96 protein-coding genes, 2 pseudogenes and 1 riboswitch (1 of these 99 cut by a window edge) are annotated in these 94,695 nt (G+C 68.3%); of the genes and pseudogenes, 45 read left to right on the plus strand and 53 right to left on the minus strand.

Annotation, left to right across the window (positions count from 1 at the left end; translation table 11 throughout):
* Positions 1-623, minus strand: partial view of a PAQR family membrane homeostasis protein TrhA gene (gene trhA / locus ACFPZ3_RS10835; protein WP_379513868.1) — the 5' portion only. The gene continues 25 nt to the left of window position 1, outside the view; the window shows 623 of its 648 coding nt (coding positions 1-623); it begins with the start codon at positions 621-623; its stop codon lies off the left edge, out of view.
* A 115-nt stretch (positions 624-738) separates the two neighbouring features.
* Positions 739-2,199, minus strand: a complete 1,461-nt coding sequence (locus ACFPZ3_RS10840; protein WP_379513869.1) for a penicillin-binding transpeptidase domain-containing protein — start codon at positions 2,197-2,199, stop codon at positions 739-741.
* 123 nt (positions 2,200-2,322) lie between these two features.
* Between ACFPZ3_RS10840 and ACFPZ3_RS10845 the strand changes: the two genes are divergently transcribed.
* Positions 2,323-3,144 carry a spermidine synthase gene (locus ACFPZ3_RS10845; RefSeq protein WP_379513870.1) on the plus strand — a complete coding sequence of 274 codons (822 nt, stop codon included), beginning with the start codon at positions 2,323-2,325 and terminating at the stop codon, positions 3,142-3,144.
* Positions 3,145-3,383: 239 nt separating this feature from the next.
* Here ACFPZ3_RS10845 and ACFPZ3_RS10850 read toward each other — a convergent pair whose 3' ends face one another.
* Positions 3,384-3,551, minus strand: coding sequence for a hypothetical protein (locus tag ACFPZ3_RS10850; RefSeq protein ID WP_379513871.1), 168 nt, complete (start codon positions 3,549-3,551; stop codon positions 3,384-3,386).
* Positions 3,552-3,882: 331 nt separating this feature from the next.
* On the opposite strand from ACFPZ3_RS10850, the gene ACFPZ3_RS10855 reads away from it, so the two are divergent.
* The 5 genes from ACFPZ3_RS10855 to ACFPZ3_RS10875 all read left to right on the plus strand — a co-directional run bounded on the left by ACFPZ3_RS10855 (position 3,883) and on the right by ACFPZ3_RS10875 (position 7,406).
* Entirely contained in the window at positions 3,883-4,392 is a 510-nt protein-coding gene (locus ACFPZ3_RS10855; RefSeq protein ID WP_379513872.1) for a DUF3841 domain-containing protein, read from the plus strand.
* 210 nt (positions 4,393-4,602) lie between these two features.
* A complete protein-coding gene (locus tag ACFPZ3_RS10860; protein ID WP_379513873.1) occupies positions 4,603-5,034 on the plus strand; it encodes a transposase in 432 nt (143 codons plus the stop codon).
* Positions 5,035-5,588: 554 nt separating this feature from the next.
* Complete coding sequence (locus tag ACFPZ3_RS10865; RefSeq protein WP_379513874.1) at positions 5,589-6,539, plus strand: SPFH domain-containing protein; 951 nt, start codon at positions 5,589-5,591, stop codon at positions 6,537-6,539.
* A gap of 5 nt (positions 6,540-6,544) precedes the next feature.
* Positions 6,545-6,784, plus strand: a complete 240-nt coding sequence (locus ACFPZ3_RS10870; RefSeq protein WP_379513875.1) for a type II toxin-antitoxin system antitoxin — start codon at positions 6,545-6,547, stop codon at positions 6,782-6,784.
* Positions 6,771-7,406: a GPP34 family phosphoprotein gene (locus ACFPZ3_RS10875; protein WP_379513876.1), complete on the plus strand. Its 636-nt coding sequence runs from the start codon at positions 6,771-6,773 to the stop codon at positions 7,404-7,406. The genes ACFPZ3_RS10870 and ACFPZ3_RS10875 overlap by 14 nt, the downstream gene beginning before the upstream one ends.
* A 90-nt stretch (positions 7,407-7,496) precedes the next feature.
* Here the strand turns inward: ACFPZ3_RS10875 and ACFPZ3_RS10880 are convergent, their stop codons facing one another.
* Together ACFPZ3_RS10880 and ACFPZ3_RS10885 are read right to left on the minus strand one after the other, a co-directional pair.
* Positions 7,497-8,171, minus strand: a complete 675-nt coding sequence (locus tag ACFPZ3_RS10880) for a response regulator transcription factor (protein WP_379513877.1) — start codon at positions 8,169-8,171, stop codon at positions 7,497-7,499.
* Positions 8,164-9,894 carry a sensor histidine kinase gene (locus ACFPZ3_RS10885; RefSeq protein ID WP_379513878.1) on the minus strand — a complete coding sequence of 577 codons (1,731 nt, stop codon included), beginning with the start codon at positions 9,892-9,894 and terminating at the stop codon, positions 8,164-8,166. Before ACFPZ3_RS10885 ends, ACFPZ3_RS10880 begins: the two co-directional genes overlap by 8 nt.
* 132 nt (positions 9,895-10,026) lie before the next feature.
* Between ACFPZ3_RS10885 and ACFPZ3_RS10890 the strand changes: the two genes are divergently transcribed.
* Genes ACFPZ3_RS10890 through ACFPZ3_RS10900 form a run of 3 tightly spaced genes read left to right on the plus strand, consistent with a single transcriptional unit; the run spans position 10,027 to position 12,322 of the window.
* Complete coding sequence (locus ACFPZ3_RS10890; protein ID WP_379513879.1) at positions 10,027-11,382, plus strand: serine hydrolase; 1,356 nt, start codon at positions 10,027-10,029, stop codon at positions 11,380-11,382.
* 53 nt (positions 11,383-11,435) lie between these two features.
* The gene (locus tag ACFPZ3_RS10895; RefSeq protein ID WP_379513880.1) at positions 11,436-11,963 is read left to right on the plus strand and encodes a MarR family winged helix-turn-helix transcriptional regulator; all 528 of its coding nucleotides are present in this window, start codon (positions 11,436-11,438) and stop codon (positions 11,961-11,963) included.
* Positions 11,960-12,322 (plus strand): nuclear transport factor 2-like protein, encoded by a 363-nt coding sequence (locus tag ACFPZ3_RS10900; RefSeq protein ID WP_379513881.1) that lies wholly within the window; start codon positions 11,960-11,962, stop codon positions 12,320-12,322. Before ACFPZ3_RS10895 ends, ACFPZ3_RS10900 begins: the two co-directional genes overlap by 4 nt.
* Before the next feature lie 46 nt (positions 12,323-12,368).
* On the opposite strand, the gene ACFPZ3_RS10905 is transcribed toward ACFPZ3_RS10900, so the two are convergent.
* The 7 genes from ACFPZ3_RS10905 to ACFPZ3_RS10935 form a co-directional block, all read right to left on the minus strand.
* Entirely contained in the window at positions 12,369-12,911 is a 543-nt protein-coding gene (locus ACFPZ3_RS10905) for a superoxide dismutase family protein (RefSeq protein WP_379513882.1), read from the minus strand.
* Positions 12,912-12,985: 74 nt separating this feature from the next.
* On the minus strand, positions 12,986-13,273 hold the full coding sequence (locus tag ACFPZ3_RS10910; RefSeq protein ID WP_379513883.1) for a 4a-hydroxytetrahydrobiopterin dehydratase: 288 nt from the start codon (positions 13,271-13,273) through the stop codon (positions 12,986-12,988).
* Positions 13,274-13,282: 9 nt separating this feature from the next.
* The gene (locus ACFPZ3_RS10915) at positions 13,283-14,137 is read right to left on the minus strand and encodes a carbohydrate ABC transporter permease (protein ID WP_379513884.1); all 855 of its coding nucleotides are present in this window, start codon (positions 14,135-14,137) and stop codon (positions 13,283-13,285) included.
* Between the two features lie 2 nt (positions 14,138-14,139).
* Positions 14,140-15,054: a carbohydrate ABC transporter permease gene (locus ACFPZ3_RS10920; RefSeq protein ID WP_379513885.1), complete on the minus strand. Its 915-nt coding sequence runs from the start codon at positions 15,052-15,054 to the stop codon at positions 14,140-14,142.
* A 3-nt stretch (positions 15,055-15,057) separates the two neighbouring features.
* The gene (gene ngcE / locus ACFPZ3_RS10925; protein ID WP_379513886.1) at positions 15,058-16,503 is read right to left on the minus strand and encodes an N-acetylglucosamine/diacetylchitobiose ABC transporter substrate-binding protein; all 1,446 of its coding nucleotides are present in this window, start codon (positions 16,501-16,503) and stop codon (positions 15,058-15,060) included.
* Positions 16,504-16,651: 148 nt separating this feature from the next.
* On the minus strand, positions 16,652-17,866 hold the full coding sequence (locus ACFPZ3_RS10930; RefSeq protein WP_379513887.1) for an aminotransferase class III-fold pyridoxal phosphate-dependent enzyme: 1,215 nt from the start codon (positions 17,864-17,866) through the stop codon (positions 16,652-16,654).
* A 10-nt stretch (positions 17,867-17,876) separates the two neighbouring features.
* A complete protein-coding gene (locus ACFPZ3_RS10935; RefSeq protein ID WP_379513888.1) occupies positions 17,877-18,791 on the minus strand; it encodes a carbohydrate kinase family protein in 915 nt (304 codons plus the stop codon).
* 45 nt (positions 18,792-18,836) lie between these two features.
* Here ACFPZ3_RS10935 and ACFPZ3_RS10940 point away from each other — a divergent pair, with 45 nt between their 5' ends.
* Both ACFPZ3_RS10940 and ACFPZ3_RS10945 read left to right on the plus strand, forming a co-directional pair.
* A complete protein-coding gene (locus tag ACFPZ3_RS10940) occupies positions 18,837-19,430 on the plus strand; it encodes a TetR/AcrR family transcriptional regulator (RefSeq protein WP_379513889.1) in 594 nt (197 codons plus the stop codon).
* On the plus strand, positions 19,427-20,059 hold the full coding sequence (locus ACFPZ3_RS10945; RefSeq protein WP_379513890.1) for a class II aldolase/adducin family protein: 633 nt from the start codon (positions 19,427-19,429) through the stop codon (positions 20,057-20,059). The genes ACFPZ3_RS10940 and ACFPZ3_RS10945 overlap by 4 nt, the downstream gene beginning before the upstream one ends.
* On the opposite strand, the gene ACFPZ3_RS10950 is transcribed toward ACFPZ3_RS10945, so the two are convergent.
* The gene (locus ACFPZ3_RS10950; RefSeq protein WP_379513891.1) at positions 20,031-21,614 is read right to left on the minus strand and encodes a DUF885 domain-containing protein; all 1,584 of its coding nucleotides are present in this window, start codon (positions 21,612-21,614) and stop codon (positions 20,031-20,033) included. The two genes, ACFPZ3_RS10945 and ACFPZ3_RS10950, sit on opposite strands and share 29 nt — an antisense overlap.
* Positions 21,615-21,636: 22 nt before the next feature.
* Here ACFPZ3_RS10950 and ACFPZ3_RS10955 point away from each other — a divergent pair, with 22 nt between their 5' ends.
* The 5 genes from ACFPZ3_RS10955 to ACFPZ3_RS10975 all read left to right on the plus strand — a co-directional run bounded on the left by ACFPZ3_RS10955 (position 21,637) and on the right by ACFPZ3_RS10975 (position 24,995).
* On the plus strand, positions 21,637-22,845 hold the full coding sequence (locus ACFPZ3_RS10955; protein WP_379513892.1) for a DUF4032 domain-containing protein: 1,209 nt from the start codon (positions 21,637-21,639) through the stop codon (positions 22,843-22,845).
* A gap of 164 nt (positions 22,846-23,009) precedes the next feature.
* Positions 23,010-23,384, plus strand: coding sequence for a roadblock/LC7 domain-containing protein (locus tag ACFPZ3_RS10960; protein ID WP_379513893.1), 375 nt, complete (start codon positions 23,010-23,012; stop codon positions 23,382-23,384).
* 3 nt (positions 23,385-23,387) lie between these two features.
* Positions 23,388-24,188, plus strand: coding sequence for a hypothetical protein (locus tag ACFPZ3_RS10965; RefSeq protein WP_379513894.1), 801 nt, complete (start codon positions 23,388-23,390; stop codon positions 24,186-24,188).
* A gap of 29 nt (positions 24,189-24,217) precedes the next feature.
* The gene (locus ACFPZ3_RS10970) at positions 24,218-24,592 is read left to right on the plus strand and encodes a roadblock/LC7 domain-containing protein (protein WP_379513895.1); all 375 of its coding nucleotides are present in this window, start codon (positions 24,218-24,220) and stop codon (positions 24,590-24,592) included.
* Positions 24,593-24,623: 31 nt separating this feature from the next.
* Positions 24,624-24,995, plus strand: coding sequence for a hypothetical protein (locus ACFPZ3_RS10975; RefSeq protein ID WP_379513896.1), 372 nt, complete (start codon positions 24,624-24,626; stop codon positions 24,993-24,995).
* A gap of 61 nt (positions 24,996-25,056) precedes the next feature.
* Here the strand turns inward: ACFPZ3_RS10975 and ACFPZ3_RS10980 are convergent, their stop codons facing one another.
* The 4 genes from ACFPZ3_RS10980 to ACFPZ3_RS10995 all read right to left on the minus strand — a co-directional run bounded on the left by ACFPZ3_RS10980 (position 25,057) and on the right by ACFPZ3_RS10995 (position 28,816).
* Positions 25,057-25,902 carry an alpha/beta fold hydrolase gene (locus tag ACFPZ3_RS10980; RefSeq protein WP_379513897.1) on the minus strand — a complete coding sequence of 282 codons (846 nt, stop codon included), beginning with the start codon at positions 25,900-25,902 and terminating at the stop codon, positions 25,057-25,059.
* A gap of 38 nt (positions 25,903-25,940) precedes the next feature.
* Positions 25,941-26,648, minus strand: coding sequence for a hypothetical protein (locus tag ACFPZ3_RS10985; RefSeq protein ID WP_379513898.1), 708 nt, complete (start codon positions 26,646-26,648; stop codon positions 25,941-25,943).
* A 186-nt stretch (positions 26,649-26,834) separates the two neighbouring features.
* Positions 26,835-26,971: riboswitch (cyclic di-AMP (ydaO/yuaA leader) on the minus strand.
* A gap of 162 nt (positions 26,972-27,133) precedes the next feature.
* A complete protein-coding gene (locus ACFPZ3_RS10990) occupies positions 27,134-27,334 on the minus strand; it encodes a DUF5302 domain-containing protein (RefSeq protein ID WP_379513899.1) in 201 nt (66 codons plus the stop codon).
* 48 nt (positions 27,335-27,382) lie between these two features.
* The gene (locus ACFPZ3_RS10995; RefSeq protein WP_379513900.1) at positions 27,383-28,816 is read right to left on the minus strand and encodes an MDR family MFS transporter; all 1,434 of its coding nucleotides are present in this window, start codon (positions 28,814-28,816) and stop codon (positions 27,383-27,385) included.
* 56 nt (positions 28,817-28,872) lie between these two features.
* Here ACFPZ3_RS10995 and ACFPZ3_RS11000 point away from each other — a divergent pair, with 56 nt between their 5' ends.
* The 4 genes from ACFPZ3_RS11000 to ACFPZ3_RS11015 all read left to right on the plus strand — a co-directional run bounded on the left by ACFPZ3_RS11000 (position 28,873) and on the right by ACFPZ3_RS11015 (position 31,674).
* Positions 28,873-29,379 carry a PadR family transcriptional regulator gene (locus ACFPZ3_RS11000; RefSeq protein ID WP_379513901.1) on the plus strand — a complete coding sequence of 169 codons (507 nt, stop codon included), beginning with the start codon at positions 28,873-28,875 and terminating at the stop codon, positions 29,377-29,379.
* 145 nt (positions 29,380-29,524) lie between these two features.
* Complete coding sequence (locus tag ACFPZ3_RS11005) at positions 29,525-30,508, plus strand: rod shape-determining protein (RefSeq protein ID WP_379513902.1); 984 nt, start codon at positions 29,525-29,527, stop codon at positions 30,506-30,508.
* Between the two features lie 78 nt (positions 30,509-30,586).
* A complete protein-coding gene (locus tag ACFPZ3_RS11010) occupies positions 30,587-31,165 on the plus strand; it encodes a DUF421 domain-containing protein (RefSeq protein ID WP_379513903.1) in 579 nt (192 codons plus the stop codon).
* A complete protein-coding gene (locus tag ACFPZ3_RS11015) occupies positions 31,162-31,674 on the plus strand; it encodes a VOC family protein (protein WP_379513904.1) in 513 nt (170 codons plus the stop codon). Before ACFPZ3_RS11010 ends, ACFPZ3_RS11015 begins: the two co-directional genes overlap by 4 nt.
* A gap of 38 nt (positions 31,675-31,712) precedes the next feature.
* Here ACFPZ3_RS11015 and ACFPZ3_RS11020 read toward each other — a convergent pair whose 3' ends face one another.
* Positions 31,713-32,003 (minus strand): antibiotic biosynthesis monooxygenase, encoded by a 291-nt coding sequence (locus ACFPZ3_RS11020; protein WP_379513905.1) that lies wholly within the window; start codon positions 32,001-32,003, stop codon positions 31,713-31,715.
* 60 nt (positions 32,004-32,063) lie between these two features.
* Here ACFPZ3_RS11020 and ACFPZ3_RS11025 point away from each other — a divergent pair, with 60 nt between their 5' ends.
* On the plus strand, positions 32,064-32,696 hold the full coding sequence (locus ACFPZ3_RS11025; RefSeq protein ID WP_379513906.1) for a TetR/AcrR family transcriptional regulator: 633 nt from the start codon (positions 32,064-32,066) through the stop codon (positions 32,694-32,696).
* Here the strand turns inward: ACFPZ3_RS11025 and ACFPZ3_RS11030 are convergent.
* Positions 32,690-33,016 (minus strand): STAS domain-containing protein, encoded by a 327-nt coding sequence (locus ACFPZ3_RS11030; protein ID WP_379513907.1) that lies wholly within the window; start codon positions 33,014-33,016, stop codon positions 32,690-32,692. The two genes, ACFPZ3_RS11025 and ACFPZ3_RS11030, sit on opposite strands and share 7 nt — an antisense overlap.
* Before the next feature lie 138 nt (positions 33,017-33,154).
* On the opposite strand from ACFPZ3_RS11030, the gene ACFPZ3_RS11035 reads away from it, so the two are divergent.
* Positions 33,155-33,595 carry a hypothetical protein gene (locus ACFPZ3_RS11035; RefSeq protein WP_379513908.1) on the plus strand — a complete coding sequence of 147 codons (441 nt, stop codon included), beginning with the start codon at positions 33,155-33,157 and terminating at the stop codon, positions 33,593-33,595.
* 64 nt (positions 33,596-33,659) lie between these two features.
* Here ACFPZ3_RS11035 and ACFPZ3_RS11040 read toward each other — a convergent pair whose 3' ends face one another.
* From ACFPZ3_RS11040 to ACFPZ3_RS11055, 4 genes are read right to left on the minus strand one after another with little or no spacing between them, the layout of a single operon-like run.
* Positions 33,660-34,874, minus strand: coding sequence for an ABC transporter permease (locus ACFPZ3_RS11040; protein WP_379513909.1), 1,215 nt, complete (start codon positions 34,872-34,874; stop codon positions 33,660-33,662).
* Positions 34,875-35,582 (minus strand): ABC transporter ATP-binding protein, encoded by a 708-nt coding sequence (locus ACFPZ3_RS11045; protein WP_379513910.1) that lies wholly within the window; start codon positions 35,580-35,582, stop codon positions 34,875-34,877.
* Between the two features lie 8 nt (positions 35,583-35,590).
* A complete protein-coding gene (locus ACFPZ3_RS11050; RefSeq protein ID WP_379513911.1) occupies positions 35,591-36,715 on the minus strand; it encodes a peptidoglycan-binding protein in 1,125 nt (374 codons plus the stop codon).
* A 5-nt stretch (positions 36,716-36,720) separates the two neighbouring features.
* Entirely contained in the window at positions 36,721-37,248 is a 528-nt protein-coding gene (locus ACFPZ3_RS11055; protein ID WP_379513912.1) for a hypothetical protein, read from the minus strand.
* Positions 37,249-37,411: 163 nt separating this feature from the next.
* Between ACFPZ3_RS11055 and ACFPZ3_RS11060 the strand changes: the two genes are divergently transcribed.
* On the plus strand, positions 37,412-38,068 hold the full coding sequence (locus ACFPZ3_RS11060; RefSeq protein WP_379513913.1) for a response regulator transcription factor: 657 nt from the start codon (positions 37,412-37,414) through the stop codon (positions 38,066-38,068).
* 56 nt (positions 38,069-38,124) lie between these two features.
* Positions 38,125-39,339 (plus strand): sensor histidine kinase, encoded by a 1,215-nt coding sequence (locus ACFPZ3_RS11065; protein WP_379513914.1) that lies wholly within the window; start codon positions 38,125-38,127, stop codon positions 39,337-39,339.
* Here the strand turns inward: ACFPZ3_RS11065 and ACFPZ3_RS11070 are convergent.
* The gene (locus tag ACFPZ3_RS11070; protein WP_379513915.1) at positions 39,302-39,622 is read right to left on the minus strand and encodes a YciI family protein; all 321 of its coding nucleotides are present in this window, start codon (positions 39,620-39,622) and stop codon (positions 39,302-39,304) included. The two genes, ACFPZ3_RS11065 and ACFPZ3_RS11070, sit on opposite strands and share 38 nt — an antisense overlap.
* 484 nt (positions 39,623-40,106) lie before the next feature.
* Here ACFPZ3_RS11070 and ACFPZ3_RS11075 point away from each other — a divergent pair, with 484 nt between their 5' ends.
* Entirely contained in the window at positions 40,107-40,520 is a 414-nt protein-coding gene (locus tag ACFPZ3_RS11075) for a hypothetical protein (protein WP_379513916.1), read from the plus strand.
* Positions 40,521-40,751: 231 nt separating this feature from the next.
* On the opposite strand, the gene ACFPZ3_RS11080 is transcribed toward ACFPZ3_RS11075, so the two are convergent.
* From ACFPZ3_RS11080 to ACFPZ3_RS11090, 3 genes are all read right to left on the minus strand, one after another.
* On the minus strand, positions 40,752-42,044 hold the full coding sequence (locus ACFPZ3_RS11080; protein ID WP_379513964.1) for an MFS transporter: 1,293 nt from the start codon (positions 42,042-42,044) through the stop codon (positions 40,752-40,754).
* Between the two features lie 323 nt (positions 42,045-42,367).
* A complete protein-coding gene (locus tag ACFPZ3_RS11085; protein WP_379513965.1) occupies positions 42,368-42,508 on the minus strand; it encodes an SEC-C metal-binding domain-containing protein in 141 nt (46 codons plus the stop codon).
* A gap of 144 nt (positions 42,509-42,652) precedes the next feature.
* Positions 42,653-43,414 carry a methyltransferase domain-containing protein gene (locus tag ACFPZ3_RS11090; RefSeq protein ID WP_379513917.1) on the minus strand — a complete coding sequence of 254 codons (762 nt, stop codon included), beginning with the start codon at positions 43,412-43,414 and terminating at the stop codon, positions 42,653-42,655.
* A 126-nt stretch (positions 43,415-43,540) separates the two neighbouring features.
* Between ACFPZ3_RS11090 and ACFPZ3_RS11095 the strand changes: the two genes are divergently transcribed.
* The 3 genes from ACFPZ3_RS11095 to ACFPZ3_RS11105 all read left to right on the plus strand — a co-directional run bounded on the left by ACFPZ3_RS11095 (position 43,541) and on the right by ACFPZ3_RS11105 (position 47,476).
* Positions 43,541-45,385 carry a serine/threonine protein kinase gene (locus ACFPZ3_RS11095; RefSeq protein ID WP_379513918.1) on the plus strand — a complete coding sequence of 615 codons (1,845 nt, stop codon included), beginning with the start codon at positions 43,541-43,543 and terminating at the stop codon, positions 45,383-45,385.
* Positions 45,385-46,986 carry a serine/threonine protein kinase gene (locus ACFPZ3_RS11100; RefSeq protein ID WP_379513919.1) on the plus strand — a complete coding sequence of 534 codons (1,602 nt, stop codon included), beginning with the start codon at positions 45,385-45,387 and terminating at the stop codon, positions 46,984-46,986. Before ACFPZ3_RS11095 ends, ACFPZ3_RS11100 begins: the two co-directional genes overlap by 1 nt.
* A 70-nt stretch (positions 46,987-47,056) precedes the next feature.
* Positions 47,057-47,476 (plus strand): VOC family protein, encoded by a 420-nt coding sequence (locus ACFPZ3_RS11105; protein WP_379513920.1) that lies wholly within the window; start codon positions 47,057-47,059, stop codon positions 47,474-47,476.
* Here the strand turns inward: ACFPZ3_RS11105 and ACFPZ3_RS11110 are convergent.
* The 4 genes from ACFPZ3_RS11110 to ACFPZ3_RS11125 form a co-directional block, all read right to left on the minus strand.
* Positions 47,473-48,330: an SDR family oxidoreductase gene (locus tag ACFPZ3_RS11110; protein ID WP_379513921.1), complete on the minus strand. Its 858-nt coding sequence runs from the start codon at positions 48,328-48,330 to the stop codon at positions 47,473-47,475. The two genes, ACFPZ3_RS11105 and ACFPZ3_RS11110, sit on opposite strands and share 4 nt — an antisense overlap.
* A gap of 18 nt (positions 48,331-48,348) precedes the next feature.
* Positions 48,349-48,915 carry a hypothetical protein gene (locus ACFPZ3_RS11115; RefSeq protein ID WP_379513922.1) on the minus strand — a complete coding sequence of 189 codons (567 nt, stop codon included), beginning with the start codon at positions 48,913-48,915 and terminating at the stop codon, positions 48,349-48,351.
* Between the two features lie 284 nt (positions 48,916-49,199).
* A complete protein-coding gene (locus tag ACFPZ3_RS11120) occupies positions 49,200-49,613 on the minus strand; it encodes a RidA family protein (protein ID WP_379513923.1) in 414 nt (137 codons plus the stop codon).
* Positions 49,614-49,672: 59 nt separating this feature from the next.
* Complete coding sequence (locus ACFPZ3_RS11125; protein ID WP_379513924.1) at positions 49,673-49,969, minus strand: helix-turn-helix domain-containing protein; 297 nt, start codon at positions 49,967-49,969, stop codon at positions 49,673-49,675.
* Between the two features lie 53 nt (positions 49,970-50,022).
* Between ACFPZ3_RS11125 and ACFPZ3_RS11130 the strand changes: the two genes are divergently transcribed.
* On the plus strand, positions 50,023-50,829 hold the full coding sequence (locus ACFPZ3_RS11130; protein ID WP_379513925.1) for a hypothetical protein: 807 nt from the start codon (positions 50,023-50,025) through the stop codon (positions 50,827-50,829).
* Between the two features lie 6 nt (positions 50,830-50,835).
* Here ACFPZ3_RS11130 and ACFPZ3_RS11135 read toward each other — a convergent pair whose 3' ends face one another.
* Complete coding sequence (locus tag ACFPZ3_RS11135) at positions 50,836-51,228, minus strand: hypothetical protein (protein WP_379513926.1); 393 nt, start codon at positions 51,226-51,228, stop codon at positions 50,836-50,838.
* Positions 51,229-51,394: 166 nt separating this feature from the next.
* Between ACFPZ3_RS11135 and ACFPZ3_RS11140 the strand changes: the two genes are divergently transcribed.
* A complete protein-coding gene (locus tag ACFPZ3_RS11140) occupies positions 51,395-53,743 on the plus strand; it encodes a right-handed parallel beta-helix repeat-containing protein (RefSeq protein ID WP_379513927.1) in 2,349 nt (782 codons plus the stop codon).
* Between the two features lie 228 nt (positions 53,744-53,971).
* Positions 53,972-54,451 carry a hypothetical protein gene (locus tag ACFPZ3_RS11145; protein WP_379513928.1) on the plus strand — a complete coding sequence of 160 codons (480 nt, stop codon included), beginning with the start codon at positions 53,972-53,974 and terminating at the stop codon, positions 54,449-54,451.
* Positions 54,452-54,998: 547 nt separating this feature from the next.
* Here ACFPZ3_RS11145 and ACFPZ3_RS11150 read toward each other — a convergent pair.
* The 3 genes and pseudogenes from ACFPZ3_RS11150 to ACFPZ3_RS11160 form a co-directional block, all read right to left on the minus strand.
* Positions 54,999-55,250 (minus strand): MmyB family transcriptional regulator, encoded by a 252-nt coding sequence (locus tag ACFPZ3_RS11150; RefSeq protein ID WP_379513966.1) that lies wholly within the window; start codon positions 55,248-55,250, stop codon positions 54,999-55,001.
* A pseudogene (locus tag ACFPZ3_RS70290) lies at positions 55,195-55,323 on the minus strand (MmyB family transcriptional regulator); the annotation flags it as partial. The pseudogene ACFPZ3_RS70290 and the gene ACFPZ3_RS11150, both read right to left, overlap by 56 nt.
* Positions 55,324-55,645: 322 nt before the next feature.
* The gene (locus tag ACFPZ3_RS11160; RefSeq protein WP_379513929.1) at positions 55,646-57,958 is read right to left on the minus strand and encodes a glycoside hydrolase family 95 protein; all 2,313 of its coding nucleotides are present in this window, start codon (positions 57,956-57,958) and stop codon (positions 55,646-55,648) included.
* Between the two features lie 611 nt (positions 57,959-58,569).
* On the opposite strand from ACFPZ3_RS11160, the gene ACFPZ3_RS11165 reads away from it, so the two are divergent.
* The 4 genes from ACFPZ3_RS11165 to ACFPZ3_RS11180 are packed head-to-tail and all read left to right on the plus strand — an operon-like array spanning position 58,570 to position 62,619.
* Positions 58,570-59,874 (plus strand): ABC transporter substrate-binding protein, encoded by a 1,305-nt coding sequence (locus ACFPZ3_RS11165; protein ID WP_379513930.1) that lies wholly within the window; start codon positions 58,570-58,572, stop codon positions 59,872-59,874.
* Positions 59,871-60,806: a carbohydrate ABC transporter permease gene (locus tag ACFPZ3_RS11170; RefSeq protein ID WP_379513931.1), complete on the plus strand. Its 936-nt coding sequence runs from the start codon at positions 59,871-59,873 to the stop codon at positions 60,804-60,806. Before ACFPZ3_RS11165 ends, ACFPZ3_RS11170 begins: the two co-directional genes overlap by 4 nt.
* Positions 60,807-60,816: 10 nt before the next feature.
* Positions 60,817-61,692, plus strand: coding sequence for a carbohydrate ABC transporter permease (locus ACFPZ3_RS11175; RefSeq protein WP_379513932.1), 876 nt, complete (start codon positions 60,817-60,819; stop codon positions 61,690-61,692).
* A 9-nt stretch (positions 61,693-61,701) separates the two neighbouring features.
* The gene (locus ACFPZ3_RS11180; protein ID WP_379513967.1) at positions 61,702-62,619 is read left to right on the plus strand and encodes a pectinesterase family protein; all 918 of its coding nucleotides are present in this window, start codon (positions 61,702-61,704) and stop codon (positions 62,617-62,619) included.
* 227 nt (positions 62,620-62,846) lie between these two features.
* Here the strand turns inward: ACFPZ3_RS11180 and ACFPZ3_RS11185 are convergent, their stop codons facing one another.
* The 5 genes from ACFPZ3_RS11185 to ACFPZ3_RS70295 form a co-directional block, all read right to left on the minus strand.
* Positions 62,847-63,122 carry a hypothetical protein gene (locus tag ACFPZ3_RS11185; protein ID WP_379513933.1) on the minus strand — a complete coding sequence of 92 codons (276 nt, stop codon included), beginning with the start codon at positions 63,120-63,122 and terminating at the stop codon, positions 62,847-62,849.
* A 37-nt stretch (positions 63,123-63,159) separates the two neighbouring features.
* Positions 63,160-63,603, minus strand: coding sequence for a hypothetical protein (locus ACFPZ3_RS11190; protein WP_379513934.1), 444 nt, complete (start codon positions 63,601-63,603; stop codon positions 63,160-63,162).
* 65 nt (positions 63,604-63,668) lie between these two features.
* Complete coding sequence (locus ACFPZ3_RS11195; protein ID WP_379513935.1) at positions 63,669-64,721, minus strand: sporulation-delaying protein SdpB family protein; 1,053 nt, start codon at positions 64,719-64,721, stop codon at positions 63,669-63,671.
* Positions 64,655-65,284 (minus strand): SdpA family antimicrobial peptide system protein, encoded by a 630-nt coding sequence (locus ACFPZ3_RS11200; RefSeq protein WP_379513936.1) that lies wholly within the window; start codon positions 65,282-65,284, stop codon positions 64,655-64,657. The genes ACFPZ3_RS11195 and ACFPZ3_RS11200 overlap by 67 nt, the downstream gene beginning before the upstream one ends.
* Before the next feature lie 31 nt (positions 65,285-65,315).
* Positions 65,316-66,245: a hypothetical protein gene (locus ACFPZ3_RS70295; RefSeq protein ID WP_465263551.1), complete on the minus strand. Its 930-nt coding sequence runs from the start codon at positions 66,243-66,245 to the stop codon at positions 65,316-65,318.
* Positions 66,246-66,260: 15 nt separating this feature from the next.
* On the opposite strand from ACFPZ3_RS70295, the gene ACFPZ3_RS11210 reads away from it, so the two are divergent.
* A complete protein-coding gene (locus ACFPZ3_RS11210) occupies positions 66,261-67,175 on the plus strand; it encodes a CPBP family intramembrane glutamic endopeptidase (protein ID WP_379513938.1) in 915 nt (304 codons plus the stop codon).
* Here the strand turns inward: ACFPZ3_RS11210 and ACFPZ3_RS11215 are convergent.
* The 3 genes from ACFPZ3_RS11215 to ACFPZ3_RS11225 form a co-directional block, all read right to left on the minus strand.
* On the minus strand, positions 67,172-70,375 hold the full coding sequence (locus ACFPZ3_RS11215) for a lantibiotic dehydratase (RefSeq protein ID WP_379513939.1): 3,204 nt from the start codon (positions 70,373-70,375) through the stop codon (positions 67,172-67,174). The two genes, ACFPZ3_RS11210 and ACFPZ3_RS11215, sit on opposite strands and share 4 nt — an antisense overlap.
* Before the next feature lie 48 nt (positions 70,376-70,423).
* Positions 70,424-71,755: a lanthionine synthetase C family protein gene (locus tag ACFPZ3_RS11220; protein ID WP_379513940.1), complete on the minus strand. Its 1,332-nt coding sequence runs from the start codon at positions 71,753-71,755 to the stop codon at positions 70,424-70,426.
* A gap of 878 nt (positions 71,756-72,633) precedes the next feature.
* On the minus strand, positions 72,634-72,804 hold the full coding sequence (locus ACFPZ3_RS11225) for a hypothetical protein (RefSeq protein ID WP_379513941.1): 171 nt from the start codon (positions 72,802-72,804) through the stop codon (positions 72,634-72,636).
* A gap of 793 nt (positions 72,805-73,597) precedes the next feature.
* Between ACFPZ3_RS11225 and ACFPZ3_RS11235 the strand changes: the two genes are divergently transcribed.
* The 4 genes from ACFPZ3_RS11235 to ACFPZ3_RS11250 all read left to right on the plus strand — a co-directional run bounded on the left by ACFPZ3_RS11235 (position 73,598) and on the right by ACFPZ3_RS11250 (position 78,134).
* Positions 73,598-74,236 carry an isochorismatase family protein gene (locus tag ACFPZ3_RS11235; RefSeq protein WP_379513942.1) on the plus strand — a complete coding sequence of 213 codons (639 nt, stop codon included), beginning with the start codon at positions 73,598-73,600 and terminating at the stop codon, positions 74,234-74,236.
* Between the two features lie 70 nt (positions 74,237-74,306).
* Positions 74,307-74,663 carry a peptidase inhibitor family I36 protein gene (locus ACFPZ3_RS11240; RefSeq protein ID WP_379513943.1) on the plus strand — a complete coding sequence of 119 codons (357 nt, stop codon included), beginning with the start codon at positions 74,307-74,309 and terminating at the stop codon, positions 74,661-74,663.
* 82 nt (positions 74,664-74,745) lie between these two features.
* Positions 74,746-77,442 (plus strand): AAA family ATPase, encoded by a 2,697-nt coding sequence (locus ACFPZ3_RS11245; RefSeq protein WP_379513944.1) that lies wholly within the window; start codon positions 74,746-74,748, stop codon positions 77,440-77,442.
* Positions 77,439-78,134: a cytosine permease gene (locus ACFPZ3_RS11250; protein ID WP_379513945.1), complete on the plus strand. Its 696-nt coding sequence runs from the start codon at positions 77,439-77,441 to the stop codon at positions 78,132-78,134. Before ACFPZ3_RS11245 ends, ACFPZ3_RS11250 begins: the two co-directional genes overlap by 4 nt.
* A gap of 213 nt (positions 78,135-78,347) precedes the next feature.
* Here the strand turns inward: ACFPZ3_RS11250 and ACFPZ3_RS11255 are convergent, their stop codons facing one another.
* From ACFPZ3_RS11255 to ACFPZ3_RS11275, 5 genes are read right to left on the minus strand one after another with little or no spacing between them, the layout of a single operon-like run.
* Positions 78,348-79,880, minus strand: a complete 1,533-nt coding sequence (locus ACFPZ3_RS11255) for a sugar ABC transporter ATP-binding protein (protein ID WP_379513946.1) — start codon at positions 79,878-79,880, stop codon at positions 78,348-78,350.
* Positions 79,877-80,875, minus strand: coding sequence for an ABC transporter permease (locus ACFPZ3_RS11260; protein ID WP_379513947.1), 999 nt, complete (start codon positions 80,873-80,875; stop codon positions 79,877-79,879). The genes ACFPZ3_RS11255 and ACFPZ3_RS11260 overlap by 4 nt, the downstream gene beginning before the upstream one ends.
* Positions 80,872-81,942 (minus strand): ABC transporter permease, encoded by a 1,071-nt coding sequence (locus tag ACFPZ3_RS11265; protein ID WP_379513948.1) that lies wholly within the window; start codon positions 81,940-81,942, stop codon positions 80,872-80,874. Before ACFPZ3_RS11265 ends, ACFPZ3_RS11260 begins: the two co-directional genes overlap by 4 nt.
* A complete protein-coding gene (locus ACFPZ3_RS11270) occupies positions 81,939-83,024 on the minus strand; it encodes a mandelate racemase/muconate lactonizing enzyme family protein (protein WP_379513949.1) in 1,086 nt (361 codons plus the stop codon). The genes ACFPZ3_RS11265 and ACFPZ3_RS11270 overlap by 4 nt, the downstream gene beginning before the upstream one ends.
* 26 nt (positions 83,025-83,050) lie before the next feature.
* Entirely contained in the window at positions 83,051-84,109 is a 1,059-nt protein-coding gene (locus ACFPZ3_RS11275; protein ID WP_379513950.1) for a sugar ABC transporter substrate-binding protein, read from the minus strand.
* Positions 84,110-84,233: 124 nt separating this feature from the next.
* On the opposite strand from ACFPZ3_RS11275, the gene ACFPZ3_RS11280 reads away from it, so the two are divergent.
* Both ACFPZ3_RS11280 and ACFPZ3_RS11285 read left to right on the plus strand, forming a co-directional pair.
* Positions 84,234-84,908 (plus strand): GntR family transcriptional regulator, encoded by a 675-nt coding sequence (locus ACFPZ3_RS11280; RefSeq protein WP_379513951.1) that lies wholly within the window; start codon positions 84,234-84,236, stop codon positions 84,906-84,908.
* Positions 84,909-85,601: 693 nt separating this feature from the next.
* Positions 85,602-86,186, plus strand: coding sequence for a hypothetical protein (locus ACFPZ3_RS11285; protein WP_379513952.1), 585 nt, complete (start codon positions 85,602-85,604; stop codon positions 86,184-86,186).
* Between the two features lie 285 nt (positions 86,187-86,471).
* On the opposite strand, the gene ACFPZ3_RS11290 is transcribed toward ACFPZ3_RS11285, so the two are convergent.
* The gene (locus ACFPZ3_RS11290; protein ID WP_379513953.1) at positions 86,472-88,046 is read right to left on the minus strand and encodes a plasmid pRiA4b ORF-3 family protein; all 1,575 of its coding nucleotides are present in this window, start codon (positions 88,044-88,046) and stop codon (positions 86,472-86,474) included.
* 139 nt (positions 88,047-88,185) lie between these two features.
* On the opposite strand from ACFPZ3_RS11290, the pseudogene ACFPZ3_RS70300 reads away from it, so the two are divergent.
* Both ACFPZ3_RS70300 and ACFPZ3_RS70305 read left to right on the plus strand, forming a co-directional pair.
* Positions 88,186-88,410 (plus strand): annotated as a pseudogene (locus ACFPZ3_RS70300) (DUF7686 domain-containing protein); the annotation flags it as partial.
* Between the two features lie 41 nt (positions 88,411-88,451).
* Entirely contained in the window at positions 88,452-88,706 is a 255-nt protein-coding gene (locus ACFPZ3_RS70305) for a DUF7713 domain-containing protein (protein WP_465263552.1), read from the plus strand.
* Between the two features lie 319 nt (positions 88,707-89,025).
* Here the strand turns inward: ACFPZ3_RS70305 and ACFPZ3_RS11300 are convergent, their stop codons facing one another.
* From ACFPZ3_RS11300 to ACFPZ3_RS11310, 3 genes are all read right to left on the minus strand, one after another.
* A complete protein-coding gene (locus ACFPZ3_RS11300; RefSeq protein ID WP_379513955.1) occupies positions 89,026-90,504 on the minus strand; it encodes a hypothetical protein in 1,479 nt (492 codons plus the stop codon).
* Between the two features lie 388 nt (positions 90,505-90,892).
* Positions 90,893-91,342 carry a DUF5615 family PIN-like protein gene (locus ACFPZ3_RS11305; protein ID WP_379513956.1) on the minus strand — a complete coding sequence of 150 codons (450 nt, stop codon included), beginning with the start codon at positions 91,340-91,342 and terminating at the stop codon, positions 90,893-90,895.
* Entirely contained in the window at positions 91,323-91,976 is a 654-nt protein-coding gene (locus ACFPZ3_RS11310; RefSeq protein ID WP_379513957.1) for a DUF433 domain-containing protein, read from the minus strand. Before ACFPZ3_RS11310 ends, ACFPZ3_RS11305 begins: the two co-directional genes overlap by 20 nt.
* A 499-nt stretch (positions 91,977-92,475) precedes the next feature.
* On the opposite strand from ACFPZ3_RS11310, the gene ACFPZ3_RS11320 reads away from it, so the two are divergent.
* The gene (locus ACFPZ3_RS11320; RefSeq protein WP_379513958.1) at positions 92,476-93,234 is read left to right on the plus strand and encodes a hypothetical protein; all 759 of its coding nucleotides are present in this window, start codon (positions 92,476-92,478) and stop codon (positions 93,232-93,234) included.
* Between the two features lie 23 nt (positions 93,235-93,257).
* Here the strand turns inward: ACFPZ3_RS11320 and ltrA are convergent.
* On the minus strand, positions 93,258-94,695 hold a 1,438-nt coding region (ltrA, locus tag ACFPZ3_RS11325; protein ID WP_379513959.1), incomplete at its 5' end, for a group II intron reverse transcriptase/maturase.

The following is a 94,695-nucleotide window of genomic DNA, read 5'->3' on the forward strand; positions in this document are numbered from 1 at the left end:
GATACCGCTACGTACTGGACCAGGTACGCGGCCACCGTGAAGGCGTGGAAGACCTCGTGGAAGCCGAACCAGCGGGGCGAGGGATCGGGGCGGCGCAGGCCGTACACGATGGCTCCGGCCGAGTAGAACACGCCGCCGACGGCCACCAGCACGACGGCCACGACACCGGCGCCCTGCAGGAGCTGCGGCATGACGAAGATCGCGGTCCAGCCCAGGGCCAGGTAGAGGACCGTGTAGAGCCAGCGGGGCGCGCTCATCCACAACACCCGGAACAACACCCCGGCCAGGGTCCCGCCCCAGATCACCGACAACACCGCCACCCGGGCCACGCCGTCCAGCGCCAGCAGGGCGAACGGGGTGTAGGTGCCGGCGATGATCAGGTAGATGTTCGCGTGATCGACCCGGCGCAGGAACTCCGCCAGCTTCGGGCCGAGGGTGCTTCGGTGGTAGGTGGCCGAGATGCCGAACAACAGGGCCGAGGTGATGGCGTAAACGGTGGAGGCCAGTCGCGCCTGCAGGGTCGGGCCGAGTGCCACGAGCACGAACCCGGCCACCAGGGTCACGGGCAATGCTCCAGTGTGCAACCAGCCTCGCAGTCTGGGCTTGACGGTGAGGGTCGTCATGAAACCTACGGTACCGTAGGTTCGGAATCGCCGCCTTTGGCGGGTCGCCTCAGAGCCGGTTTCGGCGGCCGCCTCAGAGGTTTTGGCGGGTCGTCTCAGAGTTTGGCGGGCCGCCTCAGAGGCCGTTGAGGAAGCTGGCCGCGATGGGGACGGCCGCCGCCCGGCCCGAGCCGCCGTGCCGTACGAAGACGCAGAAGGCCAGGTCATCGCGGTATCCGATGAACCAGGCGTGCGAGGTCTCGTCGCGCACCTCGGCCGTGCCGGTCTTGCCGGAGACCCCCTCGGGCAGGCCCGCGTCACTGGCCGTCCCGTAATCGACGACGGCCGCCATCATGTCCCTGAGCGCCGCCACCACCCCCTCGTCCAGCCGCGTGTCCCCCTGCGGGACGCCGTCGATGCGACGTACCTGCTCCTTCGACAGCAGCCGTGGCGAGCGCCAGGTGCCGCTCTGGACGGCGGCGGCGAGCACGGCCATGCACAGCGGAGTCGTGACGACCTCGCCCTGGCCGATGGCGTCGGCGGCGAACATGTCGAGGTCCGTGGTGTCGGGAACGACGCCGCAGGACCCGCCGATACCGGTCGCGATGGACCGGCCGAAGCCCCATTCGTCCGCGGTTCTGCGCAGTTCGCCCATCGTGAGCCTGGTGGTGGCCTGCTCCACGAAAGTCGTGTTGCAGGAGTAGGCGAAGGCGTCGGCGAAGGTGACGGTGCCGCGATCCACCTCGCCGTCGTTGACGAAGGACGAGTGGAACGGGATCTGGTACGTACCGGGGCACTCGACCTCGGCCGCCGGGTCGAGCCCGCCCTTGAGCAGGGCCGCCGCGGTGATCGTCTTGAAGATGGAGCCGGGCGGGAAGACGTCGACCACGGCGCTGAAGTTGTCCTTGAGGCGATCGGCCAGCGCGAGGATCTCACCGGTGCTCGGCCGGATCACGATGATCGTGGAGTCCTCGGTCCCGTCCAGTGACCGCGCGGCCGCCGCCTGGACGGAACGCGACAGGGTGGTGCGCTCGACCTTCGCCTCGGGTAAGCGGGTCATCAGCTGCTTGTCCGGCTGCCCGGGTACCTTCGACAGCAGCGCCCAGCCGTGGTTGGCCTGCTCGAACTCGGGCCTGAGCGGGTCGAGGTAGGCGTCGGCGTAGCTGTCGTTCGGGATCTTGTCGCCCTCGCTGGTGACGAGTTCGGCCACCGCCGCGTCGATCTCCCCCAGCTCCAGCTTGCCGCCGCCCTTGAGCAGCGGGTGCAGCGTCTCGGGCGTCCACAACACCTTCCAGGCCCGATCCCGTACGGCCAGCCGCAACGTGCTGCCGAACGGCCACGACCCGAACTCCGTCAACTGCCGCACCCCCGCGAACGGCACCTCGGCGGCCTCGTCCCCCGAGCTCTTCAACTGTCCCGCGGTGAGCTGGATGGACTCGACGTGGAGCCCGTCGCTCAGCGAGCGATGCCGTTCGATGAAGTCCGCCGGAGGCTCGTACACCAGCCGCTCCATCGCCGACACGTCCCCCTTGCTCCAGGCCGCGAAGTACGCGGCCGCCGTCCGGGAAGCGCTCCCCTTGACCCGGTTCGATGCCACAACGGCGAAAGCACCCGCCCCAACTACCGCGACAACCGCGATAACGAGCACAATCCACCTTCGTCGTCGCATACGGTTTCTCCCAGGAGGGGATCAGACGTGGGACGTGGACAGCGAGAGCCGATGCCTGGCCTTTACCCGGTGACGTTCGGCGAGATCGAGCTTCTCCGGGACCTGGACAGGCAGGACGGCTGGGTGCTGTCCAAGGATGGCGTACCTCAGTCGTATGTAGATCTACAGGACCCGACATTTCTGGAATTTGAGTATGTACGACTCATGGCGGATGTGATCGACCTTTTGCCAGATGGGCCGCTGAGCTGCGTACACGTGGGCGGAGGCGCCTGCACGATCCCCCGCTACGTCGCCGCCACCCGCACCGGCTCCCGCCACATCGTCATCGAGCCCGACGGGCTGCTGGTCAATCTGGTACGCGAGCAGCTCGGCCTGCGCTCGGTCCCCCGCCTCAAGGTCATCCTCGCCGGAGGCCGCGAGGGCACGACCAAAGTGTGGGACGAAACAGCCGACCTGGTGGTCCTGGACGCGTTCACCGGAGCCACGATGCCGGTGGAACTGGCGACGGCCGAGTACATGGGGGACATAGCGCGCATCCTCCGCCCCGACGGCACCCTGCTGATCAACATGGCCGACGGCAAGGGCCTCGCCTTCGCCAAACGCCTGCTGGCCACCGTCACCGGCACCTTCCGCCACGTGGCCCTGCTGGCCGAGCCCGGTATCATGCGAGGCCGCCGCTTCGGCAACCTGATCGTGGCCGCCTCACGAACAGAACTGCCGGTGGACCTGCTGACCAGACGCGCGGCCGGCGGACTGACCCAGGCACGGTGCGTGTACGGGGAGGCGCTGACGAACTTCATCGCCGGAGCGGCCCCCATCAAAGACGGCGACCCAGTCCTGGCCCCCGTCCCACCCCCTGCCGTCTTCGGCTAACAGCAAGGTCCTCGCATTGGGGGCGCTTTCGCGCCATGCGACAACTCGGGCCCTGCCTCCCAGGGGCTGCGCCCCTTCGACCCCCCAAAAGCAAGGACCTCGCTCATCGCTCGGACGTCCTTCCCAAAACCAGCCCACCCGTGGGCCGTTTACACGGTGGGCCCCGTATGCCCGCCCGAAACCCACGCTCGCTGCGCTCGCCCAGCACCCACCCGTGGGCCGACTACCGGCTTGACCATCTATGCCCGCCCCGAGCGGACCTCGTTGTCCGCCTGGTTGACGATCAGGCCTGCCAGCGTGCTCTTGCCGACTTGCCGGGCACCGTTCACGACGACCACGCGGGTGTCCGCCAGTGCTTCGCGCGTCATGGCCTGGGCGCGGCGCGGGTACAGAGAAGTCTGCGTCACGATCCCGCAGGTTATCGCAGACAGAGCCCTTTGGTGGGCGTTCTGCCGGAGGGTACGTGGGCGTTCTGCCGGAGGGTACGTGGGCGTTCTGCCGGAGGGTACGTGGGCGTTCTGCCGTGTGAACGACTTCTTCGCAGAAAGGCCTCCGTGCGTGATTCATGGGACTCCGTGTGCGGTCCTCTGCTGGAGTGCTCGACCCGCCCTCTCCAGGCTGCCACCACCGTCTGGCTGAGTGACTATTTGAGTGGCAACGGCCCGGGACGCGTGCGGACAGCATCGCTCCCGGATAATTGCGTAGATCGTTCTGTCCCGGTGCTGGCACAATTGCCCGGTGCGTTTGTGGACGGTCCAGCATCGAGCGGTTCTCGAGTCGCTGGAGGACGCCGGCGAACTGGTCGGGGACTGGGCCCGGATCCTGGTCGGAGACTACCGGGCCTGCTACGAGGAGATGGTGGCGGAAATGGCACGCCGTGGTCTCGACTGCGGGGGCCGGCCGCCGGTGTGGGCGTGGGAAGGGCCGGATACCCGCGACAACAACGTGGCGATAACGGCGGAAATGTTGCTCTGCCCGGAGACACCGGAGGAGTACGCCCGCTATGTGGTGCTCGACCTGGACGTGCCGGACGAGACCGCCCTGATCAGCTCGTACGGGCGCTGGAACGATTTCCTGGAAGCGATCATCATGGGCGCGGAGTCGCCGCACATGGATTGGTCGATCGGCCAAGAGGAGCTCAACGGGGTGCAGGTGTGCCTTCCGCGTGTCGCCACCGGATGGGTGCTCGGCGTCCGTCCGTTGGAACCGTTCAAGCCGGAAGAGGAGGAAGACGGAATCAGCTCCTGACCGTGCGCCGGACATCGAGTCGCCCGATGAGCCTGCCGTCACAAACATTGGCCGGGCCTGTCCCTGCTCAAGCCCGGCCGAACTCGGATCGCCCTCCGAGCAGGAGCTCCGTCGGCCGGTTGGCTCGGCCGGCAGGCCGGCCTGAGATCTCGCATGAAGATCTTTCTTTGATCCGCTGACACACAGTCATTACCTTGTCACGATGAGCGCATGCGTCGTGATGATCTGACGAACGCCGAGTGGGAACGACTGGCGCCGCTGCTCCCCACGAACGGCGACCGTGACGACCGATCGACCGACGACCGTACGGTGATCAACGGTCTGCTTCACCAAGCCCGCACCGGAGTGCGCTGGCGCCACCTCCCCGAGAGGTACGGCTGCTGGGTCACCCTCTACAAACGCCACCGCCGCTGGCTGGCCGACGGCACCTGGCAACGCCTCACCATCGCCCTGCAGGCCGACGCGGGCAACGGCGACCGGGTGGGCAGAGCGGCTCCGGCGGACCTCGGCTTCCCCCGCACGCATCAGCCCGGGCCCGGCGCCACGCACACCACGCCGCTTCTCCCCCAGCAAAGGGACGCAGCCGTACTCGCGAGCCTCCAGGCCCTCCTGGGCGATGTGGTCAGGCCGAGAAGGCTCTAGGTTCTCACGATCCCCGGCGCGCGTACGTCGACACCGACGCGCCCACCCGGAAGCGGGTGCCGCCTGGCTCAGGAACGCGCCGGCGGGTCAGCACATGGCTCATACGCGGCCGCCCAAGCGTAACGGTGCCCCACGACCGGCTTCGGTGCGGCGAAGGAGAACAGGCGCAGGCCTACAGGGGCGGGCCTACAGGCGCGAGCCTTGCGCTGAGCTTCCAGCTTCTTCGCCACGAGGATAAATAGCAGCAGGTCCATCGCGTCGGTCGGTGAAGATCATCCCCGGGAAGTGATTCCCCAGATCACGTCGTCCGCTCTCGCCGGCGGCGCAGCAGGGTGAATCCGCCGGCGAGCGTGGTCGGCCCGGCCGCCGAAGTGATGACCGTCCACACTCTCTGGGCGGTCGAAGGTGCCCCGATCAGCGGCGCGGTGAGGTGCCGCCGCCCCCGAAGCTGCGTTCACCGTAACACCCGCTCGAGATGACACCTTTCGCGAGCGCGGAAAAAGTGATATCACTTTGCTAGCAAGATGAAGTCACATCAAGAAGGGAGACCGACGATGGCGAACACATCGGGCGGGGTCGCGCTTGAGGGCACCGTCGTGGACATGCCCGCCCCGCACACCAGCGAGCGGCCGATGCGGGCGGCCAACGGGTTCATGATGCTGGGGGTGGCGACGGCGCTGACCCTGATCGGGGCCGGGCTGCTGGCCACGGGGATCGTCATGCTCGCCTCGGGGGCCGGGCAGGGCGGGTTCTGGCTGGTCATCGCGAGCGTCCTGATGATCATCATCGGGTCCTACACGTACTTCGGCCTCACCGCGGTGGCGCCGGGCGAGGCGCGGGTGGTGCAACTTCTCGGCCGGTACGTCGGCACCCTGCGCACCCCCGGCTTCCAGTGGGTCAACCCGATCACCGAACGCCGCCGGGTCTCCACGAGGATCCGCAACCACGAAACCGACGTGACCAAGGTCAACGACGCGGACGGCAACCCCATCCAGATCGCGACCGTGGTGGTCTGGCAGGTGCAGGACACCGCGCAGGCGGTCTTCGAGGTGGACGACTTCCTGGAGTTCGTGGCCATCCAGGCGGAGACGGCCGTGCGGCACATCGCCGGCATCTACCCGTACGACGCCCACGGGGAGCCGAGGTTGTCGCTGCGGGACAACGCCGACGAGATCAACGAGCGGCTGTCCGCGGAGATCGGGATCAGGGTGGCCTCCGCGGGGGTGAAGGTCATCGAGTCCCGCATCATCCACCTGGCGTACGCACCCGAGATCGCCCACGCGATGCTGCGCCGCCAGCAGGCCGGCGCGGTCGTGGCGGCCCGGCAGCGGATCGTCGAGGGCGCGGTCGGCATGGTCGAGATGGCGCTGGAGAAGCTCGCCGAGCACAACGTGGTCGAGCTGGACGAGGAGCGCAAGGCGGCCATGGTGAGCAACCTGCTCGTGGTACTGGTCGGCGACCGCGACACCCAGCCGGTCGTCAACACCGGCACCCTCTACCAGTAACCACCGTGGAACGGAAAAAGATCCTTCTGCGGCTCGACCCGGTGGTCCACGACGCGCTGGCCAGGTGGGCGTCAGACGATCTGCGCAGTACGAACTCCCAGATCGAGTTCCTGCTGCGCAGGGCGCTCTCCGAGGCCGGCCGCCTGCCCGATGGGGTAGGGCGGATCCGCCCCCGCGGAAGACCGAGAAAAACCCCGGACGACGAGGAGGGACACGAGGATGGAGATGCCAGTGAAGCAGGATGAGTCGCTGACGCGGTCAGCCTTCCTGCTGGCCATCGACCTGCGGAAAGAGCGGCTGGCCAACCGGAGCGAGCTCGGATACCTGCTCCGCGCGGCGGCCCTGACCGAGCTGCTGCTGGCGGGCAACCTGGCGGACGAGTCCGGCAAGGCGCGAGCCGTGTCCGCCCCGGCCGGCGCCGAGCCCGGGTCGTTGCCGGCGATCGTCTGGGAGCAGATCTCGAACTCGCCACCGCGTTCCTGGCAGCGGTGGATCCGCAAGGACCAGGGCAAGGCCATCCGGCTCGTACGCGACGAGCTGGCGGCGGCTCAGGTAATCCGGGTGGAGCGGCGGCGGGTCCTGATTTTCCATGTAGATCGAATCAAGCCGCGCAAGGCATACTTGACGCGCAAACTGGCCGAGCGCGTCGGCCGGGCCATCCGCGGCGGACAGCCCGTCAGCCGCCTGGAGCTGGACGCCCGCGTCCTGGCGGCACTGGCCGCGGCGGCCCAGACGGTCCTGCCCGCCCGTTGGGAGACCTATCAGCGCCGGGACAGGATCGAGCAGCTTTCCGCGCCCATCGAGCCCGTGGCCACCGCACTGCGCAAAGCCGTGCAGTCGGCGAAGAGCGCGGCGGCGAGCGGCTGACCCCAACTCAGCAGGCCTCAGCGATAGAGATGATCTTGACCGAGTCAGCCGAGGAGCCGGGCCGGCGGAGATCCTGCTGCGCCGCCTGGCCTACGCGTCGGGGCCGAGGTAGGCGAGGACCGCCGCCACCCGCCGATGCACGTCACCGCTGTTCTCCAGGCCGAGCTTGGTGAAGATGGCGTTGACGTTCTTCTCCACCGACGAGATCGACAGATGCAGGGCGCGGGCGATGGCCGAGTTCGACCGGCCGTGGGCCATCTCGCGCAGCACGTCCCGCTCGCGGGCGGTCAGCGCCTCCTGCTGACCCCGTACGTCACGCCTGGCCAGCAGGCCCTCGACGACCTTCGGGTCGATCACCGAGCCGCCTGACGCCACCGCTCTGATCGCCCCGAGCAGTTCGTCCAGATCCCCCACCCGGTCCTTGAGCAGGTACGCGAAACCCTCCGTGCCGTGCTTGAACAGCTCGAACGCGAACAACGTGTCCGCGAACTGCGACAACACCACCACCCCGACCTCCGGATGGGCGGAGCGGATGCGATGGGCCGCGTCGATGCCCTCGAAGCCCTGCCGCCACTCCCCTCCCGGCATCCGGATGTCGGTGATCACGACGTCGGGACCGAGGCGGCGTACGGCGTCGAGCAGTTCGTCGGCGTCGCCCACCGCGCCCACGACCCGCACCTCGCCCGACATCTCCAGCAACTGCCGGGTGCCCTCGCGTACCAGGTAATGGTCGTCGGCCACCACCGTGCGGATCAGCTCACCCATCGACCGGCACCCACGCGTTCACCCGTGTCCCCTTCCCCTGTGCGCTGTCCACCGTCAGGCCGCCGCCGAGCGCGTCGAGCCGGTCGGCGAGCGTCGCCAGCCCTCTGCGGGCGATCGCCCCAGGGTCGAAGCCCTTCCCGTCGTCGGCGACCGTGGCGCGCAGCCGGCCGTCCTCCTGCGAAAGGCGTACGTCTATGCTGCCCGCCCCCGCGTGCTTGAGCGCGTTGGCCACGGCCTCGCTCACGGTGAAGTACATGGCGCCCTCCACCTCGTCGGCGAAACGCCTGGCGCGCAGCGGCGGGGGCGAGGTCACCGTCGTGCGCACGGGCAGGCGGGAGCAGCGCTCCTCCACGGCCTCCACCAGGCCGCCCTGGCTGAGCGAGGAAGGGTGGATGCCGGCGGCCAGCTCACGCAGGTCGGTGAGGGTCTGGCGGGCCTGTTCGCGCAGGTGGGTGAGCATGTCGGGGCCCGCGCCCGTGGCTCTGGCCAGTTCGAGGCCGGCGATGAGGGCGACGAGCTGCTGCTGTACGCCGTCGTGGATGTTGCGCTCGATGCGGCGGCGTTCGGCCTCCTGGGCGTTGACCAGGCGGGTCACCAGGCCGGCACTCTGGATGGCCAGGCCGGCGGGCACGGCCAGGGCCTCCAGGAGGTGCCGGTCCACCCGGGTCAGCGGGCTGGTGTCCCTGGGTCCGCACTCGATGCGGCCGAGGCCGCCGCGTACCGGCAGCTCCAGGACCGCCTCGCCCTCCTCCTGGCCCGCGACCACGCGTGTGCCGTCGGCGAGCGTGACGGCGGCCCACCTGACGTCCAGTCCGTCGCGCACCGCCGCGGCCAGCCGGCCGAGCTGCTCCACCGGCTCCGAGGTGTCCTCCAGCGCCGTGCCGAGGCCGGTCAGCACCTCGCCCGCCGTCGGCCGCAGGTCGAACATCATCAGCAGGCGCGACCCCCGGATGCCGATCCGCACGTCGAGCAGGCGGTGCCGGACGACCGCCACCGCGATCGCGGCCGGCAGTGCCCCGACCAGCGTCAGGGCGCCCAGCAGCCCGACCAGCCAGTTCTGTGCCCCGCCGAAGTTGAAGAACGACACCAGCGCCCCGCCCGCCACCGTCGCGGTCATGCCTCCGATCATCCAGGCGTACTGCCGTCGCTCGCCCCCCTCGCTGCGCCGCCAGCGGAGCACGAGCCCGCAGAACACGATCAGCGCCATGATCCACGTGACGAACTGCCCTCCTCCGGACAGCAACAGCACGGCCAGGCTCACGGACATGAGCTGTTCCTGCAGCGGCTCGTAGATGTCGACGGCGGTCAGCAAGACCCCGACGGCGTGCAGGGCGATCGCGATGCCGGAGATCCACGCCACGATCCGCCACCGGGGCGAGGGCAGCCGCCCGTCGGGGAACAGCAGGGGTACGAAGATCCAGGTGAGGCCGAGGAACACGGCGGACATGGAGGAGAGGGCGGTCACGCGGAGGCCGTGGGCGGACAGTCCCACGCCCAGCGTGCCGAGTCCGAAACACAGAGCGTCGGCCAGGAGCAGCCAGCCGAAGCCGAGCTCCGGACGCCGGGCGGCCAGCAACCAGCCCAGCGCGGGCAGGATCAGGGCGATGACGGCGTACGCCCACTCCGACGCCGGGGGTGGCCAGCCGCTCGCCAGGACCACACCGGCCACGACGCCGCCGGCCGCGATCAGCGCCAGCGAGGCGGCCGGCAGCCTGGAACTCATAGGGACCCATCGTGACGAGCGTTCGTAAGAGCGTCTATGAGGTTATCCGCATATTTCCTACGGCTACCCTCACCGGCGGAAACGGCGGCCCGCTTGGTGGTCCCGATCCCGGTGCCCGGGTTGGCTTGGATCATGAATACTCCGTCCAAACCCGTCCGGATCCTCGCCGCGGCAGCGGCGGCCATCGCCATGACGGCCTGCGTGAGCGGGCCCGCTCCCGTCCAGGCCACGGCGGCGGCCCCGATGACCGCGACCGTCGACATCCCCGACACCCCGGCAGGCCGCCAGGCTACCTGGCTGCTCGACGCGGCCCCCCGCGCGCCGATCCCGGACAACGAACTGGCCGGGCACTTCACCGCCGACTTCCTCAAGGCCGTTCCGCCCGCGCAGCTCAACCAGACCCTGGTGAGCGTCAAGGCGATGACGCTGGAGAAGATCCTGGCCGCTCAGGACACCCACCTCGTGGCCCGGATCACGGTGGGCACCACGCCGTTCGACATGGTGATCGACGTGGACGCCACCGGCCTGATGAACGGCCTGCGCTTCGCCGAGCCGCTCAAGCCGGCGCCGACCCCCACGAGCTGGGCCGAGGTGGACAAACGGGTACGCGCCGTCGCCCCGGAGTCGGGCTTCCTGGCGGCCGAACTGACCGATTCCGGCAAGTGCCGCCCCGTGCACGGGGTCGCCGCCGACGAGGCGCGCCCGCTCGGGTCCATGTTCAAGCTGTACGTGCTGGGCGCGGTGGTCTCGAGCGTCAGGAGCGGCGCGTTCGGCTGGGACACCCAGCTCACGATCACGCCCGGCAGGAGGAGCCTGGGGTCCGGCGGGCTCCAGGAACGCCCCGACGGCAGCAAGGTGTCGGTCCTGGAGGCCGCCAAGCTGATGATCTCCATCAGCGACAACACGGCCACCGACCTGCTGGTCCACAAGGTGGGCCGCAAGGCGGTCGAGCGCACGATGCGGTCCTGGGGCCTGCGCGACAAGCGCAACGAGCCACTGCTGACGACGCGGGCGCTGTTCGTGCTCAAGGGTGTGGACTATCCGGCCCACGTCAAGAAGTACGTGTCGCTGAGCACCTCCAAGCAGCGTGCCTACCTGGAGAAGGTGGTGGACAAGGTCCCGCTGTCGAAGATCCAGCCGTATTCGAGCCCTCGCGAGCTGGACACGATCGAGTGGTTCGCCTCCCCGTCCGACACCTGCCGCGCCTACGCGGGCCTGGTGAAGCTGGGCGACCGGCGCATCGGGGAGATCATGTCGATCAACGACGCCGGCCTCGGGCTGGACAAGGCGCGGTGGCCGGCCGTCTGGTACAAGGGCGGGTCGGAGCCCGGGGTGTCGGACCTGGGCTTCCTCGGGCGTACGTCGAAGGGGAAGACGTACGTGGTGACCACGCTGGCCACCAACCCGAAGGCGCTGCTCGGAGACCAGACGGCAGTGGAGCAACTCGCCCTGACCCGCGGCGGCTTCACCCTCGCCAAGGATTCCTGAGATCGCTTGCCGATTTACGGAAGTAGGTAATAAAGTACTGCCTCATTATGAAGATGGAACTTGATGAGACCGATGGGCTGCTCTTCGATCCTCGCGCCAGGGCGGCCATGAAAGAGTTCACCGGCGGCGCGGACACACTGGCGTTCGAGGCGGGGGCCGCCGTGCGGACCGCGTTCCAGGCCGTCGAGCGCATGCGCTCCCACGGCAGCGAGGGCCGCGGGCTCAGTTCAGGGGCGATGGATCTGCTGCTGCGGCTGAGCTCGGCCGGGGATGACGGCGCGAGCATAGGTGAGCTGGCCGAGGCGGCGGGCGTGAGCTCCAGGAACGTCACGGGGCTGGTCGACACGCTTGAGCGGGAGGGGCTCGTGCGGCGGGCGCCCGACCCGAAGGACCGGCGCTCGGTGCGGGCGCTGATCACGCCCACGGGGCAGGGCTGGATCGAGGCGTTCAGGAAGCCGTCGCAGCTCGCCATGGCGGCGATCTTCCAGGGGTTCACGGACGAGGAGCTGGGCCTGTTGCGGCACCTGTGCCTGCGACTGGCGGTCAACCAGGAGCGGCTGAGCGAGGTGATCGGCCGATGAGCGCCAGGCAGGTCGTGCGCGGCTATCACGACGCGCGTTACCGCGGGGACGTGGCCGGGGCCGTGGCGATGGTGTCCGGGGAGTCGTTCTCGTTCCGCAGTCCGTTCATCACCTCCGCCGACCCGGCCGGGCATCTGGCGGGGCTGGAGGGGTTCCTGCGGGTGGTGACGGAGGTGGAGATGATCAGCGAGCTGTACGGCGAGTCGGAGGCGACCCTCGTGTACGACGTGCACACGGCGACCCCGGCCGGCGTGCAGCGTACGGCCGAACATTTCCGGCTGCGCGACGGGAGGATCAGCACGATCATGCTGATCTTCGACGCGGCCCCGTGGCAGCCGATGGCGCCCGTGATCAGGTGACCCGTGGCGCGGCGGCCGGTTCCTTCCCGGCCGCCGCGGCGGCGGGCTACTTCAGGGTGAGGCAGGCGACGCGGGCCCCGGCGGTGCCCACCTGCGGCCCCGAGGTCTTGGTGGCCTGGGCGTGGATGACCAGCGAGCCGGGGATCTTGGCACGTTCCAGGCCCCACTCGTTGCGGGCACTGGAGCGGGCCGCGCCCTCGGCGTTGGTGGTGAAGTCGAGCCAGACCTCGCTGGTCGGGTCGATCTGGCCGGGGTGATGCTGGTAGTGCGGGCCCGAGTCGTCGGGCTTCTTGCCGCAGGGCTTGGCGTGCAGGTGGGCGCCGTAGGCGCGCTCGGGCCGCAGGCCCTCCACGACGAGCGAGGTCCGCGTCTGGCCGCCGGTGGACTCGACGGTGACGCTGGCCTGGGAGCCCTTGGGGACGAGCTTGCGGTCGTAGGCGATGTCCGCGGCGTCGTCGTTGGTGAACTCGCCGGCGGAGGACAGGTTGATCGTCTCCTCCGGCGAGACCTTGGCGTTCTGGACCGGGGCGGGCGGGCCCGCGCAGGAGGCCACGGCGAACAGGATGAACAGGAAAGCGGGCACGCGCATGAGACCCCCATGATTCGAGCTCCTCCGGCATGAGGGCTCCGAGAGGGCACCCACTCTAACGAGTGATCGGCCTGCTACGTACGGTCATTGCCGCGATGTCGCGCCGCGATGTCATCGATGATGGCGGCCAGCGTGAAGTCGGCCTCGGTGAGCCTGCCCTGGTCATGGGTGGTCAGGGCCAGATGGAGCTTGCGCCAGCGGATGTCGATGTCGGGATGGTGGTTGAGCTCCTCCGCCTTGACCGCGATCTCGTCCACGATGCGGATGGCGGTGGGGAAGTCGGGCGCGGTGACCGTGCGCCTGATCTCGTCGCCCTCGCGCCGCCATTGCGGCAGGTCGTTGAGCCTGCTCTCGACATCCATGGCACCACGTTACTTCAGGGCCCCCGTCCCGAGCCCTGACTGGATCTGGCGTTGGAAGATGATGTAGACGATCATGACCGGGAGGATGGTGATGGACAGGGCCGCGAACAGTCCCGGCCAGTCCGCCTCATATCCGGCCAGCGTGGAGATTCTGGCGATGCCCTGGGTGAGCACCCATTTGTCCGGGTCGCCGGCCAGGAGGACGAGGGGCAGCAGATACTGGTTCCACTGGCCGAGCACATTGAAGATCGTGATGCTGATCAGGCCGGGGCGGGCCATGGGGACCATGATCTGGAAGAACGTGCGGGTGTGTGAAGCGCCGTCGATCTGGGCGGCCTCGGCGATCGCCTCCGGCAGTGTCCGGAAAAATGCTGCTAAGAAGAACACCGTGAACGGCAGCGAGTACGCGATGTAGACCAGGACGAGGCCGACGTGGGAGTTCAGCAGGCCCACCTGCTTGACCACGAAGAACAGCGGCCCGAGCGCCAGGAAGACCGGGAAGGCCAGCCCGGCCACGAAGTAGTAGTAGATCAGCCTGTTGCCGAAGAACCGGTAACGCGCCAGCACGTACGCCGCCATCGACCCGAACACCATCGTGCCCGCCGTGCCGAAGAAGACCACGATGACGGTGTTGAACATGTAGAGGCCGATATGCGCCTTGTCCCACGCCCGGCCCCACGCGTCCAGCCGCAGCGCCCCCGGCAGTTGCAGCGGGTCGCCGAAGATCTCGGTGTTGTTCTTGAACGAGGCCAGAAAGGTCCACAACAGCGGCGCGATGATCAGCAGCGCCCACACGGCCAGCGCCACATGCGACAGCCCGCTGAGGACGCCGGGCCGCGGCCGGCCCGTTTCACGCGAGGCCATGACTACAGCTCAACCCTCTCACGCCTGGTGGTCCGCAAGGTCAGCACCGCGAAGGTCACGGTGAGGAAGAACAGCGCCACGCCCATCGCGGACGCGTACCCGACCTTCTGGTAGGAGAAGGCCGTCTTGTAAATGGTGATCGGCAGAATGGTCGTGGCCCCGTCGGGCTCGCCCTTGTCCCCCGCCAGCACCTGGATCAGCGCGAACCCGTCGAAGGCCGCGACGCCCAGATAGATCCAGCCGACCTGGAGGGTGTCGCGCAGCAGCGGCAGCGTGATGGAGAAGAACAGCCGGACGCGGTTCGCCCCGTCGAGCGCCGCCGCCTCGAAATAGTCCTTGGGAATGGCGGCCATGCCCGCCGAGAACAGCACCACGTAGAAGCCGACCGCCTGCCAGACCATGACCGCGAGGATGGACCAGAGGGCCAGGCCCGGCTCGGTGAGCCAGCCGACGGGCTCGATCCCGAACCGGCCCAGCAGCCCGTTGATGACGCCGTCCTCGTCGGGCCGGTAAACGGCCTGGAACAACACCCCGACCACGGCCACGGCCAGGACCTGGGGGAAGAAGAACACCACCCGGTAGAAATTCGACCCCCAGATCCCGCGCATTCCGGCGCCCCGCGCGCCCCCACCGAGATTCAGCAGGAAGGCGAGGAAGAGCGCGATGACGATCGTCACCAGCGGCAGCACGAGCAGCAGGATTCCGTGATTACGCAGGGCCCGCCAGAACACCTCGTCGTCGAGCAACCGGCCGAAATTGTCCAGCCCCACGTACCGGACGATCGAGCTGTATCCGTTCCAGCTCGTCAGCGAAAGCTGGAACGCCTGGACGTACGGGCTGATGACGAAGACCGAGTAGAGCACGAGGGGAACGGCGAGAAACCCGGCGACGAATCCGTACTTGCGCAACCGCTGCATGCGTTACCGGCTCCGCGTCTGCTTGGTGACCGAGTCGTCGTTCTTGACGTCGTCGGCCTTCTTCTGCATGTTGGCGCAGAACTTCTCCGGGGTGATGCGGCCGGCCATGACGACGTTGATCTGTTCGGTGCCGTAGTCGAAGAGCTCTTTGTACCAGCCCTCGAAACGCGCCTCGGTGATGATGTTCTGGCCGGCCTTGTCCTGGGCCTTGGCGGCGCTCACGAGGCCGGCGGGCAGGTTCACGCCCTCGGCGGCGCCGTTCACGACCGTGAGGTTCTGCGTTTTCTCGGTGAAGCCCCGCGCGCCTTCCTTGGAGAGCATGAGGCGCAGGTATTCGAGGCCGCCCTGCGGGTTCTTGCCCTTGGCGGCGACCACGAAGTTCTCGCCGACGCCCACCTGAATGGCGCCGTACGGCATCTTGTCGGAGCCGGTGACCTCGGGGATGGGGGCGATGGCGTAGTCGAAGTCCGCCGGCTTGTCCTTGACCATCTCGTTCTCGACCCAGGAGCCGACGGGGTAGAAGAGCAGTTTGTTCTGCAGCTGCTTGACCTGGGTCTGCGTGTGGTCGAGGCCGAAGTAGGCTTTGTCGCCATATTTCGTCTGGACGTCCACCCACACGGTGACGGCCCGCTTCATCGGCTCGGCGTTCCAGGCGTTGTCGACCAGGTTGTCGATGTCGATGATGACCTGGTTACCGCCGATCTTCGCGGCGGTGTAGAGGACGTTCCAGAGCTGGTAGTACGGCCCCTTCTGCCCGGGATAGGCGAACAGCAGGATGCCCTCCGCCTTCGCCTTCTCGCCGAGCGCCAGGAACTCCTCCCAGGTCGCCGGCACCGTCCACTGCTTGGTCTCGAACAGCTTGGCGTTGTACCAGAGCGCGCGGTGCGACACCGTGTAGTTGAGCACCAGGTCCTTGCCGGTGACCTTGGCGTTCTCCAGGACGGCCGGCGTGACGGTGTCGCGCACCTTCTTGGCCGGGTCGTCGACCGAGGGCGCGTCGAACAGCGGGGCCAGGTCGGCCAGATGCCCCTCGGCGGCCAGCGCGGCCAGGTCCATCGAGTCGGGGCCCGAGTTGTTGAGCACGTCGGGCGGGTCGCCGGCGACGAAGCGCGGGCGGAGCTGGGTGCCGATCTGCTGGGTGGCGTTGTGCTTCACGGTGACGCCGGGATAGGCCTTCTTGTAGAGCTCCTCGTGCAGGTCCTTGGCGTACGCGTCGCTGTATCCGCCGCTGAAGATGACCACTTCGAGCGGCTTCTTGGCATCCACGCCGAACGGGTTCTTCGGGTTCGCGGAGGCCGGGATGGAGGTGGCGGGGGCGGCCGTGGGCTCGCCCCCCGTTCCGGCGGTGGCGCAGGCGCTCAGCAGGCCCGCGCCGGGGCCGGCGACGAACGCGGTCATGCCGATCCGGCGTAGCAGTTGACGCCTGGTGATCTCGCCCGGGTGGGTCATGGCGGCTCCTGGATTAGGAAAGTTTCCTAAACGTTTGCCCGCAACGTATGAACGCCCTCCGATGCCCGTCAAGGGGGCGCAATCGAGACGTGACCTTGCCGTGACGCCCCCGCCGACATCACGGCAGGAGCGTCAGCTCTTCCACCGGTCAGCCCAAGTGGGTGCGGGTTTCGGCGAAGGCCTGGTCCGTGCGCTCCAGGGCAGCCGCCACGTCGGCCTCCGTGTGGGCGGCCGAGAGGAACCAGTTGTGCCACGGGTGCAGGTAGACCCCGTGCCGCAGGCAGGCGTCGCTCCACCACATGGCCACCGACAGGTCGGCGTCCCCGTCGAAGCTGAGCCACGGGATCGTCACCGGGCCCGTCTGGTTGACCACGAACCCGTGCGCCTTGGCCTGCGTGTAAAGCCCTTCCCGAAGCTGAGTGCCCGCGCGTTCCATGATCGCGATGCCGTCGGTGTCGCGCAGCGTCTCGATGGTGGCCTTGGCCGCCGCCATCGCGACGGCGGAGAACCAGAACGAACCGGTCGAGTACAACGTCTGCGCGGGCCCGCGCAGCGCGTCGACGCCGGTTACGGCGGCGATCGGGTAGCCGTTGGCCATGGCCTTCGACCAGGCCGTCAGGTCGGGGCGCACGCCGTACGGCTCCCACGACCCCCGCAGGTCGATCCGGAACCCGGCCCGCACGTCGTCGATCACCAGCGCGGCCCCGAGCCGGTCCGCCAGGGCACGGGCGCCGCGCGCGAAGGCGGGCTCCACCAGCTCCTGGTCCTCGAAGGAGTCGTGGCGGAAGGGGGTGACGATGATCGCGGCCACGTCGCCCTCGACGGTCGCCGCGGCGGCCTCCAGGGACTCCAGGGAGTTGTAGGTGAACTCCACCAGGTCGGCCCGCTCGTTCGGCGTCGTGCCCGACAGGGACGGCGTGCACCAGGGGTCCGCCCCGTGGTAGGCCCCGTGCGCCATCAGCACCTTCGTCCGCCCGGTCGCGGCCCTGGCGACCATGAGGGCCTGGGTGGTGGCGTCGGTGCCGTTCTTGGAGAACATCGCCCAGTCCGCGCTCGGCACGGTGTCCACCAGCAGTTCGGCCAGCTCGACCATGATCGCACCGGGCCCGTTGAGGCAGTCGCCGAGCGCGGCCTGGCGGGCGGCGGCCGCCTCCACGCGAGCGTGGTGGTGCCCGAGCACGACAGGGCCCCAGCTGCACATGAAGTCGATGTACTCGCGGCCGTCCACGTCCCACTGGCGGCAGCCTTCGCCTCGCTCGAAGAACTGCGGGAAGCCGGGGGCGAAGAGGGCGGCGTTGAGGTGGCCGTACATGCTGCCGGGAACGACCTTCGAGGCCCGCCGGCGGAGATCTGCGTCGGTCATGGAGGGATCCTTAGAGGAGGGCGAGAGTGGAGTCGAGGTCGGTCAGGCCGGCGTCGGAGCCGAGGCCGGTGGCGACGCGGGCGGCGGCGGCCGTGCCCCAGCGGGCCGCCGTAAGGACGTCCCGATCGTGGAGGAGGCCGGTGAGAAAGCCGGCGCAGTACGCGTCGCCGCAGCCCGTGGTGTCGGACACCTCCGTCTTCAAGGCCGGCACACGCTCTGCCCCGTCCGCCGTCACGACGAGGCTGCCCGACGCCCCCAGGGTGACCAGCACGCCCCGCGGCCCGTCGGCGAGCAGGGCGCGGGCGGCGGCCTCGACGTCCGTCAGGCCGGTCATGAGCAGGGCCTGAGACTCGTTCGGCAGCACGTAGTCCACGTGGGGGAGGAACGCCCTGGCCATCCCCAGCAGGTCGGGCATCTCCGAGAGGAGGTCCATCGTGACGAGGGTGCCGGAGGACCGCACGGAGTCCAGGAGGGCGAAGAAGGCGGGGTCGCCGAGGCCGAAGGTGACGTCCATCCCGCCCAGGTGGATCGCCCGCGCCGAGCGCAGCACGTCGGGGTCCAGGTCGGCGTAGGTCACGGTGAGGTTCGCCCCGGGCACGTGGAAGCTGGGCCGCCCGCCGTCGGGCCTGATGGGCAGGATCGAGGCCGACGTGCGCTCCCCCGCCCTGCGCACCAGCCGCGACACGTCCACGCCCCGCTTGGCCAGCACCATCAGCAGGAAGTCGGCCAGCTCGTCATCGCCGACCGCGCCCATGGTGACCACGTCGTTGCCCAGCTTGACCAGGTCCACCGCCGTGCCCGCGGCGGCGCCGGCGGCGGTGAGGCGGATCTGGTCGACCAGCACGGTGTCCTGGCCCTCGGGGATGTGCTCGACGGGCCTGGCGAGAATGTCGACGATGTGGACGCCGACGGTGACGACGGTCATAGTCTAAATAGACAGACGTCCGAATAAAAAGTCAATGGAGGGTCGATGCCGAAGATCGTCGATCACGAGGAGCGCCGGCAGGAGGTCATGGCGGCCGCCCGCCGGGTGATCGTCAGGGACGGCATCGAGGCCGCCACCTCGCGCGCCATCGCCAAGGAGGCGGGTTACTCGAACGGGGTGCTCGCCCACTACTTCGGCGACAAGGACGAGATCCTGCTGTCCGCGCTGCGCGAGTCGCACGAGCGCATCCGTGCCAGGCTGACCGCCAAGGTCGAAACCAGGCGAGGGCTGGCCGCGCTGCGTGAGCTGCTGCTGGACAACCTGCCGCTGGACGCCGAGCGTGCCCAGGAGACGCGGCTGGAGGTGAGCTTCTGGAGCCGCAGCCTGGCCTCGGAGCGGCTGGCCGAGGTGCAGCGGGCGGAGGCGGCGGAGCTGCGCGCCGCCGTACGCGACCTGCTCGGCCAGGCCCGCGCGGCCGGCGAGCTGAGCACGGACGACGATCTGGACGACCTCACCGAGCACCTGCTCGCCCTGGTCGACGGCCTCAGCGTGCACCTGCTGCTCTACCCCGGCCGCCTGACCCGCGCGGACGCCGAACGGATCATGCTCCGAACTATGGGCTACATTGCACATATATGAGCCTTCGCGAGCAGTTGTGCGAGTACGGCCGCCGCGCCGTCGAACTCGGCCTGGTCATCGGCACCTCGGGCAACCTCAGCGTGCGCCAGGGTGACCTGGTCGCCGTCACGCCGTCGGGCGTCGCACTCGACCGGCTGACCCCGGAGACGTGCCCGATCGTGGACGTGACGGGTCACCTGGTGGAGGGCGACACGCAGCCGTCCAGCGAGACCCCCATGCACCTGGCCGTCTACGCGAGCACGGACGCGCAGGCCATCGTGCACACGCACTCGGTGTTCGGCACGGTGGTGGCGACGACGATGACCGAGCTGCCGCCCGTGCACTACAACGCGCTGCTGCTCGGCGGGGTGGTCAAGGTGGCCGAGTACGCCACGTACGGCACCCCCGAGCTGGCCGCGAACGTGCGCGCCGCCCTGGCGGGCAAGCGGGCCGCCCTGCTGGCCAACCACGGCGGTGTGACCATCGGGGCGACCCTGGAGGAGGCGTTCGAGGCCACCCGGCTGCTGGAGTGGCTCTGCGAGGTGTACGTCCGGGGCCTCGGCGTCGGCAAGCCGGCCATCTTGACGGATGAACAGCTCGCCGCCGTGGTCGAGCGCTCGCTCAACCCGCCGGAGTTCCCCCGGCGATGACCTGCTCGGCCAGCCCGAGGGGCAGGCCGCCCGACCCGGCGATGCGGTCGTGGAACTCCTTCAGCGGCCCCTGGAACGACTCCCGGATGCGGTCGATCTCGATCGCGCCCGTGAGGTAGGAGGGCGCCTGCGTGGGCCACGCGCAGTACCGGTTGACCTCGCCCTGCGCCGTGCCCGGCGACAACGACGCCTTGGTGGCCATGAACGTCTCGGCCTCCTCGACCGACATGTCCTCGCAGTGCAGCGCCGTGTCCACGACGATCCTGGCGGCACGGAAGATCCGGCAGTCGAGGTGGGCCAGCTCGGTGGCGGGGGTGTCGAAGTAGCCCTGCTCGTGCAGCAGCTTCTCGACGTAGAGGGCCCAGCCCTCGGTGAAGTACGGCGTCCTGAAGACCTTCCGCACCGTGCGCGGATTGCCCGCCATGTACGACAGATGCCAGTGGTGCCCGGGATAGGCCTCGTGCACGGCGATGGAGGGCATCTGGGCCCGCGAGTTGGTGCGCAGGCGCTGGCGTACCTGGTCGGGGGTGAAGTCGTCAGGCGTGTAGGGCACGAAGAAGATGCCCGTCCGCGAGGCGCTGAGCGGCGGCGGCGACAGGTAGTGGGCCACGGACAGCACCGGCCGGGTGTACTCGGCCGACGGCAGCACCTGGCACTCCTCGCCCTCGGCGAAGGTGACCAGGTCCCGGTCCCGTACGAACTCGCGGGCCCGCAGCGTCTCCGCCTCGTACTCGGACCGCATGTCGGCCAGGGTCGCCGGATGGTCGTCCATGAGGGACTCCATGGCGGCCCGCCAGTCCTGGGTGCCGTTGACCTGGAGCGCCACCTCGCGCATGCGGGCGTCCAGATCCGCCCAGGCGGCCTTGCCCTTCTCGTGCAGCTCGGCGGCGCCGTACCCGAGCAGTTCGCGCTCGCGCAGCAGCGTGGAGTAGAGCCGCTCCCCCATCCGCCAGGTGCCGCCGCACTCGAAGGCTTCGAGGAAGGTGACGAGTTCGTCGAACGCCCGCGCGGCCGGCTCGGCGGCCTCGGCCAGCTTGGCGCGCAGGCTCTCGTTCCTGACCATGGACGGGATCGTGCGGGTCAGGAAGTTGCGGCCGGTACGCGCCTGACCGAGGCCGCGCGTGACCAGCAGCGGGGCGGCCAGTTCCGGGTCCAGGTTCGAGCGGCAGGCCGCCAGCACGCCGGGCACCTCGGCCAGGCGGGACAGGGCGGAGCCCACCAGCTCGGGCTCGGGCTTGAGCCGGCGCTGGAAGGGCGCGTACATGGAGCTGAAGATCGGCCCGAGGTAGACGCTCGGGTCGCGCCGCCACTCGGGCCAGGACGCGAGCGCGATCGAGCCCTTGAGCTGCGACAGGACGAGATCTCTGTCGATCGCGTCGTCCAGCGACGGGGTCTCGGCGGCCGACAGGCGTTCGAGCCAGAGGACCTCCTGGCGCTCGCGGGCGAGCCAGCCGGAGGCGGTGAAATCGCCGAGGGTGTGATCGTAGCCGTCGGCCCCCAGCGAGGCGGCGGCGACGGGACGGTCGGAAAAGAACCACTTGAGAAACTCGTCCACCAATGCACCTTATCCTGTGCAAATGCCCCTGCAGATCACTGGCGCGCTAGGCGACCCTGACCTGATCCGCCTCCCCTGGGAGGTGCCGCTGGAAGACTGGCCGCAACACCATCTGGTCGATCTTCCTCGCGGCATCTCGCGGCACGTCGTGCGCTTCGCCCGGCTCTCCGGCAAGGTGTACGCGATCAAGGAGATCAGCGAGCGTTACGCCAAGCGGGAGTATCAGCTCCTGTGGGACCTGGCCAGGCTCGACGCCCCTTCCGTGGAGCCCGTGGCGTACGTCACCGGCCGCGAGAACGACCTCGACGCCGCCCTGATCACCCGGCACCTGCAGTTCTCGCTCCCCTACCGCGCGGTCATGTCGGGCACCCTGCGCCCCGACACGCTCACCCGCCTGCTGGACGCCCTGGCCGTGCTGCTCGTGCGGCTGCACCTGAACGGTTTCTTCTGGGGCGACTGCTCGCTGTCCAACACGTTGTTCCGGCGCGACGCGGGGGCGTTCGCGGCCTACCTGGTGGACGCCGAGACCGGCGAGATGCACCCGATGATCAGCGAGGGCCAGCGGCTGGGCGACATCGACACCGCGCACATGAACATCTTCGGCGAGATGCTCGACCTGGAGGCCGGCGGGCTGCTGCACCCGTCGATCGACCCCATGGAGACCGCCGAGGACATAGTGGCCCGCTACCACCGCCTGTGGAACGAGATCAACGAGAGCGAGATCATCGAGGAGGTGGACTGGCACCGCGTGGAGCAGCGCATCAGGCGGCTCAACCTGCTGGGCTTCGACGTGGCCGAGATGATGGTGCGGCGCAAGGTCGGCACCGGGCGGCTGATCGTGCGGCCCAAGGTCGTGGACGCCGGGCACCACCAGCGGCGCCTGCTCCGGCTGACCGGGCTCGACGTGGAGGAGAACCAGGCGCGGCGGCTGCTCAACGACCTCGACGGGTTCCGGGTGGCCAAGGGGCTGCGGCACGAGGACGAGGCCATAGTGGCCCACCGGTGGCTGGCGGAGGTGTTCCAGCCGACCGTCGCGGCCATCCCCGCCGACCTGCGCGGCAAGCTGGAGCCCGCGCAGCTCTTCCACGAGATCCTCGACCACCGCTGGTTCCTGTCGGAGCAGGAGGGCGCCGATGTCGGCGTGGCGGCGGCGGTGAAGTCGTACGTGGACAACGTGCTCGTCCACAAGCCCGACGAGCGGGCGCTGCTCCCCGACGAGCCCGCTCAGTAGCGGCTAGCTGCGAGGATTATTCGCAAATCGTACAGTTATGCGCAACGGTGGTGGTTTTCTCTCCCGTAGCCGTATAAAAGCTCCACGCCGGCGCTTGGTGATCATTCAGGCGTGATGCCGGACCCCTACGCTTTCCCTCGTCCCACGACGGCGAGGGAGGGTCCGTGCTCGGAATCGACACCTGCCTGGCAGAGGTCATGTCCATACCGGGGGCGCTGGACGCCATGCTGGTCGACCACACCAGCGGTATGGCGGTGGCATTCAGCAACGCCTCCGGCGTGGACGCCGACCGGTCGGCCGCCGCGCTGACCGAGACCCTGCGGGCCACCATCGAAGGCCTGGCCCGCACCCTGCCCGGCGACGTCGTACGCATCGACGACATGCTCGTCACCACGGACAAGGGCCACCATCTGCTCCGGCTGCTGGAGACCGTGTTCGAGGCGCCGCTGGTCATCTACGTGCGCCTCGACAGGGAACGATCCAATCTCGCCCTGGCCCGGTACCGCCTGCAGGCCATCTCCAGCGCCCTGACGACGTGACCCATGACCAGGCTCGACACACTCCTGGCCGGCCTGGCCCGCGAGCGTTCCACGGGTGCGCTCCGGGTCGGCAGGAGCGGCACGATCTTCCTCTCGGACGGGCGCGTGACGTACATGGAGTGCGCCCAGGCTCCCAGCGTCGAACGGCTGCTGGCCGTCAGGTGCCTGATGACCGAGACGGCGCTGCGCAGGCTTCGGGACGACGGCGGCTGCGAGCGCCTGCTGAAGGAGGGGCCGCTCACCCACGGCGAGTTGCAGTACGCGGTGCTCGGCGGGGTGCTGGACGCGGCGTTCTTCCTGCTGCCGGTGAGCGGGGCCCGGCCGAAGTTCCGGCCGGGCGAGCGGCACTGGCTGGGCGGGCAGTGGTTCTTCGACGTGCCGGGGCTGGTCAGGGAGTGCGCGCGACGGCGGGCGCAACTCGCCCAGATCTGGCCGTCGGCCGAGGTGGACACACTTCCGGTACGGCCGCTGCCCCGGCTGCCCGGGCACGGCGTGACGCTGAGCCGGGTCCAGTGGGAGGTCGTCGTCCGGGCCGACCACAAGGCGACCCCGCTGGAGCTGGCCAAGCAGATAGGGCGGCCCGCGTACCCCGTGCTGCTGGCGGTCAGGCAACTGGCGGCCTCGGGCCTGCTCGCCAGGCCCGAACCTCCTGAGCTGCCCAAGCGGGGCCAGCATGCCGCCGGGCAGAGCCCGCCGCACGATCCCGGGGCGGCGTCCCAGCCGCTGGGGCCGCCCGTGACGGGTGATCCGAGCGATCTGGCGCTGCTGATGCGGCTGAAGAAGGCGCTGGAGGAGTTGTCGTGAGGTTCCCCTCACTCAGGAGGAGGCCACCGGTGGAGCTACGACAAGAGGTGCTGGAGGAGATGACGCTCCTTCGCGAGCGCACCCCGGACGTGAGCGGGAGCGTCGCCTGCACGGTGGACGGCCTGCAGATCGCCTGCGATCTGCGGGAGCAGACGGGCGAGCAGGCCGCGGCGCTGTCGGCCGCGCTGCTCGCGATGAGCAGACGGATGCTGATCATCACCGGTCAGGGGGCGCTCGAGGAGACGCTCATCTCCGGCACCGCCGGTTTCGTGGCCTTCTACGCCGCCGGCCCCACCATCGTCCTCACGGTCCTGGCCGGACCCGGCGCGAATGTCGGGCTGCTGCGACTGGAGGGCAGGAAGACGGCCGCCGGAGTGGCCGCCGTCGCAGCACGCAAACACTGAACCCCATCCCAGGCTGAAAGGGAGGAAGAACATGGCAGGAATGGACGTCTCTCTCAAGGAGATGATGGGCGTCGACGGCGCTATCGGAGCCGCGATCGTCGATCACGGCAGCGGCATGGCGCTGGGCACGCTCGGCGGCTCCAAGGACCTGGACCTGCAGGTCGCCGCGGCCGGCAACACGGAGGTCGTCAAGGCCAAGCTCCGCACGATGGACTCGCTGGGCCTCAAGGACAGCATCGAGGACATCCTGATCACGCTGGGCGGCCAGTACCACATCATCCGCCCGATCACGGGGCGCGGCGGCAAGGGGCTGTTCCTCTACCTCGCGCTCGACCGCGGGCGCGCCAACCTGGCACTGGCCCGTCACCAGCTCCGGGGCATCGAGGAGAAGCTGGAGGTCTGACGACGAGAAGCTGGAGGTCTGACGACCGCGGCCCGCGCCCACCGGCGCGGGCCACCGCCCGTCAGACGGAGGTCAGCTTGCTGATCTCGGCGACGAAGTCGGGCCACAGCGCCTGCGGCAGGTCGTGCCCCATCCCCGGGTACGTCACCAGCCGCGCTCCCGGGATGGCCGCCGCCGTCGCCCGGCCGCCCGCCAGCGGGACGAGCGGGTCCGCCTCGCCGTGCAGGACCAGCGTGGGCACCCGTACTGCGGCCAGCCGTTCCGTACGGTCCCCCGAGGCCGAGATGGCGGCCAGTTGCCGCGCCGTGCCAGCCGGGTCGAAGCAGCGGTCGTAGGCCAGCCCGGCCCTCTCGGCGATCTTCTCCCGGTCCAGCTCGTAACCGGGCGAGCCGATGGTCGACCAGGTGAGCACAGCCTGGGCCAGCACGGCCTCGCGGTCCGTGGCGGGCCGGCTCATCAGGACGGCGGAGGCGGCCTGCGTGGGCGGGGCGATGGCGGGGCCGGGCGTGGACATGATCGAGGTCAGGGTCAGCACCCGCTCGGGATGCCGGATGGCCAGCGTCTGGGCGATCATCCCGCCCATCGAGGCCCCCACGATGTGGGCGGCCGGCCAGCCGAGGGCGTCCATGAGGCCGGCGGTGTCGTCGGCCAGGTCGTCCAGGAGGTAGGGCGCGGGCGACCCCATCGCGGGGACACCGTGGTCGTGGAAGTGCGTGGACAGGCCCGCGTCGCGGTTGTCGAACCGTACGACGTGGTGTCCCTGCTCCGCCAGGAGCCGGCAGAACCCTTCGTCCCATTGGATGAGCTGGGCGCCGAGCCCCATGACGAGGAGCAGGGGTCGTCCTGTGGGTGAGCCGAAGCTCTCGTACGCGATGTCGATGCCGTTCGCGGCTGCGCGGATGGTCACGACGACCAGAATGACATTCTGGTCGCGGCTTCGTAAAGTCAGCGCTTGATCAGCGTGCGGATCCACGAACTGCCGAGCACCGCTCCGCCGCCCGCCACGACCAGGGCGCCGGCCGCCAGGGTGCCGCCCACGACGTTGGACGGCTCCTCGCCCCCGGGAGCGGGGACCGACTTGCCGCCCTGCGACTCGTCGCCGGCCGACGGCGGGGTGGCCGGGTTGCGGTCCCGCTCGGACCAGGCGCCGGTGGAGAAGGCGACCGGGTAGTTCTTCTTGCCCACGCCGTCGCCCCACTTGGTGATGACGTAGTCGAGGTCGATGTGGCCCTCGCCGCCGTTGCCGTCCACGCCCAGCGTGTCGGAGTTGAAGGTGCCGCCGGTCAGCGCGGCGAACGTCTTGGCGTCGAGGTCGAGCATCACACCGCGGCTGGACGGATCGCCGGGCCCACGGTCACCTACGAAGAAGGGCATCTTCTTGCCCTTGTAGAGCACGTAGCCCTCGGTCATGAGCGGCCAGCTCGGGCTGGCGGCCAGCCCCTTCTGCATGGGCTTGCCACTGGCGGGCAGGCCGGTGTCACCGGCGCGGCCGGAGGCGTCGTCCCAGAAGTACGAGGCCGTGGTGGAGCCCTTGAGCAGGATCTTCTCGTCCGTGCCGGTGGCGGCGTGAGCGGCCGGGCCGGCGATGGTCAGCGTGCCGATGGCGGTTGCGGTGAGGAGGGTGAGGGAACGCAGGCCAAAACGGGCAGACATGAAAAGGTAAACCCTTCGCGAGGGGACAGGGAGGTTGCGCTTCGCGGGGGCGAATGCGTAGCGGGGCTGAGACCTGACGTCGCTACGTGGAGCGCAAAATACGAGCCTTGGTGAAGGGGGCCGCTCAGGAGGCGGCGGCCGGCACGGCGCTGTCTGGGGGTACGACGCAGTGGTGCATGGGGTGAAACGTCCTCTCCATCACGCCTACCGGGTTAGCTGACGGGTTCGGGCGTGGAGACTGCCCTACCGGCACGCGGCCGGATTCACCCCAGAAAGTGGTTCCCCGGTTCCCGAGGGGGGTCGGGATTCGGCGCCAGCCGGTCGTCCATCTTGGGTAAGGACTGGGTCACCGGCTGGTAATGGCGATTACTGTACTACCGAATCGGACATACGCAAACGATTCGCCACGAATCGGGCGAAGATCTACCTACGACGGCAAAGAGAAAGGGGGCACGGCACGCCGTACCCCCTCGGAATTCCAGCCTTCAGCCGCCGCTCTTGCGCCTGAACGATCTTTTACTCGCGGCCGGACCGTGCGCCCCGTGGATCTTCGATGGGTCACCGCCCCTGCCACCCGCGCCCGAGTCGGCAGCCTGGTTGCGCTTGCGCTCCAGTGCCTCACGGAACTTGCGCTTCATCTCGTCCTCGGGAGTTTCGCTGACTTCCGGCTCCGGTGTTTCCGCCATGAGGACCTCCATGGTGTTGGGGACAATCACAGCTTCGCATGATGCCGCTTACGACGCGAAACCGGCCTCAATCTTGCTCTGAGAAACACGGGGTGTGTCCAGTCGCCTGTTGGGCATGGCAACCAGCGCGATCAGGGCGATCACCGCCCCCGCCACTCCCAGCGACGGGATGACCACGGCCGCGGCGGAGGCGTGCGCGGCGGGCGGTCCGCTCACGCCCGCCTCGGCGCCGTAGAGGGTGCCGCCGACGGCCAGCGCCACGGAGCCGCCGATCTGGCGGAAGAAGGTCAGGTTCGCCGAGGCCGTGCCGATGTACTGCGGCTCGACGGACTGCTGCGAGGCCACCGTCAGCCCGGACATCATCGGGCCCATCCCCAGCCCCAGCGGCACCATCCACAACACCAGCGTCAGCGTGCCGGTCTCGACCGTCAGGCCGAGGCACAGCAGCGCGCCCAGGATCAGCAGGAACGGGGCGGCGACCAGCCACGGCTTGTACATCTTGCTCCTGGACATCAGTGTGCCCATCAGCACGCTGCCCACCACCATGCCCAGCATCATCGGGTAGATCCTCAGCCCCGACTCGGTGGCGCTGACACCCAGCGCCTCCTGGAAGTAGCGCGGCAGGAAGACGACTCCGGCGTACATGCAGAACGCGGTGAAGAACGAGGTCACGTTCACGAGCGTGTACGTACGGTTGGCGAACAGCCCCATCGGCATGATCGGGTCGTCCGCCCGCCGCTCCACCACCACGAACACCGCCAGCAGCACCAGCGCGAGCAGGATCGGCCCGGCCACGGCGGCGTCGGTCCACGTGTGGCCGTCCAGGCCCTTCGACGTCAACCCCAGCAGCAACGTGCTGATGGCCACGGTGAACACCGCGATGCCCGCGTAGTCGGGCCGCCCGCCGCCCACTCCCGGTCGCCTCGGCAACCGCAGCACGACGATCGCGATCAGCCCGATGCCGAGCGGCACGTTCACGTAGAACGCCCAGCGCCAGCTCGCGTGGTCGGTGAACAACCCACCCAGGAACGGCCCCGCCAGGTACGTCAGCCCCATCACCCCGCCGATCGCCCCCTGCACCCGGGAGCCTCGCTCCCCCGGCGGGAACATCTCCATCACCAGCGCCAGTGACAGCGGCAGCAGCGCGCCCGCGCCCAGCCCCTGAAGGGCGCGGAAGGCGATGAGCTGCACCATGTCCTGCGCCACCCCGCACAACGCCGAGCCCGCCACGAACACGATCATCCCGGTGAGCAGCAACGGCTTCCTGCCGTGCTGGTCGGACAGCCTGCCGTAGAGCGGCACGGTCACCGTGGAGGTGAGCAGGTAGGCGGTCACCACCCAGGTGTAGAGCGCGCTGCCGCCCAGTTCGGCGGTGATGCGCGGCAGCGCCGTGCCCACGATCGTCTGGTCCAGCATCGCCAGGAACATCCCGCCGAGCGCGGCGAGCAGGACAAGCCCGTTGGGCTTTGCGTCATTTTTCACATGTGAAGATTGATATGTGAATTCTTACATGTCAAGTCTTCGATATGCTGGCGGACATGTCCCTACGGATCGCGCTGCTCGGGTTGCTGTCGGCCGTCGGCCCTGCGAGCGGCTATGACCTGGCCAAGAAGTTCGATCGTTCGCTCAACCACGTCTGGCAGGCCGGGCACACGCAGATCTACCCGGAGCTGGTGAAGATGGCCTCCGACGGGCTCGTGGAGGCCGAGGCGGAGGGCGCGAGAGGGCGCAAGCTCTACACGATCACGCCGGAGGGGAGGCGGGAGCTGCGCGAGTGGCTGGCCGAGCACGATCCGGCCATGACGATCCGCAGCGAGGGCGCGCTCCAGGCGTTCCTGCTGCCGCTGCTGAGCAGGGACCAGGCGATCAAGGTGGTCGAACGGATCAAGGCCGGTTACCAGGTGCGGCTGGCGAGGCTGGAGTGCAAGCCCGCCGAGGGAGAGTTCGGGGGGTACGCGCGCAGTTTGGGGCTCGCGCAGGCCCGCACCGGCATCCAGTGGGCTGATGAGACCCTGGCGGAGCTCAAGGCCCGCACCGACCTCTAAGCCGCGCTGAAGGCCGGCAGCCGGAAGACCGGGGCGCGTCGTAGCGGGCGGCTTCGAGGTCGTAGTCGAGCACCGTTCCAAGGGTAAAGGGGTCCAATTCGGTTCCTGGTGTTGCGTTGGACCGAGCCGGGAAATGGGTTCGGCGATGAGACTTCTCGGTCGTGACGTGGCGATGGATCTGGGGGCGGCGAGCACGCGCATCTATGTCAGGCGCAAGGGCATCGTGCTCGACGAACCCTCCGCCGTGATGTGCGACGCCCGGACAGGCAAGGTCATCGGGTACGGCGCGGAGGCCGCCGCGCTGGGACCCGGCGGCCACACGTGCTGGCCGGTGAGCGGCGGGCTGCCGGCCGACATCGAGCTGGCCCGGCGCATGATCCGGCACTTCCTGCGCAAGGTGCACTGGCATCCGTACGCCCGGCCGCGCCTGGTCCTCGCGCTGCCCGGCGACTCCACCCCGATCGACCGGGCGGCCCTGTTCGACGTGGCGTACGAGGCCGACGCCAGAACCGTGCGGCTGGTCCCGCACGCGCTGGCCGTCGCGCTCGGAGCCGGGCTGGAGCTCACCGACCGCACCGGGCACATGGTGATCGACATCGGCCGCGACTCCGCCAGGATCGCCGTGCTCTCCGGGGAGTCCGTGGTGGCGGAGGGCTCCGTGCCGTGCGGCGGGCGGGCCGTGAACCGGGCCATCGCCCGCTACGTCGAACGCGAGCACGGCCTGCTGCTCGACGAACCCGAGGCCGAATCGGCCAAGCGCCGCGCGGGCGGCGGGGACGAGGAGATCGTGGTGCGGGCCCGCGATCCGGAGACCGGGCGCGAGCGTGAGCTGACGCTGCCCGTAGGGCGGATCTTCGAGGCCACCAGCGCGCCGGTCGAGTCGATCGTGCGGGCGGCGGAGGAGACCGTCGAGCGCTGCTCCGCCGAACTGGCCGCCGACCTCGGCGCACGCGGCGCGGTGCTGGTCGGCGGCGGGGCGCTGCTGCGGGGGCTCCGGCGGCGGCTGCGTGAGGCACTGTGCATGCCGATACACAGGGCGGAGCGGCCACTGGAGGCGGTGGCGCTCGGGCTGGGGCGGTGCGTGGACGACCTGGGGCTGATCGCACGGCTCCGGGGCGGCCGTACATGACGGACGACCCGTCCGGGATCACGCGACTTCGAGGCGGCCGTTCATGACGGGCCTCACGCGGCACCTTGGCGGCCGTACATGACGGATGACCTGTTTCACGCGGGGGTCTCGCTCGCGGACAAGGCCATCAGGACCGTCGCCGTGTACCTGACCGTCGCGGCGCTGTTGCGGATCGCCGGCAAGCGGGGCATCGCCCAGCTCAACAACTTCGACTTCGTGGTCATGCTGCTGATGAGCAACGTCGTGCAGAACGCGATCATCGGCCCGGACAACTCGCTGGCCGGCGGCCTGGCCGGGCTGGTGATCCTCATGGTGGTCAACTCGGCGGTGGTGCGGCTCGCGGCGGCGGTGCCGCTGATCGGCAGGCTCGTCGAGGGCTCCCCCGTCGTGCTCGCCCGCGACGGCCACTACCTGCCCGCGGCGCTGCGGCGACTGGGGGTGCGGCAGGCCGATCTGGACGTGTCGATCCAGCTCAGAGGCGGCACGACCGTGGCCGACACCAGCTTCGTACGCCTGGAGCCGGGCGGCGCCATGCTCGTCCGGCTGCGGCCGGAGGAGGAGAACGCCGAACGCGCCGACATCGATGACCTGCATGCCCGGCTCGACCGTATCGAGGGCAAGCTCGACGCGCTGGCCACCAAAGGAGGCAGTCCATGACCGTACGCGGCATCGACCACGTCGGGGTGACCGTCCCCGATCTCGACGCGGCGACGGAGTTCTTCGCCGCCGCGTTCGGGGCCGAGGTGCTCTACGACACGCTCCCCCGCGAGCAGGGGCCCAAGGGCGGATGGGCGACCGAGCGGCGGCTCGGGGTGCCCCAGGGGACGACCGAGATCGCGGTGCGCATGTTGCGGCTGCCGAACGGGCCCGGGATCGAGCTGTTCGAGTTCAGCGGGCCGCGGCAGGCCGAGTCCGTGGTGCCGTGCGACTTGGGCTGGCAGCACGTCGCGTTCTACGTGGACGACCTGGACGAGACCCTGCGGCGGGTAGCCGAGGCGGGCGGGTCGCAACTGTCGGAGCCGGTGCCGCTGCCGGGGCCCGAGGCGGGCGAGCACAACCGGTTCGTCTACTGCCGTACGCCCTGGGGCGGGACGGTGGAGTTGCTGACCTATCCGGACCCGCAGGCGTACGAGAAGGAGACGGACCTGCGCGGCTGGCGGCCCTAGGAACTCCCAGGACCACCCCGCCCGCCGTCTCCGGTTGGCTAGCGTTCGTCCACGATCTCGCCCTCCTGACTCGTCGCATCCTTGACCAGCGCGAACGCCGGCCCGGTCTCCGGCAGGTCGTGCGCGGCGGCGACCGCGGACTCCAGGGTGGCCTGTGAGTCCCAGCGCCAGGAGTCGAGCCAGGTGTGCTCGTCGAGCCTGGCGAGCCTGGTCTCGGTGAGGCCGGGGAACCGGGCGCGGACCGCGGTGATGAGGTCTTCGCGCCTGGCCAGGACCTGCTCGGCCTCGGCGGGGTCGGCGGTGAAGCGGACGATGCGAAGGAAGGCCATGATTGGAGCCCTTCTCTAGAGTTGACTTCTAGTTACATTGACTAGAGTTAAACTACAACCATGAGCGACGTCAAGAGGGTCAGCAAGCGCACGCAGAAGTCCAGGGAGACCCGGGCGAGGATCCTGAAGGCGGCCGGGGAGCTGTTCGTGCGCGACGGTTACGGCACCACGAACCTGCAGGACGTCGCGGAGCTGGCGGGCGTGGCCGTGCAGACGATCTACTTCGTCTTCGGCAACAAGCGCACGCTGCTGAAGGAGCTGGTGGACGTCACGATCGCGGGGGACGACGAACCGCTGGCGACCATGGAACGCGACTGGTTCACCGAGGCCATGTCCGCTCCCGGCGCCGCCGAGCACCTGAGGGCGCACGTGCGCGGGACGACGGCCGTGCTCGGCAGGGTCGCGCCGATCACGAAGGTGCTGGGCACGGCGGTGGCGATGGATCCCGAGGTGGCGTCGTTGTGGCCGCAGGACTCCGACCCGCGGCACGTGGTGCAGAGCGCCGCGGCCGGCGCCCTCATGGCCAAGCCGGGCGCGCGGCCCGACGTGTCACCCGAGCAGGCGGCCGACGTGCTGTTCGGGCTGCTCAGCCCTGAGCTGTACCTGCTGCTGGTGGCGGAACGGGGCTGGGCGCCCGAGCGGTACGAGGAGTGGGCGCACCGAACTCTGGCCGCCCAGCTCCTCATTCAGTGAGCCACCCACAGGCCTGGCGCGTTCTCCCAGCCGGTCATCATGAGCAGGCGGCGGACCACCGGCGAGACCGGGTCGAGGATCAGAACGCGGTGCGGAGATAATCGGGCGGCGGCCACGACCATCAGGCGCATCCCGGCCACGTCCACGAACGTCAGGCCGGACAGGTCCAGCCGGACATCCGTGCCGCCCGTGAGGAGCGCCCAGTCGAGGGCGCGGGCGAGCACGTGGCGGTTACCACGGTCGATCTCGCCGGTGATACGCAGGCCCAAGGGGTGCGGAACGAGGGTGACGCGTGCTCGGTCATCGGTTTCGAAGGTCATCCGGCTCCGGTGGGGGACGCCTGCCGTACATCGTCGTGGTCTGCCCGCAGAGAGCCGTTTCATGCTTCAGATCACGCGCGCCGTGCTTTTTGTGTGATTCGACCGTTAGCGAGTAGTGATCTTCGATAGGGTCCCCACGTGCGCGCTCGCCGTCACGCCTTGTCCGCGATGCTCTTCTGTGTCGCGGCGATGACGGCCTGCGCGGCGGCGGCCGAGCCGCCCACGTTCCAAGAGGCCACCCGGCAGCTCGAAACCGACGCCGGCAGTCTGCTCGGCGCCGGTGAGCTGGGATTGTCGGCCGTGCGGCGGGCCGACGACGACACCTGCGTGCCCGGCCAGGTCCGGCACTTCTTCCAGGCGGAGAGCGATCTCGCGGACGCCTCGGCCGGGCTGCTGGCACGGTTGCGCGACATGGGGTACGACGAGGTGGTCGACGACCTGGACCTGCGCGACGAGGGCCAGGAGGTGTCGGTGTTCCGCAATCCCACGACGCGGGTGACGTTCGAGCTGACCGTGATCTCGGAGGACACGCCCGGGATCCGGGTGGTGGGGAAGACGGTCTGCTACGCCCCCGAATAGGATCGCGCGCCCGGAGGTCCGAGCGCGCGTAGCCCTTCGCCCGGGGGTCCGGGCGCGTAGCCCTTCACGGCGTGGACAGGGCCTCCGTCGGGGACAGGCGGGAGGCGCGGATGGCCGGGTAGAGGCCGGCGACGGCGCCGATGGCCAGGGTCGCCGCGAGGCCGCCGAGTGTGGCCCAGGCCGGGACCACCGAGGGCCAGCCGCTGTAGAAGGCGTACCCCGTCGTGACCCCCGCACCGAGGACTATCCCCCCTATCCCGCCTATCGCGGACAGCAGCAGCGACTCCGCCAGGAACTGCGTGCGGATCTGGCCCCTGGTCGCCCCGAGCGAGCGGCGCAGGCCGATCTCCGCGCGGCGTTCCAGCACCGAGATGACCATCGTGTTGGCCACACCGACCCCGCCCACGAGCAGGGCGACCGCGCCCACACCGAGCAGCAGGTTGGCGAACGCCTGGCTGGTGGCCTGCTTGGCGGCCAGCGCGTCGGACGGGCGGGAGACGTCCACCTCGTTCGGCGCCTCTGGGTTGGCGGTGCCGGCCAGCACCTGGCGTACCGACTCCAGCTTGGGCTCCTCCGCGCGGGTGTAGAGCGTGGTCGGGTGCCCGTCGAAGCCCAGCCGCGCCTCCGCGATCGGCCAGCCGACCATGACGCCGGCGTCCAGCTCCGTGGCCAGCGCCACGGGCTCCAGGACACCGACGACCGTGAAACGGATGCCGCCGACGACGATCTGCGTGTCCGGGCCCGCCGTCCCGATGCCGAGGCGCTGCGCGGCCGACGCGCCGACCACGGCGGCCGGGTAACGTTCCGTGGCCGCGTTGAGCCAGGTGCCGTTGCGCAGGGTCGCGCCCACCGTGCCGAGCAGGTCGAGGCGGGCCGCGTACGTGCTGAGGCCGCCGGTCTGGGCCTCGGGGATCTGCTCCGAGCGGTAGACCTTGGCCTCCTCGGCCTTCCCGATCGACGAGGCCGCCTCGACCGGCCCGATCCGCTCGATCATGGCTTCGGCGTCCGTCGGCATCTGGGCCGCCTCGCCCGTGATCGTGGTGCCCGAGGAGATGGTGAGCAGGTTCGTGCCCAGCGCGGTGAGCTGACGGTCGAGCTCGGCGCCCGAGGAGGACGAGAGCCCGACCACGCCGACCATGGCCGCGATGCCGATGGCGATGCCCAGCGCGGACAGGAACGCCCGCAGCGGGCGCGTACGCAACCCCACCGCCCCGACCCGCATCACGTCACGCGGCCGCATCCTGGCCGGGGACAACCTCGGCCGCTCGACGGTCACCATTTACGCCACCCCGGATTCCACGTGTTCTGGCCAGGGCTCGGGCGCCGCGGCGGAGTCGGAGATGATCTCGCCGTCGCGCATCCGCACCTGGCGGGGCAGGCTGGCGGCGATCTCCCGATCGTGCGTGATGATCACGATGGTGGTGCCGCTCGCGTTCAGCTCGTGCAGCAACTCCATCACGCCGGTGCCCGAGACCGAGTCCAGGGCGCCGGTGGGCTCGTCGGCCAGGAGCAGCGGCGGCTCGCCCGCCACCGCCCTGGCGATGGCCACGCGCTGCCGTTCGCCGCCGGACAACTCGTGCGGCTCGTGGTCCATGCGGTGCCCGAGCCCCACCCGCTCAAGCGCGGCCGCCGCGCGACGACGCCGCTCTGCCCTGCTCATGCCGGTGTAGACGAGGCCGTCGGCCACGTTGTCCAGCGCCGGCACCTTCGCCGCGAGGTGAAAGGACTGGAAGACGAACCCGATCGTGGTCGAGCGCAGTGCCGAGAGCTGGTTGTCCGACAACTTCGAGACGTCGTACCCGTCGATCTGGATGGTGCCGGACGACGGGCGGTCCAGGGTGCCGACGACGTTCAGCATGGTCGACTTCCCCGATCCGGACGGGCCGACGATGGCGATGAGCTCGCCATGGCCGATCCGCAGCGACACCGACCTGAGCGCCGCCACCCCGCCCGGATAGGTCCTGGACACGTCCGTCAGAGCGATCATGGGGTACGTCATTTCGGCATCCCCACGGTCATGCCCTCGGTGAGCCCGCCCCCGGAGACCTGGACCCGGCCGCCGGCAAACAAGCCCGTCTCAACCCCGATATATCGGGATTTGCCGCCTTCGATGACCTCCAAGCCGTACCCGCCCTCCTGCAGCGCCACGAGCGCCGCGACCGGCACGGTCAGCACGTTCTTACGCTGGGAGGCCGTGAACGTCACGTCCACCGACGCCTTGTCCAGCTCCTTGGCGGACTTGGCGTTGCCGATCGAGACCAGCGCCTCCACCCGCGTCTCCGGCTCGCTCTGCCCGTCCCCCGGCACGATGACCGTGGCCACCTCGGTCACCTTGCCGTTCACGCTCTTGCCGTCCGGCAGCGTGACCTTGACCTTGGCGCCCTTCTTGGCCATCCGCTGGTCCTCGGCCTCAAGCTGGACCGTGATGACCTTCGACGTGCCGGTGTACGTCAGGATCTTCTGACCCGGCTGCGCCGGTGAGCCCTTCTCGCTGTCGAGGCTCTCCACGCGCACCTTGCCCGGCGCGAAGACGACCCGGCCCAGCTCGACCACACCGGTCTCGTCCAGGCCGCGATCCTCCTGCCACTCCTTGACGGCCTCGTAGGTGTCGTAGGTGAACTCGTCGTCCACCGTGAAACCGTCGTAGCCCAGCTTGCTGAGGTTGCGCTCCAGGTTCTCGACGTCCTTGCCCTCCACCCCGATCTTGAGATCGCGGTACGCGGGCACGTCGCCGTACAGGAGCATGACCGGCTTGTTGTCCACCCGGAACAACGACTTCCCGCGCGTGATCGTCGCGCCGCTGTCCGGCAGCCAGGTGATCGTGCCGGGCTGCCGGCTCACCGCCGTGGTCACCGGGCCGTAGCCGAGTTCGCCGTCGGCGTCCCTGGTGTCGTTCAGCGTCTGCTTGGTCACCTGCGCGGTGACCGGGGGCAGGGCGCTGGCCGACTGGGTCGGGCCGGCGCCCCCGTCCAGCAGGCCCGCGCTGTTCACCGCGATCAGCCCGCCACCCGCCGCGGCCACCACGACCAGGAGCCCGGCCACCAGCTTCCCCCGGCCACGTCGGCGGCGCTGCCGGGGCGGCGTGGCTCCCGGCTCGGTCTTTCCGTCGATGGTCGCCATGCCCATCAAGAACCTCCGATACCGGCGTCAGCGGACTCCTTCTTGCACTTCTCCTCCGCGGTCTTGAAGTCGGGGTCCTCGCCGACCTCGGGGGTGAGGCGCATCATGCCGCCCTCGGGGTCGGGGTAGGCCTCGACGCCGTTGTCGCGCATGCACTGGGCGACCTTGCGCAGGTTCTCGGCCATCTTGGGGTCGCCGCCGCCCTGCCGCACGCCGCTCGGGGCGTACTGCTTGCACGCCTCCTGGGCCGCCTCGACCTTCTCCTGGGGCGTGTTCTTGTCGAACTTCATCATGAACTTGCCGCTGCCGTCGGGGTCCGGCATGTCGATGCCGTTCTCCCGCATGCACTGGGCGAACTTGAGCGCCTTGTCCTGCGGGTCCACGCTCGGTTTGGCACTGGCCGCGGCCGGGGTGCCCGTACCCGCCACTGACGCCACGTCCGACCCGCCCCCGTCGTCGGCCCCGCATCCCGTCAGGACCAGGGTCAACGCGAGAGGTGCCGTGACCAGCGCACTGAGGACTCGTCCTCGCATGAAACTTCTCCTTCTTCGATGAATCCGTCGATGAACGTCGTTCGAAGGGAGATGCAATACGGCGCGCTGTTTCCTCAGCGTTTCCATCGGCTGCTTATTTTGAGCAAACGCCCCCTAGGTCACACTCAGCTCTGTAAGCCGATGAAAGGGCCTGAGATACGCCATGCGGGTGCTGGTGGTTGAGGACGAGCCGATGCTCGCCGACGCGATTGCCGAATGGCTGCGTGAGGAGACCCACGCGGTCGATCTCGCGCACGACGGAGAGGCGGCACTGGAGCGGATCGCGGTCAACGACTACGACGTGGTCGTGCTGGACCGGAACCTGCCGCGCGTACACGGTGACGAGGTATGCCGGGAGATGGTGAAGTCCGCCTGCGACGCCCGGGTGCTCATGCTCACTGCCGCCGCCCAGCTCGACGACCGGGTGACCGGGCTGTCCCTGGGGGCCGACGACTACCTGCCGAAACCGTTCGCCTTCCCCGAGCTGGCCGCCAGGGTCCTGGCCCTGGGGCGGCGCTCGCGTCCCGCCGTGCCGCCCGTGCTGCGGCGGGCCGGGATCACGCTGGATCCCGCGCGCAGGGAGGTGTTCAGGAACGGGCGGTTCGTACCGCTGTCGAAGAAGGAGTTCGCGGTGCTGACCGAGCTGATGCGGGGGAACGGCAGCGTCGTGTCGGCCGAGCAACTCCTGGAGAAGGCGTGGGACGAGCACGCGGACCCGTTCACGGGCGCGGTGCGGCTCACGATCCTCAAGCTGCGGCGCAAGCTGGCCGATCCGCCGGTCGTGGAGACGGTGGCGGGAGTGGGGTATCGGATCTCATGAGCCCGCCACCACCACCGCCACCGTCGGGTCCCCGGCCGGCGTCGCTGCTGGGCCGGATGGCGTCAGCGCTGCCGGGCCCGCTACGGCTGCCGCCCACACTGCGGCTGCGGCTCACCCTCGTGTACGGCGCCCTGTTCTTCCTGGCCGGTCTGACCCTGCTCGGCGTCACGTACCTGCTGTTCAACCAGCAGCTCACCGAATCCTTCGAGAGCCGGTTCCCCGAGGTGCCCGGCCGTACCAAGCAGGTGTTCCTCACCCAGAACGGCACCACGCTCACCGGCGACGCCGCGATCGAGGTGCTGCGGCAGCAGGAGGACGTGCTGCGCAGCGCCGCCAGCACCTCGCTGCTCGCGGAGGGCATGATCGCGCTCGTCGTGGTCGGAGGTGCGGCCGTGGGATTCGGCTGGATGGTCGCCGGGCGGGTGCTGGCCCCGCTGAACCTGGTCACCGACACCGCCCGCAGGATCGCCGCCGCCCCCATGGCCGAGCGCGGCCTGCATGAGCGGATCGCCCTGGACGGCCCCGCGGACGAGGTAAAGGACCTGGCCGACACGTTCGACACCATGGTGGAGCGGCTCGACCACTCCTTCGACGGCCAGCGCCGCTTCGTGGCCAACGCCTCCCACGAACTCCGCACCCCGCTGACGCTCAACCGGGCGCTGGTCGAGCTCGCCATGCACCGCCGTACGGCGACGTCCGACGTCAAGGAGCTGGGCGCGAGCCTGCTGGAGATCAACACCCGCCACGAACGCCTCATCGACGGCCTGCTCCTGCTGGCCAGGTCCGAACAGGAGATCGCCGACCACTCGCCGGTGGACCTCGCCGACGTGGTCGCCCATGTGGCCAGGCAGTCCGCCGACACGGCCTCCGACGCCAAAGTCACCCTGTACGAGGTCACCGCCCCCGCCCCCACCACCGGCGACGCGCTGCTCCTCGAACGTCTCATCCACAACCTGGTGGAGAACGGCATCCGCTACAACCTCGACGACGGCACCGGCTGGGTACGGGTCGTCAGCCGCATCGTGTCCGGGGAGAAGGTCGAGGTGGAGGTCAGCAACACCGGGCCGAGCGTGCCGCCGTACGACATTCCGCTGCTGTTCAAGCCGTTCCACCGGCACACGCCCGAGCGGACGGTGACCGGGACGAGCGCCGGGCTGGGGTTGTCGATCGTACGGTCGGTGGCGGTCGCGCACGGTGGCGACGTCAGGGCACGCCCCCGCGACGGCGGCGGCCTCATCGTGGCCGTGGCGCTCCCTCGCGCCCGCCTGTGATCAGCTCACGCAACTGCTCGTGCCCCCGTCCCGGATCAACGGTCACTATCTCGTACGCCGCCACCCCCGCCACCGCGAACGGATCCCCGGCGGCCACCTCCTCGACATGCTCACGGGCCCCTCTGGCCAGGATCACACCGCCGAGGTCGTCGGGGACCGTCTGACCGGACAACAGGAAGGTGCCGTCGGCATGCCACCGCTCCAGGTAGGCGACGTGGCCCGGGACGTGCGGGGTCACCTGGTCGAGGGGGGCGGTGTAGCGGACGAACAGCACGTGAAGCATGCCGCCATTATCCCGGCCCTTATATAGAGGTGTGTGCCCCTTGCCCCGCTCGGCCATATCCAGGCCGCCGTCACCTCGCGCCCCCGCACCCTGGATCGTCGGCTTCGTCTATATAGGGGTGCCGTCTATATAGAGGTGTCGTTCCGGGAGGGGTCCCGCAGGTGTCCTGGCAGGCTTCGTCACGGCAGGCGATATCCCGATCGAGGCGCAGGAGAACGAAGCCATGCATCCCCCGGTTTCTCCCCGTTACGGCGCGACTCCCTCCCGTTACGGCGCGACTCCCTCCCGGCCCGGCACGACATCCCTTCCGCCCAGCGCCACCCCTCGGCCCGGCACGACATGCTGCGGAGTCGGCGCACCTACTCCTCGGTCGGGCGCGACATCCCTTCGGCCCCGGACGACGTACTTCCGGCCCGGCGGGACGCTGCTGGCGGTTGGTGTCGCGCTGCTGCTCGCAGGGTGCGGCGGACAGCCGACGACATCCGTGCCCCCGTCTCCCGGCCAGAGCCCGAGCACCCCTCCCGCCTCCTCATCACCACCCCCCTCATCACCACCCGCCTCCTCATCACCACCCTCCCCGTCACCATCGCCCTCCCTGTCGCCGAGCCCCAAAGCGAAGAAGGCTGCGGATGGGCGGAAGCTGTCGGCATGCCGGGACCTCAAATGCGAGGTCGAGGTCAAGGCCGGGGACACGATCCGGTTCGCCGCCAAGTACGACATCCAGGCGTTCCACATAGAGAGCATCTCGAAGCAGACCCTGTACTTCGCCACGGCCGACGACGAGGGCGGAGTGCATGGCTACGTCGGCGGCAAGGGCTCCGTCAGCACGGCCGACGCCCACATCGAGATAACGCCGCTGGGAAGCAAGCGCACAATCCTCAAGTTCCGCCGAAGGTGACCACCGCGAGCCCACCTCGGGCACTATCGCCGACGCATCGTAGGTCAGCCACTGCAAGGTCGCCGCCACACCGCAGGCCGCCGCCATCGAGTCCCTCCCGCCACGGCCCTTCACCAGCACCACTACGAGCCGCCCACCCCCGGGCGATCGTCCTCCTGCGTCGGCGCGGGATGACAGCCGCCACAAATCCAACCGCAAGCCAGCTACTGCCCATGCTGTGGGCCAGGCGCCTCAGGCATCACCGCCATGTCCCGGTGTAGAGGCAGGGTCGCGGCCTCTGGCCGGGTCGGAGGCCCTGACCGGATCGGAGGCCCTGACCGGTCGTTCGCCGTGGACCCGCCACACCGAAGGGACCAGCAGCGTGGCCATGGTCAACAACACCGTGAACGTGGCACAGACCACCAGCACGGTACGGGTGCCGAACACGGCGGCCGCCGGACCGGCCAGGCCCATGCCGAGCGGCGCCGCCACCAGCGAGCCCAGCATCGTCACGGACATCGCCCGCGCCACGAACGACTCCGGCAGGTTCTGCTGGACGACGGTGGTCTGGAGGACGTTGTGAACGACGAGTTGCATGCCGGCCGCCGCGCCCGCGAGCCCCAGTAACCACACGTCGGCGGGCAGCGCGAGCAGCGCAGGGAGCGGGGCCATCAGGAGGAAGAACAGCACGGCCGCGACCATGGGCCGCGCGGGCCGCCATCGGGCACCGAGCAGGCCCCCGGCCAGGCCGCCGACGGCGTACGCGATGCCGATCGCCGACCAGGCCGGAGCTCCGCCGAGTTGCCTCTCGGCCACATAGGGCCCGAGCACCAGGATCGGGGAGACCACGATCACGTTGGCGAGTGCGACGTGGATGATCCACACCCACAACCACGAGCGCCTGCGTACCTCCGCGAGACCGCCGCCGATGCTCGCCAGCAACCCGCCACCCGCTTGTGGGCGCTCGTCGGCGAGGGTTCGGGGCAGCAGGGAGAGGAAGGCCGCGCTCACCAGGAACGTCAGCGCGTCGATCAGCACCGCCCACCCCGGCCCGACCAGCGCCACCAGCGCACCGGCGACGGCCAGCGCCAGGATCGAGGTCGCGCTCCGGGAGATCGAGATCAGCGAATTGGCCGCCTGCAGGTGCTCCCTGCCGGCCAGCGACCCTATGAGCCCCACGGCCGCCGGGTTGAAGAAGGCCGATCCGGCACCGGCGACGAGTTGCAGGGCCACCAGCGTCCAGACCTGCGCGGTGCCCGTGAGCAGCAGCACCGCCGTGACGCCGTGCGCGGCGAAGCGGATCAGGTCGGTCAGGAGCATGATGGTACGTCGCGAGAACCGATCACCCGCCGCCCCGCCCACCAGGGTCAGCACGATGATGGGCAACCGGGTGCTGAGCACCACGATCCCGAGGTCCACAGGTGATCCGGTGAGATGCAGGACGGCGAACGCGATCGCGAACGGCGTCAGCGAATCGCCGAACGCGGAGGCGGTCTGGCCCAGGTAGTAGTGGCGGAAGTCCCGGATCGCCAGTGGCGCGAAAATCGTGTGCCCTCCCTTCTCCTTCGGTCCCCTTCGTTTCCGGGGATCGGGCTGAGGAGATCAGGAAGCCACCTTGCCAGGCGCCGCCGACAAAGCCGGATCCTGAGCCCGTCGGCCTCCGGTCGAGCTTCTGCCCGCCCCGCTCCTTTCGCGGACGCGCATGCGGGTGGAGCGGCCGTCCTCCCAGGTCAGGCAGGTGACACAGTGACCTTCTCGGATCTTCGGACGGCGTGCTGCCCTTCCGCGTAACCGCGCCGCTCTTTCAGGCGTCGAGGCAGTGGGTGGGGCCTGGGGGCATCCTGACGTCTTCGGAATGTCCCCAGGCTTCACCGCGTGTGGTTCAGGGGTCTCGGACGTAGTAGTGGCCGAGGGTGTCGTCGTACCGGCCGGTGGAGCGGCAGCAGCGGCGGAAAGCGGCGTCCGGAGCCGCAGGGGCACGGGTCGTTGCCGCCGAGCTTCTCGATCAGCTCCTTGTCGCGGCCGACGCGTCGATCGCCGCGCTTGACGTGGGTCTCGCTAGAGGGAACCCCCGTCGGCGTTTGCTGGTCGGCTCAAAAGGACATCTCGTCGCGGTACATGGTGGGCCTCCTCGGGTCCGTGGATGACGACCGTCACGATAGATCGCCGGTACGCGGGATGGCGATCGGTTTTTCCGTGTAGTGGGAGTCGACGGCGGGCTGGCCGGTGTAGTTGGGGCCGGCCTGGTCGTTGGCGCCGAGGTAGCGGTACGGGAGGTTGATGGCGCGGCGGCCGGGGCAGCGGATCCTTCTGGTACGCCCGTCGTACGCCAGCCCTTGTGAACGCAGCGCGGAGGTCAGGCGGCGGCCGGCCGGAGTGCCGTCCTCCAGGCGGATGCTGTGGACGTCGAAGTTCGCCACGAAGAGGCCGTCGTCGGTGAGCCAGCCGGGGATCCTGGCGAGGAGGGCGAGCTTGTCGCCAAGGTAGTGGAGACCGTGTACGCAGGTGATGAGGTCGTACGGGGCGTCGGGATGCGCGGTGGCCAGGCCCGACGCGGTGGTGGCGGCCAGTTCGGTGCCAGGGTCCGGTGCGGTGGAGGCGGGGTGCCAGGTGGTGGCTGAGGCGGTGATGAGGTGGAGGCGTGGCGGGTTGGGGGGGCAGGCGAAGAAGTCGACCAGGTCGACGCCGGTGATCTCGACGTCATCCCCCAGGAGGTGGGCGGCCTCGGCGAGGGCGGTGGCTGATCCGCAGCACAGGTCCAGCCAGCGGGCGGGCCTGGTCTTCGTGGTACGCAGCACTCCCGCGATGTCGACGCCGAGTTCCCGGTTGTAGCCGGCGAGGCGGCGTTCGCGGTTCATCAGGCGGTTGGCGACCACCGTCGACTGTTCCAGGTCGGAGTCCGTGGCCAGGTTCATGATCTTCATTCTGTACGGCCGGATCGCCGGAAGGTTTCGGACAGCTCAGCGACTTCACCACAAATCTTGATATGAGTCGCTATCGTACGTAGATCCACCGCATCCGTCTCAGGAGTCACTTCTCTCATGGCGCACGTCGAACCGCTGCGGGAGGACGATCCAGCGGCGGTAGGGATATATCGCCTGCTCGGCCGGCTCGGCTCGGGCGGGCAGGGCACCGTCTATCTGGGGCAGGCTCCCGACGGGCGGGAGGTGGCGGTCAAGGTACTGCGGCACGGCGTGGGGTTCGGCGAGCGGTTCGCCAAGGAGATCGAGGCGGCTCGGCGGGTGGAGCCGTTCTGCATCGCGCAGGTGCTCGACGCCTCGCTGGGCGCGCAGCCGTACATCGTGACCGAGTACGTCGAAGGGCCCTCCCTCCACCAGGCGGGCCGCCACACCGGGGCCGACCTGCAGCGACTGGCGGTCGCCACGGCCACGGCGCTGGCCGCCATCCACCAGGCGGGCATCGTGCACCGGGACTTCAAGCCCGCGAACGTCCTGCTCGGACCGGGCGGGCCCCGCGTCATCGACTTCGGCATCGCCCGGGCCATGGACGACGCCGTCACGCACACCAGCGGCATCGTGGGGACGCCGGCGTACATGGCGCCTGAGCAACTGGCGGGGCAGCCGGTGGGGCCGCCGGCGGATGTGTTCGCGTGGGCGTCGGTGATGGTGTGGGCGGGTACGGAGACGCCGCCGTTCGGACAGGACACGCTGCCCGCGATCATCAACCGGATCCTGAACAACGAACCCCAGCTCGGCGACCTGCCGGTGCCGCTGCGGGCGATCGTGTACGACTGCCTGGCCAAGGATCCTCGGGTACGGCCGACGATGCGGGACGTGATCCTGCGCCTGCTCAGCGGCCAGAACCCGGCACCTGGCCCCCAACAGGGATTTCAGGGGCCGGGATCGGGGCTCGGACCGGGCTTGGGCTCCGGACCAATGGCCAGCTCTGGGCCGATGGCCGGGCCCGCACCGATGGGAGGTCCTGGCTCGATGCCGGGGCCGAACGCCATGCCAGGCGTCGGGCCGGGCATGCCAGGTCCCGGACCTGGAGCGATGCCGGGAGTCGGATCCCAGCCGATGGGAGTGCCAGGGCACGGTCCTGGACCGATCGCAGGAGCCGGACCTGGACCGATGCCAATGTCGGGACCTGGGCACGCCTCGATCCCGGGTCCAGGCCATGGCCCAGGACCGGGACTGGGCCCGATGCGAGGGCCGGGTCAGGGGCCGGGGCCAATGCAAGGACCGGGGCAGGGGCCGAGGTCTGGGGCCGGCCATCGGGGTCGTGGGCGGGTCGGGGTTCCCGTGGCCGTGGGCGTGTCCGGGGTCATGGTGGCGGTGCTGGTCGGCGGCGCCGTGTGGCTGGCCCCTTGGCCGGGGAAGGCGAGCCCGGTGCCGCTCGCCGCCACCTCGCCCACCGCTTCCTCCGCCGCCACCAAGTCCACCCCGAAGCCGACGTCAACGTCCCCCAAGCCACGCAAGACCCCCCGGAAAACCCCGAAACCAACCCAGAGCGCCGCAGAAACCCCGACAAGGACCCCGACCACCGCCTCGAAACACCCCACACCGACCCCGGCCAAGACCACCAAGAAGCCGGTCGCGAACACCAGATTCAGCGTTCTGGAGATCGACATCTCTGGCGGCCCCGGACAGTCGGAGTCGAGCGACTGCTACATGCCCCCGATCCACATGCAGTCGAAGGTGGAGTCGAACCGTAACGGCATATGGTTTTCGCACGCATGGGACATAGACGGCAAGACTCGCGACAGCACCAGGTCGTGGGTGTCGGAGGATGAATACACGACATTCGTGACGTCGGGACAGTACATGCTGGACGCCGGCAGCCACACGATCACCCTGCGCGTCACCTCGCCCTCCACGGCACGCAGGAGCATCACGATCAAGGTCTGTCCCGTGGAAGAGTACTGATGACGCCCGAGGCCATCGGCCCCTACCGGATCGTCAGGCAACTCGGGGAGGGCGGCCAGGGGATCGTGTACCTGGGCTCCTCCCCCGACGGCACCCCCGTCGCCATCAAGGTGCTGCGTGAGGGCGTGCCCGGCGACGGCCGCTTCGCCAAGGAGATCGCGGCCGCGCGGCGGGTGGAGCCGTTCTGCATCGCGCAGGTGCTCGACGCCTCGCTGGGCGCCCGCCCGTACATCGTCACCGAGTACGTCGAGGGCCCCTCCCTCCAGCAGGCGGGCCCCCACACCGGGGCGGACCTGCAACGCCTGGCCGTCGCCACCGCCACCGCCCTGGCCGCCATCCACCGCGCCGGAGTCGTACACCGCGACTTCAAGCCCGCGAACGTCCTGCTCGGCCGGGACGGACCGCGCGTCATCGACTTCGGCATCGCGCGGTCCATGGACGACGCGGTGACGCGGACCAGCAGCATCGTGGGGACGCCTTCGTACATGGCGCCTGAGCAGTTCCTGGGCGCGCCCGCCGGCCCGGCCGTGGACGTGTTCGCGTGGGCTTCCGTGATGGTGTACGCCGCCACGGGCTCCCCGCCGTTCGGCAACGACTCCCTGCCTGCGGTGCTCAGAAGAATCCAGTACGAGGAGCCGTACCTCGACGGCGTACCCGAGCCGTTGCGCTCCATCGTGTACGCCTGCCTGACCAAGAACCCCGCCGCCCGCCCCGCCATGCAGGACGTCTTCTTCCAGCTCATCGGCGGCCCCGCGCCCCGCACCGGCCCTTACCCCACACAACCGCCCACCCCCGGACCGGCACACCCCGGGCAACCACCCATCCCCGGAGCGGCATACCCCGCACAACCGCCCAGGCCCGGACCGGCGTACCCCGGGCAGGCCCCCGCGAACGCCGCTCCGGGCGCGGCCCCCTGGAACACAGGCCCCAGCCACCGCGCCCCGAGCGCCTTCGATCAGACCGGCCCCACCCGGCCGCCCTCCCGCAACCGCCTCGGCATGGCCCTTCTGGCCGGCAGCATGGCGATCATCGTGACGGGCGCACTGGCCGCCGCCTGGGTCTGGCTCCCCACCTCACCCGCCGGGCCGAACACCGCCGCCATCATCACCACCACGCAAGGCTCCCCCACCGCATCGGACCACACCACCCGAGCCAAGCAGTCGGCCAGAGCCCTGCGCCCCACCGCCACTCACCGCCCGACCAGAACCACCGCCAAGCCGACTCGCACTCCCACGCCCACCCCCGTACGCACCACGAAAACCCCCACGACCAAGCCGACTCCCACCAAGAGCAGCAGCAACCCGGCGGGCGGCGTGAAGTCGGTGGCGTTCACGTACGAGGGCATCAGGCTGGGCGACTGCTGGCGCTACGACATGAACATCTGGGTGAAGGTCTCCGCCACCGGCGACTACAGCTACCGCTGGCTGGTCAACGGCCAGAACAAGGGCAGGCAGGTGGGCACCTCGGCCTCCAAGCCTCTGCTCCCGTCCATCACGTGGAAGCAGGCCGGCACGTACCGTGTCGTCTTCGAGGTGATCACTCCCACCCGCAGCCAGAAGAGCGTCACGGTGAACATCTGCGACTTCGACAAGGGCTGGTGAGACCGGAGCCCTGATTCATCCGACGGCTCCCCGGGTACCTAGAGATCCACAGTACGAAAGGGAGCCCCACATGCCCGAACTGCCCCGCTTCCACCTCGCCGTCCCCGTGGACGACCTCGACGCGGCCCGCCACTTCTACGGCAAGCTGATCGGCTGCGCCCAGGGCCGCAGCTCGGACAGGTGGATCGACTGGAACCTGCACGGCCACCAGTTCGTCACCCACCTGGCCCCCTCACGCCCGGAACAGGTCCACAACCCGGTGGACGGCCACGACGTCCCCGTCCCCCATTTCGGCCTCATCCTGACAATCCCCGAATTTCACGAATTGGCCGACCGCTTCCGCGAAGCCGACACCTCTTTCGTCATCGAGCCGTACCTCCGCTTCGAGGGCCTGCCGGGCGAACAGTGGACCATGTTCCTCCTGGACCCAGCGGGCAACGCCCTGGAGTTCAAGGCGTTCGCCGACGACTCCCAGGTGTTCGCCGTCTAGGAGCCCCGCGCGAGCAGTTCCTCCAGGCTGGTGGCCGGATGCCCGGTCAAGGCGGGAATGGCGTCGCTGACCCCTTCAAGCTCCCCCGCCGCGACAGCGAGGTACGTGGACACCCAAGCCTCCACCTGCCACTCGGGCGCGCCATAGATCTTCCTGGACGCGTACGCCTCCTCCACCGTCTCATCCCGATAAACGATCGCCCGCCCGGTGGCCTCGCTCAACGTGCCGGCCACCTCATCCAGGGTGAGCGCCTGCGGCCCGGTGAGATCGTAGGTGACCCCTTCGTGCTCCCGAACCCCCAGCAGCACGTTGACCACGGCGTCCGCGATGTCATCCTGGGCCACGGCCGCCACCCGCCCCTGCCCGGCCGGTCCCCGGATCACGCCGTCGTCGCCGACCATGCCGGGCAGGAAGTCGGCGTACAGGTTGTCGCGCAGGAACGTGAAGGCCAGGCCGCTGTCGCGGATGTGCTGCTCGGTCGCCCAGTGGTCGCGCGCCAGCGTGAACGTCGCGTCCGGCGCCGCGCCGTAGAACGAGATGTACACCAGGTGCGTGACACCGGTGTCGCGGGCGGCGTCGACGAAGGTACGGTGCCGTTCGAGGCGATCGGCGCTCTCCGACGCGGACACGAACAACACGGTCGAGGCCCCGTCGAGCGCCCGCCGCATCGCCGCCCGATCACCGTAGTCGGCGCTGACCGCGGTCGCGTGGTCGAGGCGGGAGGCGTGCCGCTGCTCAACACCTTGAGAGGCGTTCCGGGAGACGAGCCGCTGCTCAACGCCTTGGGAGGCCAGCCGCGCGGCAACCCGGCCGCCGAGCCGCCCGGTGGCGCCCGTGATGACGATGAAGGACATACCGGCACACTAGGACGCTCAGAGCCTGAACGCGGCCCGCGTCCACTCGTACTGGGCGTCCAGGACCTCCCCCAGCAGGTCGAACAGCGACCCATCCGGATCGTCCCCCGCTCGCCGCGGCTCGGTGTGCCCGCCGGACGGGCTCTGCTCGGTCATGAGGAGCACCCGGCCGTCCTCCCGATCCACAGCCAGCCCCACGACCGCCCGCCGCGCGCCCGCGCACGCCTCGGCGTCGCCTTCCTGGTAGTAGCCCTCGACCATGTTCTCCCACAACGCGCGGGCGGGCGGGCTCTGCTCCGGGCTGAACGCCCGCCCCGAGAAGACGATCACCATCGCGTCCGCCCGCATCATGGACGCGGTACGCCGGTGCGTCTCGTCGTACGTCCCCTCCGGCGGCACCGGCTGCGACCTCAGCGACTCGGCGAGCACGCGCAGCACGGCGCCCATGTCGTGACCGGCCGCCCGCGAGTCCATGTCGTACTCGATGAACCCGGCCATGGGGGACGGCGGGTCGGGCAACGTGTTGTAGCCGAGAAACAGCCGGGGCCCGCCCGCCTCGTCGGGAGAGTCGAGCGGCGTCGTCAACGCTCCGTGCGTTACCCGCCCCAGTGCTCCGCAGCCGTGTTCCGGCAGGCCTTCAGCCGAGCGAAACATCCTCATAAGCAGATTGTGTCATTCCCGTTACCGTTCGTAGCGAGAACATGGAAAATCGCCGCGCATGATGCCCACCTGCCGCGATCCTCCTCGTGCAGCCGGACGCCGGCCAGGCCCTCCGGGCCGCGATCCACTTCGTGCAGCCGTACGTCGGCCAGGCCCTCCGGGCGGCGAACCGCCTCCAGCAGACCGCCCGGAACCCCATCGAATCCTCCCTAGTCGCGCCCGCCGATCACCGCCACCGCCTCGACCTCGACGAGCTGGTCGTGGTAGCCGAGCACGGTCACCCCGAGGAGCGTGCTGGGGACGTCGTGCTCGCCCATGTACTCCCGATACACCTCCCACGCCGTCACCAGGTCCGCCTGCTTGGTGGAGGCGACGTACACGGTGGTCTTGGCGATGTCGGTCAGGGACGCGCCCGCGCCTTCGAGGGCCGTGACGAGGTTGCGCATCACCTGGTGGGCCTGCCCGGCGTAGTCACCGACGGCCACGGTCTCGCCGTCGAGGTCGAGCGGACAGGCGCCCGCCACCCAGATCGACCGCACCGGGGCATCGACGGCGGCTGCGTAGGCATAGTCAACGGTCTGGGCGAGCCGGTCATCACGAATGAGTCGAACACCTGTGGTCATGGCAGGTTTCCTACCATCCATGAGGTGGCGACCGCCTGCGAATTAACGGCCCCTGGAGGCTATGCGGCGTGCGGCTCGAACCAGAGCGACCCAAGGTCGTGACCGGCGGTCAGACGTACGTCGGCTTCCAGGGCGGCGGCGAGATGGCGCAGCAGCGCCACGGTGGGCTCCGTCCCGCCTTCCTCGATGCACTCGATCTCGTCCTCGGTCATGCCCGCCCTCGATGCCAGTTCGGCCACGCTGAGACCAAGCGCCACACGGCGGTCGTACAGGGCCTTGCCGAAGGCTCGGCTGAGCCGAACAGCGGAACGTCCAACGCGGCCTAAGGTCCTGATGTGGACGATCCTGTCAACCAAGTGGCCGACCGCCCCGTCTCCTCTGGTGCATCATCCGTCGCAAGGGAGCCGCCGTGCGTGTCCAGTTGGCCGTCTTAGCCACCGCCATGATCCTTCTGGGCCAGCCCGCCCAAGCCTCTGCCCATGAGGTACGTCGTGCCCTTACCGACGTCGTCGAGTACACCTGCGTGACCACCGAAACGAACGAGACGCAGACCATCAAGGTCAGGGTCACGTTGACGATGCCGACGAGCACCACGGTCGGCACCCAGCTGTCCATCGGGTGGCAAGGGGCCTACGCCGAGGGCACCACCTTGCGGGCTCCCATCACCGGCCTCGACGACGGAACCAAGCTGTACGCCTATGCCGGCATCAGCAACTATCCCGGCCTGACCTCCGCCACCGGCGTCGGCACACTGGACGCCACCACGCCCGGGGAGGCGATCACGTTGCCCGTCACCCGAGTGGACCTGCTGACGACGCCGGACAGCGCTGGCACGGGGACGGTGCGACCAGGCGCCATCAACTTCGGCACCAGCCCGACCTCACCCGCCATCAAGTGCGCCGTGCAGAATCGCGACGACCTGACCACTTACCAACTCCCGGTCCCAGGAAATGGGCAGGGCGCTGATCCGGATCCCACGGACAGTGAGAGCCCCAGCCCCGAGGACAGCGAGACGACGCCGGACGACGAGGAAACCAGCTCGTCCCCGACCAGCACCATCACGACCACCACCACCGAGACCCCGGCCGGCGGGGCGGACACCGGGGCCGGGGGTGAGGCGGGGCCGGACGGGCGGGCGGTGATGGCGGCGGGGTTTGTGATCATGCTGGCCGCCGTCATCGGACTACGCCTGCGCAGGCCTCGCCGCCGCACCTGACAGACCTCAGCCGCCGACCAGCGGCACGAGCTTGACGAACGACACCACCGGATCCACGGTGAGGTCGATCGTCTCCGACAGGTCGTCGATCTGCCGGTCCCCCACCAGCAGCAGGAACCCGTTGTGCTGGAACGCCCGCTCCGCCACGTCCGCCTGCCGCTCCCACTCCACCCGCCGCCGGGGCCCCGCGCGGTAGCCATTCAGCTCCGCCTCCGCCTCCACAGGCCGGACCAGGCCGGTGAACCGGGCGGCCGGGTCGGCGTTGTGGCGGGCGACCTCCTCGCGCACGCGCAGCCGTACGAGCTCGCGTGCCGTGATGCGTTCCGGCAGGTCGGGCAGCGTGAGCTCGGCCAGCGGCTTCCCGGTCGCGCTCTCGTCCCTGAAGGTGGCGGTGGCCATGGGGCGGCTCCTCGATCGACGTGTTGAGCCATGAATAACAGGCCGGGCCGACAGAACCGGGGAGCCCGGAAGTCAAACCATTGAACTCTGGCGTCGGCAGCGTTACGGTTCACCAGAAACGACTTTTGAAGTCAGTAATATTGTATCGATTGAGGTCTGCCCGAGCATGCCGAAGAGAGTGACGATCCCCCTGGTGGCGGCTCTGGTGGCGATCGCCGCCAGCACACATCCCGCCGCCGCCGCGCCCCCCAAGACCATCGTGTACGTGGCCAAGGACGGCAAGGACGACGCGTCCGGAACCATGAAAGACCCGTTCGCCACGATTGAACGCGCCCGCGACGCCCTGGCGGGCAAGACGAGCGCCCGCAACCCAGGCACCGTCTACATCCGCGAAGGCGTGTACCAGACGGCCAAGACCATCGAGGTCACCGGCGAGGACAACTCCTACGTCACCTACGCCGCCTACCCGGGCGAGCAGGTCGAGCTGGCCGGCGTCACCACGCTCTCGCCGGAGAAGTTCCAGAAGCTGAGCGACGTCCCCGCCGACGCGAAATGGTCCTCGAAATCGCGTGTCCCGGCCGCCACGGCCCCCAATGTCTACGTGTACGACTTAGGGGCGGAAGGCATCCCCACGGGGGCGCTCAACAAGAACGGCTTCAACTGGAAGCCGCAACCCTTCGCCCCCCAGCTGATCACTGACGACGCCACGCAGACACTGGCCCAGTATCCCAACGGCGATGCGAAACTCGACCGCACCCACCTCACCGTCAAGGTAGCTCCCAAGGGCGCCCGCGACTATTTCTCGGACAAGACCCAGGACGGCACGACCCTGCCGTACGAGGACATGCTCAAGCTCCCTGGCCCCGTCTACACCATCACGGACCCGGACCTGGCCGCCCATTCCCAGAAATGGGCCACGGGCACCGCCGACCCCACCGCGTACGAAACCGACGGCTGGCTGGCCGGCTACTTCGGCAACAACTACGCCAACGACCGTATCCGCATCGCCTCGGTCGCCGGCAATGACCTTGCGAGTAGTTACCCCACGATGTACATAGCCACCGACAAATGGTCGTCGTTCGTGGCCCAGAACGTGCTGAGCGAGCTGGACGCCGAGGGCGAGTATTACATCGACCGCTACCAGGCCCACAACACGCTCTACTATTATCCGCCCGGTGGCACGGTGGCGGGCAAGGAGATCAGCCTCACCTCGTTCGACGCCCCGTTCTTCCAATTGGAGAACGTCAGGAACGTCACCCTCAAGGGCCTGAAGCTGAACGGCACCACCGGCACCGGTGTACGCCTGCTGGACGCCGAGTCGTGCACCGTCGACGGCCTGGAGATCCTCAACGTCAGCATGGACGCGATCGCGATCGGCGAGGCCAACGACGCGATCACGGCCATCGCCGAATACCGCACGAGCAGGGGCGGCCATCGCAACCGGGTGGTCAACAGCCGGCTGCACGACCTGGGCGGCGGCGGCGTCTTCACGGCCGGCGGCGACCGGGACTCGCTCGAACGCGGCGACCACGTGGTCGAGCACAACGAGATCTACGACTTCTCGAAACTGGCCACGTACACGCCGGCGGGCTACATGTACGGTGTCGGCAACACCTTCCGCTACAACAACGTCCATGACGCGCCCCACATGGCCATTCAGATCATGGGCAACGACATGGAGGTCAGCCACAACAGGTTCGAGAGGCTCGTGACGAACGCCTCGGACCAGGGCGTGATCTACGCGGGCCGCGACTACACGTACCTGAACAACGTGATCACCTACAACCTGTTCAAGGACATCGGCGAGGACGGCAACCAGGCCATTTACATGGACGACGGCATGTCGGGAATGGTCGTGCACCACAACGTCTTCGACAAGGTCCAGCACGGCCTGTTCTACCAGTCGGGCCACAGCAACGTCGCGTCGGACAACGTGTTCAAGGACGTGACGTACATCGGCCACGACAAGCTCTACCACGAGGGCGGCAAGCGCCTGCCGGTGGCCAATGCGAAGGTCGTGGTCGAGCGGTTCAACGACATGCTCAAGGTCGGCGACGGCACCGGTTTCACCAACACCCGCCAGAACGTGGAGAAGTGGTACCGCCGTTACGGCAAGCAGTACGCCGATATCCGCGACTGGTACGTCCCCGCCGATTCCCAGGGCCAGGTCTGCACCTCGGTCGGCAGCACGGAATGCACGGACGAACACGTGTGGAGCAACCCGGACTCCGTCTACGTCCCGGCGCACAACGTGCTGACGCGCTCGGTGAGCATCGGCACGGGCGACTTCGCGTACACGGACGACGCCGACGGGCTGAGCGTCAAGACGTTCAACCCCGATTTCGACTCCTACAACGTCAAGAAGCCGACCCCCGCCGAATTCGCCTTCGACCCGGCCACGGGCAAGTTCGACGCCAAGTCCACCCCGCTGAACTCCACGGACGGCTTCGGCCGCCCGTGGGTGCGGGAGTGGAACAAGAGCTTCACCCTGGACGGAATCGGTCCCAAGAGCTGACAACACAGCGAGGCCCAAGCCACAGATCGTGGCTTGGGCGGTCCGAACGCCTCCGACCGTCCCCGCTTGGCGGTCTGCAGGATATGCAGTGGCGTCTTCCCGGAGTGTCATCGCGTTTCCCAAGATCTGTCGGGAATGCGATAGAAGGCCCTGATCCCTGTCTCCTGGTGGTTGGATGCGCCCATGAGACAGTTGCGCTGCCGTCCCCGGCCTTTCAGCACAGCCATCTTGGCTCTGCTGTTCCCGCTTGCAGCCTGCTCTCAGCCAGACGGTGGCGTAACGGCCACAGCACATCGGACAGACCGACCCTCCAATGCCACAGACGGTGGTGTTGACCACGTTCGCACGGTTGGTCAGGATCCGAAGATCGTCGTCCGCACCTCAACGCAGAGCTATCTAGCCGCTACAAAAGGCGAGCTGCGCTATAACTCCGCGAACAGGTGCTTGGAGCTGATGACGACTGGCTCGATGCTTGTTGGGCTGGTCTGGCCGAAGGGCACGGCCCCAGCACGGATCAACGGCAAACGCGGTGTAACCGTCCCGGAAATCGGCAACGTTCTTCAGGGAACTTCGGTGGCCCTGGTGGGCGGGTATGAGAAATGGGGCAAGAGAATACCATTCGGATACAAGGTAGACGGTGACATCGACTGCCTCGCTCATGCTCCGAATGGCGACGTTTTTGTCATTGGGGTGATCTCGGCGAAATAGTTGGTGGAGGTCAGCTTCGCCTTCGAGGCGGGGAGCGTTCCCTCCGCGAGGGGGGAGACGGGGACATCCACGCGCGCCCGCCGCGTCCGGGCTACGAGGAGCATGCACCCGACAGCCGGAGAAATAACGGGCCTTGTGCGATGACTTTCTATTAGTAAAATTAACTAATAGTTATGCATGAAACCGCAGGTGAGGAGACTCATGAGAAGAGCAGCCTTACGCATTGCCGTTACAGGCCTCGGTCTCGCCGCGCTCGTCGGCGCCACAACCCCGGTCGGCGCCACAGCCTTATCCGCGCCGGTCAGCATCTACGGCTACTACCCCAGCGCTGAGAGTTGCCACCACGTCGGCCAACAGGGCCTGAGCACCGGCCTGTGGCCCTGGTATACCTGCTTCCCCTCGAACCGGGTCTGGGCCCTTCAGATTCCCTGGTAGACCCTCTACAAGCTCTCGCCCTGGCCGGCGGCGTGGTCCGGGGAGGATGTTACGGACCACGCCTCCAACGATCAGAAGGTCAGGTCCCGCCGGTTCTTCACCTCCTCGGCGCTCAGCGTGCCGCGCCCAGAAGCGGTGCGCAGCAAGAAGTCCTCTTCTTCTCCAACGGGAGGCGCGATGTCTGGGCGGCGGCGGCCATCCGCAACCCATGGACGTAGTCGCGGGCGACGCGTTCCCAGTCGCACCACACCAGGCGAGCGCGCGGGTCCAGCAATGTCCAGCGCATCATGCTGCGTTCCCCGGCGCGGCAGGGAAGCCACATCAGAAAACAGCAGCGCCCACAACGTGTTCCCGCCGACGACATCGAGATTTTGGTCGTTGACGAAAGCGGACGCCAGCTCCATCGACTCCAGTACCTGCCGCAGCGCCGGCCGCAGCCGTGACGACTGATCGGCACGATCCGGTTTGCCGGACGCGGTGCTCGCGAGGGTGAACTGTCCCTGCCAGTACTACGCACAATCGCGGAGCCGCTGCCCGAGATCTTGACCTCGGCGGCGAGGGGGCCTCGCGTACGAAACCGAGGCTGGTGCCGGCGGTGGTCAGGTACGTGTTGCCGTCCATGGCCAGGCCGCCGTCCATGGCCAGGCCGCCGCCCATGGCCAGGCCGCCGCCCATGGCCAGGCCGCCGCCCGATGGCGCGGCGGCGGGCGGCGGTCACCGCGACCCGCGCCTCGAAGGGCCTGGCCGTGGCGGGCATGGTCAGGGCGACGGGGCCTCGTTCTGGATCGTGTACGTCTTGCCGGCGCGGGCGTTCCAGCTCAGCGTGTCACCGTCGCGGCGCGCCTCCACCTCGTGCCCCTGCCCGTCGAGGATGCGGTAGCGGCCGGCGATGAACGGCGAGGCGACCTTGATCGGGCCGTTCCTGCCCGGGTGCACGGTGACGGTGTCGGGGGCGCCGTTCTTCCAGGTGGCGTCCACGGTGATGTCGCCGCGGGCGCGCAACCCCTTGACCGAGCCGTTCTTCCAGGCGGACGGCAGCGCGGGCAGCACGTGCACGACGTCGTGCTGGCTCTGCGCCAGCATCTCGGCGATGCCGGAGGTGGCGCCGAAGTTGCCGTCGATCTGGAAGGGCGGGTGGGTGTCCCACAGGTTGTCCAGCGTGGAGGACTTGAGCTGCTCGGCGAGCATCTGGTGGGCGTGGTCGCCGTCCAGCAGCCGCGCCCAGAAGTTGATCTTCCAGGCCTTGGACCAGCCGGTCCCGCCGTCGCCGCGCGCGCCCAGCGACACCTTGGCCGCCTCGGCCTCCGGCGTGCCGGCGGTGATCTGGTTGCCGGGGTGCAGGGCGTACAGGTGGGAGACGTGGCGGTGGGTGTCGGTCGTGGAGTCCCAGTCGCTCTTCCACTCCTGCAACTGTCCCCAGGAGCCGATGCGCAGGCCCGGGTCCAGCTTGGCCAGCGCCGCGCTCACCTCGGCCTGGAAGCCGGTGTCGGTCTTGAGCTTCTTGGCCGCGGCGAGGGCGTTGGTGAACACCTCGCGGACGATCTGCTGCGACATCGACGCGCCAGCGGAGAAGTCGCCGTGCTCTGGGGAGTAACTCGGGGAGACGACCAGCTTGCCGTCGCGGGGGTCGGTGTGCAGGAAGTCGAGCCAGAACTCCGCCGCGCCCTTGATCACCGGGTACGCGGTGTCGCGCAGGTACTTCTCGTCGCCGGTGAAGCGGTAGGTGTCGTACAGGTGCTGGGTGGTCCAGGCGGCGGCCTCGGGGAACCAGAACGCGGTGGCCCAGTTGTGCACGCCGGTGAAACCGAAGGGGTTGGTCTCGTTGTTGACCACCCAGCCGCGGGCGCCGTACATGTCGCGCGCGGTCTTGCGGCCGGGCTCGGCCAGGGCCGTGATGTAGCGGTCGTAGGGCTTGGTGGTTTCGTGCAGGCCGGTCTGCTCGGCGAGCCAGTAGTTCATCTGCAGGTTGATGTTGACGTGGTAGTCGGCCGACCAGGGCGGGCTGATGGAGTTGTTCCACACGCCTTGGAGGTTGGCCGGGAGCTGGTCGTTCTGCCTGGAGGAGGAGATCAGCAGGTAGCGGCCGTAGGCGAAGAACAGCGCCTCCAGCGCCCGGTCGTCGGCGGAGGCGCCGCCGGTGTAGTTCTCGCGCAACTGGTCGGTGGGGATGGCGGGAGCTTCACCGCCCAGGTCGAGTTTCACCCGGTCGAACAGCTTGCGGTAGTCGGCGACGTGCGCCTTCCTGAGCCGACCGTAGCCCTTCGCGGCGGCGGCGTCGACGGCGGCGGTGACCTTGGCGTGCGGGTCCTGGCCCCGGTAGCCGGGGTAGGTGCCGGCGTAGTCGGTGCCGGCCGAGAGCACGAGCACGGCGCTGTCGGCGCCGGTGACGGTGATCCTGTCCCCCGCGTCGGTACGGGTGCCGCCCTCCGTGATGACCTGGACCTGAGCTTCGAAGGTCATCTTGTTGTCACTCAGCTGCCCGCGGATGGTGAGCCGGCCGCCGGCGGCGGTGACCCTTTTGTCGTCGCGCGGCGAGGTGTGGCGCAGCGTGAACGACACCTTGCCGCCCTGATCGGCCGAGAGCCGGCCGACGATCACGTTGCCGGGGTTACCGGCGAAGTACTCGCGCTCGTAACGCACGCCGTCGGCGGTGTATCCGACCCTGGCCACGGCCTCGCGCAGGCTCAGCTCGCGGCGGTACCCGGAGGGGTCCCGGGGCGCGTCGGCGAGGTCGAGGAACAGGTCGCCGAAGGTCTGGTACGCGCCGAATCCCGTCTTGGGCTGCCCCAGCCTGGCGGCCACGGCCTCCGGCGTCATCCTGCCGTCGCGGTCGATCTGCTCCTGGACCTCGGCGATAGCGCCCGGCCGCGGTGCCTTCCAGTTGCCGAAGTCGTAGCCGGGTGAGCCGGGGCCGCCGGTCCACAGGGTCTTCTCGTTGAACTGGAGCTGCTCGGACGCCACGCCACCGAAGATCATCGCGCCCAGAGGGCCGTTGCCGATGGGCAGCGCCTGGGTCTCCCAGTCGGTGGCAGGCTGGTCGTACCAGAGGGTCAGGTCATCGGGTCTCTGCACTGCACTCGCTTCCGGGATGGGCTCTACCTGTGCGTGGGCCGGCGCCGTTATCGGGATGATTACCAGGGATAACGCGGCGAGCAAGGACGTGCTCAGGCGCCGCAGCGGTGGGTGTGACACTCATTCCTCCGATCACATGGTGACCTCCACCAAGGAGATAGCACCGGAACACGGCCGCAACAAGGGTGGCATCCGACGTTTTCCGGGAGCCGAAGAGAGCGCAATGCTCTGACCAGCGAAAATGCCTGGCAGCCTGTCGCGAGAGATTCGATGTGCCTCCGAGCCGGAGGGAACGCGCGCATTTCCCGCACCCGCGAATGAAATGTTCACGCCGTCCAGCCCGCCGAATTCTCGAAATTTTCGGAACCGGACCCCTCGCGCGCGCCGTGTCCGTCCGCAGAACGCGGTTCCGATCATCCCGCACACTCTGCCGACCAGCGGAAATAGTCGCGGACACCCTGCTTGCGGGTGAGGTGTTGAAATCCTGGCTATCCATTGTTAAGCGGATTGACTCGCTCAGAAATGCGGTCGTAACCTCACCCCACGGACGCGCAGGGCGCCAAAGTAACGCGTTCCATCCCCCTCTTCTGCCTCGTGAAGGGCACAGCACCATGACAGATCGCGTCTCCAGACGAGACCTGATGCGGATGGCCGGGCTTTCCAGCGTGGCGCTGGGGCTGTCGGCCTGCGGCCGCGGCTTCGGCGGCGGCGGGTCCTCTGGTGGCGGCGTCCAGCTCAACATGGTCTGGTGGGGCGACGCCACCCGGGCCAAGAAGACGCAGGCCGCGCTGGACATCTGGCTACGCAAGAACCCCGGTGTCACGGTGCGGACCGAGTACCAGGACAGCGGGCCGTACAAGGACAAGCTGGCCACCCGCTTCGCCGCGGGCGACCCGCCGGACCTGATGATGATGCGAATGGACAGCCTGCGCGAGTACGCCGACCGCGGCGTGCTGATGGACATCAAGGCGCGCTCCGCGGCCCTGGACGTCTCGGCGCTGAGCGACAGCGCGATCGGCCTGGCGAGCGTCGGCGACAAGTACTACGGCATCCCCTCCGGGCTCAACACCATCGGATTCGTCATCAACAAGACGACGGCCGAGAAGTACGGCGCGGAAATTCCCGACGGCGACACCTGGAGCTGGAAGGACCTGGCCACCTTCGCCAAGAAGATCACCGACGCCAGCGGCAGGAAGGTGTACGGGGCGCACTTCGACGCGGGCACGCTGGCCAACCTCATCGTGTTCGTGCGCCAGAAGGGCGAGGACTTCTACACCGCCGACGGCCACCTGGGCGTCAGCGAGGCCACGATGACGGCCTGGTTCGAGATGTTCAACTCGCTTCGCGCCGAGGGCGCGATTCCCCCGGCCGGACTCATCGAGAACCTCGGCGCCTCGGCCGACCAGTCGCCCCTGGCCAAGGGCCAGATCGCGGCGCAGATCATCCCGACCAACAACTTCGCCGCCAACCAGGACGTCGCCGGCGGGAATCTGGCGCTGCTGCGCATCCCCGGCGAGACCACCGAGAAGCGGCGCGGGCAGTCCATCGACACGCCCGCCCTGTGGTCGATCGCGGCCGCCTCCAAGCACCCCAAGGAGACGCTCAGCCTGCTCGACTTCCTCATCAACGACCCTGAGGCCTCCAAGGCGACCGGCACCACCCGCGGCGTGCCCGCCAACACCTCGGTGGCCACCGCGATCAAACCGGTGCTCTCGGCCGACGACCAGGCCGCCACCGACTACCTGCTCGCGCTGCAGAAGGAGGAGTTGCCGCGCGCCTACACCTATCCGCCGGGCTCCAGCAGCATCGCCTCCAGCCTGACGACGATCGCCGCCGAGGTCGAGTTCAAGCGCCAGACCCCCGCGCAGGCCGCCAAGGCTTTTGTGGATGCGGGCAGGAAGGCACTCGGCAAGTGAGCACCACACTGGTCGCGCCGCCGGCGGTCGCCGGGGTGCGCCCCTCGTCCAGGCGGCGGCCGAAACCGCGCCGCGACCGGGCGGGCTACCTGTTCCTGCTGCCGTGGTTCATCGGCATGCTCTTCACGGTCATCCCGTTCTTCGCCTCGTTGTACCTGGCCTTCACCGACTACAACCTGCTGAACGCGCCCACGTGGATCGGCCTGGACAACTTCACCGAGATGTTCGGCGACGAGGTGTGGGTGCAGTCGCTGAAGGTCACCTTCATCTACACGTTCGTGTCGGTGCCGCTGTCGCTGGCGGCGGCGCTGGGCGTGGCCATGGTCCTCAACCGCGGCGTGAAGGGGCTGTCGGTCTACCGCGCGATCTTCTACCTGCCCTCGTTGCTGGGCGGCAGCGTCGCGATCGTGCTGCTGTGGCGCTACATCTTCGGCCTCAACGGCATCGTGAACGTCTTCCTCGGCTGGTTCGGCATCGAGGGGCCCGGCTGGACCTCCGATCCCGACTTCGCGCTCACCACGCTGATCGTGCTGCACATCTGGACCTTCGGCTCGCCCATGGTGATCTTCCTGGCCGGGCTGCGGCAGATCCCCGTCATGTACTACGAGGCCGCCGCCATGGACGGCGCCTCCAAGTGGCGCCAGTTCCGCTCGATCACGCTGCCGCTGCTGAGCCCGATCGTGTTCTTCAACCTGATCCAGTCCCTGATCTCGTCCTTCCAGACCTTCACGCAGGGGTACGTGATGAGCGGCGGAGCGGGCGGCCCCGCGAACTCGACCATGTTCTACAACCTCTACCTGTACCAGCAGGGGTTCTCCCAGTTCCGGATGGGCTACGCCTCGGCGATGGCCTGGATGCTGTTGGTGATCATCGCGATGTTCACCGCGCTCAACTTCCTGACCGCCCGGCTCTGGGTTCACTACGACAACTGAGGTCTTCGCAATGTCGGCTCCGCCCATCGAACAGGACAGCTTCATCGAGCGCTTGGGGAGCACCAGGCGCAGCCGCTTCATCAAGCACGTGCTGCTGTGCCTGGCCGGCGCGGTCATGCTCTACCCGCTGGCCTGGCTGGTGTCCAGCTCGCTCAAGCCCAACTCACTGATCTTCGCGGACCTGTCGTTGTGGCCGGCCCAGTGGGACCTGGGCAACTACAGCCTCGGGTGGGACGCGCTGGAGCAGCCCTTCAGCGTCTATCTGGTCAACTCGCTGGTGATCGTCGTGCTGAGCATCATCGGCAACCTGGTGTCGTGCTCGCTGGCGGCCTACGGGTTCGCCCGGCTGAACTTCACCGGGCGCAAGCTGTTCTTCACGCTGATGCTCGGCACCATGATGTTGCCGGGCCACGTCCTGCTGGTGCCGCAGTACATCGTGTTCGCCAAGCTCGGCTGGCTCAACACGTACTACCCGCTGTTGGTGCCCAATTTCCTGGCCACCAACGCCTTCTACATCTTCCTGATGGTGCAGTTCATGCGCTCGTTGCCGCGTGAGCTGGACGACGCGGCCCGCATCGACGGCTGCGGCCCGTTCCGCATCTTCTGGAGGGTGATCATGCCGCTGTGCATGCCGGCGTTCGCCACCACCGCGATTTTCACGTTCATCTCGGTGTGGAACGAGTTCTTCGGCCCGCTGCTCTACCTGACCGACACCGAGCTGTACACGGTGCCGCTGGCGCTGCGGCAGTTCATCGACTCCGAGGGCCAGTCGCAGTGGGGTCAGATGTTCGCCATGTCGTTCCTGTCACTCGCACCGGTGATCGGGTTCTTCATCGCCGGTCAGAAGTACCTGGTCAAGGGCATCGCCACGACCGGGCTCAAGTAGCTGCCACACATCCGGGAGAAAGGACGGCTCCCGCCGGCAACAACCCCGTCGTCGAAGAGACCTGCTCCGACATCGCCCGCATGCAGTGGTCCTTCAACCACGTCTCCGGGCCCAGCGCCCACGGGCACCCCGACCGTCGCCGCCGACGGCACCGGCCGCTACCGGACCGTGCAGGCCGCCATCGACGCGGTGTCCTCCAGCAACACCGGCCGGGTCGTGATCACCAGCAAGCCCGGCGACTACCGCGAGACCGTCACCCTCAACAAGCCGTACGTGACGCTGCAGGGCCTGGGCTCCTCGCCCTCCCAGACCGTCATCGTGAACAACCGCTCGGCCTACACCAGCGGCCCGATCACCGCGGCCAGCACCCCGGCGACCAAGACCTACGGGTACCTGTTCTACAAGTCCCGCATCACCGGCGCCACGAACAACACCACCCAGCTCGGGCGGCCGTGGCGGCAGGACGCGCAGGTGCTGTACCGGGAGTCCACGCTGAGCGCGACCATCAAGACCGCGCAGCCGTGGACGGACATGTCCACCAACACCTGGCAGAACGCCCGCTTCCTGGAGTACCGCAACAACGGCGCGGGCGCGACCACCAACAGCAACCGGCCGCAGCTCCCAGGCCGCCGGCTAAACCCCGCAGAAGTATCTGGCGGGCAGCGACGCCTGAAACCCGGCCGGCTGACCACGACTCAGGAACCGGCCGCTCCGAAAACCGAGAAACCCCAGCTCAGTTCCTTTTTCGCCGCTCTCGAAATGCCACCTCGTGTTCACGGGTGCCGATGGCCGTCGAGCAACTACCGAGCAACCGGCGGGCGATTGCCCGGCCCTGACCATTCAGTTCGCCCGCGGAGAAGCCCTGTGCCTCAAGGGGGTCTTGGGCGGCTTGGAGAGGTTCCAGGCGCCAGGTCGTCGCCCATCTGATCGGAGTCCGTGCCGACGGCTCCAAGGGACCGATTGCGCTCAAGGGCGGCTACCGCGAGTCCTGGGCTGACCTATTGCGACTGCGCGCAGGGCATGGCTTCAACTGATCGAGTCCGCCCAGAGCCGCTGGCGCGCGGTCAACGGCGCCCACCTGGTCGCCCTGGTCCGCGCCGGCTCCCGCTCCTACCGCAGCCCCTGGCTTCTCGGACTACCGGTCAACGAGTCGCTCATCTCTTCACGTACAGGTCCCCGTAGATGTAGTACAGGTCGGCGAGCCGGCGCATGACGTCATGGCAGACGTAGGCGGTCCACTGGCCTTTCTGGGCTCCTTCTGTCCCGACCCGATCACACCATCCGCTGACGCTGCCTCCGAAATAGCTGTTCTCGAGTGTGTAGCCCGGTGGTGGTTCCCAGGCGGCTGTCGCGTGGGCCGGTCCGGTTGACAGTGCCAGGCTGGCGCCGGCGAGTGCAAGCACGGCGAGGCCGCGTCTGATCGTGGGCATCGTTTCCTCCGTGTTACTGACGAACTTGCGAACCGTGCTAGTGGTCCCGGATCAACGCCCTGATCTGTGCCGCAGCGGCCCGTGGGTCTTTGACCTGCACGACCACCTGGTTCAAAGGCCCGTCGCGCAGGTCGATCTCCAGTGCCGGCCGCATTCGGCCGACCAGCCACCAAGTCGGCCCCTCGGGGCTCATGAAGGTGCCGGCCACGAGTCCGGGAAACAGTGTGGCGCCGTATCGCATACCTGCGGGGGTGGTGTTCTCGATGTCGATGACCGAGGCCCCTGCAATGGATTCGACGGGAAGGCGGACGGACCACCGGAATGACAGTATTTTGAGTACCCCGCGTGGCCGGATGATGACTTCCCCGGCTGATGTCTCGATTTCGGCAAGGTCCCCGTTCTTTGCCATGGCGACACCGTGCAGTATCAGCCCCAGGATTAATGCGAGCGGGGCCATCACCAGAAGCAGATCGTGAGCCACGATGTCGATCCTTCGTCTCGATAGCGGGCAGCGAACCGTTATATCTCCCAGTGTCCCGTACCATTTCAGCGGGACTGGGCGGGCGCGCTCACCTTTTCCGCTCCTATCTCGGTTGACACTGGCTGGGGATCTGCTCGAAGCGTGCCGCGGATACGACGGAGCACCGAGCCGTTGAGCTCGCTGCCTTGAGGGGTCAAATAGAGGATCAACGCCGCCGACATCGCCATGTCGAAGCTCCACAGGCCCATGGACGCGGCTATGGCCTCATGGAAAAGCAGCCCTGACGCCAGGAGCACATATCGTGCCCGGCGAGGCATGAACAGCGCGACGCCGAGGAGGACTTCGATCGCGATCGATCCCCATGTCAGGAGGGCCAAGAGGATCGGCACGTCGGTGAGGACGTCGAGAAGCGGGCGCAGCAGCGGTGGTGCGCCGAAAATGACGCTGCGGAACCAGTAGTACATGGCCGAGCCGTCAACCCATTCCGGTACGCCCAGTTTCGCGAGTCCCGCGTGCAGGTAGAGCACAAGCACCTGGATCCGGATGAGAAGGAGTGTCACCGTGGCCACCATGCGTACCGGCTCTGAGCCGGGCGCCACCGTACTGCGCGACCAGTGCCATCGGCGCCGGTCGGTGAGCGCTACCGGGATGAGAAGAAGGGTCAGTACCGCGGTGACCTGATCACCGCCGTCCTGGATGGTGACCGAGTTGATGAAGCTCCAGGACACCCACCAGTGTGGTATCGCGGTGATCCTCGGGCACCAGCCGCTGGCCACGAGCAGCAGGATCGCCACGGAAGCCCACTTGGCCACCTCTCCTCCACCCGCGGGCAGGACGCACCAGATGCTCGCCATGCCGGCTCCGGAACACACCGGCGGACGGACACCTCCGGCCAGGGGTGACAGCAGCACAGGCGCCGGCGTGGCCAGCAGCGTACCCAGAGTGCCCAGCGCCAGCAGGGTGCGCACGAGACCGACCATGGAGGTCCAAGCTGTCGCCGAGAGGTCGAGACGTGATCGGATCCAGATTCCCGCGCGTGCCAGTCCGGCGGTCAGCACCGCACCTCCGCTCTGACCACGGTCGAAGGCATGATGGTGTCGGATCTTCTCCAAGCCCATGGCAGCACTTCCTGGTTGACGATGCCGATGTCCCCGCAGACGTGCCGAAGGTTGGATGTGTTGCGGATGGTCACGCTCACGGGTGTTTCGTCGAGGCACTTTGCGGGTTGGGACGCGCACGGGGACCATGCGTCCTTGGGCAGCCCGTAGACGAGGAGCGCCATCTCCGTACCCTCGGCTCTCTGTGCGCGGTTGAGGCCGAATAGGCCCGAGGGGATGACCAGAGACCCGCCGCGAGCGCGCCACGTACCGGAGTAGCGTTCGTAGGCCTGGGGATACACGGTGCGGGGACTCGAGGTGAAGAACGCCCACCCCTCGGGGACGATCTGTCGGGCCACCTCCCTGTTCTCGAAGGGGAGCCGCAGCACGGTCTGCGGGAGTGCCGCGTGCAGCACATAGGTCACGAAGATTGTCGTCACCGCGGCCATCAGGAGAAACGCGCGGCCGAGCCGTACGTCCTCGCGGGCAGGGGCCCCCGCGAGAAGGGGCTCGAGTACGTGGGATGGCGACGCGGTATCACTGCCATCGTCGGCCCTCTCGTCTTTCCTGAACTCGAACCCCATGGAGACTCCCCTCGTCAGATCGGGATACCGCTCACTTGGCCTGCAGGCCGGTGGCGATCTGGTCGACGAACTGCTCGTGTGCGAGCTTGGCCACGTTGCCCTCGGCGCTCAGCGCCGGCAGGTTGCCGACGTTGGCGGGGAGGATGAGAACGATGATGATCAGCACCGCCACGGCGCCGTAAATGGCGGCATAGGCGTAGGTGTAGTTGGTGTTGATGGTCATGTTCGTGTTCACCTGCACGGCGCCGAGTCCGGTCCCCGTCGTGGTGGCCGAAGGACTCATCCGCGACTTCGTGTCCTGAATGGCGCGGCTGACCACGTCGGTCCCATAGACCGTGTTCAGCGACTTGTGGGCGAGCTCGCCGAGAGTGACGATCGCACTGGAGACCGCGACTCGATCACCGGATTGCAACTTCGCCGCGAGGTCAGTGGCCAGTTGCGGGTTCTGGACGAGTTCCTGCTCCACTAACCGCTTGACCTCAAGCCCTTTGGCATCCAGCTCGGGAACCGCCTGGTCGAGCGGCGGGAGATACTGCGCCGCCGGCCCTTGTCTGAACGCGATCGCGTCGGCCAGCTCCACGGCCGAGAACCGTGGCGCCACCTTTGTATCAGCTGTCGCGTTGTAGAGGGAGGAGGTCGCCAGTACGGCGACCGCCGTAACGGCTGAGAGTATTATCAGCCGCCACCTGTGAATTCTAGCTGGTAACAATATTTCTCCTTGAAGTAGGAGTATCGGCTTTCTCTCGGCTTTCTTCCGCAACCTCCATCCGAGTGGACGAGCAATGCGTTGCCCATATTGCGACGAAGCCCTCGCCGAGGTCAACCCCTCATTAGAAAGAGAATATTCCCCTACAATGTTGCATGCCGAAATCAACGATTGTGCGCGACTATTCGCAGCGCGCCTCGGGTAGCGCTCGGCTAATTTGCTGGCATGGTTGCAACGAGGTCGGCCGCACTTCATAAAATGGAGAGTCAGATGACCAAAAGGCGTATAACGGGCCTTATCGTGTTCCTCGTCGCCGCCTATGGCGGGGCCTGGCTCCTCGCCCTTCCGTTATGGCTGGGGCCCGGGCTTGACTCGCCGTATTTCCGGCTCTTATCCGCGGCCATGATGTTCACTCCCTCGCTGGGGGTATTGGCCGTATGGCTCATCCGCAGGATCTCGCCATGGGAGTGGGCCGCGCGTACGGGTCTCACGCTCGGGCCCAGCAAAGGGCGCACAGCCGCGTTCGTCATCGCGGCCTGGATCGGGACACCCCTGCTGATCGCGGTGGCTCTTGAGGGGAGCGTCGCGCTCGGCCTGCTCAGGCTGGATCTGGGGGAGTTCAGCCTGTTCAGGGAAGTTCTTCGGCAGGGTGGCACCACTCCTGCGGACGATCTCCGACCCTTGGTGATCGCGCAAATTGTCACGTCCGTTCTCGTCGGACCCGCGGTCAACGCCGTACATGCGTTCGGCGAGGAGTGGGGTTGGCGTGGCTGGCTGCTGCCCACGCTGATTTCCTTGTACGGAACACGAGTCGCCCTGCCGCTTTCGGGTGTCATCTGGGGGGCGTGGCATGCGCCCGTGACGCTCCTCGGCTACAACTACCCGAATCTCGGACCCTGGGCCGCCGCCTATTTCATCGGATTCTGTGTCGTAGGTGGCCTGGTGCTGGGCTGGCTGCGGATACATTCGGCGAGCATCTGGCCCGCGGTGGTCGCTCACGGCGCGATGAATGCCTCCGTTCCCGTGATCCTGCTGCTCGGTGATTCCCGCGAGGAACCGAACCTGGTGTTTGCCGGGTTGACCGGCCTGATGGGGTGGGTGCTGCTCGCCGGACTAGCGTTCGTGCTCTACCGCATACGTCCGCTGCGGGCGGAGTCCATCGATCAGATCAAGGCGGCCCACTAAGATCTGGCCGAACACGGCCAGCCGACCGGACGAGGCTGCGCTTCGATGGCGCGGAGGGTCATCAGCCACAGGCTGTAGCACAATTCCTCCTGATCTCGATCCACTCCGAGAATGCGGTTCACCTGCATGTGGGTGAGACTCTGCAAGATGTCCTCCTCCGTGCCGTGCAGCCTCTCCAAGCCGGCCAGTCGTCGAATTTTCGTTCCCGCTCCTTCGATGACCTGAGCCGATTCGCCGAGCGCGGGCACCAGGTGCGAGCGAAGTTTGCGCGCGGTGGCGTCCGGATGCGCGTCCCATGGCTCCAGCAGGTCGCAGAGAAGGCGATGGTTGCGATGAAACAACCGGCGGGCCTCGTTCGAGATCTTGCTCGCTGGAGGCAGCAGGGCATGCGGACGGGGCTGCATCCCCCAGTTACGATAAAGGTCGTGCAGTATGGCTACGCATACGATTTCGTTGCCAGCTTCAATATCTAATTGTTTCAGTGTGGCAAGGATTCGTTGGGATGTTTCACTGCTGGCAGTGAAAAGCTCCTCGATCACGTCGATCGCCGCCGGCCCGCCGTATCGTTCGATTTCACGGTCGTAGCCGGCGAGCGCGAAGTCGGAGAATATCTTCTCCTGCCATAGGTGCCGCGCCCAGGAGAGGCATTCCACGGTCAGCCCTTCGTCGGCGCGTTGGTCTGATGACCGTAGTCGCAGGCGCAGATGGGGGCGCGAGTCCACGTAGCGGACGTAGAACCAGCGGTCGATGCGGCCGCGCGCACGAAAGGTGTCGATCAACTCCCTTATGGGGCCGGTGATGATGTCGTTGTGCTGGGACTGCCCCGCATAAAGTTTCAGGTACAACCATCGCCCTCCCGGTGCCTGGACGCGATCTCCCGACGTGACTGGGGGCAGCGCGAGCCCGACCCTGGGTGCGGGGGACCTGCGTACCTGCCCGGGTTCGCGGGCGACCAACGGCACAACGAACTCGCTGAAGTACCGCCGCGACCGGGTATCTTCCAGCCAGAGCTGCGAAAATCCCGGCATCATCTCCTGTAAGGTCACCCTCTCTGCCCGGCGGAGCCGTGCGTTCACCTCGGCCCGGCACGCGGGTTGCGCCAGGTCGAGGGCCAGGCGATTGTCGCCGGCGGCGAGGTATACATGGCGTGGGACCTTCCATCGATGACACCAAGCGCTGAGGCGGTCGTCTCCCTCCCGCCATTCGGCGCTCTCGTCCGGCAGGGTCCACTGCCGGGGATGCAACACAAGCGGACCACGCCGCACGCGGGGCAGGAAGGGCGAAGCGGCAAGTCCGCCCCAGCTGAACGGCGAGAGCGGAGGGTAGCCGTCCTCGGACAGCTCAAGCAGCAGGCGGCATACGTTGGGTGCGTACGAGGGCGACATCAGGTGACTCTGTGTCACCAGCAACTCCTCGTTCGAGCGGGATGAACGGAGGTAGAAGCGGTCCGTCATGGCCCCGACCAGGATGTCGTCGAGGTGGATCTGAGCAGCGGCCGGCAGACCCGGAGCGGTGTTCACGCAGATCTCGTGTGCCCTGATGAGCGGGTGGAGGCTGACATTGCCCGCGTGCCTGTTCGCGGGGACGTAGTTCAGTTCGGCGAAGAGCACTCCGGGCAGTAGCTTCTCCTCGGCCCGGGCAACTGCTCGGACCATGGCCAGAGCGTCGGCCCCGAGCAGGTCCCAGAAGCGGCCGAATCCCCGGGCGCCGGCCGTAACAGGCATGGGTGACAGCACCATGGTCCATTCGCCCTGGTCAAGGGCCTCCATAGAGCGCGCGCAAAGCTGGAAGTAGAGATCCACCGCCGGTCGGGCCCGTGCCATGGAGGGGCCGGCATCCTTTCGACGCAGAAGCTCCATACGGTCATCGGTGAGCTCCAGCGTCGTGCCGCCTGAATGAATGGTTTCCAGGAGCAGGCCGGTCAGTGCTTCCTCTCGGCGCTGATGCCCTGGCCCGCTTCGGTGCTCGGCGGGCAGCGGATGGCGGCGTGGGGGGTACTGGTAGCTCTCGGGCGCGTCCAGGCCAAGGTGCGGGCTCAGCAACTCCATGACCGGTATCTCGGCGCCGACGCCGTACCGCTCCAGGAACGCGCGGTGGTATGCAGCGATATGCGATGGCCGATCGCGGCCACCTTGCAGGGACCCGAGCAGGCCGGCGGCCTCCTCGGCCGCCGCCGCCACGTCGGTGGTGAGCTTGGTGGCGACAAGGGCCAGGTTGGAGTCCGTCTGGTAGCCGATCCGCTGATGGGCCGGGGTCAGGCGCCGCTGACGTTTCACCAGGTCGTTCAGGACCGGAACGGGTGCCTGGCCGTGCGCGGCGTCGATCTCGCGGCATCGTTCTCGCACGGCACGAAGCTCATCCCGGCGCGAGGGCTCGTCATTGAGGACACGGTGCCGATCCGGGTAGGCCCAGGTCAGCGGTGGGCACCTGTGCGCGGTCAGCACACGCGCGTCCATCAGCCGGCGCATCAGGGACATCACGCTGGGAGGGGTCAGCATGGGAAAGGCCGCCGTGACCTGCTTCACGATCTCGCCACAGCGTGCGCCCGACCCCGCGGTGCACGACGTCAGAATGAGCTTCACCACAGGCGTCAGATTGATGCGGACACCGTGGTTGTCCTGGGCGCCGAAGACATCCCTGTACGGCAGGACCGCGTGGTTTCCGACATCCTGCAGCATGGTGTTGACCGTCAGAAGCGTCTCGTCGTGAAGCTCAACTGTCCGTTCGGCCTCCTCGAGTAACGCCAGGGTCCATGAGAGGCTCGCCCGGGTCCTGGTCTTCGCCAGGGGGTCGGCGTCCAGGCGCAGGGAGGATGTCGAGGCGAACTCTCCCATGCCCACGGCGGCGAAGAGGCCGAAAGGGGTTGGCCGTGTCGTCATGCGGCTGAGATAGCGCAGGACGCTCGCGGCGATCCGGATGGTTTTGGCGTCCAAGACGGGCTGCTCGCTGTGCAAGCATCGAGCGGCGGCGGTTGTCAGGCTGGGACTGGCTGCGTGCAACGCCTGCAACACCCTCGGCGTCCGCAGGAGAGAGCGGATCTCCGATAACACCCCTTCGTTCCACGGAGCTTCGCCGGTTTGCTCGGACGAAAAGATGTTCAGGAGATGTACGGCGGGCAGCATGGGCGTACGCAGCATGAAGAATCCGGCCGCTTTGTAGGGTGTTCCGCCCATCCGCCAGGTGGTGATGCTCGGTTCCACAAGATCACGCTCGCACAGAGGATACAGAGGGCTTGGTGGACAGTGCTCTCAACTGATCATCAGGGCGCGCTCCCACGTGGTTCCTATCGGTCTGGAGACACTCCACAGCGCGAGAGCGACTCCAGCAGCGCCGAGAAGGAGGGACGGACAGTCGACCGTGCTCCCATCCGCCTCCAGGTCCTGAACCATGAGAGGCAGGCTCGCCTCGCATCTGGCCAGCAGGACTTCGATGAGCGTGTCGATGGCGTGCTCGAACCGATGGCCGTCCGAAGTCCGGGCGAACCTCTGACACATGCTGAGCATGCCGGCGAGCCCATGACAGAGTGTGGAACTCATACCCCGCGCTTCTGCGCCCAGACGCCTGACTGCGGCTTCCATCGACTCGGCAGCCACCGCGCGCAGAGCACGATCCTCAAGTGCGGAGGAGGCATGCAAGAGGGCGCAGCAGATGCCCGGCGCGCCATAGCACCAAGCCGTTCTCCCCGCCGGGGCCGCCGTCATGCGGCGTCGTCCGTGCTCGTCCAGTCCGACGCCTAAGGGCCAGGCTCTGCCCTCCGCGTCCCGGACGCATGACTCGAGCAGGCAATCCACCGTTCTCTCCATCGCCGCCCGCTGACCCGGGCGCCGATACCCTGCCATCCAGGCCATGGCCAGGGCGGCCAGCGGTCCCGCGATTCCGTGCGCTAGGCCCAGGTCGACGTACCCGTGCGGGAAGACTTCCCGCAGGACGGGTGGGAAGGCCGAACCTGACGAGATGCGCCAGTTCTCCAGACCCGGTGCGGATGAACACAGCCAGATGAGGTAGTCGAGCAGGGCGTGGATGGCCATCCGATGGTCTTCACCGTCGGCCGGCAGGCTCAGCAATGCGCCAAGGGCGCCTGATGCGCCGGAGACCACGTCGTAATCGCTGATCGCCGATCCCGTGTCGCCTCGGGGGGGCGGCGAGTCGACAATCTGACGCGAGAGCCGACGGCTGAGCCGGGCCAGCGACGGCGAGTAGCCCGGCTCCAGTTCTGCGCAGACAGTCAAGGCCAGGGCAAGGCCGGACGAACCGCCGGCAAGACCGATGCCCCTGAGCGGCTGCTCACGTGTTGCGGCGGCAGCCGCTGACAGTGCTCGTCGGCAGAGCTGTTCCCACGGCACACCGGCCTCGGCCGCCTGAGCCGCCACCCGGAACACAACGGCGCTTCCCGCCTGACCGCCGTAGAGCGACGGTCCACGTCGAGACCCGAGCACCCGCTGTCTGCTCTCGTGGGTGATGGACTCTTCGCGGTCTGCTTCCTCGGCCAGTCGTACGGCGATGCACTCGGCCATGCGCCGCGCTCTCATCCGTTGGAACGACTCACCGGCGCAACTCGCCACCTTCAACAGATCGGCCAACAGGTCACGTTCCCGATCCAACTGGGACAGCAGGCGGTGATGAGGGATGAGGCGTGAGGGGCCTCGGTTCCAGTGGGTCCCGCCGGCCAGGTCTCGACATGGATGTCGAGGTCGAGAAGGTTCTCAACCTCATCCGTCTGGCGAAGTGCAGGCATTCTCCGATTCCTTTCTATCGACGCTCGACTGATGACCCGGAAAGGGTATGCATGGAAGCGGCGCCATATTCGATATCGATGCGGCCTGCCGATACTGATGAGTACGTGCGAGGTGCACGCTGCACGGAGTTATCTCCCGATTCAGCCCGCGCCGCACGCGCACAAATTTCATCGCATTGGCACGTAATCATGGCTGGCTGCCGAGTGTCAATACTAATTAAGCCGGAAATCAATGCAACGGAGGGCTCCTTCTCGAATACCCACCGCATCCCCATCGCGGCCACTTGCCATTGACCAGGCATTCCGCGCGTCATCTATATTATTTCTACATTTCCGCCGAGATATCTAAACCGGTTGACGCGACGCTGTCTATTCGAACGATAGAACTGGAGAGCGACGTGCGGTGATAAGTCGCATGCGTCGTTCGGGCTGGGGGTCGCTGGAAGAGGGCCTGCTCAACAGGCACCTCGTCAGCGGCCCACCAGTACCACCTGGCGGAATCTCGGCGAGGCCGTCGAACGCACCGTCACCCGCCACCGCGGCCACCTGGAAACCCTGGCCGCCGTACCCAGCACGCGCACCGACACCTCGCCACCTGCGGCGCCGTCCGTCCCCGCCGAACTCCTCCGCCAGGAACTGCAGGCCCTGGGCTATCACGGCAGCAGCACCACCGTCCGCCAGTACGTCCGCCCCTGGCGCGACGCAACACCTCCCGCACCGACATCAACGCGGCCGCCCACGGTCCGGCAGGCCGCCGACTGGTTCCTGCGCAACCCCGCCCACCTCGACCCCGACGAACACCGCCACCTCCAGGCGCTCACCACCACCTGCGCCCAACTGGCGGCGCTTCAGCTGCACGTGCGCCAGTTCGCCGAGATGATGACGCACCGCCACGGCCAAAACCTGGAGACCTGGATGAACGCCGTCCTAGGCGACGACCTGCCTGAGCTGCACTCCTTCGTCACCGGACTACGCCGCGACCAAGACGCCGTCACCGCCGGGCTCACGCTGCCGTACAGCTCCGGACCCCGTCGAAGGACACGTCAACCGGACCAAGATGCTCAAGCGACAGATGTACGGCCGCGCCAACATCGATCTCCTGCGGAAACGCATGCTGTTGACCGACTGACCAGGGTCCGATCACGGAATGTGTGCCTGATCCAGTATTCACGCGTCGTCGACACAACAGAACCCCAGTTTGGAGCATCGGCGCCCGCCCACCTGCTGCCCCTCCTATTGCGCCTGCCGGATCGAAGCCCACAGACCAGCGGCGCGCCGGGCCATCGCATAATCGCGTTTGTGAGACTGCCGTTTCCGGTCGCGGCCGGGCTAGGCGGCCTTGCGCCCGAGATCTCACAGACCGTATCCCTTGTCGGCCAGTAGGCTTTCCCAACCTGATCATGCTGGTCATGAGGAGGCACACGCCGGGTGGGTTAACCAGCTCCTTGGCCTGGCCCTCCTTGCTGGTGAACGCGGTGTAGCAGACCTCGGCGATCTCCGCATCGGAGATCCACCCGCCCGCTTGGTCGTCGAAGACGGCGTTCGGATACGTGATCGGCCCACCTGGCCGCGTCATCGCGCTCACCTACACCGTAATTTGACGCTAGTGAACGGTTATCGGCTTCTCGACAATCAACTGTGAGATCCGGACGACACACGCCGTCCAGCCGAATCACAAAGGAAAGCCATGGCCAACAGCGCCACAGAACTCACCATCGAGAACTCGGCTGTAGTTCTCATCGACCACCAGCCGTGGGTCGCCTCGATGCTCCAACTCGACGGCAACGCCCTGCTCGACAACGTCGCCACGCTGGCCCGCGCGGCCAAGCTCCTCGAGGTGCCGACCGTGCTGACCACGGTCGGCGCCCAGGGCGGGCCACTCGCCGACCCCATCTTCACGCAGATCAGCGACGCTTTTCCCGATGTCACCCCGATCGACCGCACGACGACGGCCGCGTGGTCCGACCCCAACGTGCGGGCCGCCATCGAGGCCACCGGCCGCAGAAAGCTGATCATGGCAGGCCTGTCGACCGAGGTCTGCCTCGCCCAGACGGTCCTGGGCGCGCTCAAGGACGGGTACGAGGTCTACTTCGCCAGCGACTGCTCCGGCGGCATCACCGTCGAGGGCCACGAAGACGGCAAGGCCCGCATGATCCAGGCCGGCGCCGTCCCGATCAACGTGTCGGTCGTGATCAGCGAGTGGACCCCGGTCTACAACTCCCCGGAGCGCGCGCTCGTCACCGAGGTCCTGCTCCGGCACGGCGGCCCGGTCTCGCTGGCGGTCCAGTACGTGATGGCCCAGGGCAAGGACGGTACCCGGCGATGAGAACGGTGGCACCGCGCTGAAGCTCGGGCTGGGCGCGGCCGTATTGGGCGGCCTTCTCGTCAGTACGGCCATGCCCGCCAGCGCGACCGTTCTCACGGACGTTCTCGCGCACGGCAGCGGCTCGTGCCCGGCCAACTACGTGTGCCTGTGGATTGAGGGCGACTTCGTCCGCGGGGCACTACACCACAAGTTCGGCTCGGTGGCAGCGAACCAGGACGTCACCGACATGGGCAAGCTCCAGTGGGACAGCGTCGAGTGGAAGGGCATGCAGGACCTGGCCTCCTCCGTGGTGAACACCGGGAGCCACATCTGCTGCTACGAGCACAATTCCTACGGTGGGCTCGAATTCGAGATCGGCCCGTGGGAGAGGTTGCCGGCCGTACCTGGGTGGATCAACGACAAGATCAGCTCGTTCAAGTACTGCTGACCTCAGGACTGGGCGGAATCCCACGGCCCGAGTACGGTGGAATCGATGAAGACGACCCGCCCGGCGCGCAGGTGATTCATTGATGCTCGGCCGTGCCGAAGAGCAGGAGCTGATCGCATCCTTCCTCGATCAGGCGGCATCAAGTGGCCGTGCCCTCGTCATCATCGGCGAACCGGGCATCGGCAAATCCACGTTGCTCGACGCGGCGGCCGACATGGCCTCGGCCGCCTGTCGGCGGGTCCTGCGCGCCGAGGGCGTGGAGTTCGAGGCCGAAAGCGCCTTCTCCGGCCTGAACCAGGCGCTCCTGCCGCTGGCCGGCGAGATCGACGGGCCACCGCTGGCCACCGCGCTCGACCTCAGCCACGCCCCCGGTCCGGCGCCCGACCTGATGGCGGTGGCCGCCGCCACCCTTTCTCTGGTACGGCAGGCGGCGGCCGTCCTCGTCGTGGACGACCTGCAATGGCTGGACCGCTCAAGCGCGGCCGTGCTGAGTTTCGTGGCCCGCCGCCTGTCCGGTTCCCAAGCCGGTTTCCTGGGCGCCGCCCGTTCTGAGACGGCCGGCCACTTCGATTACGGCAACCTCACCACCCACGAACTGGCCCGCCTTGACAACGAAGCGGCCGGCGAACTGCTGCGGGCCAGGTACCCGCTGCTCGCCCCCCGGGTACGGACCCGCCTGATGGCCGAGGCACAGGGCAACCCGCTGGCGCTGCTGGAACTGGCCGGCTCCTTACGCGGCCGCCAGGCGTACCCGCGCGTGATGGACCGCGCCGCCCACCCACCGCTGCGTCGCGTCCAGTCCTTATACGCCGCGCGCGTGGCCGACCTCCCACCACGGACCAGGACGCTGCTGCTACTCGCGGTGTTGGACGGTACCGGCGATCTCGACGTCCTGCGCACCGCCTCCGGTGACACAGAGCTGCTGAGCCTGGCCCCGGCGGAGCAGGCGAACCTGGTCCAGATCGGCGAAGGCGCCCCGCGCCTGGTCTTCCGGCACCCGCTCATCCGGACCGGAATCATGGCGGCCTCGACCGCCCGCGAACGCCGACAATCCCGCCTCGCCCTCGCCGAAGCGCTGACCGACCGGCCCGACCGCCGCGCCTGGCACCTCGCGGAAGCGGCGACGGGACCCGACGAGGTGATCGCGACCCTGCTCGAATCGGTCGCCGACGGGACGCTGCGCCGAGGAGACGCCCTGGCCGCGACCGCGGTCCTGCGGCGGGCGGCCGAGCTGAGCCCGAGTTCGGCCGACCGCGCCCGCCGCCTGTCGCGGGCCGCCTACGCGGAACGGTTCGCCGGCGACCGGCGCGACCTCGGCCGGCTGCTCAGCGAGGCCCGGCGCGCCGACCCGGCCTCCGGTGCGGCGCTGGAGGCCGCGGTCGCCGCCGCGTACCTGCTCCTCACCGAGCAAGGCGACATCGACTCCGCCTTCCACCACCTGATCAGCGCGATCAACGCCAGTGACTCGACCGGTGGCGTCCTCGCTGACGCGCTCCAGACGCTCCTGTACATCTGCTGGTTCGGCGGCCGCCCCGAGCTGTGGAAGCAGCTCGACGCCGTACTCGATCGCGCCGGACCCGGCCTGCCGGAAACCCTGGTCCGCTGCAAAGACTTCTACGCCGACCCCGCCAGAGCCTGCGCGGACTCCCTGGCCTGGCTCGACGCCGAGATCGACGTCCTGTGCGACACGAGTGACCCGGCGGACGTCATCAGGATCGTCGACTCGGCGATCTTCCTGGACCGGCTGGGCGGCTGCCGCCAGGCCCTGTGGCAGATCGTGAACGAGGGCCGCGTCGGCAGCGGCAGCACCTCCACGCACACCGCCCTGATCGCGCTGTCGATCGACGCCTTCTTCTCCGGCCAATGGGCGCAGGCTGATGAGCTGCTCGGCGAGCTGCTCTCGCTGTCCCGGGTCCTCGGCTACCGCATGGTGTGGCCGGCTCAGCACGTCCAGGCGCTGCTCGCCGCCGCCCGCGGCGACTTCGAGAGGGCGTGGACGCTGACCGACGAAATCGCGGGCTGGGCCGAGTCGCGCGGCATGCACCAGGCCCGCTGGTACGGTCGGCACGCCCGGACCCTCGCCGCCCTGGGTGAGGGCGACTTCGAGTACGCGTTCCTGCAGGCCAGCGTCATCAGCGAGCCCGGCGTGTTCGCCCCGTACGTCCCCCTTGCCCTCTGGGCCGCCATGGACCTGGTCGAGGCGGCCGTGTACACCAACCGGCACGTCGAGGCCGCCGCCCACGTGGGCGCAATGCTCGAAACGGGCATCGCCGAGTTATCCCCGCGGCTGGCCCTGACCGTGAAGGCCTCGGCCGCGATGGCCGCCCCGGACGACCGGGCCTGGCCGCTGTTCGAGCAGGCGCTGGCCCTGCCCGGCGCGGACCGCTGGCCGTTCGACCTGGCCCGCGTGAACCTGGCCTACGGCGCTCGCCTGCGCCGCGCCCAGTCGAGGGCCAAGGCCCGCGAGCACCTGTCGGCGGCGCTGGACACCTTCCACTGGCTCGGCGCGCACCCCTGGGCGGCCCGGGCGGGCAACGAGATCCGCGCCACCGGCCGGACCACCTCCCGAGGCAAGGCGCCGTCGGCGCAGCTCACCCCGCAGGAACACCAGATCGCCACGCTCGCGGCGGCGGGCCTGACGAACAAGGAGATCGGGGAGCGTCTCAAGCTGTCCCACCGCACGGTCAGTTCGCACCTGCACCGCATCTACCCCAAGCTGGGCATCACCACCCGCTCAGCTCTGAGCGCCGTCCTCCAGGCGCCACCCACTCAGGCGTGACCAAGGCGAGGAGAAACGCGGTCAGCGGGGCGAGCGGGGCGACAGATGACGATGGCGCGCTGACCAACCTGCTCCCGCTGTGGTTCTTCATCCCGTTCTCGATCGTCATCGTGATCTCGCTCGTCTCGGCTGCGATCACCGGCATCTACTCCTCCGGCCTCGCGCTCCTGGCCATCGGCGTCCCGCTGCGCCGCTCGACCTCCACGGCGATCAACGCCCTCATCATCGCCGCCGGCGCCTTCTACCTGCTGTTCGTCTCGACCTCGTTCCTCGCGACGTTCCAGTCGTTCCTGTCCCTCATCGCCGTCATGATGGGGACGATGGGCGGCATCCAGATGATCGACTTCATCCGCCAGCGCCGCCTCGCCTGGAACACCGACATGGCCAAGCCCTTCGGCCACGGCGAGCGCAACGGCCGGTGGACGGCTCTGACCAGCCTCGGCGCCGACACCGTCATCGGTCTGGGCCTGGTGACGAGCGCGGACCCGAACTTCGCCTACGTCACCGGCTTCTTCCTGACCCACCAAGCAGAGGCCGGCGTGATCGGCGCGAGCAACGTCGGCGTCGTGATCGCGATGGCCGTGGGCGCCGGGCTGTACGCGCTGCTGACGTTCGGCTTCAAGCTCGACCCGAAGCCTGACTACTCGCGCGTGCCGGCGGGGCAGGCGGCGTCACAGGCGGTCGAGCAGTGACGGCCGATCCCCCGAGGAGCGCGTCAATACCGCGGATCCCCGCTTGCGTGCGTGCGCGGCCGGTCGTCGAACCGGTCGGGCATCACCCGGCCGCCGCGACTCGTGCGGGCGGGCGGCGCACCTCGGACGCGGTGAAGTAGCGCAGCAACCCGGTGCGGCAACCTGGTGCGGCGCCGGAACCCGCCACGCCTCAGACGCGGCGACCCGTCCGATTCATGCTGCCTCCTCATCCCCCGTGGGAGGCCGCGAGGGGGCCCCGTGGATCAGCCGGATGATCGCCTGGCTCATCCGGGCGTAGTCGTGGTCGTTGACCAGCTCGCCGCGGAGGCTGAAGTCGTTCATCACCGCGATCCGGTCGGCGAGGGTGACGATCTCCGGCAGGTCCGAGGAGATCAGCAGCAGCGCCAGCCCGGCCTCCGCCAGCTCGGCGATCAGCTCGTGGAACGCCGCCTTGGTCCGTACGTCGATGCCGACGGTCGGCTCGTCCACGATGAGGATCTCGCATTCGGCGGCCAGCCACTTCGCCAGGCTGACCTTCTGCTGGTTGCCGCCGGAGAGCTGGCCCGCGAGCTGTGACGGCGAGGAGATCCGGATGCCCAGCCGGTCGACGTACCTGGACACCACGCGCCGTTCCGCCCGATCGGCCACCAGCCCGGCCTTGGCCAGGCGCCGCCACACGGTGACGCCGACGTTGCGGGCGATCGTCTGGTCAAGGAAGAGGCCCTCTTCCTTGCGGTTCTCGGTGACGTAGCCGATGCGGTGGCCGCGGAGCGCCTCGCCGACGTCGCGGATGCGAACCGGACGGCCCCGCACCTCCACCGTTCCCGACGTGATCCGGTCGAGCCCGAGCAGCGCCTTGGCCAGTTCGCTGCGGCCGGCACCGACCAGGCCGTACAGTCCGAGGATCTCCCCCGGACGCACCGACAGGGAGATGTCGCGGTGACCCCGCGCGGTGCACACCTTGTCCAGCCGCAGGGCCGGGGCCGTCGCCGGGTCGACGTGCCGCTCGGCGAGGTGGACCGAGGAGTACGCCCGCCCGACCATGAGGTCGACGATCTGGTCCTGCGTGTAGCCGGCGAGCGGCTCGGCCTCGGCGACGCTGCGCCCGTCACGCAGCACGGTGACCGTGTCCGCGACGGCGAACACCTCCTCCAGCTTGTGGCTCACCAGCACGACGGCGTGCCCGTTGTCGCGCAGCTTGCGCACGATCCCGTAGAGCCGGTCGGCCTCGCCCCCGGTGAGCGACGCGGTCGGCTCGTCGAGCAGCAGTACCTTGCTGTCGACGCTCAGCGCCTTGGCGATCTCGACAAGCTGGGCCTGGGCCACGGACAGGCGCGAGACCGGGGCGTCCGGGTCGAGGTCCAGGTCGAGCAGGCCGAGGCAGCGGCGGGCCTCGGCCCGCATCTGCGTCCGGTCGACGAGGCCGAAGCGCCGCGGCAGGTGGTGCAGCAGGATGTTCTCGGCGATGGAGAACCCGGGGATCAGGTTGCGCTCCTGGTGCACCACGCCGATGCCGGCCCGCTGGGCGTCGAGCGGCCCGCTCATGTGCAGCTCGGTGTCGCCGAGCGCGACCCGCCCGCCGTCCGGCCTGTGCACACCGGTGAGGATCTTGATGAGCGTGCTCTTGCCTGCGCCGTTCTCGCCCAGCAGGGCGTGCACGCTGCCCGCGGCGAGCCGCAGTGTGGCGCCGTCCAGCGCGCGGACTCCCGGGAACGTCTTGACCAGGTTCTCGGCGTTGAGCATCATGACGACCTCTTGGACAGCTTCTGGCGTACGGTGCCAAGCAGCACCGCACCGAGGACGACCGCGCCGACGATCAGGTCGATCCAGCGCGGGTTGATGTCGAACTGCGCCTGCATGACGTCCACCAGCCGGACCAGGAACGCCGCGAGGCAGGTGCCGACGACGCTGACCACCCCGCCGGCGAGCGCCACTCCGCCGATGATCGGCGCGGCGAAGCTCGGCAGCAGCAGATCGTCGCCGATGCTGGAGTTGACGGAGCCGGAGGCGGCGACCGTGATGACGGCGGCCACCCCCGCGAGCAGGCCGCTGAGCCCGTGCGCGATGACGATCGACCGGTCGTTGGAGACGCCGGACAGCCGCGCCGCGAACGGGCTGCCGCCGGTCGCCAGCAACTGCCTGCCCACGACCGCGCGGCCGAAGAACAGGGCCACCATGGCGGCCACCACCAGCGCCAGGACGAGGACGACCGGCAGCCCGAGCAGCGAGGTCGAGCCCAGGTCGCGCAGCCCTTGGGAGTAGCCCTGGAAGGTGTCGGGGCCGTTGACCCCGTACCGGAGCCCTTCGATGATCGTCATGGTGGCGAGGGTCACGATGAAGCCGTTGATCCTGGTGAGCACGACGAGCAGCCCGTTGACCAGGCCGGCGGCGAGGCCGACCCCGAGCGCGCCCAGGATCGCCAGCGGGGCGGGCAGGCCGCCTTCGAGCATGAGCCACGCCGCGACCATGGCGCACAGGCCCGTGAGCGCGCCGACCGAGAGGTTCATCTGGCCGATGGCGAGCACGACCATCTGGGACAGCCCGATGACGATCGGGACGGCGAGGAAGCGGAAGAACGCGTCCAGCGTGCCGCGTGAGAGCAGGTTGCCGTCCGTGGCGACGGCGAGCACGACGAACCCGGCGGCGGCGAGCACCGCGAGGGTGAACTCCGGCCGGGCGGAGACGCCCTTGAACCTCCCGCCGAGTCCGGCGCGGCCGGCCGTCGTGGTGCCGGTGCTCATGCTCTGGCCCCCCTTCGTTCCGCGACGACGTGGCGTACGCGGTCGAGCGACAGCGCGCCGAGCAGTACCAGGCCGATGTAGAGATTGAGCTGGTCGAGCTGGAACTGCAACAGGTTCAGGCCCTTGTAGATGACCTGCGTGAGCGTCGCGCCCAGCACCGTGCCGAGCACGCTGACGGCGCCGCCGGCCAGCAGCGTGCCGCCGAGCACCGGGCCGAGGAACGACGGCAGCAGGAACGCGTCGCCGATGCGGGCCGAGAACGCGCCGTTGTTCGCGGCGAGCAGGAAGCCGGCCAGCCCGGCGAGCAGCCCGCTCAGCGCGTGGGCCTGCACCACCCGGGTCCGGGTGGGGATGCCCGACAGTTCGGCCGCCTTCTCGTTGGAGCCGGTCATCAGGATCTCCCTGCCCAGCCTCCCGAAGCGGAACAGCAGTCCCACCGCCAGCACCGCGACGAGGGCGATGGGCACGACGAGAGGGATGTACGGGCCGCACACGTCGCCCGTGCAGTAGTTGGCGAACGTGTCGTTGCGCAGCGCGTCCATGCCGGCGGGCAGGCCGCTGAAGGCGACGCCGTCCGTGAACCTGGTGTAGAGGATCGTGATGAGCCCCACCAGGGCGAAGTCCATCGCCAGCGTGACCACGAACGAGTTGACGCCGGTACGCGAGATGATCAGCCCAGCCAGCGCGCCGAGCAGAGTGCCCACGATCAGGCCTATCACCAGCCCGGCCACCAGCGGCACGCCGAGGCGGTCATAGGCCAGGCCCATGGCGAACGCGCTCATCGCCGCCATCCGGCCGACGGCCATGTTCATGTGCCCCAGCGACAGAACGGCGAGCTGGGACAGGCCGACCACCGCGTACACGCTGATGTCCGACTGCAGCGGCACGAGCGTGAGCGTGGTGTCCATGAACGCCGGTCGCAGCGCGGTGAACAGGGCGACCAGGGCGAGCAGCAGGATGAGCAGTCCGAGGCGCGGGTTCGCCCAGAGCGGCATCCGCGACGGCGCGCGCGGTCCTGGCGGATCCGCCGCGGGGGTCTCCGGCGGCGTCGCGGTACGCGTGCTCACCGGACTCTCCGGTCGTCGATCGCGTCGCGGTCCCACTCGATGCCGAGCCCGGGTGACGTCGGCGCCAGGGCGTGCCCGTCGGCCACCTCGATCTCCTGCCGGGTGATCGCCCTGAGCTGGGGGATGTGCTCCAGGTAGCGGCTGTTCGGGACCGCGCAGCACAGGCTCACGTGCAGCTCCATGAGGAAATGCGGGCAGACGGGCACGTTGTACGCCTCGGCCAGGTGCGCGACCTTGAGCCAGGGCGTGATGCCGCCGATGCGGGCCACGTCCACCTGCACGATTCCGGCCGCCTGCCGGTGCAGGTACTCGCGGAACTGCGCGAGGGAGTAGAGCGACTCGCCGACCGCGACGGGGATCGAGGCGCCCGCGGCCAGTGCCTGGTGCCCGGCCACGTCATCGCCCGGCAGCGGCTCCTCGAACCAGTAGGGGTCGGACGGCTCGAGGAGCCGGGCCCGCCTGATGGCCTCGGCCGTGGTGAGCGACTGGTTGGCGTCGAGCATCAGGTCGAAGTTCGGCCCGACCGCCGCACGTACCGCGGCCAGCCTTTCCGCGTCCTCCACGGGAGAGCGGCCGATCTTGAGCTTCACGCCGGGCCAGCCCGCGGCCTGGCTGGCCTTGGCTCCGGCGATGAGTTCCTCGGTGGTCAGGTGCAGCCAGCCGCCTTCGGTGTCGTACAGCGGGATGCGGTCCTTCGCTCCGCCCGCGAGGACCCACAGCGGCTGGCCCGCGTCGCGGCACCGCCAGTCCCACAGGGCCACGTCGACGGCGGCCAGGGCCAGCGAGGTGATCGCGCCCACCGTGGTCGCCCGGGTCGCGGCGAACAGGTCGTGCCACACGGCCTCCACCCGGCGGGCGTCCGCGCCGACCAGCCTGGGCAACAGGTAGTCGCGCAGCAGGGCCAGCACGGCGGTGCCACCGGTGCCGATCGTGTACGTGTAACCGGTGCCGGTGCCACCGTCGTCGGTCTGGACCTCGACGAATACGGTCTCCTGCTTGATGAACGACTGGACGGCGTCCGTACGTACGGTCTCGACCTCCAGGTCGATGAGATACGCCTCGGCGTGGGTGATCGCGGGCAAGGGTGGCTCCTCCTGAGCTCGTGGGACTACTTGCAGGACAGGTACTGGCTGTCGAACGACTTCTTCAGCTCATCCGTCTTCGCCTGCCGGTCCTTGTCGTAGGTGTCGATGTCGTCCTTGGTCACGACGAAGGAGCCGGAGTCGATGATCACTCCCGGCTTCGACATCGTGCAGCCGCCCGCGAGCTTCATCAGCGCGTACGAGCCGACGGATGCCTGGCCGACCGGGTTCTGCAGCACGGTCGCGGCGACCGAGCCGTCCCTGATGCCGGCGAGGATGGTCTTGTCGTCGTCGATCGCGACGACCTTGATCGGCAGCTTGGACCGCTGGACACCGTCCGCGGCGGCCACCGCAGGGTTGTAGGCGGTGTTGACGATGCCCTGGATCTGGTCGCCCTTGGCGGCGAGCAGGTCGGCGACGGCCTTCTGCGCGGTCTGCAGGTCCTTGTCCACGTCGGTCACGGTCTGCAGGACCTTGACCTTCCCGCCGGTCTCGTCGACCGCCTTCTGCACGCCCGCGATGCGGCGCTGGGTGTTGGAGTCCACTTTGTTGCCCGTCAGGTGCACGAGGTTGCCCTGGCCGCCCATCGCCTCTATCGCGGCCTGCGCCGCCTTGTAGGCGGCCAGCTGCACGTCGGTGGACAGGCAGAAGTCCGCCTTGTCGACGTCGCCCGCCGGGCAGGACGCCAGCGAGGAGACCGGGAAGCCCTGCTTCTTGAGGTCGTCGAAGGTGGCGTTGATGTTCTCCGGGGAGACGCCGAAGACGCCGAAGGCGTTGTAGCCCTGTGCGGCGAGGGACTTCAGCACGTCGTTCTGCTTGGTCTGGTCCCAGTCGGAGGTCTCGTTGAAGGTGACGTCGCTGACGCCGAGGTCGCTCTTCGCCTTGGTGGAGGCGTCCTTCCACGGCTGGAAGTAGGGGTGTGCCCCGCCGGGGACCAGGGCGATTTTGACCTGGTCGGGCGTTCGGACGGACGCGCCGGCCGTCGTTGTGTCGTCGCTCTTCCTCGTGCAACCGGCGGTGGCAGTGACGGCGAGCAGCAGGGCGGCAGCCAGCCCGCCGAGCCGGACCAGTGGTCTGTGATTCATGACCGCGCCTCTCGAAGGATCATAGATCCTATAGGATGTTTCCTGGAGGTATAGTCCGTGCTCGCTCGGACGTCAAGACTTAACCTTCAGGTAATGCGCGGACTCCGTGGGAGGATTGGGACCGATGGCACCCACCGAACCGATCCGGCTCCGGCGTTCGACGCTCGGAGACGACGTCTACGACGCGCTCAGGGGACGGATCCTGGAGCACAGCATGCAGCCCGGCGACCGCGTCAACATCGACGCACTGGCCCGGGAGCTCGAGGTGTCCCAGACACCGATCCGCGAGGCGCTGGCCCGCCTGGAGTCCGACGGGCTGGTCAGGAAGCGCCCCCTCGTGGGCTACACGGTCAGCCCGCTGCTCACGCGCGCCGAGTTCAACCACATGTTCGAGATGCGGCTGCTGCTGGAGTGCGCCGCCGCACGCTGGGCCGCCGAACGGGCCATCCCGGAGCAGCACAAGGCGATCACCGCGGAGGCCGCCACGTCGATCGCGCAGGACCCGGACGACCCCGGCGGCTGGAGCTGGCACGCGGCCTTCACCACCCACGACGCCCGCTTCCACGACCTGATCGCCGAGGCCGCGGGCAACCCACTCCTCCGCGAGGGCGTCGATCGCCTGCACGTCCACCTTCACCTGCACCGGCGCTACTTCCCGTACGCCCACGCCGGCACGACGATCGAGGAACATCAACGCGTCGCCGCAGCCATCGAGGCCGGAGACCCCGACTCGGCCGAGGCGGCGATGCGCGGACACCTGACCGAGGCACGCGAGCGCCAACTGACGGCGTTCGACTGACCCTGCCTGATCCTGCCTGACCCTGCCTGACCCTGCCTGACCCTGTCGGCCGGTGGCTACGGTGCGGGTCGGGAGCGAGCGACGGCTTCGCCGAGTGCGGCGAGGTGCTCGGCGAGCGCCGTGACCAGCGCGGGCGGGTTTCGCACGGCGAAAGGCCGTGCCGCAACGCCGTCACCGCACGTGCCACGCTGGATGAGGTCGGCGGCCTTGCGATACCTACTGTCGGCCGCCAGGGGACAAGCTGCGGCGAATCCTTCAGCAGATCGTCGATCTTCACATAGCATCCCCCCGCCGAAGAGCATCCGGCGAGCAACCACAGGAGCACCTCAATGCGGCCGGAGCCACTCGAAAACCGAGAAACCCCAGCTCAGCGCGCTGAACTGGGGTTTCGGTGCGGTGCGCCGCCAGGGACTCGAACCCCGGACCCGCTGATTAAGAGTCACTAGCCTTTGTGTCAGGCCGTCCCTCAATGTACTTCCTTGTAACGCTCCGCCCCTTTTCGTTGTCTTCGAAATGCCCCACAATGCCACCGCGGGTTCACGGGTGCCGATGGCCGAAGAGCAACCACCGAGCAACCGGCCGGCCAATTGCGCGGCCTTGACCATGCGGTTCGCCCACGAAGAAGCCCCGTGTCTGACGGTCGACCGCTTCGTTTAGGACCGTGAATCCGCGGCCCCGCGATACGGTCTGGTTGTGTCCGAGCAGACCCCCGCGCTCTTTGATCTACCCGCGCCGGCGATGCCACCCGTGACCGGATCCCCCGGCCCAGGCCGCTCCGGGCAGCGTTGGCAGCGGGCGGTGACCGCGCAGGTCGTCGTGCGCGATCTCGCTGTGCTCCGCGATCGAGCGCTGGCCGATTTCGACAGTGGCACCTTCATCGAGATCGGCGACGCCGACGACGATGAGGACCTCCCCGACACCCGGGAGGTGATCGCGTCAACCGCAGAGAGAGCACTCGACTGGTTGCTCGATCCGACAGTCGGCCTGTGGCCGCTGCTGGAAAGCGGCGCGATCCGCCTTGAGGCCGCCGAGCACGCGGTCGACCAGGTAGCCGATCGGGAGTTCCAGGTGTCGTGGTCGGTCCAGCTCCAGCTCGGCGATCTGGCCGCGCTTCGGGCCCTTGCCGTACAGAACGCCCCCGAAGCAGCCGACGACATCAACCAGAGCGTGGCCGCCGCGTGGAACCACGCGGCCGACCCAGCAGCCCCTCTGGCGGGAATACCGGCGATCACCTGGACCGTCACCGACATCACCGTCGATCGGGTGACCCGGCGATAAACGCGACGATGTACGGGCCGGAGATCCGGCGGCGCAGGTCGCGGCGCGGCGAGCCGCGGTCACTCTTCTCCACCAGGCGCAGGCCAACTGCGACGACTCCTACGGCCGCGTCGGCACGATCGTCGAAGGGGCGCTCGACGTGTACGCGAGGACACCGTGGCGACAGGCGGGCCTTGACGCCGGGGTGCTTCTGGCATGCCTACATTGCGATGGCCGTCGGCCTGGTCCCTGGAGGCCACGGGCGATGAACGTGACCGGGTCCAAGTCCGGAGGGCCTTTCTGGACCTAGGAGATGCTTGAGCCGGACGGCTCCTCTTCGTCGTCCCACGACGGGGCCACGCGCGCCAAAGCCCGATTGACGGCATCCCGATCCAAGGGCTCCGGTTCCTCGGGGTAGTCGGGACTGTAGTCCTCGATCGGATTGTCGCCACGGCCATCCACGCAGACCGGGACGGTGATCTCCTCGGTGAGAACCTTCTCCAGGACTATCTCGTGCCGCCAGCAATCGCCAAGGTCAAAGGTGTACGACAGGGTCGATTGGGGAGCGGGTAGCGCCCGGTTCAGACGGTGCAGGTGCTCGTCCCCGCATTCCTCCAGCCTCATGAAGGGGTCGCTGTAGTGGCGCTTACCGGCCTTGAACACGTGCAGGTGACTGTCAGACCAGCCGAACAGCACCCGGATGATCTGATGGAGTCGGCCCAGTGAGTAGTTCTCCGGCACCAGGACCCGCCGCCACATCCCAGCAGTCAGAGAAATCTTGAGCTGGTAGGCCGGGATGCGCGGCGGAGTCTCGGGCAGCGCGGCCAGCAGTCGCGCTGCCTCCGGGTGCCCGCTGTCGCCCACCGCGGCTCGGGGATCGTCACCGGTCATGTCGAGCAGGACGTACCAGGCGTCGACGGGGTCATGCCGTTCCAAGGCGGCCAAGCCGTATTCGGCCCCGATCCACTGCCGATCTCGTCTGGAGAGATCCTCCCCCAGCCACCAGCGGGCATGCGGGCCCAGCATGGGCTGGTCGCGCACGTGCCGCCACAACGGCTCGGAGCTCTCTCCGCGTTCGGCCACCGCGTCGATCGCGCTGATCCGCCCGGCCGGGGAAGCCGCCACTGCGGCCTCCAACAACTCCAGCAGCCGTTTCCCCAGGTCTGCGAGCGAACCGTGGTCAGGGATCCGCCATCGCCACAGCAGTTCCGGTACGTCTTCCTCGGCGGACATGGCCACCCGGCGCAACACCTCGGCCGCATCCAGGTCCGGCGTAACCGGCAGCGGGATCCGGTCCGCCAGCTCATGGCGGGCATGTTCGCCCAATTCAGTCACGTTCAGCCGGGGATCCAGCGCGCCGAACTCGCGCAGAATGGTCACGATCCGGTCCACGGGATGCCCGCCGATGAGCCCGGATGCGCGCCAGTCCCAGTCGCGACGCTGCCGCATGACAGCCTCGGCTTCGCCCCGCAGCGCCTGCCCGAGCGGCGGCTCCTCCTCGGCGAGCAGGTCGAGCGTCACCTGGCAGCAGATCCGCGGGTCCGCCCCACACGGATCGGTGACCTGCGCCGCGATCACCTGCTCCAGCGCCGCATACCCGCGGGCGGCGTCCAGGTCCGGTTCGGGTTCGGAGCGTACGGCACGCGCCCCACTGACCGTGACCATCTCGGTGGCTACCGCGGTCAGCCATGCCCGAAACACCTCGGGAACATCGCTCAGCCGCCGTACCCTGATCGGACAAGGAACGTTGATGGCCTTCGCGGCATCCGGGACGAGAGTGGGCTTGAGTGCGCCGCCCGGCGTGACCGCACGTCCTTCGCCTACCCAGGCGGCCAGGGCGTGGGCGGCTGCGAACACCGGACTCTCGGCTATGGAGAGCATGACGGCGAGCGTATCGCCTCGCCGATCTCACGTACGCGGCCCGAGACACCCGAAGGCGTAGAGTCACCAGGTGGCTACCGAAAGCGCAAAATGCGGCAGGTGCGGGCAACCCGCCCGGATTCATCTCAACCCGGTGGGCATGCTCTGCGACGCTTGCTGGAACTCGTGGGTGTGTGACCGGACCGGACGTGATCCGCTGCCGTCGCCTCCGCCACCAGAGACGTTCGTCGATCCTGACGGTCGGCCGCATGTCCTGGCCTACCGCCTCACACACGGCGCCACCGGCATCGAAGCCGACCTCACGGAAGCCGGCGTCGAGGAAGGGTATGAGTTCCGGTCGCTCGCAGACCCCTACGCGACCCGCAACGCGCTCTTGACCACGTACGGGAGACCGCCCGCCGCGAGATCGGCAGGCACTACCTCAAGCGCAGCCCATTCAGCGGCAAGCCGACCATCGCCGACCGCGAGGTACGCGGCAGGATCATCTGGCGCAGCCCGGATGAGATGGCCGTGGTCGTCGACGGCCGACAGCTGACCTGGGACGAACTTGGCCAGGCAATCCAGAACGAGGGCTGGAACTTCACGATCACTCTCGACGAGCCGATTGCCATGGTCGACGACTACGACCCCACTCTGGCATTCGGAGAGAATGAACCATAGCAGCGGTCGTGTCGGACGACTGTCGTCTCCTCCAATCCGTCCTGGCGGACGCGCTCCACGAGCTCGCCACCCTGGTCGTACGGCACAGCGGCCCCACACCAGCCGTCCCCGCCACCGCGTCCTCAGCTGCCGTGATCACAGCCACACGCGGCACATTCGCCGGGATCAACCCGGCCGCGATGACTGCGCTCATCCGTGTCCTCGACCTGACGGCAGCCGACCGTCCCTCGGTCGGTTCTCGTCTCGCCGCCGAGCTCACGGCCCACAGGCTGTCCGGACATCCGGGACAGCTCCACTCCACTCGCTGGTCGGAGTCATGTCACGATGAGTCCGGAGGGCCTGCTGGCGTCTCCTCCAACTCCGTAAGTTCGTCCTCCAGCATTTGCAATCGGATACGAGCCTCGCGGATTTCTTCCCGGAGATCCTCCGCGTACAGTCGCCGATAAAGAGCGGTGCCGTCATCGAGATGAGTGAAGACCTTGATGCCGTCGCGATAGCACACAACCCGATCAACCAGCAGCGCTCGTCCGAGATCCGTAAACACGCCATCATCGCGCGCCGGCCTGCCGCGCGAGGGCTCCCGCACAAGTGCATCCAGGCCGGCCACCGCGAACACTCCGTGTTCCTGGATCATCCCGACCTGCTCCAACCGCGCCAGCTGGTCGGTGTGCTGCCGCGAAAGAACCGCGTCTGCCTTCGCCGCGCCGATGTGCGCATCGTAAGTCGCGATCTTCGCCGTGAGATAGTCGGCGTAGGCGACCAGGGCGGCGGGAGCCGGCGCCAGCTCGGGCGCAGCCACCCAGGAGAAGCGTCCGTTGAGCGCGTTGAGCAAAGCGCGGTCGACCACAAGGTGGACATCAGCCTTCTCCTCGCGGTGGAAACGGCCATCCGGATGCCGGTGCCCGCACGCATACGCCGAGGGCACGTCCGCACGGCTTTCCCTCTCATAGAGCGCCATCCGCCGACCGCACAGCCCACACCGAACGTTGAGGCCGAGGTCCATGGGCTGCGGGTTCGCCTCATCGAAAACCCGCAGCGCCACAGTCACCGATCGCCAGTCGTTTGCCCGGGTGCCGTAGACCTCGCTCCAGCAGGGGTCATCCTCAGCGATCAACGAAGTGATGAGGGCAAGAGTGTCGTATTTGGCCTCATCCCAGTGCTTCCATATCTCGTAGGTCTCGTCATCCTTCCAGGCCAGTCGGCCGTGCATCGGATTGGCCCGGCACCGGAAATCGACCTTCAGCGTGTGCGGATCGAACGACACATCGGCTTCTGCCGTGCACGTCCCGTCCTCGTAGCAACCAGTCGCGACGCTCAGGACGTCGGCGGATCGTCCTTCAGCCCGCTGCCGCTCCTCAGCGAGCCTCCACTCCCACCCATCGAGGATCGCCCGTGCCCGCTCATCGAGCGCATCAGCAGCACGCACCCGAGCCACCACAACGCGTTCGGTCTCAGCCCTCCGCTGCGCCGCCTCCAACCGTGGGGGCAGCAACGGCGCCAGTTCCTCGACGCTTGCGATCTCCTCCGGTTTCAACGCCGGCAGGTCCGCGCCGCCGCATGTTCGGCACATCCGCTCGTGGTGGCGATGTCCCCGGAACTCCTTCAGGCTCGTGGTTGTCGGTTCCGCCGCGCGTTTTCCCCGCTGCCGACAGGAAGGGCTGTGCGAGCAACCATTCTCTTTCACCGAGTAGGTGATGGCTATTTGCCCCAGGGACCCAAGCTCGTCAAGGGTGAGCAGCGGAGAAAACAGGATTTCCACAACCTGCAGACTGCTCTTCCCCACCTGATTGCTGGTCACGACTCGTTGACCTTTCCACCCGACATCAGACTTCAGGGTATGACCGTCAGCGCCGTCTTTCCTGTGATTGAGAGATTGCGGCGGTGCGGAGCGCAGTGGGGCCCGAGCAGCGCGGGCCAGCGCGGGCTTCTCAACAACCATCCGTTTCCCCGGCCGTCCCAAGTGCTCATGGGACGGCCGCAGGGATCAAGGTGCGTGGCGCTGCCGTACTGGCGCAAACCAGCCAGACGGGCGAAAACGAGTCAGTGCCCAACTGGCGTCGAGACCACCCTGAGACCTCCGTCCTCGTCGAAAGCTCGCCCAGCGGCTACTCCGACGCAGCGGGCCGGGCACAGATCACCCGATGACCTCCGCACCTGGCACAGAGTGCCTGGCGGGTCCGTCCAGGCTACGGAGACGTAGGCCAGAATTTGGGCGAATCCAGCGCAGGATCGATCACCCGCAGCCGACTCGCTACCGTGGGATCGACGCCTCGCATAGTGATCAAGCGTGGTCCGCTGGATTCTTCCAGCAACGCCAGCGCGCTCGGCAATCCAGCGGCAACCGTCGCGATCGCGGCGCCCATCCCGACCAGCCCAGGGTGCTTGTGCGGGTATTCGATCCGGTGCAGACCAGAGGCAGCGATAGCGGCCACTTCCCGCGGTCGCTGCATCTGACGGCCGTCGTTGGTGAGAACCACGTGGAACCCCTCGGCCGCGGCTCGCGGATACAGAGTCTCATCGCGCGTGCCCGACCAGCCAGGAAGATCCAGCAGGTGGACAATGTCGTGGTTCAGTACAAAGCTCGTCAGGACCTGGTACAGCGGGCGGGGGACGTTCTCATCCAGCAGCAGCCTCACGCTGCTCCTTGGGGGGCTCGTAACTGTCGACGTAGTCGGCGAAGTCGGCGGCGTCCAACGCCGCCGTGGCCGACACGCTCGGGTAGTACTCCGCGATCCGCTCAGCCGGAACACCATCCCGCAGTAGCGCCGCAATCTCGTCGTACGGCACGCGGGTCCCTTCGATCACCGGCATCCCACCGCGGACCGCCGGGTCGACCGTGACATGCTCCCGGGGACGTAGCAGGTCCGGAATGTGCCGTCCATCGCGGTAGAACGGCCGCAACACCTCGACCATGTCATGGATGACGAGGTTGGCCTTGCGATGCACCAGATCGGTGGCCTGACCCTGCTCGACCAAGTAGATCGTCGAACCATCGGTCACCAACTGGTAGGCCGACAGATGCTCACGCTCCTGCAGGTCGTCGCGAAGCGTGTCCAACGCCCGGCGAATCTTCTGCAAGGACGCGTCATTGCGCAGCTTCACACACGTGCGCAACGCCACCAGATCCCGAAACGAATACAGCACCGGACGCACCGGCGAGACCTCCGGCACCAGCACCGCGCCACGCCCAGAACTGGCCTTACGCCAGTGCGCGAGCTGACGAAGCGTGGCACCCGACAGCGCCGCCGCCAGCTTCGGACTGTAGGACACCCACTTCACCTCCCTCGCTCGACCCGGCCCCCTTCATCATCGCAAACATCCCCACGATTCACTGACCATTACCCCATCTTGATCGGAGAGTCGCCATGCCCGTCGCCGGTCACGTCCACAAGCGCTGCGGCTGCCGGAATCCACAAACCGGACGTCAGCTCGGCGCCCACTGCCCCAAACTGGCCACCCGCAGCCACGGCAGCTGGTACCTCACCCTCGACATTCCCGCCGTCTCGACGGTGCCCGCCGCCGCCTCCGTAAGGGCGGCTTCACCAGCCGCCGCGCCGCTGTCAGAGCACTCGCCCAGCTACAGACGTCCGGCTCCGATCCTCAAGCCAGCCTGCTGACCATCGCGCAATGGCTGCGCACTCGGATCGCCTCCAGGGTCTCCCTCCAGCCCGCCACGCTGCGAAACTACACCGCGCACATCGACAGCTACCTCATCCCACACCTGGGCGGCATCCCGCTCCGCGACCTGTCCATCCGCGACGTGCAGCACATGTTCACCACGATCATGCGACGCGGCACCATTACCCGCCGGCCAGCCTCGGCGACCTTGCTCGCCCGCCTGCACGCCACCCTGCGAGCCGCGCTCAACGCCGCCGTTCGAGAGAACCTTCTGCCCGACAATCCGTCCGGCTACATTGAACTCCCCCGGCTACGCCGCCCCCATGCAGTCGTGTGGACCAGCGACCAGATCGCCGAATGGCAACGCAGCGGCACCCGTCCCCGGGTGGCAATCTGGACCGCTGCCCAGACCGCTACGTTCCTCACCGCGATCAGCGGCCACCGGCTGTATGCCGTCTATCACCTCATCACCCTGCGCGGCCTGCGCCGCGGAGAGGCTGCCGGACTACGCTGGTGCGATCTCGACCTCGACGCAGCACTCATCACGATCAACAGCCAGACACAACGGTTGGACGGCGGCGGGCTGGCCCAATGTCCGCCCAAGACGCCCACCAGCCGCCGCACCATCGCCCTCGATCGCACCACCGTCACCGCGCTACGCCGTCACCGCGACCTCCAGCAGGCCGAACTCGCCCCTCCTCGGCGAAGACGGCGGTGGCTACGTCTTCACCACCCAACGCGGCCGGCCGATGACCCCCGATGTCCTGACCCGGACCTTCGGCGCCATGATCCAGGAGAGCGGGCTTCCACCCATTCGCCTGTTGAGTCGGCCCGGGGCGCGGTTTTGGTGTTGCCACCAGCCCGTTTCCCCGGACCGCTCGCCGAACCCGCCGTACCGATCTCTCGGTAACGGGCTCTGCACGGTTTCTGCCGTCAGGCGGGGTTCGCAGGAAGCCAGGGGTTGGGGATCTTGTTTCCTCGGTAGCGGTAACGACGGACCGTTACGCTTTTGTCGAGGCTGTAGTACTCGATCCCGTTTGCGGCGATCACCCAGCGGCCGTAGCCGGTTTTCAGGTGACGGCGCAGTTGACCCCAGTTCCAGCCGTGTCGGGTCCGCAGCATGTGGACGAGTCTCCACCAGGTGAAGGTGTCCAGCTTGCTGAAGGTCTGCTTGGCCACGGCGTGCCGGAAATAGGTGGCCCATCCGCGCATGATCGAGGCGAGCCTGGTCAGCACGGATGCGAAGTCCTGCTGTGATGTCCTGTGGGTCAGGGCACGGATCTTCGCTTTCACCGAGCGTTGGGCGCGCTCACTGATGAAGGTGTAGACGTGCCACTTGTTCGTGCCTCTCTTGCGTTTCCACCGGATGCGGAAGCCGAGGAAGCCGAGGAAGTCGAACCCGTCGCTCATGTGCATGATCTGGGTCTTGGCCGCTGACAGCCGTAATCCCAGGGGGTGCAGAATCTGGGCGACGTTCTCGCGCAGGGCGTCGGCGTCAGCGCGGCAGCCGTGCACCAAGATGACGAAGTCATCGCAGTAGCGGACGATCCGCCAGGTGGCTCGTCCCTTGGAGTGCCGGTAGTCGCGCTTGCCATGGGTGGACATCGACCCGCCGGGCTCCCAGGGAGCCATCACGTGCTCGTCGAGCACTGACAGCACCACGTTGAAGATCAGCGGGGACAGGATGCCGCCCTGCGGCGTGCCGGTGTGGGAGTTCCTGTGCTCACCGAGTTCGGTCAGAATCCCGGCCTTGAGGAACGCCTTGACCAGCGCCAGAACACGTTTGTCCTTCACCCGCGCTCGCACCCGGTCCATGACGGCGGTGTGTGAGACGTTGTCGAAGGCCGCTTCGATGTCCGCATCCAGCACCCAGCGGTAGCCGTTGGTGCCGAATTGGTGGATCTCCGCGATCGCGTCGTGGGGCCGCCGCCTGGGCCGGAACCCATAGGAGACCGGCAGAAAGTCGGCCTCGAAGATGGGTTCCAGCACCAGCTTGAGTGCCGCCTGCACGACCCGGTCCGCGATCCGGGGGATGCCCAGCGCGCGCACCTTTCCCGATCCGCCCGGCTTGGGAATCTTACCTTCCCGCACCGGCAGCGGCCGGAACACACCCGTCTTGAGCTGGGCACGCAGGTCGTCCAGGAAGCCCGAGACGCCCACCTGCTCCTCGACGGCGGCGACCGTCAGGCCATCCACGCCGGGAGTGCTGGCGCCCCGGTTGCCCGCGACCCGGTCGAACGCCATCAGCAGCGTCGCCGGGTCGTGCACGAGGTTGAACAGGTCATCGAACCGGCGGCCGGGATCGGCCACCGCGCCGGCTAAGCCGCCCCCTCGCGGGGGCGGCTCGCCTACAGAACCGGACGTGAAACTT

The organism is Nonomuraea insulae (assembly GCF_042656245.1).

Coding starts and splice junctions, on each gene's coding strand:
- ACFPZ3_RS11025 (WP_379513906.1), top strand. CDS start 32,064: ATGAGCGACGTCAAGAGGGTCAGCAAGCGCACGCAGAAGTCCAGGGAG.
- ACFPZ3_RS10895 (WP_379513880.1), top strand. CDS start 11,436: ATGGAACTTGATGAGACCGATGGGCTGCTCTTCGATCCTCGCGCCAGG.
- ACFPZ3_RS11015 (WP_379513904.1), top strand. CDS start 31,162: ATGACCGTACGCGGCATCGACCACGTCGGGGTGACCGTCCCCGATCTC.
- ACFPZ3_RS11050 (WP_379513911.1), bottom strand. CDS start 36,715: ATGGCGACCATCGACGGAAAGACCGAGCCGGGAGCCACGCCGCCCCGG.
- ACFPZ3_RS11150 (WP_379513966.1), bottom strand. CDS start 55,250: ATGTCGTCGGCGGGAACACGTTGTGGGCGCTGCTGTTTTCTGATGTGG.
- ACFPZ3_RS10990 (WP_379513899.1), bottom strand. CDS start 27,334: ATGGCGGAAACACCGGAGCCGGAAGTCAGCGAAACTCCCGAGGACGAG.
- ACFPZ3_RS10915 (WP_379513884.1), bottom strand. CDS start 14,137: ATGGCCTCGCGTGAAACGGGCCGGCCGCGGCCCGGCGTCCTCAGCGGG.
- ACFPZ3_RS10890 (WP_379513879.1), top strand. CDS start 10,027: ATGAATACTCCGTCCAAACCCGTCCGGATCCTCGCCGCGGCAGCGGCG.
- ACFPZ3_RS11245 (WP_379513944.1), top strand. CDS start 74,746: ATGCTCGGCCGTGCCGAAGAGCAGGAGCTGATCGCATCCTTCCTCGAT.
- ACFPZ3_RS10865 (WP_379513874.1), top strand. CDS start 5,589: ATGGCGAACACATCGGGCGGGGTCGCGCTTGAGGGCACCGTCGTGGAC.
- ACFPZ3_RS11060 (WP_379513913.1), top strand. CDS start 37,412: ATGCGGGTGCTGGTGGTTGAGGACGAGCCGATGCTCGCCGACGCGATT.
- ACFPZ3_RS11175 (WP_379513932.1), top strand. CDS start 60,817: ATGTCGGCTCCGCCCATCGAACAGGACAGCTTCATCGAGCGCTTGGGG.
- ACFPZ3_RS11045 (WP_379513910.1), bottom strand. CDS start 35,582: ATGATCGCTCTGACGGACGTGTCCAGGACCTATCCGGGCGGGGTGGCG.
- ACFPZ3_RS10880 (WP_379513877.1), bottom strand. CDS start 8,171: ATGGGTGAGCTGATCCGCACGGTGGTGGCCGACGACCATTACCTGGTA.
- ACFPZ3_RS11195 (WP_379513935.1), bottom strand. CDS start 64,721: ATGGGCTTGGAGAAGATCCGACACCATCATGCCTTCGACCGTGGTCAG.
- ACFPZ3_RS11000 (WP_379513901.1), top strand. CDS start 28,873: ATGTCCCTACGGATCGCGCTGCTCGGGTTGCTGTCGGCCGTCGGCCCT.
- ACFPZ3_RS70295 (WP_465263551.1), bottom strand. CDS start 66,245: ATGAAGTGCGGCCGACCTCGTTGCAACCATGCCAGCAAATTAGCCGAG.
- ACFPZ3_RS11120 (WP_379513923.1), bottom strand. CDS start 49,613: ATGACCACAGGTGTTCGACTCATTCGTGATGACCGGCTCGCCCAGACC.
- ACFPZ3_RS11210 (WP_379513938.1), top strand. CDS start 66,261: ATGACCAAAAGGCGTATAACGGGCCTTATCGTGTTCCTCGTCGCCGCC.
- ACFPZ3_RS11070 (WP_379513915.1), bottom strand. CDS start 39,622: ATGCTTCACGTGCTGTTCGTCCGCTACACCGCCCCCCTCGACCAGGTG.
- ACFPZ3_RS11280 (WP_379513951.1), top strand. CDS start 84,234: ATGGCACCCACCGAACCGATCCGGCTCCGGCGTTCGACGCTCGGAGAC.
- ACFPZ3_RS11110 (WP_379513921.1), bottom strand. CDS start 48,330: ATGTCCTTCATCGTCATCACGGGCGCCACCGGGCGGCTCGGCGGCCGG.
- ACFPZ3_RS11105 (WP_379513920.1), top strand. CDS start 47,057: ATGCCCGAACTGCCCCGCTTCCACCTCGCCGTCCCCGTGGACGACCTC.
- ACFPZ3_RS10885 (WP_379513878.1), bottom strand. CDS start 9,894: ATGAGTTCCAGGCTGCCGGCCGCCTCGCTGGCGCTGATCGCGGCCGGC.
- ACFPZ3_RS11185 (WP_379513933.1), bottom strand. CDS start 63,122: ATGCCCACGATCAGACGCGGCCTCGCCGTGCTTGCACTCGCCGGCGCC.
- ACFPZ3_RS11275 (WP_379513950.1), bottom strand. CDS start 84,109: ATGAATCACAGACCACTGGTCCGGCTCGGCGGGCTGGCTGCCGCCCTG.
- ACFPZ3_RS11010 (WP_379513903.1), top strand. CDS start 30,587: ATGACGGATGACCTGTTTCACGCGGGGGTCTCGCTCGCGGACAAGGCC.
- ACFPZ3_RS11005 (WP_379513902.1), top strand. CDS start 29,525: ATGAGACTTCTCGGTCGTGACGTGGCGATGGATCTGGGGGCGGCGAGC.
- ACFPZ3_RS10930 (WP_379513887.1), bottom strand. CDS start 17,866: ATGACCGACGCAGATCTCCGCCGGCGGGCCTCGAAGGTCGTTCCCGGC.
- ACFPZ3_RS10900 (WP_379513881.1), top strand. CDS start 11,960: ATGAGCGCCAGGCAGGTCGTGCGCGGCTATCACGACGCGCGTTACCGC.
- ACFPZ3_RS11255 (WP_379513946.1), bottom strand. CDS start 79,880: ATGATGCTCAACGCCGAGAACCTGGTCAAGACGTTCCCGGGAGTCCGC.
- ACFPZ3_RS11055 (WP_379513912.1), bottom strand. CDS start 37,248: ATGCGAGGACGAGTCCTCAGTGCGCTGGTCACGGCACCTCTCGCGTTG.
- ACFPZ3_RS10845 (WP_379513870.1), top strand. CDS start 2,323: ATGCCTGGCCTTTACCCGGTGACGTTCGGCGAGATCGAGCTTCTCCGG.
- ACFPZ3_RS10945 (WP_379513890.1), top strand. CDS start 19,427: ATGAGCCTTCGCGAGCAGTTGTGCGAGTACGGCCGCCGCGCCGTCGAA.
- ACFPZ3_RS10905 (WP_379513882.1), bottom strand. CDS start 12,911: ATGCGCGTGCCCGCTTTCCTGTTCATCCTGTTCGCCGTGGCCTCCTGC.
- ACFPZ3_RS11065 (WP_379513914.1), top strand. CDS start 38,125: ATGGCGTCAGCGCTGCCGGGCCCGCTACGGCTGCCGCCCACACTGCGG.
- ACFPZ3_RS11090 (WP_379513917.1), bottom strand. CDS start 43,414: ATGAACCTGGCCACGGACTCCGACCTGGAACAGTCGACGGTGGTCGCC.
- ACFPZ3_RS11140 (WP_379513927.1), top strand. CDS start 51,395: ATGCCGAAGAGAGTGACGATCCCCCTGGTGGCGGCTCTGGTGGCGATC.
- ACFPZ3_RS11200 (WP_379513936.1), bottom strand. CDS start 65,284: ATGGGGTTCGAGTTCAGGAAAGACGAGAGGGCCGACGATGGCAGTGAT.
- ACFPZ3_RS11040 (WP_379513909.1), bottom strand. CDS start 34,874: ATGGTGACCGTCGAGCGGCCGAGGTTGTCCCCGGCCAGGATGCGGCCG.
- ACFPZ3_RS11030 (WP_379513907.1), bottom strand. CDS start 33,016: ATGACCTTCGAAACCGATGACCGAGCACGCGTCACCCTCGTTCCGCAC.
- ACFPZ3_RS11240 (WP_379513943.1), top strand. CDS start 74,307: ATGCCCGCCAGCGCGACCGTTCTCACGGACGTTCTCGCGCACGGCAGC.
- ACFPZ3_RS10860 (WP_379513873.1), top strand. CDS start 4,603: ATGCGTCGTGATGATCTGACGAACGCCGAGTGGGAACGACTGGCGCCG.
- ACFPZ3_RS11260 (WP_379513947.1), bottom strand. CDS start 80,875: ATGAGCACCGGCACCACGACGGCCGGCCGCGCCGGACTCGGCGGGAGG.
- ACFPZ3_RS10910 (WP_379513883.1), bottom strand. CDS start 13,273: ATGGATGTCGAGAGCAGGCTCAACGACCTGCCGCAATGGCGGCGCGAG.
- ACFPZ3_RS10955 (WP_379513892.1), top strand. CDS start 21,637: ATGCCCCTGCAGATCACTGGCGCGCTAGGCGACCCTGACCTGATCCGC.
- ACFPZ3_RS10965 (WP_379513894.1), top strand. CDS start 23,388: ATGACCAGGCTCGACACACTCCTGGCCGGCCTGGCCCGCGAGCGTTCC.
- ACFPZ3_RS10935 (WP_379513888.1), bottom strand. CDS start 18,791: ATGACCGTCGTCACCGTCGGCGTCCACATCGTCGACATTCTCGCCAGG.
- ACFPZ3_RS10940 (WP_379513889.1), top strand. CDS start 18,837: ATGCCGAAGATCGTCGATCACGAGGAGCGCCGGCAGGAGGTCATGGCG.
- ACFPZ3_RS11095 (WP_379513918.1), top strand. CDS start 43,541: ATGGCGCACGTCGAACCGCTGCGGGAGGACGATCCAGCGGCGGTAGGG.
- ACFPZ3_RS11100 (WP_379513919.1), top strand. CDS start 45,385: ATGACGCCCGAGGCCATCGGCCCCTACCGGATCGTCAGGCAACTCGGG.
- ACFPZ3_RS11135 (WP_379513926.1), bottom strand. CDS start 51,228: ATGGCCACCGCCACCTTCAGGGACGAGAGCGCGACCGGGAAGCCGCTG.
- ACFPZ3_RS10920 (WP_379513885.1), bottom strand. CDS start 15,054: ATGCAGCGGTTGCGCAAGTACGGATTCGTCGCCGGGTTTCTCGCCGTT.
- ACFPZ3_RS10985 (WP_379513898.1), bottom strand. CDS start 26,648: ATGTCTGCCCGTTTTGGCCTGCGTTCCCTCACCCTCCTCACCGCAACC.
- ACFPZ3_RS11290 (WP_379513953.1), bottom strand. CDS start 88,046: ATGCTCTCCATAGCCGAGAGTCCGGTGTTCGCAGCCGCCCACGCCCTG.
- ACFPZ3_RS11165 (WP_379513930.1), top strand. CDS start 58,570: ATGACAGATCGCGTCTCCAGACGAGACCTGATGCGGATGGCCGGGCTT.
- ACFPZ3_RS10975 (WP_379513896.1), top strand. CDS start 24,624: ATGGCAGGAATGGACGTCTCTCTCAAGGAGATGATGGGCGTCGACGGC.
- ACFPZ3_RS11320 (WP_379513958.1), top strand. CDS start 92,476: ATGTTCACCACGATCATGCGACGCGGCACCATTACCCGCCGGCCAGCC.
- ACFPZ3_RS11020 (WP_379513905.1), bottom strand. CDS start 32,003: ATGGCCTTCCTTCGCATCGTCCGCTTCACCGCCGACCCCGCCGAGGCC.
- ngcE (WP_379513886.1), bottom strand. CDS start 16,503: ATGACCCACCCGGGCGAGATCACCAGGCGTCAACTGCTACGCCGGATC.
- ACFPZ3_RS11235 (WP_379513942.1), top strand. CDS start 73,598: ATGGCCAACAGCGCCACAGAACTCACCATCGAGAACTCGGCTGTAGTT.